This is a genomic window from uncultured Stenotrophomonas sp. (assembly GCF_913778665.1).
GTDB lineage: Bacteria > Pseudomonadota > Gammaproteobacteria > Xanthomonadales > Xanthomonadaceae > Stenotrophomonas.
Genome location: NZ_CAJYVQ010000002.1, coordinates 673,256 through 783,802 on the forward strand (window position 1 = coordinate 673,256; position 110,547 = coordinate 783,802).

Consider the following 110,547-nt stretch of genomic DNA (forward strand, 5'->3'; position numbering starts at 1 on the left):
GAAAACCGGTACGCTGAACCTGACCGTCGATTCGACGAGCACGTCCATTGTGGTCAACGGCAGCAATGTGGCGTGGCGTTTCCAGTTTTACAGCGGCATGGTGCTCCCACCGGGCACGCGTATCGAACGCAATCGCTGTAGCGATCTGAACAACAGCAACAGCACGACCGATGGCAGTTTCAGCGTAGTCGGCTCCAGGGCAGTCACCCTCACCTCAAGCTGCAGTGCGGCCATGGTGTTCTTCCCCGCTACGTTCTATCTGGCGGATCGGGCAACGTTGCCGGCAGGGTATGGCTATACCGCGTCACCGGTGGCGGTGACCAATCCTGTGGGTGGCCGCCCGGGCACCTTGTACAAGTACGAAATCAAGCTTGCCAATTTCGGCAACAATACGGCCAAGTACAACGAGGCCATGGGTAACTTCGCTCGCTGGTTCAGTCTGTATCGGACGCGTCGTGAATCACTGATCGGCGCGGCCACTACTGCGCTGCATGACCAGACCAACCTGCGCGTCGGCTGGTTCCGTATCAACAACCGGCGTAACGTCACGATGTACAACATGACCAATGATGATGAGAAGGCGGCGCTTCTCGATGACATCATGAAGGACATGCGGGCCAGCAGCAGTACGCCCAATCGATCGGCGGCCGACTATCTGGGCCAGCAGTTCAAGCGCACCGATGCGAAAGCGCCGGTGCTGCTGTCGTGCCAGAAGAATGCCGGCATGTTGTTCACCGACGGCTACATCAACGAAAGCGGCAACAAGACGTTGATGAAGGACCTGGTGAAGCCGTATTACGAGAATTCCCTGGTGGAAAGCAAGGAAACGTACTCCGTGCCGGTGCCTTCCGAGTGCAAGGGGGCCAATCCAGACCCGGCGCTGGACTGTCAGAAGCACCTGCACATGAACTTCTATGGCGTGACCCTGGGAACGCTGGGCAAGGAGTTCGGTGTCAAGTATCTGCCCGATCCCAAGCGGCCGTGGGTACTCAGCCCCAATCCCTACGTGAACAAGCCGAGCTTCCCGACGTCGACGCAGGATCTCAAGCCGGAGGCGGTCGATGAGCTGTGGAACGCGGTGTATGAGACCCGCGGTGAAATGGTAAACGCTACGCGTCCGGGCGATATCACGGCGGCCATGCGCCGCATCATCAGTAACGTCGCCCAAGGCGCCACGCCGTCCGGTTCGCGTTCGTTGACCGGTGCGCGCATCGGCGTGGGCTCGCTGTCGGTTGAGCCGTTCTACGAAGCAACCAACAATGGCACCGACTGGTACGGCAAGCTGCATGCGTTCAAGTTGAAGGTCGACGAAACGACCCGCGCGATCATTTCTGAGGAGGCGTGGGAGGCTTCGGCGCAGATGCCTGCTGCGGCAGCGCGTCGCATCCGCTTCTGGCGCAATGGGGCGCTGGTGGATTTCACCGGCAACAATGTCAGCCTGGCCAATCTGTGTGACAAGTCAGGCTCGTTGTATCCGGGCATGAAGATCTGCTCTGAATCCGAGATCACCGCGCTGGCCACCAACTCGGCCACCGCGGTGGCCTATCTGCGAGGGGCCACCGGCAACGAAAAGCGCAATGGCGGCAAGCTGCGTGACCGCAGCACGGTACTGGGCGACATCATTACGTCCACCCCGGTGCTGAGCTCGCCGCTGGACGATTACGGCTATCGCCGCCTGCCGGGTACTGCGGGCAGCACCTATGCCCGGTACATGGCCACCAAGCGCGATGATCGCCGCTACATGGTCTATGCCGCTGCCAATGACGGCATGCTGCACGGGTTTGATGGTGGAATGGGCGCCGATGGCGAGCTGGACAGCGACGGCGGCAAGGAACTCTTCGCCTATATTCCGTCCACCTCGCTGGGCCATATGGGCAATCTGCTGTTGCCCTACGATCCGACCAATGAGAACACCCAGCGCTTCCAGCATCGCTATTACGTCGATGGCCCGATTACGGTCAGCGATACCTACAGCAGCGCTGGCTGGAGCACTTCGCTGGTGGGTACTGCCGGTGCGGGTGGCCGCAGTGTGTTCGCGCTGGATGTGTCTGATCCCGGCAGCTTTGGTGGCACTGGCTCCCTGCTGTGGGAAATCAGCGATCTGAATTCGGCGCTGGACAGCGAAGTGCGGGCCAACATCGGCCATGTGCTGGGCAAACCGGTGATCGTGCCGATGAAAAATGCCGATGGCTCTGTCACCTTCAGGGCGATCTTCGGCAACGGCTATGAAAGCAGCAGCGGCAAGGCGGTGCTGTTCGTCGTCGACATGGCCGCAGGCAGCGCGCCGACCATCCGCATGATCGAAGCCGTCGAGTCGGGCACCAACCTGCCGTCCGGCAGCAACGGGTTGGGCAACATTGTGGTGGTCGATCGCTGGGGTGGAACCGGACAGAACGTGCAGGTGCGTGATGGGCTGGCCGATACCGTGTACGCAGCCGACAAGCGTGGCGCGATCTGGAAGTTCGACCTGCGCGATAACGTCGCGCCCACGGTTCCGTTGTTCACCACCAACACCCACGTTGACGCCAGCAACCGGCTCACCTATCGCCAGCCGATTACCGGCGGCATGACCGTGACCACCGGATCGTCAGGCGGCGCGCTGCTGATCTTTGGTACCGGCAGCTTCTCCTACTATGGCGACGAGAACGATTCGGCACAGCAGGCCCTGTACGGCGTCAATGACATCGAAGCAGGTCAGCCCAGGACCGCGCTGACCTCCTCCAATCTGCGAACCTATGCGGCAGGTTTCTCCGATGGGGTGCGGACCTTGACCGCAGGGACCACTCCGACCGTGAGTCGTGGTTGGACGGTCACGCTTGCCGCGAAGGAGCGTGCAGTCGGCAATCCCCGCATCGTTTCCGGTGTGGTGTTCTTCCCGACCTATATTCCTTCCGAGGCGCAGGGCTGCTCGGTGGACGGTTCGAACTGGCTGTTCGGCCTCCAGGCCAGCAGTGGCGATGCATCACTGTCGCAGGTCCGATTCGGTTCGCCCGATGGCAAATCGCCCGGGGCCGGCACCGCTGGTGTTTCGTTGAAAACCGGCGGCAATGCACCGGTCCGGGATGTCACCACCTCAGTGGTGCCTCGCCTTGCGCCGCCGGACCCAGGCAAGCCGGGAAGCCCGCCGCCGACGCCGCCGGGTGAAGCCTGCCTGATGCAGATATCGGTGGCCGGTGCGGAACCGATGTACCTGCCGTACCCATGTGGCCGCCAGTCGTGGAGGCAGATCCAGTGATCAACATGCGTTCTTTGCCGCCTTCAGGAGCCACCGCGATGCGTATACCGTTCACCAGAGGCCGCGTGGCCCGCGGTTTCAGCTTGATCGAACTGATGATCGTGGTGGCGGTTGTGGCGATCCTGGCCGCGATTGCCTATCCGAACTACAGCGCGCATGTGCTCAAGTCGCGGCGGGCTCAGGCCAAGGCCGATCTGGTGGAGTACGCGCAACTGGCCGAGCGCTACCACACCATCAACAACAGCTATGTGGGCTTCACCTTCCCGGGTGGAGGTGAGTCCATCAATTCGCCACGCGAGGGCGGCACCGCGGCCTACACGCTGTCCATGGAGACCGCGCAGTCGGCGTTTACCCTTACTGCGAAGGCTGCCAACGCCCAGACCAAGGACAAATGTGGCGATCTGACGCTCAACCAAGCCAACGTGAAGACCTCCCAGGGCACCTTGTCCGACTGCTGGTGATTTGAGTGGAGAAGGTGCATGTGGCAACCATGAACAAGAGTGTTGCGCTCTCTGTTGGAGGTGATTACAATGCGCCTCCCCGCCCGAATAGCTCAGCCGGTTAGAGCACTTGACTGTTAATCAGGGGGTCGTTGGTTCGAGTCCAACTTCGGGCGCCAAGTATTACGCATCAAAGGCTTGCGGTTATCCGCAAGCCTTTTTTGTTGTCAGCAGGGTGGCGTGTCCCTGCTACGGGTCGAGCGGATTCTCCCGCTGTTGCTGACGATGACCCGGGAGCGCTCACGGTCGTCCACGCAGATGCGCAGTGTCAGGTTCGCACCCGGGCTGCGTCCATCGGGCTGGAAGTAGAGCTGTGGCCGGCCAGCGCTGCTGGCGGCGCTGATCCTGACGCTTGAAAGCCCGGACTGGTGCAGCAGAATGGACTCGGTGGAGGAAGGGGGCTGGCGCCGGCCGTCGGTCCTGTACACGATCCAGCCCAGGCTCCAATCGTCGCCGCAGTGGCGCCCGTCGGGACTTGCGCACAGGCCGATCAGTGCCCTCCGCATGATCGCCTGGTAGCGCGCGGTGGCCAGGCCGGACTGCAGGCTGAGGCGGGTGGATTCCGCTCGCTGCCGCAGCAGCAGTTCCTGCAGCGCGGGCCAGCCGGCGGCCAGCAGCACCGCAAGCACTGCCACGACCACCAGCAGTTCGAGCAGGTGCATGCCGCGTAGCGCTGAACGGGAGGGAGCGGGGAGGGAGTGCATGGGCTCAAGCGTCCCAGCCGGGCGACCGCGGCGCCATCAGCCATCGCCGCGCCATCCTGCCCGGAAACCCCTCAGCTGGCCGTCACTCCTTGGCCCGTATACTTGTCGTTCCCGGGAACTGGCAACACCATGAGCGACCGCTTTGAACTCGTCTCGCCGTACTCGCCGGCGGGCGACCAGCCTGATGCCATCGCGAAGCTGACCAGCAACTTCGAAGCAGGCATCGCCAAGCAGACCCTGCTGGGCGTCACCGGCTCGGGCAAGACCTACACCATCGCCAACGTCATCCAGAATGTGCAGAAGCCGACGCTGATCATGGCGCCGAACAAGACGCTGGCGGCCCAGCTGTATGGCGAGTTCAAGGCGTTCTTCCCGCACAATGCGGTGGAGTACTTCGTCAGCTACTACGACTACTACCAGCCCGAAGCCTACGTGCCGTCGTCGGACACCTTCATCGAGAAGGACAGTTCGATCAATGAGCACATCGAGCAGATGCGGCTGGCGGCGACCAAGACCCTGCTGTCGCGCCCGGATGCCATCGTGGTGGCGACGGTGTCGGCGATCTATGGCCTGGGTGCACCGGAAGACTATCTGTCGCTGCGCCTGATCCTGTCCAAAGGCGAGCGTATCGACCAGCGCGATCTGATCAACCACCTGACCCAGCTGCAGTACACGCGCAACGAATACGAGCTGCAGCGCGGTACGTTCCGCGTGCGCGGCGAAGTGATCGACGTGTTCCCGGCCGAATCGGACAGCGAGGCGCTGCGCCTGGAGCTGTTCGATGGCGAGGTCGAGAAGATCACCCTGTTCGATCCGCTCACCGGCGAGACGCTGCGCAACATGCAGCGCTTCACCGTCTACCCGAAGACCCACTATGCGACCACGCGCGAGCGCGTGCTGGCGGCGATCGAGACGATCAAGGTCGAACTGAAGCAGCGCCTGGAGCAGCTCTACGCGCAGAACAAGCTGGTGGAGGCGCAGCGCCTGGCCCAGCGCACCCAGTACGACATCGAGATGATGGCCGAGGTGGGTTTCTGCAACGGCATCGAGAACTACTCGCGGCATCTGACCGGCAAGAATGCCGGCGAGCCGCCGCCGACCCTGTTTGACTACCTGCCGGCCGATGCGCTGCTGGTGATTGACGAATCGCATGTGACCATTCCGCAGATCGGCGCGATGTTCAAGGGCGACCGTTCGCGCAAGGAAACCCTGGTCGAGTTCGGTTTCCGCCTGCCGTCGGCGCTGGACAACCGGCCGCTGCGCTTCGAAGAGTGGGAAGAGCGCTGCCCGCGCAGCATCTATGTGTCGGCGACGCCGGGGCCGTACGAGTACCGCGAGGCCGGTGACGAGATCACCGAGCTGGTGGTGCGCCCGACCGGGTTGATCGATCCGGTGGTGGAGATCCGCCCGGTCGGTACCCAGGTGGACGACCTGATGAGCGAGGCCAATGAGCGCATCAAGGCCGGTGACCGCGTGCTGGTGACCACGCTGACCAAGCGCATGGCCGAGAACCTCACCGAGTACCTCACCGAACATGGCATCCGTGTGCGCTATCTGCACTCGGATGTGGACACGGTCGAGCGCGTGGAGATCATCCGCGACCTGCGCCTGGGCAAGTTCGACGTGCTGGTCGGCATCAACCTGCTGCGCGAGGGCCTGGACATGCCCGAGGTGTCACTGGTGGCGATCCTGGACGCCGACAAGGAAGGCTTCCTGCGCTCCACCGGCTCGCTGATCCAGACCATCGGCCGTGCCGCGCGCAATGTGCGCGGCAAGGCGATCCTCTACGCCGACAAGATCACCCGCTCAATGCAGGCGGCGATCGACGAGACCGACCGTCGCCGCGCCAAGCAGGTCGAGTACAACGAGGAACACGGCGTCGTGCCGCGCTCGGTGGCGCGGCCGATCGTCGACGTACTGGAAGGCGCCCGTTCCGATGCAGCCGAGAAGGAAGCCAAGAAGGGCAAGGGCAAGAGCCGGGCAGGCGTGGCCGAGGAAGGCGCCGACTATCGCTCGCTCAGCCCGGCGCAGCTGGCGGCCCGGCTCAAGGCGCTGGAACAGCAGATGTACCAGCACGCCAAGGACCTGGAATTCGAGGACGCCGCGCGCGTGCGCGACCAGATCCGGCAGCTGAAGGAGGCCAGCCTCGGCTGAACGCGGCGGGGCAGCCTCATCTTCACAAAAGTGTTGCGCTTCACGGCCCGCATCCGTAATATACGCGGCCTGCACCGACGCAATCGCGGAAATGCAGAAGCAAAACGGGCGGTTAGCTCAGCGGTAGAGCACTACCTTGACATGGTAGGGGTCACAGGTTCGAACCCTGTACCGCCCACCACGATCTCCTCGCAAGAGAGGTATCGTGACCTGCAAAGCCCGGCCTTGGCGCCGGGTTTTTACGTACCAAGGCCAGCTTTCGGGCGGCAAGAACAAGATGGGCGGTTAGCTCAGCGGTAGAGCACTACCTTGACATGGTAGGGGTCACAGGTTCGAACCCTGTACCGCCCACCACCTGGCTCCCGGCATTGCCGGTGCAGCGGTGGATCAGGACGAAGCCGGCCCCGGGGCCGGCTTTTTTCGTTTTCGCGTGTGGCCGGCATCTGCGCTGGCAACCACGGCTCAGCGCTGCGCGCCCCACTCGTCGATGCTGACCATGCGCTGCATCCGCCAGTGCCCATCCACGCGCTCCCAGATCTGCGCGAAGCGTGCCGAGCCGGCCCGACGATGTGCGCCCCCGGTCGCGTCGGCCAGCAGGTGCTGGCTGCCGACACGCAGCACCCGGTCCTGGCGCAGCCGGTACAGCTGCAGCGCGGTCGGGCCCGCTTGCGGCTGCATTGTCGAGGGGGCGCCGCTGCGCACGGCTTCGGCCTGCAGGATCTGGCCGCGCAGGGACGCATCCCCGACGTCGGCATCGCGGCCGAACAGGCCAGCGCACAACAGCAGCAGGGCAAGCATCGGCATGGCACGGTGCTCCGGAGAAGGGAGCCCAGCGTGGCACCGCGTCCTGCCGTGTGAAACCGGTATGCGACGAAAGCCGGTAAAGCGCGCGCCAAGGCGGTCCGGAGAGGATGAAACGGGACCGGAAAGTACCGGACCGCCCCGGAGGGCGGCCCGGCACAATGGCCGGTGCGGGTTGGCCATCACACATCCACGCACGGCGGGTTGGAACCCGGGCCGTTGCGTGTGGCGCTGCTCAGGGCACCTGGCAGCAGACGCGGCCACCGCTCCAGCGGCCATTGCCGCCGTACTGGCAACCCGGCGTGTATTCGCACCCGGGCGCGAATCCGGTCTTGGCCGGTGCCGCGAAGGCCTGGGCACCACCGAAGCACAGCGCGGCCACCACGGCGGCGGCGCCGATCCATGCAGACAGCTTCTTCCTGATCATGGGTATCTCCAACAGTCGGTGTGAACGTGGATTACAGCGGATCGCAGCAGAGCAGCTGGCCGTGCTTGCCCGAATTGCCGAACGGGCACTGCGGGTGCGGTTCACAGCCCGGTGCATACCCGGTCTTGGGCGAGACCGCGAAGGCCTGGCTGGCGCCGAACGCCATGGCAGCGACAACAACGATACCGGCGACGGACGAAAGAACTTTCTTTCCGATCATGCATCTCTCCTTGGTTGACGTTGTGGTGGTGCAGTTGCCGTAGGCACCGGAGTGCCGGTTGTGGCGCGAATGCAATGACAGCGCGCTGTGACGATGAGCGCGGCGATCGGGATCAGGGCAGTGCGGCGATCGGTGCGAGTGACTTCATGGCCGCCTGCACGACCTGGTCATCGAGTTGGCCGACGTGCTTGTAGGCCACGCTGCCATCGGCGGCCAGCACCATCAGCATCGGCGTGACCGTGGCGCGATAGCGGGTGGACGCGGCGCCTTCGCTGTCGACGGCGATGGGAAACCGCAGCGCATGCGTGCCGGCGTAGTCGGCCAGTTGATCGTAGGGAGGCAATCCGACGCCAACCAGTTCACTGTTGCCGCGTGCGGCGTCGATCTGCCGCAGCTGCGGCATCGAGGCCAGGCAGTAGCGGCACGCCGTGGAGAAGAAGTAGAGGATCTGCGGCGCCGTGCGCGAGCCACCGATGGCGACCTCGCTCTGGTGGGTAGTGCGCAGCGCCAGCGTCTGTGGGCGGCTGCCCAGGTCGAGCCCGTGCGCTTCCAGCCGCATGTCCTGCAGCTGCGTGGCCATCTGTTCGTTGATCTGCCGGAGTTGGCGGTTCTGCCATCCCAGCGCGACGATCAGCGCGGACAGCAACAGGGCGACGACGGGGAACAGGACGCGCTTGAGCATCGATCATCCTTGAACGCAGCATTGGGTCGAACATACCCGAATCGGCGCGCGGGTTGTTAAGCGGATGTTCTTCCGCTGCCCGCAGGTGCGTTGGGTGTACTACAGTGGCACCCGCGCACGCATGCGCAGGCATCCATCATCCACTGTCAGGATCTTTCTCCGATGAGCGACCATGTGCCGGTTTCCAGGCCCAATCCCTTCTTCGAGCTGCTGTTCGGCGGCAACATGCTGGAAGGCACCTTCAAGGCGGTGATCTGGGTGGCACTGCTGTCGGCGGTACTGGCCTGGACCACGTTCCGTTGAGCCCACGCGCTGCCCTGCAGCATGGCTGCAGGCCGCGCAGGAAAGCTGCGATCAGACGCTGAAGGCCTGGCGCAGGCTGTGCAGAGTGGCCTGCCGGTGTTCCTTCGCGCTGGCTTCGCCCATTTCCAGTTCCTGCAGTCGCAGTCCCACCAGGGTCATCGACAGTGCATAGCCCCGGGCCGCGTCGGCAGCGCGCGGCTGGCCCAGGGCGCGCCGTGCAAGCGCGTCCACATGTTCAAGATCGGGCATCAGGCCAAGGTAGACGCGCTCGGCGCTGTCCAGGTCGGGTGCGCGCAGGATCGCGTGTGCGTCGGTAGCGGGGGAGACGGAGGCCATGGGGGGTCCTTGTCCGTAGCGGACGCTCGATCAGAACGAGCGCATCAGGGAAACAAAGGCCGACGTCTGCGTGCCACGTCGTGCCATCGGGCTGTTCTTCACTGCATCGCCGAACCATTGGCTGGCAACGACGCCGGTCGCGCGCCATCGGGTGCCCAGTGGTGTGCTGACCGCGATCTGCAGGCTCGGTGACGTGGCGCTGCCCGGGCTGTAGGCGGCGAGTCCCGAGCGCAGTGCTTCCTCATCGCTGATGCCGTATTAGTCGAACAGCGGCCCTTGTACAGGTACATGCCCAGTGAGCCGGGGCTGGCGAAGAAGCGCTGGCCCCGCCAGGCAATGGCCGGCACCACCAGTGGCTTGGCGCCGCAGTGCGCGTATGCGCCGGAGGTCGCGCCAACGCTGATGCCGCCCTGTACGCCCGGGTCCTTGCCGGCGGCGTGGCCGAACAGTGGCATGCCGATGGCAGCGGAGAACACGAACGGGCGCAGCAGGACCGGGGACAGTGAGGGCATCGATCAGCGACTTCGCAGAGGATGGCTGTGCATGCTGGCGGGGCAACATTGTCAGAACATTGCGCCTGCGCATCGGCCACGCCAAAGCGGAAAAAGCCGGCGCCAGGCACTATGATCGGCACCGTTTCCGGCAGCCGAGCCCCCGATGCGCATCCTCCTGGTCGAAGACGATCCTGACCTGTCCCGTGCCCTGCAATCGGGGCTGGAGCGGCAAGGCGTGGTCGCCGACGTGGTCGGCAGCCTGGCCGAGGCGGCGAACGCGCTGCGTGAACCGGTGCACCAGCTGATGCTGCTCGACCGGCAGCTGCCCGATGGTGATGGCGCCGGTTTCGTCGCCACCGCGCGCGCGCTGCGGCCGAACCTGGCGGTGATCATGCTGACCGCCAAGGGCACGCTGTCGGACAAGGTCGAAGGCCTGGATGTCGGTGCCGACGATTACCTGGTCAAGCCGGTGGCGATCGAGGAACTGATGGCGCGTATCCGTGCGGTATCACGGCGGCCATCGGCGATGGTGACGCCGAGCCTGCGGCTGGGGCGGCTGGAATTCGATTTCGAATCGCTGCAGGCGCAGGTGGAGGGCCAGCCACTGGCATTGCCGCGACGGCAGGTGCTGGTACTGCAGGCGCTGGCGATGCGGCAGGGGCGCACGGTTACCCGCAGCGCTCTGGAGGCGGCGGTGTATGGCTTCGATGATGAGATCCAGTCCAACGCACTCGACGCACATATCTCCAAGTTGCGCAAAGCACTGCAACAGGCCGGGGCAGGTGTGGAGATCCATGTGATCCGCGGCGTCGGCTACCTGCTGGCGGAGGCCTGAGATGGCACGCCCGATCCGATCCATCACCCTGGGCCTGGCCTGGCGGTTGTTCCTGGCGCAGGCGTTCACCGTGCTGTTCGCGGTGGTCGCGCTGATCCTGACCTGGGGCGACAAGGATACCTGGGGCATGGACATGTTCATGGCCGAAGCGGTGGCCAAGGCCGTGCACAGCGAAGGTGGACGCCTGGTGCTGGACCAGGCGCGCTGGAACAAGCTCGACGCCGAGGCCGGAGGCAATCTCTGGTTCGCGGCGGTCGATGACAAGGGCGTCTGGCTGGAGCGCGGCACCATCCCGGCCATCCACGCGCCGCTGCTGGCACGGCTGCCGACCTTGGGGGCCACCGAACTCGGCTCGCTGGTGCCGCCCTACCTGGATGTGGCGCGGGTGATGATCCGCACCGAAGAAGGGCGCCGCATCACCGTGATGGTCGGCGGCGCACCCAAGGGCGGCCTGCTGGATGGCGCGCTGATGGTGCTGCGCCTGATCGGCCTGTGGTTCTTCCTGCCGCTGATCGTAGTCACGCTGCTGGTGATGCCGACGGTGATACATCGCGCGATGCGCGGCGTGCGTCGTTCCGCGCAGCAGGCCAAGGAACTGGACATCGGCCAGGCCGGCGCACGGCTGGATGCGCGGCTGGTGTCGACCGAGGTCGCGCCGCTGGTGGAGGCCTTCAACGATGCCATCGACAAGGTGCAGCAGGGCTACGCCGCGCGCGACAAATTCCTCGCCGATGCCGCGCACGAACTGCGCGTTCCGATCGCGGTGGTGCAGGCGCGCCTGTCGCAGCTGCCGCAGGGTGATCTGAAGTCGCAGCTGCTGACTGACGTCGCCCGCCTCGGCAATGTGGCCGAACATCTGCTCGACCTGCAGCGGCTTGATCGCAATGTCGGCGCGCTGCAGCGGCTGGACCTGGCGCTGCTGGTGCGTGAAGCGGCGGCCGAACTGGCACCGCTGGTGGTCGGGGCAGGCTACGGCTTCGAGGTGGACGCGCCGGAGGCGCCGGTGTGGATCCATGGCGACAACCTGGCACTGGGCCGGGTCATCGCCAATCTGGTGCACAACGCCATCGTCCACGGCGGCGGCCGCGGCACCATCTGCCTTCGCCTGGACGAGCGCGGCCTGCTGGAAGTCAGCGACCAGGGCGCGGGCATTCCGGTGGGCGACCGCGAGGCGATCTTCGAACCTTTCCATCGCCTGCGCGCCGCTGGCAGCGGCAGCGGCCTGGGCCTGCATCTGGTGAAGGAAATCGTGCAGCACCACGGCGGCTCGGTCAGCGTGGGTGAAGCCGCTGGCGGAGGCGCCAGCTTCCGGGTCAATTTCCACCGCGGTACCGTGCGGCGCTGACAGTCGCACGCGGCAATGCCCGATAGCCGTACCGCCGCGCTGGGCCGCAGGCTGGCGGAATGGTTGCCGGACGTTCCGCTGCTCCCCTGTTTGGCCGTCGCTGTGCCGCTGCGCTGGTACTGGGGGCGCTGGCCTGTGTGCAGCTGCCGGAGCTGCCGCCGCTGTGGCTGTGCGGTGCGTTGGCCGTGGCCGGCCTTGCCGGTTGGTTGCTGCGCTGGCGTGGACGTGCCGCGGCAATGGTCGTGCTGGGCATGGCATGGGCGGCGTTGCACGGGCAGTGGGCACTGCGGCAACAGCTTCCGCCCGGCCAACCGGCGCAGGAGGTGCAGGTCAGCGGAAGGGTGATCGATCTGCCGCGCGGCGGCCCCGGCTACACACGCTTTGTATTGCAGGTTGATGCCGCCGACGCGTTGCCCTCTTTGCAGGGCAGGCGCCTGCAGGTCACCTGGAATGATCCCTGGCGCGCGCCGGCCTCGGGCAGCACCGACGCCGCGCGCCATGCGGTTCGCGCTGGTTCGCGCTGGTCGCTCGTGCTGCGTGTGCAGGCGCCACGATCGCGGATCAACCCCGGCGGTTTCGATGGTGAGCGGCACGCGCTGCTGCAGGGGCTGGCCGGCAGTGGCACGGTGCGCGATCCCGCCCGGGCGCGCGAGATGCTGCCCGCGCAGGGCCTGCCCGCGTGGCGTGAGCGCAGCAGTGCGGCCATTCCTGCACAGGTTGCGCATCCTGCCGCGCGCTTCGTGCAGGCGTTGGCGCTGGGCGATACCCGGGGTTTGTCCGATACCGACTGGGAACATCTGCGCGCGTTGGGCCTGACCCATCTGGTCGCCATTTCCGGTTTTCACGTCGGCGTGGTCGCCGGCGTCGGTGTGCTGGTGTGCCGTGTGTTGTGGTGGCTGTGCCCGTGGCTGGGGCGATGCTGGCCTCGACCACAGGCGGCGGCCTGTGCGGCCGCGTTGGCCGCGGCGGCCTATGCCATGGTCGCGGGCGCCTCGCTTCCCACCGTACGTACGGCGGTGATGATCGGCCTGGTCGCGCTGGCCCGTGCCGGGCGCCGCCCGCTGGGAACCGGGCAGGGGCTGGCCCTGGCCGCGATGGCGATGGTGCTGCCGGCGCCGCTGGCAGTGCTGTCGGCGGGTTTCTGGCTGAGCTTCGGTGGGGTGCTGTGGTTGTTGTGGTGCCTGCCGCAGGCCCGCTCGGAGGGCGTCGGTAGTGGCCTGCGCAGCTTTCTCGCCGCGCAGGGGGTGGCTGCCCTGGGACTGTTGCCATTGGGCGTGGCCCTGTTCGGCGGCAGCGCGCGGCTGGGGCCGTTGGTCAACCTGCCGATCATTCCGTGGTGGACCCTGCTGGTGGTGCCGCTGTCGCTGCTCGGCACCGCCCTGCACGCGCTGCATGACGGGGCGGGGCGCTGGGCCTGGCGCGCAGCGGCGTGGCTTTTTGACCTGAGCTGGCAGGTCCTGCAGCCGCTGGCACTGCACCCGCAGGCGATGTGGTGGCTGGCCGAGGCGCCGGGCTGGACGGTTCCGGCGGCGCTGCTGGGGGTGTTCTGGTGGCTGCTGCCACGCGGTAGCGCGGGCGGCCTGACCGGGCTGCTACTGTGCCTGCCGCTGTTGTGGCCGGCCCGCGATGCGCCGGCCGAGGGAGAGCTGCAGGTGCTGGTGCACGATGTCGGCCAAGGCACGGCGGTGCTGCTGCGCACGGCCAGGCATGCACTCTGGTATGACGTTGGGCCGCCGACCGGCGGCGAGGGCAATGAACGGATCCTGTTGCCGACCCTGCGCGCGCTGGGGCAAGCGGTGCCCGCACAGGTCATGCTCAGCCATGATCACCTGGACCACACCGGCAGCCTGGCCAGCCTGCGCCGCCAGTTTCCGAGGCTCCGGCTGTTGGCGCCGGCCGGCAGTGGCATCGTCGGGGCCCGCGCTTGCCGGCAGGGCCTACGCTGGCACTGGGACGGGGTCGACTTCGAGGTGCTGCATCCGCCACCCGGCAGGCGGTCGGCTGGCAACGAGGACAGTTGCGTGCTGCGTATTGCCAGCCACCACGGCGTGGTGCTGCTGCCCGGCGATATCGGCCGGTCGGCCGAGCAGGCGCTGTTGCAGGGGGCGCCGGCGGCGCTGAAGGCGGATGTGGTGCTGGTGCCGCACCACGGTAGTGGCGGCAGCTCCAGCGCGCCCTGGGTGGCGGCGGTGGCGCCGCGGCTGGCGCTGGTCTCGGCTGGCCACCAGAACCGCTTCGGCCACCCGCGCGCGGAGGTGGTGCGGCGCTGGCAGGCGCAGGGGGCCGAAGTGCTGGCCACGGCTGACTCCGGGGCGATCCGCGTATGGCTTGGGCCACAAGGGCTGCAGCTGCGTGAACAGCGTATCCATGCATCCCGGTGGTGGGATGCCGCTGGGCGGGCGCGGTCGGCTGCTATCCTATCGGAGATCGAACAAGCGGCCGTTGGGCCGGAGGGTTGAAACGTGTGGGAACTGGTCAAGGCCGGTGGCTGGCCGATGGTGCCGCTGCTGCTGTTGGGCGTACTGGCTTTGGCAATCATCCTGGAACGTTTCTGGTCCCTGCGGCGCACTGAAGTGCTGCCGCCCGGCCTCGGCCAGGAAGTGCGCACCTGGGCTGCGCGCGGCAAGCTTGACCCGGCGCACCTGCAGCCCCTTCGCGCCAACTCGCCGCTGGGGGCGCTGCTGGCCGCCGCGCTGGAATCGCGCAACCGCCCGCGCGACCAGATCCGCGAGCGCATCGAGGACACCGGCCGCCACCTGGTGCACCGTATGGAGCGATTCCTGAACGCACTGGGCACTATTGCCTCGGCCGGCCCGCTGCTGGGCCTGCTCGGTACGGTGATCGGCATGATCCAGATGTTCCTGGGCATCCTCGACCACGGCGTGGGCGACGTGAACCAGCTGGCCGGCGGCATCGGCAAGGCGCTGGTGTGCACGGCCACCGGCATGATCGTGGCGATCCCGGCGTTGATGTTCCATCGCTACTTCAAGGGCCGCATCCACGGTTACGTGGTGGAGATGGAGCAGGAAGCCAGCGCCCTGCTGGATACGCTCGACGGCCGCCCCGGAGTGATGAACCCGGCGCCGGCCGCGCGCTCGCCTGGCGCCGCTACGGCGAAGGCCTGAACGATGCGTATCGGCAACGACCGATCCCAGGATGAGCCGCACATCGACCTGGTGCCGCTGATCGACGTCATCCTGGTGCTGATCATCTTCTTTGTGGTCACCACTACCTTCGACGCGCGTTCGACGCTGCAGGTGCAGTTGCCGACCGCGAGCCAGCAGCAGACCAACGAGCCGCCGCGCTCGCTCAGCGTGCTGATCAACGCCGAGGGCCGCTATTTCATCAATGATCAGGAAGTGCTGCGCAACGACGTCGAGTCGGTCAAGCAGACCATCGCCGCCGTGGCCGGCAGCGATCGCGATCAGACCGTGCTGCTGCGTGCCGACGCGCGCACTCCCTACCAGGCCGTGGTGACCGCGCAAGACGCGCTGGGTCAGCTCGGTTTCCGCCGTATTGCCATTGCAACAGCACCCGAGGTGCGTCCATGAGTTCCAATCACGCGCCGGTGTGGCCGATCTACAAACGTCTGCTGGGGTACACCCGCGCCTACTGGGTGTTCATGGTGGCCGCGGTCATCGCCATGGTGGTCGAAGCCCTGGCGGGCTACCACTTCACCAAGTTGATGGAGCCGCTGGTCAACCGTGGTTTCGTCAACCCCGAACCGCGCATGGCGGTGATCCTGCCGCTGACCATCCTCGGCCTGTTCCTGATGCGCAGCGTCGCCACCTGGGTGAGCGACTATGCGCTGGCCAAGACCGGCCGCAGCGTGGTGCGCGACCTGCGCGAACAGGTGCTGGCCAAGTACCTGCACCTGCCGTCCTCGCATTTCGATACCGAAGCGACGCCGGTGATGGTCAGCCGCCTGAACTTCGACACCGAACAGGTCACCCAGGCCAGTGCCGATGCACTCAAGACCGTGGTCGCCGACACCCTGACCATCATCGCGATGCTGGCGGTGATGCTGCAGATGAGCGTCAAGGTCACCGTCGCCATGCTGGTGGTGGTGCCGCTGATCGGGGTGATCGTGTCCTTCGTGGGCAAGCGCTACCGCCGCATCAGCCGTGGCATCCAGGATGGCATGGGTTCGATGGCGCAGACGGCCGAGCAGTCGCTGGCCGCGCAGCAGGAAGTGAAGGTGCACGGCACCCAGCAGCATGAGATCACGCGCTATTCGCGCCTGGCCAACCGCATGCTGTCGCTGAACATGAAGGTGGAAGTCACCCGTGCGGCGGCGTCCAGCGTGGTGCAGTTCCTGGCCGCGCTGGCGCTGGCGGTGATCGTCTGGGTATCGACCCGCGAAGCGCTGGCCGGGCGCCTCAACGCCGGCCAGTTCATGGGCCTGATGACCTCGATGATGGCCATCATTCCCTCGCTGCGCCGCCTGACCAGCGTGCAGACCTCGATCTCGCGCGGCGTGGCCGCTGCAGAACGCCTGTTCGGCATCCTCGACATGCCGGTCGAGCGTGATGAGGGCCGCAACAACGTGCAGCGCGTGCGCGGCGAGCTGGCCTTCGACCACGTCATGCTGCGTTACCGCGAGGACAGCGGCATCGCCCTGGACGATATCAGTTTCGTGGCCAAGCCAGGCACGGTCACCGCCATCGTCGGTCGTTCCGGCAGTGGCAAGACCAGCCTGATCCGGCTGGTGCCGCGTTTCTACGAGCCCAGTGGCGGCGTCATCACCCTTGATGGCGTGGCGCTGGACGACTACCCGTTGGCCGACCTGCGCCGGCAGGTGGCAATGGTCGGGCAGAAGGTCATGCTGTTCGACGACACCATCGCCGCCAACATCGCCTATGGCATGGAGGCGAGCGAGGAACAGATCCGTGCAGCGGCCGAAGCGGCCAATGCGTGGGAGTTCATCGCGCGCATGCCACAGCAGCTGCAGACTCCGGTGGGCGAGAATGGTGCGCTGCTGTCCGGCGGCCAGCGCCAGCGCCTGGCGATCGCGCGCGCGATTCTGCGCGACGCGCCGATCCTGATCCTCGACGAAGCCACCGCCGCGCTGGACAACGAGTCCGAGCGGCTGGTGCAGGATGCGCTGCAGCGCCTGATGCCGGAGCGCACCACGCTGGTCATCGCGCATCGCCTGTCGACCATCGAACATGCCGACCTGGTGCTGGTGATGGACCACGGCCGCATCGTTGAGCGCGGCACCCACAAGGAGCTGCTTGCGATGGGCGGTCTGTACCAGCATCTGCACAGCATGCAGTTCCGCGAAAGGCAGGACTGATGGCCGGCAAGGGTACCCAGACCCCGCCGTACTGGTACGACGGCAGCCCGGTCCCGTGGGCGATGCGCCTGCTGGCCCCGCTGTATGCCGGCGTCACCGCGCTGCGCCGCCGCGCCTATCGGCGTGGCTGGCGCAAGCGCTATACGCTGCCGGTACCGGTGATCGTGGTCGGCAACATCACCGCCGGCGGCACCGGCAAGACCCCGCTGACCATCGCCTTGGTCGAGCGACTGCGCGCGGCCGGTTGGAAGCCCGGCGTCGCCAGCCGCGGCTATGGCCGCGAAGACGCCGACAAACCGCTGTGGGTGCAGGCGGACACGCCGACCGCCAAAGGCGGTGACGAGCCGGTGCTGATCGCTTGGAAGACCGGTGTCCCGGTGCGCGTGGACGCTGACCGCGTGGCCGCCGGCAAGGCGCTGGTCGAGGCCGGTTGCGACGTGATCGTCTGCGACGACGGCCTGCAGCACTACCGGCTGGAGCGTGATATCGAGATCGAAGTGGTCGATGCGCAGCGTCGCTACGGCAATGGCCGGATGATCCCGGCCGGGCCGTTGCGCGAACCAGTCAGCCGCGCCACCGAATGTGACTTCCGCGTTGTCAACCTGGGCCAGGCCGATGAGGAAACCGCAGCCCAGGCCTGTGGTTTCGGCCAGTGGCCGATGGCCCTGCACATCGACAGCGCGCAGCCGCTGGCTGGTGGCCGCGCGCGTCCGCTGTCCGGGTTCAAGGGCCAGCGCGTGCACGCGGTGGCGGGCATCGCCCACCCGCAGCGCTTCTTTGACATGCTGCGCGCGCGCGGCATCGGCGTGGTACCGCATGCGTTCGCCGACCATCAGGCCTACCAGCCGCAGGACCTGTCCTTCGGCAGCCAGCTGCCGGTGCTGATGACCGAGAAGGACGCGGTGAAATGCCGGACGTTCGGCAACGACTGGCACTACGCGGTGCCGTTGCGCGCCGAGCTGCCCGCTGCGTTCTGGGTGGCGCTGACCGACCGCCTGGACAAGCTGCGACCCAACTGAGTGGCGCGGCAGCGCTTGCATTCTCCTGCCGCCGGCCACATTCCTGCTCTTACGAGCCCGCCGAGTACCGCCCGCATGACCGAATTCGTCGTCGCCATCCCGGCCCGTTACGCCGCCTCGCGGTTGCCGGGCAAGCCTCTGCGCCTGCTGGGCGGTGAGCCGCTGGTGCTGCACGTGGCGCGTCGCGCACTGCAGGCCGGCGCCCGCGAGGTATGGGTAGCCACCGACGATCAGCGCATTGCCGATACCTTGTCCGGCATGGCCGAGGTGAAGGTGGCGATGACTGCCACATCGCACGCGTCCGGCACCGACCGGCTGGCCGAGTGCGCGCGCATCGCCGGCTGGGCTGACGACACGGTGGTGGTCAACCTGCAGGGCGACGAACCGTTTGCACCGGCGGCCGGCATCCGAGCCGTGGCCAAGGCGCTGGTCGGCGGCAGTGCGCCGATGTCGACCCTGGCCACCGCCGTCGAAGACGTGCATACGCTGTTCGACCCGAACGTGGTCAAGCTGGTACGCAACGTGCGCAACGAAGCGATGTACTTCAGCCGCGCACCGATCGCCTGGCACCGCGATGGCTTTGCGCGCAGCCGCGACACGCTGCCGGAAGGGCATGCCTGGCTGCGCCACATCGGCATCTACGGCTATCGCGCTGGTTTCCTGCAGCAGTTCGCGGCAATGCCGCCGGGCCAGCTGGAGCAGGTCGAATCGCTGGAGCAACTGCGTGTGCTGGAGGCGGGCTATCCGATCAGTGTGGCGATCTCGCCCGAACCGTTCCCGCCGGGTATCGATACGCCGGAGGACCTGGAGCGCGCCGAGGCGCTGCTGCAGGCGATGGCCGCGCGATGAAGCTGCTGGTGGTCTGCCTCGGCAACATCTGCCGCTCGCCGATGGCCGAAGGTGCGCTGCGCGCACGCCTGGCGGCCTCGCCGCTGGCGGGACGGGTGCAGGTCGATTCGGCCGGCACCGGCGACTGGCATGTGGGCGAGCCCCCGGACCGCCGCGCGATCGCCTGCGCGGCCGGGCATGGCGTGGATATCGGCGGCCTGCGCGCGCGCCAGCTGCAGGCCGTGGACTTCGAGCGTTTCGACTGGATCCTGTGTGCCGACGAGGCCAACCTGCGCGATGCCGGTCGCCTGGCGACGCCTGCGCAGCGGCAACGGCTGGCGTTGTACCTGCCGTGGTCCGGAGCGGCGGGTCGGGTCGCGATCCCTGACCCGTACACCGGCGGCAGCGATCACTTCGAACAGGCCTGGACGCTGGTCGACGATGCTGCGAAACGTGCCGTGGCACGACTGTTGCGTGACGCCGACTCCGGCATAATCGGGTCATGAACGTCCAGCCCGTCCCGGACCTGCCCGAGTTCGCCACTTGGCTCAATGCCACCCCCTGCACGCTGACCGAACTGCGCGGCCGGCCTGTGGCGCTGCTGTTCGTCAATGCCGCCTCCGCGTGGAGCGCGCAACGCCTGGCCGAGTTCGGCCAATGGCTCTCGCGCCACCCCGGCAAGTTGCAGCCACTGGTGCTGCAGGTGCCGCGTTTCGATTTCGAACGCGAGGCCGGCGCCGCGCTGAAACTGCTGCGCCGCCAGGGCCTGGCCATGCCGGTGCTGCTCGATGCGGACTGGGATGGCTGGCGCCGCTTCGGCATCACGTCGTGGCCGACCGTGGTGCTGCTGGACGCGCAGGGCCGCGAACAGCAGCGGCTGGTCGGGCAGGGCGCAGCGGGAGAGCTTGAGCGCGCGTTGAATGCGCTGTGCCTGGGCGTCCCCTCCGCGCCGCCGCGCGGCGGCACTGAGCTGCACCCGGAACCACGCCAGGCGCTGCGTTTCCCGCTTGGCCTGGCGGTCAGTACCGAGCGCCTGTACATCGCCGACAGTGGCCACCACCGCATCCTCGAATGCAGTCATGGCGGCCGCATCCTGCGCCAGTTCGGGCTGGGCACCGCCGATTTCATGGACGGCAACCTCGCCGAGGCGGCATTCCACCGACCGCAGGCGCTGGTACTGGAGCGCGACGCGCTGTACGTCGCCGACACCGGCAACCATGCCGTGCGCCGCATCAACCTGTTGACCGGCATCGTCGATACCCTGTGCGGCAACGGCCGCCCCGGTGCGCCGGCGGAAGGCCTGGTCACGCAGGCGCGGCAGGTGTCGCTGGACCATCCGGTCGGCCTGGCCATCGCTGACAATCAGCTGCACATCGCCATGGCCGGCGACAACCGCATCTGGAGCTACCACCTCGGCCAGCGCAGCCTGCAATGGCGCGCCGGCAGTGGTGCGCTGGATGATCGTGACGGCAGTGGCCATCTGGCCGCCTTCGCCCAGCCCAGCGCGCTGGCGGTGGTGCAGCAGGTGCTGTACGTGGCCGATGCCCTGGGCTCCTCGATCCGCGCGCTGCAACTGCGTGGTGATCTGGTGCAGACCCTGGTCGGGCAGGGAGTGTGGCGCTTCGGCAGCGAGGACGGCCCACGCGCGCAGGCCAGCCTGCAGTTTCCGCAGGCCATTGCGCTGAGCCCGGACGCGCCGCTGCTGTGGATCGCCGACAGTGGCAATGGCCGCCTGCGCACCTTGCGTCTGGGCGGCGGTGAACTGACCACGCAGCCGCTGCCGCGCCGCCTGCATGGCCCGGCCGGACTGGCAGTGGGGGCCGGTGCGGTATGGATCGCCGAGACCGACGCCCATGCCGTGCTGCGTTTCGACCCTGACAGTGGCGTGCTCAGCGAAGTGCCGATCAGCGAATGACCGACGTTCCCGCCCCGGCCTTCGACGGCAAGGCCTTCGCGGCCCAGCTCAGCACCGCGCCCGGCGTGTACCGCATGTACGCCGCCGACGGCACCCTGCTGTATGTGGGCAAGGCGCGTGCGCTGCGCAACCGCGTCGGCAGCTACTTCAACGGCAGCCCGAAGAACGCGCGGATCATGTCGATGATCTCGCAGATCGCGCGCATGGACGTGACCGTCACGCGTTCGGAAGCCGAAGCGCTGCTGCTGGAAAACCAGCTGATCAAATCGCTGTCGCCGCGCTACAACGTGTCGTTGCGCGACGACAAGACCTATCCGCACGTGCTGCTGACCCGCGAGGACTGGCCGCGCATCGCGCTGCATCGCGGTCCGCGTGCCATTCCCGGGCGCTACTTTGGCCCGTATCCCGGCGTCACCGCGGTGCGCGAGACGCTGAACCTGATGCACAAGCTGTTCAAGCTGCGCAGCTGCGAGGACAGCGTGTTCCGCAATCGTTCGCGGCCTTGCCTGCAGTACCAGATCGGCCGTTGCAGTGCACCGTGCGTGGAGCTGGTGGCGCCTGTCGAGTACGCCGAATCGGTGCGCCGCGCCGCGCTGTTCCTGGAAGGCAAGAGCGATGAGCTGACCCGTGAACTGGGCGAGCAGATGCAGGCCGCAAGCGAGGCGCTGGAGTTCGAGCAGGCCGCGCGCCTGCGTGACCTGATTTCCTCGCTGCGCAGCATGCAGACCCGCCAGTACGTGGATGGCCGCGCCGCTGACCTGGACGTGCTGGCAGTGGCCATGCAGGGTTCGCAGGCCTGCGTGCTGCTGCTGGCTTTCCGTGATGGCCGCAACCTCGGCACCCGCCCGTTCTTCCCGCGTACCAATGGCGAGGAAAGCGCGGAAGAAGTGCTGGCCGCATTCGTCTCGCAGTATTACGTCGAATTCGAGCCGCCGCGCGAGATCCTGCTGGACCGTGAAATTCCCGATGCCGACCTGCTGGTGGCCGCATTGTCGGCCTCGGCCGAGCGCAAGGTGCAGCTGAAGTGGAACGTGCGCGGCGAGCGTGCCGGCTACGTGGAACTGGCCAGCCGCAATGCGCAGCTGACCTTGGCCACCGAACTCAACAGCCGCAACGCGCAGCACGCACGCAGCGATGCGCTGCGCGAGATGCTGGGCCTGGCCGAGCCGGTCAAGCGCGTGGAGTGCTTCGACATCAGTCATACGCTGGGCGAGGCCACGGTGGCTTCGTGCGTGGTGTTCGACGCCGCCGGCCCGGTGCGTGCGCAGTACCGCCGTTTCAACATCAGCGGCATCGAGCCTGGCGACGATTACGCGGCCATGCGCCAGGCCATCGACCGTCGCTTCCGTCGCGCAGTGGAAGAGCAGGGCGTGTTGCCGGACGTGCTGTTGATCGACGGCGGCGCCGGCCAACTGGCCCAGGCCCAGGCTGCCTTGGCCGACCTTGGCGTGGAAGGCGTGCTGCTGGTGGGCGTGGCCAAGGGCGTGGAGCGCCGCGCCGGCCATGAGGCGCTGGTGATGCCCGATGGCCGCGAATTGCGGCCGGGCGCGGCCAGTCCGGCGCTGCAGTTCATCCAGCAGGTGCGCGACGAGGCGCACCGCTTCGCCATCACCGGCCATCGCGGCCGCCGCCAGAAGGCGCGGATGACCAGCAAGCTGGAGGACATCCCTGGCATTGGCCCACGCCGTCGTGCCAGCCTGCTCAAGCATTTTGGCGGCCTGGTCGGACTGAAAGCGGCCGGCGAGGCGGAAATCGCAAAGGTGGAAGGCATCAATGACGCCCTTGCGGCACGCATCTACGCTAACCTGCACGGGTTGGCCACGCCCGATGCGGCCGAGTAGAGAGAGAAGCACGCAAGCATGAAGTTGACCCTGCCCACCTGGCTGACGTTGTTGCGGATCGTGATGATCCCGGTGCTGGTGCTGGTGTTCTACCTGCCCTACACCTGGACCAACTTCGCGTCGGCGGCGATCTTCGGCCTGGCCGCGATCACCGATTGGCTCGATGGCTGGATCGCACGCCGTTACCAGCTGGAATCGGCGTTCGGCGCCTTCCTCGACCCAGTCGCGGACAAGCTGATGGTGGCGGTGGCACTGTTCCTGATCGTGCAGGGGCATCCGACGCCGTGGATGGCGTTCTGGGCGGCGGTGATCGTCGGCCGCGAGATCGCGGTGTCGGCGCTGCGCGAGTGGATGGCTGAGCTGGGCCAGCGCGCCAAGGTGCGCGTGGCGATGATCGGCAAGGTCAAGACCACCGCGCAGATGGTCGCGCTGCTGTGCCTGCTGTATTCGGTGGCCCCAAACGTGCCGGTGGAAGACATCTGGATGGGCTGGCCGGTTTTCCACATCGGCGACTGGACCCTGGCGATTGCCGCCGTGCTGACCCTGTGGTCGGGCCTGCAGTACCTGCACGCCGCCTGGCCGAGCCTGCGCGAAGACGAGCGCGCCGCACGCGAGCGCTCGCGGCAGAAGAAGCTGGGCAACTGAGCGCCGGGGTCGGATCCCTTTCCGCAGGAAGGGGCTCGGACCCCATCGATATCGACATCCACGCATGCTGTGGATCTACCGGGTCGCGGCGCGGGTTTATCGGGCCATGGCGTGGATCAGCAGTTGTCCAGGAGATCCACGCCCAGCGTGGATACGTGCTGCGAGTCATCTCGCATGTTCTCGAAAAAACCGCTTGACGTCATCCCCGGAACAGGTAGAATTTCGCCTCCCAAGCGGGAATAGCTCAGTTGGTAGAGCGCAACCTTGCCAAGGTTGAGGTCGCGAGTTCGAGTCTCGTTTCCCGCTCCAGATTCAAGAAGAAGCGCTCTCGCAGGAGAGCGTTTTTCATTTTTTCATCGGTGATGAAGTGGTGCTTCATCGATGGCATCGGATCCTCGGGATCCGTGCTTGACCTCCGATGCGAATCCGGTAGAATGCCGCCTCCCAAGCGGGAATAGCTCAGTTGGTAGAGCGCAACCTTGCCAAGGTTGAGGTCGCGAGTTCGAGTCTCGTTTCCCGCTCCAGATTCAGGAAAAGCGCTCCCGAAAGGGGGCGTTTTTCGTTTGTCATGATGTGGGTCACCGCGGCCGCTGTCGTCGCACCCCGTCGTCTTGATGGCCGGCGTGTTACGAGTATGCCGGGCCTGTCGTTTTCGAACATGTCAGTCCGGAAGGCGGGGTGTCATGGTCGTGGGGACGGCCGCAGGCAACCGGCCGGGGAAGGCCGAGGTGGGCGCCAATGGCCTCGGATCGTGTCCAGTGTTCTGTGTGCTGCATGCCCTGAAAGGCTGACGAAAGGCTCATGCCATCGCTGCCTGAACCGCACGCGCGCTGTGACCTTTTTCGGACCATTTCTCCATGTTTGCTCCACAATCGCACGGTAGCCTTCATGCTCCTTCTACACGTTGGCGGGCTGGTGGTCAGGCGTATCACTCCAGTGGCAGTGCCCAGGACCGGGCGCGGAATCACCCTGCAGGCCGTGCTGCGCCCCGGCGCGCTGCTTGCAAGCTTGGCTCTGGCTGGCTGCATGTCGGTGTCCGTCCCGGACCTGCCTGATCGCACACCCAGCGCCTGGACCCAGGTGCCGCAGGGCCAGGGCGTGGCGGTCGATGCCCGTCAGTGGTGGAAAATGCTCTCCGACCCGGCACTGGACGGCCTGGTCGACCAGGCCATCGCGGGCAATCTCGACCTGCAGCAGGCCACGTTGCGTCTGCAGGCGGTGCGCATCGTCGCCGGCACTTCCGATTCGCGCTTCCTGCCGGAAATCTCGGCCAGCGCCAAGCAGGTGCAGGACGCCGCCGCCGTCGACACCTATTTCCATGCCGGCATCGAGGCGATCTGGGACCTGGGCCTGTTCGGCGCCGCAAAGAGCGCGCAGCTGGGCGCGCAGGCCTCGGCCGGCAATGCTGAAGCGCTGCGCCGCGCGGCGCAGGTGGCGGTGATCGCCGATGTGGTGCGCAGCTATCTCGACCTGACCGTTGCGCAGGCCCAGCAGGATCTGCTGACCCGCCAGCAGGCCGTGGACGATCGTGGCGAACAGTTGGCGCGGGTGCGGCAGCGCCTGCACCTGGATGAGCCGGGTGAGCTGGACCGGTTGCGTGCGCGGCAGGCGGCGACCCGCGCCGCGATCGCGCAGGCTGGCGAAAACGCGGACAACGCGGCGCGTGCGCTGGCACTGCTGCTCGGCCGCGATGGCCCTGACCCGGCCTGGCGTGCGTACCGCACGCCGCCGAAGCTCGGTGCGTTCGCGTTGCAGCAGGTGCCGGCGGATCTGCTGCGGCACCGTCCGCAGATCCTGCTGGCAGAATCGGAAGTGCTGCAGGCGGCGGCCGACAAGGGCTCTGCCCGCGCGGCGATGTACCCACGGGTCAGCCTCGGCGGCTCAATCCTGTACGCCTACAACCTCACCCAGAACGCGCGCTCCAACTCCGATTCCAGCCCCTCGATCGGTCCGTACATCGATATTCCACTGTGGGACTGGGGCCAGCGCCGTGCGCGCTTCCATGCCAATGAGAAGCAGCTGGATGCCGCGCTGCTCGGCTATCGCAAGGCGGTGCTGGAAGGCGTGAGTGAAGTGGAAGGCGCGCTGGGCAGCCTGGCGCGGCAGGACAGCAGCATCCAGTCGTTGCGCGCGGCGAATGATGCCGCCGGGCAGCAGGTCAAACGCCAGGCGCGGCAGGTGCAGCTGGGGCTGTCCAGCGAGTTCGAGGGTCTCGACACGCAGCGTGCCGCGCTGGCCTCGCAGGGCGATCTGATCGCCGCGCAGGGTGCACGCGTGCTGGCGTTTGCTTCGCTGTACCGCGCCCTTGGCGGCGCACCGCTGCCGGTCGAGGCTGAGGGCGAGCTGCAATGATCGCGCTGGCCCGCAAGACCCTGGCCTACGAGTGGCGCCGGTTCCTGCCGGTGGTGCTGGCGATGTGCTTCGCCGGCGTGCTGCTGATCGTGCAGGCCGCACTGGTGCTGGGCATCTTCGGCACCGCCGCGATCTACGTGAAGGCATCCTCGGCCGATATCTGGGCCGGCTTCCCGGGCACCCAGAGCGTCAACTACGGCCATGCGATCAGCGCCGATGTGGAAAGCCACCTGCGCATGGACCCGGATGTCACCCGTGTCGAACCCTATGAGTGGGTCGACGGCGAGTGGCGTTCCAGTGCGCAGGGCGCCGGCAATGTGTCGGTGTATCTGTCCGGCATCTCCACCCGCGACGACGCGATGATGTTCGCGCAGATCCTGCCGGCCGAGTTGCGTGCGCAGTTGCGCGAGCCAGGTGCGGTGATCGTCGACAGCGCCGATCTGGACACGCTGGGCGTGGACCTGCAGAACAACCGCGCCTGGATCAACGGCAAGGCCGTGCGTGTGGTTGCCGCGCAACCGGGTCTGCGCGGCCTCGGTGGCGTCAACGTGCTGGCCTCGCTGGATACCGCGCGCGGCATTGCCGGCACCGATCCGCATGAAGGCAGCACCTATTTCGTGGCGGGCCTGCGCTCGCCCGACCTGGCCGACCGCGTGCGTGATCGTCTGGTGGCCTCGATGGGGCAGGCCACGCCGGTCGAATTCTGGACCGCGCCGCAGTTCGCCAGCCGCTCGCAGCAGTACTGGCTGTTCGATACCGGCGCCGGCATCGCGGTGCTGTTCATGGCGGTCATCGTCTGCTTCGTCGGCGCGGTGATCACCAACCAGTCGTTCGCCTCGGTGGTCGCCGGTTCGGTGCGCGAATACGCCACGCTCAACGCCCTGGGTGCAGGCCGCTATGCGCTGGCGCGGGTGGTGTTCGAGCAGGCGCTGCTGATTGGTGGCGTGGGCATGTTGCTGGCCGCTGCTTTCAGTACGGTGGTGCTGCTGATCGCGCAGACCCAGCGCGTGCCGGTGCAGCTGACCCCGATGGTGATTCTCGGCTGCGTGGCCCTGGTCGCGGTGATGGCCATGCTGTCGAGCATCATGGCGGTCCGCAGCGTGGTCCGTTCTGATCCATCGTTGCTGCTGCGTTGAGGACCGGCCGATGACCTCCAGACATGGCGTCGCCCCCACGCTGCGGGCCGAAGCATTGGAAAAAGGCTTCATGTCCGGCGATGTGCAGGTGCCGGTGCTGCGTGGCCTGTCGCTGGATATCTATCCGGGCGAGTTGACCCTGGTATCCGGCCCCTCCGGTTGCGGCAAGAGCACGCTGTTGTCGCTGCTGTCGGGCTTGTCGTCGCCCGACGGTGGCCGCGTGCACGCGCTCGGCCAGGATGTGGGGCACATGAGCCGCAGCGAGGTGGAGCGTTTCCGCCTGCACCACGTCGGCTTCGTGTTCCAGGGTTTCAACCTGTTCCCGGCGCTGACCGCGCTGGAGCAGGTGCAGCTGCCGCTGGGCTACCGCGGCATGCGCAATCGCGAAAGCGAACCGCTGGCGCGCAGGGCACTGGAAGAAGTCGGCCTCAGCCATCGCAGCCACATGCGCCCGGCGCAGCTGTCCGGCGGTGAGAAACAGCGCGTCGCTGTCGCCCGCGCATTCGCCAAGTCGCCCACGCTGATCTTCGCCGACGAACCGACCAGTGCGCTGGATGCCGAGAACGGCCAGCGCGTGATCGACATCCTGCATCGCTACGCACGTGCGCATGGCGCCACCGTGCTGTGCGTGAGCCACGATCCACGCCTGATCCGGCATGCCGATCGGGTGATCGCCATGGAAGACGGCATCGTCCGTGATGACCGCCGCCAGAACGAAACTGTAGAGCCCGCCCCATGACCAAGACGTCACACCTGTTCCCGCTCAGCCTGGCCCTTTCCGCAGCGTTGCTGCTCGGCGCCTGCTCCAAGGACGCCCCCACGCCAGCGCCAATGCCTGCAGGCAAGGCCGGCAGCGCGGCCGGGAAGGTCGCGGTGGCGCGCGGCATCATCGACGTCGAAGGCGGGTTGATTGCGCTGGCGCCGCCGCTGGATGGCTCGATCAGCGCCGCGCCGGTGAAGGAGGGGGCGTTGGTGAAGAAGGGGCAGGTCCTGCTGTCGCTGGATGGCGCGCTGCTGCAACAGGAGGTGGCAATGGCTACCGCCGATCTGGCCCTGGCCAATGACCGGCTGAAGGGCAGCCAGGCGCAGCTGCGCGAACTGGAGCGCAACGCCACCCGCCTGGCCACCGGCGCCAGTGAAGGCGTGTCATCCAATCAGCAGGCCGACGCGGCCAAGCAGCAACTGGCCGGTGTGCGTGCCGATGTCGACGTGGCCGGTGCGCAGGTCGACATGGCCCAGCACAAGCTGGAGCACGCCAAACTGAAACTGCAGCAGATGTCGCTGACCGCGCCGGAAGCCGGCACAGTGGTCGGCCAGGTGCCGGGCCTCGGCGCCTTCGTGCAGGCGGGCAAGCCAGCGATTTCGCTGCTGCCGGCGCGCCCGCTGCAGGTGCGCGCCGAACTCAGTGCCGCCTACGCCGACGCAGTGCAGGTCGGCATGCACGCCACCGTGGTGCCGGACAGCGATGGCGCCGAGAACACCGGCACGCTGCCGCCGGCACGCGTGGTGCGTATCAGCCCGGTGTTCGCGCAGGCACGCCTGCCTGAAGACGCAGGCCGTGGCGTAGCCAAGGTGGTGGAGTGCGTGCTGGAGTTCGATGGCGAGGCCAAGGCGCGCTTCGGCCAGCATGTGCGGGTGGAGTTCCGGAAGTAACTTCAGCCCGGTGGCGGGGCCGGTTCATGGGCCCTGCGATGCCGGAGCGTGCGCCACGCGCTCACCAGTGGGACCAGGCACAGCGCCAGCAGCAGGCCCACGTCCAGCAGCAGCAACCACAGCAGGTGAGTGCCATGCACCGGTGGCTGGTGCATGGCCGACAGCATCCACGGCACCGACCACGCCAGCAGCAGGGCGAAGGCGATCAGCAGGCGCAGCCATAGCCGCTTCAATCTCCAGGGGCGCACGATCAGCGCGACCACGACCAGTTCCACTGTGCCCAGCAACGCGAAGACGATCACGCTGCTGGTCGGATAGGGCAGCGTGTGGCCTTCCTCCAGCTGATGCAGCAGCCAGTAGTCCGGGGTGAAACCGGCATTGACCAATGCAGCGATCAGCGCCAGCCAGGTCAGCGCGACCAGCAGCCAGAACAAGCGGATGTAGCGCCTAGGCATCGGCGGTGTCCCTGATGGGCAGCGCGTGGCTGCGTGAGGAGAGCCGCGCCGTTGCGATGATCGCGGCCAATGCCAGCAGGCCTGGGCCGATCGTGAAGTACAGCGCCCGCAGTGGATGGTGGTGCATCAGGGTCCAGGTGGCCAGGGCCAGCGGCAGCGCCAGCACCGCGAGCTTGGCAGCCAGCGGGCGCAGCACGGCGATCAGCGGCTGCGCAGCGATGAACATCCAGAACAGGTAGAGCTGGGCGAGACCGAGGCCGATGTCTCGGTGCGAATCGAATCCGACGTGCGCGCGATACCACGCAAGGCCCCAGGGCATCACGGCCCAATAGAGCAGTGCTGCCAGCAGATGCAGCAGCAGGGCGATCAGCAGTGGCTTGCCGCGAAGGAACATGGGCGCGCAGGTCCGGGCGGGGCAGCGTAACCCACTGCGGACGACTGTGACCGCATCGTGTGAAGACTGTTGACGGCGTGAAGGAATTTGGACACAATAGCGCTCCTTCGACGCAGGTCGAATGAATCTGCGGGAATAGCTCAGTTGGTAGAGCGCAACCTTGCCAAGGTTGAGGTCGCGAGTTCGAGTCTCGTTTCCCGCTCCAGATTCTACAGGGCCCCGACAGGGGCCTTGTTTTTCTCCCGCCACGGCGAGGCGGGGCGCGTTGAGCCACAAGGCTTTGCGCGCAGTCAGAAAAGTGAAATCGCTGGTGTGCGTTCCGGATTTCCGGTACCATGACGGCTTACGCGGGAATAGCTCAGTTGGTAGAGCGCAACCTTGCCAAGGTTGAGGTCGCGAGTTCGAGTCTCGTTTCCCGCTCCATGTTCCGACAGGCCCCATCTTGGGGTTTTGTCTTGTCAGGGCTACGTTCCTGGCGCGCAGTACGTTGGCCTCATGGCAGAGTGGCTATGCACCGGATTGCAAATCCGTTTACAGCGGTTCGATTCCGCTTGAGGCCTCCAATTGAAAAGCCCTGACTTCGGTCAGGGCTTTTTTATTTGTGTGGACTCCATGGCCTGCGGAATGCGTGGCTACACGCCGATGGGCACAACGGGTTCGGCCCGGAAGTTGCGCCCTACCGGATCGCTCACGCCCAGGTAGTGACGGAACAGATAGATCAGCGGCTTCCAGCGCGTCACGTCGATGTGCTGGGTGCCCGCAATGGTGATGTCCTAATGCGCATGCACGCAGCGGACACGGCCATCCACCATCACAAAGCCGGCGTCGCCTTCGCCGCTGGGTGAGTGCATCGCCATCACCGTGACTTCCACCTGCAGGGGGCATTCGGCAATCGCCGCGGGTGCCACTTTTGCGGAAGGCACCTGGGTAAAGCCAGCCAGCGCGAACTTGTCACGCGCGTGTACATAGCCCATCGCCTGTTTGGCGGCGGGGACCGGATCACGCCCCGTCGTCCGCGCGATCGCTTCAACCTGCGCGGCCTGTGGGGCGGAGGCAAAGTTGAGGACGCATTCGTTGCGCAGCTGCAGGTTGCGATAGCCTTGGCCCTGCGTGCCAAGTCCCAGCACCACCCGGTCGGCCAGTGCCCAGAACGAGGACAGCGGGCTGATGTTGCTGCTGCCATCGTCGTTCAGCGTGGTCATCAACAGTACCGGCGTGCCGGGGTAGAGCACCGGAGGGCGGATGCGCCGGCGCTCGAACGAAGCGTTTTTCATTGTGGATCTCATGATGGCCAGGTGCTCACTGTGCAATGTGCGCAGTGTCCGACGCTTCGGCCTGCATCGAACTGTCCGCACATCCCTGCATGCCACAATGCCGGCATGGTCCATACCTCCGGTTCCCTTGTCAGCGTCGGTGCCCTGGTCGGTGACCAGGCGCGCGCCAGCATGCTGCTGCAGCTGATGGATGGCCGCGCCTACACCGCGATGGAGCTGGCGCGGGTGGCCGGGGTGACGCCGCAGACGGCGAGCGCGCACCTGCGCAGGCTGGTCGAGGGTGATCTTCTGGTCGCCGTCGCGCAGGGGCGCCATCGTTATCATCGGCTGGCGTCGAGCGAGGTGGCCGACATGCTGGAGAGCATCCTGCGCGTTGCCGACCACACGCCTTCGTGCACGGCGGCGGCGTCACGCAGCCTGCCGGCGCTGCGCGAGGCCCGCTCCTGTTATCGGCACTTGGCCGGCGTGCATGCGGTCGCGATCGCCGATCGCCTGCTGCAGGCCGGGCATCTGCAACCGCGCGAGGGGCACTGGCAGGTCAGTGCGGAAGGGGCTGGTTTTCTTGGCGGCCTTGGCCAGCCGCTGCGTGATCTCCTGCAGCAGGCGGTGATGGCCAAGCCCGCGCGCTACTGCCGTGGCTGCCTGGACTGCACCGAGCGACGTCCGCATCTGGCCGGGTTGGTCGGCGAGGCGATGCTGGAGACCTTCGTGGAGAACGATTGGCTGCGGCGCATCGACGGCCGGCGCGAACTGCGGCTGACACCGCCGGGGCGCGAGGCCCTGTGGCGGCTGTTCAGCCTGGCGACCTGAGCTGCGTCTGGCCAGTCTCAGCCACCCACGACATGGCGAGGCGCTATGGTCAGGTTCCAAGTCTTAGGGAGCTGCAATGGCGAGCAAGGACATGAACGACCGCGGCACGCAGCCGGTGCGCCGACGATGAACAAATCCTCGGCGGAAGTACGCTGGCTGACATTCCGGCTGATGAACGGCCAATCGATTGGCCCGGACCGTCTGAAGGACGGCTGGGTGATCGCTTCGGAAACCCGGCACTGCGGCGTGCGCCGCGAGTCCATCGAAGGCGCCGGTGTGGTCTACGCACTGTATGCACCGGCCAATCTGGCCTCGCCGCGGCGCGCGGAAATGCGCATGCGCGAGTTCCTGATGAACTCGGGCTTCACGTTCACGATGGGCACGCTGGGCGGCTGATGCCGCCTGTCGTGGTTCAAGGGCGCACGGTAAGTGCCAAGCAGCGGCTGCTTCGTGCGGGCCAAGCAGGTGGCGCGGCCTGGCCCCTGGTCATGGCGGCCGATCTCCACGCTCCGGATGAAGCCGCCCGGTCAGACCGCCCCCGGGGTCCCAGGCTGGCATCGATGCCGCCGGCATGACGCGCTGAGCCGGCCCCCGCAGGAGCCGGCCGGACGCCGGTCAGGGAGACGGGCAGTCCATTTCGCGGCACAGCTTGTACTCGGCCAGGCACTGTTCGGAGGTTTTGCCCAGCGGCCCGTGGGTGGCACGCAGGCACTGCTCGTAGCGCAGCGTGCAGAACTCGCAGGTTCCTGCGGCGAACGCCAGGCCGGTCACGGCCACGCCAAGGAGCATCACGGTCTTCAAGGTCGTCTTGATCATCACGTCAGTCCTTTGTCTGCCCGTCAATGGGCCTGGCCACCATAGCAGTCGGCGCCGAGGTGTCCTGACGCACCGCGGCACGTCGCTGCGCTCAGCGCGGCACCGCCTTCAACGCATCGATCACCTGCGTGCCGGAGAAGCCGCAATGTCCTTCGCCCGCCGCAGGCAACACCCGCGGCAGCGGTCGTGCGCCGGCGCGTGCGGCCAACTGCGGATACACCGCCTGCATGTGCGGAACGATGGTCGGATCGTTGTGGTTGAACTGGATCACCAGTGGTCGTGTCAGCGCACCGGTCAGTGCCAGCGTGCTGCGCACCTGGGCCTGTGCGGCGGGCACGGCGTCGATGCGCCGCACGCCGGCATTGAAGGCGACGTCATCACCAAAACCGCGGTAGACCACGCCGGCGTTGCCGACCGGCATGCCGCCACTGCGGGTGGCCAGTTCATGCAGGACCAGCGCGTGCAGGCTGATCGCGTCGGCCAGTTCGTCAGTGGTGACCTGTAGCCGCTGCGCCAGCACTTCGGCATGTGTCGGGTCGCGTTGCAGTGCCGCGACGATACCCTGGTACAACTCGCCCTGTGGTAGCACGGCTGCTTCGCGCGACAGCAGCCCGTTGTTCGGCAGCCCCTCGGACCTGGGGAAGAAATAATCGAACGCGACCAGTGTGGTCAGCAGGTCGGTCGCGATCTGCTCGCCAGCGAGATTGGCACCGCACAGCGAAACACCACCGGCATAATGCTGGGGAAAGTGCTCGAGGCTGCCGATGGTCACCGCACCTCCCATCGAGAATCCCAGTATCCAGGTGTGCCGTACGTGCTTGAGCTCCACCAAGGCATGCTTGCGCAGCCGTTCCATGTCGTCGAGCGCATCGGCCACTGCCCACCCCTGGCTGGAGTACGCGCTCTGCGCGACGGCGTAACCCGCGCCCAGCAGCGCTGCGGTGCTGTCACTGGCCGGCATCGGCGTGGTGCGCGGTACACCTACCGGTTCATAGCCATGTGCCAGCATCACCAGTTCGCCGTTCCAGCGGGCTGGCACATCCAGCCGCCACGGCGCGCCCTGTAGTTCGCCGCTGAGCGTGCGCGGGGACGGGGGCGGGGGCGGTGTCGCCAGCAGCGCTGTCGAAGACACCAGCAGGCCGAGGGCGAGGGCATTTCGAAACAAGGCGCGCATGGTGATCATTCCATTCGGGAATGGCGCCGAGCATAGATCGCGGCGAAACCCTGCGCGCGCTGCACTGCCGCAGGAGATTGTGGTCTTGGCCGTCAGCGCCCTACGCGGGCGGCATGGCCCTGCGCACCATCCGCACTCCCCGCGGGAAGGCGGGGTAGCGCGCGGTCGTCACCACCATGCAACCGGGCCGGGAAGGCGGATTGCATGCAGCGCTCTCCCGGCAACTGGAATCCACCGATTCGCCGCGCCTGCGCCGGAGGAAGGCTTCGTCGTGATCCGCTACACGGCATAGCGACGTGCCGGGTAGGATTCAGCGCGCCGGTGCCGGGCCGCCGCAGCCAACGCGGTGCATCGGAAAGTCGATAGCCTGCTGCGGATTGTCCTGTGCCACCTCGATGCGCGCATGCGCACGTTGCGCGTCCAGGCGGCGGTAGCGGATGCGCTGCGGGAAGTCGTTGGCCGGGTTCTCGAACACCGCTTCATGCTCATCGAGGGCGGTAGCCGTGAAGTCGGTGGCGTTCTGGCCGGAGGGCAGGGCGGTCAGCACCAGGCGGCCATCGTCGTGCTGGCGCAACTGCATGAACTCGAAGCCGACGGTGCGCCCGTCGCGCACGCTGCGGCTGCTGCCGAGCAGGGTGCCGCCGGCAAGGCTCGACCATTGTTCGCCGGCCCCGGCCGGCTGTCCGTCGAGCTGCCAGCACCCGGCCAGCCACGCCAGCTGCTCGATCTTCGATGGGGTCGTTGCCGGCACCGGTGCGGCAGCCAGCAGCAGCGGCCACAGGGCCAGGGCGATGCGGATCGACATCGGTGCCTCCATGCGCGGGGATCTGCGGCCTGTATAGCGCCCGGGGGATCAGTGGGCCAGTGCCGTCCAGTCGAGAGGAGATTCCGATACGATTGGTCGTGTTGAGCTCATTCTGCTTGATTCGGAGTCCTGTCATGGTCGATCGCCTTGCCATCCTGCTTGATCGTTTCGCGGTCACCGCCTCGGTATTCCAGGCCGGCGCCCTGTGCGGCATCCATACCCTGGAGGCTGAGGACGAGGCCGGCCAGCTGCACCTGGTGCGGCGGGGCCCATTGCAGGTCAGTCACGGCCAGCAGACCGTGCAGGTCGATGCTCCCAGCCTGCTGCTGTACCCGCGGCCGATGCCGCATCGCTTCAGCAGCGATCCGCAGCTCGGCGCCGACATGGCCTGCGCGAACCTGCATTTCGAGGGTGGCCGGCTGAATCCGATCAGCGCGGCCCTGCCGGATTTCATCTGCCTGCCGTTGGCCGATCTCTATGGCGGGCATGCAGCGCTGGAGCTGCTGTTCGAGGAAGCCTTCGAGCAGCGCTGCGGGCGCGCGGCGATGGTCAACCGCCTGTTCGAGGTGGTGATGATCCAGGTGCTGCGCCAGTTGATGGAAGGCGGTGAGATGCGCGGTGGCCTGTTCGCTGGGCTCGGCCATCCACGCCTGCGGCTGGCACTGGTGGCGATGCACGAGGCACCGGCCCAGGCGTGGACGCTGGAGGACCTGGCCGATGTCGCTGGCATGTCGCGCAGCGTGTTCGCTGCCAGCTTCCGCGAGGCGATGGGCACGACCCCCGGCCAGTACCTGCAGGGCTGGCGGGTGGGGCTGGCACAGCAGGCGTTGCGCCAGGGCCGGCCGCTGAAGCGGATCGCCGATGAAGTCGGCTATGGCAGCGAGGCGGCGTTGTCGCGGGCGTTCAAGGCTCACACCGGGCAATCGCCGCGGCAGTGGCGCGGCCAGGCCCGCGCTGCCGCGGCCTGAGCGTCAGCCCATCAACAGTCGGGTCAGCCTCATGCCACCGAACAGGCCGGCCAGGCCCAGCGCCATCGAGCCACCGGCATACAGTGCGGCCAGCCCGTGCTGGCCGCGTTGCAGCAGCAAGCCGATTTCCAGCGCGTAGGTGGAAAACGTGGTGTAGCCGCCGAGGATGCCGGTGGCCAGCAGCAGGCGCAGCTGTGGAGAAGCGCCGTTGCGCAGGGCGAAGGCTTCAACCACCACCCCCATCAGCAGCGCGCCACTGATGTTGATCAGGAAGGTCGACCACGGCCAGGGGCTGCTCGCCGCCACCCGTGCACCGATCATGTTGCAGGCATGGCGCAGGCAGGCGCCGAGGCCGCCTCCGATGAAGACCAGGAAATAACTGTTCAATGCTTGCATCGCGTGCCTCGAGTGCGCAGCCGCAGGATCGATGGCGAACGGCGAAGGCAGGCGCGGCCTGCCATCGACGAACGCCGGGTTCGTCTTGGCAGGAGCCATCAGCCCTCTCAGGCGGTTATCGGGGGAGCCCCATCCCCATCGGCGACCATGCTACCAGCGTGGGTGCAGTTACGTCATCGAGGTGGTCAGAATGCGGGCCACCTTGCTGCGGCTGAACCCGTCCATCAGCAGTTCGAACGCCAGCAGATCCAGGGCCGCATGCCGCCGGTGATCGATCTCCAGGCCGTTCTCGGCCACCAGGTGGCTGACCAGTTCGTAGGCGTCCTGCCAGACATCCAGATGGGCCTGGCTGGGAATGTAGGCATTGCCGGGCTCGCCCACGCCGCGCCCGCTGACTCCATACAGGAGTTCGCGCGCGTCGAGTTTGGCCGCATCGGCGATGCGGAACAGTTGTTCGGCTTTTACATGGGAGGCACTGACATGGTCGTTGAGCCAGTTGCTGATGGTTGCCGTCGTCGATTTGGCGGCACGGGCCAGATCGGCCGGGCGTGGGTGCCCGGCTTTCTTCATGGCGGCGGCGAGTCGTTGGCCAAGAGTATTCATCTATGCAAGCCAGCTTAACGCGTGGCTTGCGAAGAATTCTTGTCGCGAGAATAAGTCTGGTTAACAGAAGGACCGACCGTGACCGAATTCTGGAACAAGCGACAGGTGCGAACCCGGCTGGGGTTCCGCACCGATGCCGAACTGGCACGTTTCTTTGGCATCAGCCGATCCGCTGTCTCGCAATGGCCGCGTGACTTCCCGATTCCGGCCCTGCGCCAGTACATGCTGCAGCAGCGCTATCCGAACCTGTTTCCCGCAAAGGACGCCACGGAAAGCGAATCCATCTGAATTGCGCCGCTCTTTGTCGCGTTTAGCACGCTAAGCGTCATTTGCTAAGTAGACTTAGCAAAATAGAAAGAAATGATCGATCTGCCTATGCCGATCAACGCCGCCTACTGGGGGTGGGACGGAGGGCTCTGGGTCGCCTGTCGGCTTCACCCCGCCCGGTAGCCTTGGGGACTCGCATGCAGTTTTGTGAACGATTAATAATTTCGATCGCAAAAATGGCGCGATGTAATTGACCTGTCGTGAAATCTGTGCCTAATTGGGGTCAACCGGCCGTGAAGCCGGGAGTCTTTCAGTAGCACGCAAGTGAGTCGGTCGTCCGTCAACGATGCAGAACAAGTCCAACGGAGGTCGTATGGAATACGGCATGCATGGCTTGGCTGAACGGGTACGCCGCGAACTGGAAGCCAGCTATCACAAACACGGATGCGGTCCGGCGTTCTGGGATACCTATCAGCAGGTGCTGGATCGCCTGGTCCCGCAGGGCACCGAGCGTACCGAAGTCACCAATGAAATGGCGTTGATCATCGAGCAGCTGGGCATCGTCCGACGTGCGCAGCTGGTACCGCCTCACGTCGACGGGCCGCGTTGATTCAGAGCAGGCGCCAGGCGCCACAGGCCAGCAGCGCCAGCAGCATCGACAGCAGGGCCAGGGTCCGCGGTCGCCACCAGCGCCGCGGTTGACCGGCCATCGTCTGCGGACTGCAGTAACGCACCAGCCCCGGACCGAATCCGGCCTGGTGCTGCTGCTGCGCGCAGGCCTCCAGGCAGGCGCCGCAGGCCAGGCAATCGGCCTGCGGTCCTTGGCGGATGTCCAGTTGCATCGGGCAGGCCTTGAGGCAAGCGCCGCAATCGGTGCAGTCGCCCAGGCGGTCGGCGCTGAAGGTGGGCATCGGCCCGGCCAGGAGCGGATGCGCGGCGCGGAACACGTAGTCCTGGGCGGTGGTCGGGTCGAGCAGGCCGCGGCCGCGGCCAAGCACACCTCCCAGCCCGGAAGGGCGTGGCCCTCGCGGTTCACCGCGACGCGCGTCGAACAGCATGCGTGGCGTATGCGGATCGGTCAGCAGCGGCTGCATGCGTGCGAATGGGCACAGCGAACGGCAGACCTGCTCGCGCAGGAAGCCGGCATTACCCCAGGTGGCGGCGGCGTAGAACAGCACCCAGAAGGTTTCCCAGCCGCTCCAGCCGGCGTGCGGCGCGCTAGACAGCAGCGCATCGATCGGGCTGAACAGGCCGACGAAGGTGATGCCGGTCCAGATCGACAGCAGTCCCCAGGCCAGTTGCGTGGCCGGGCCAACGGCCACCGCCGGCAGCCGTCGCGCCAGCCCGCGCGCGATCCAGTCGAAGGCTACCCGCCACAACGTCTGCGGGCAGGCATGGCCGCACCAGAGGCGCCCCGTCAGGTGGGTGATCAGTGCAAGGCTCACCGCCAGCACGGCCAGCAGGCCGATCAGCATGCCCACGTCGCCGGGCCACAGCGTCCAGCCGAACAGGTCGAAGCGGCGTGCACCGATGTCCAGCAGCAGGGCCTGGCGACCGTCCCAGCGCAGCCACGGCAGGACATAGAAAAGTGCAAGCAGCACGGCGCTGAGCGTCCCACGCCAGTGCCGGGGGCGGGGCCGGGTGGAGCAGGGCGTACTCATCCCAGCGGCAGCTCCTCGTCATCGTCGCCTGGCATCGGCCGGTTCAGATACCAGGTAACCGCGCTGGACAGCGCTGTTACTGCCCAGAACATGAAAAAGCCCGCGCTATAGCCGAGTTCGCGGCTGATCGTCGTGCCCGGAAAGCTGATCGCCTGCAGCCGCAACGGGTCGACGAAGGCGAAGAACACCACGCTGGCCGCGCCGGCAGCGATGAAGCTGGGCCAGAGGATCGAGCCCCATTGCTGGATCAGGTGCTGGCGGCGGTTGGGAGAGGGTCTGTTCATGCTGTCCCGGATCGGAAAGTGGGCGGCGCGTATACTGCGCCGGTATTGGCGCCGCATCCGCAAGGCATGCTTCCTGCAAGCGTGTCAGCCTAGGTGCAGCGGACTGCGCCGACATTGATCTGGATCAACGGTGGTGGCGGCCGGCTGCGGCACACTGCCGGCACGTTTTGGGTACCCCGATGAACGCACCCCCGCCGCCTGTCATTCCCGTCGCCTCGCCCGAGCTGTGCACCGAGCAGGAAGTGACCCGCCTGGTGCACGACTTCTACGCACGCGTGCGCCAGGAAGAGCGGTTGGGACCGGTCTTCGAAGCGCATGTGCATGACTGGCCGGAGCACCTGGCGCAGCTGGTTGATTTCTGGTCGGCGATGCTGCGCGGCACGCGCCGTTTCAAGGGTTCGCCGATGTCCAAGCACATGGCCATCGCGCTGGATAAGGACCTGTTCGAGCGCTGGCTGGCACTGTTCCGGATCACCACGGCCGAGTGCGGCAATCCGCTGATGCAGACGCTGGCCGATGACGTCGCCGCGCGCATCGGCGACACCTTCTGGAAGCGCTACCAGATGCTGCGCTGGCCGCAGGTCGGCCTGCCGGTGCTGGGGATGCCCGCCAAGGATTGATCTGGGTCAAGGCGCTGGCCGCCGCCCGGCGCGATGCTGGCGGCATGGACACGTTCTCTCCCGCCGCCGGTGGCCTGGCCTGGACCTTCGACCCCGACCTGTTGCGCCGGCACGACCGGCCCGGGCCGCGCTACACCTCGTATCCGACCGCGCCGCACTTCCACGATGGCTTTGGCGCCCCGGCCCTGCGCCAGGCAATCGCCGACAGCAACCGGCAGGCGCGCGCGCTGTCGCTGTATGTGCACGTGCCGTTCTGCTCCAGCCCCTGCTTCTACTGCGGCTGCAACCGGGTGATCACCCGTGATCGCGGCCGCGGTCATAGCTATGTGTCGCGCGTACTGGCCGAGGCCGACCTGCTGGCGCCGCAGTTCGAGGACGGCCGCGAGGTCATCCAGCTGCACCTGGGCGGTGGGACGCCGAACTTCCTCGATGCCGAGGCGATGACCACGCTGGTGCAGGGCTTGCGCCGTCGCTTCGACTTCAGTGATTCGCCGCAGCGCGACTTTTCGATCGAACTTGACCCGCGCTTCATCGATACCCGTGACGTGGCGATGCTGGCGCGGCTGGGCTTCAACCGGGCCAGCCTGGGCGTACAGGATTTCGATCCGCTGGTGCAGGCGTCGATCAACCGCATGCAGGGCGTGCAGCAGACGCTGGACATCCTGCAGGCCTGCCGCGACAGCGGCATGCGATCGGTCAACGTCGACCTGATCTATGGCTTGCCCGGACAGAGCCTGCAGGGGTTCGGTCGCACCCTGGAACGGGTGCTGGCGCTGCGCCCGGATCGCCTGGCAGTCTACGGCTATGCGCACCTGCCGCATCTGTTCCGCGCACAGAAGCAGATCGACGAAAGCCGGCTGCCTTCGCCGGAAGACAAGCTGGCGCTGCTGGGCCTGGCGGTGGAAAAGCTGTCCGCTGCGGGTTACCAGTACATCGGCATGGATCATTTCGCGCTGCCGGAAGAGGACCTGTCGCGCGCACAGCGGGCCGGCCAGCTGCACCGCAACTTCATGGGCTACACCACCCATGCCGACACCGACCTGCTCGGTCTTGGGGTCAGTGCGATCAGCCACATCGGCGCCACCTACAGCCAGAACCCGCGCGACCTGCCGTCGTGGGAAGACGCGGTGGACCAGGGCCAGCTGCCGGTCTGGCGCGGTGTCGCGCTGAGTGCCGACGACCAGCTGCGCGCCGACCTGATCCAGCAGTTGATGTGCCAGGGTGAGGTGGATGGGGCCGTCCTGGGCCAGCGCCACGGTGTTGAATTCGAGCGGTACTTTGCCGAGGACCTGCGTTCGGTGCAGCGGCTGCAGGAAGATGGCCTGGCCGAGTACCGCGATGGCGTGGTGCGCGCCAGCGAGCCGGGCCGGCCGCTGCTGCGCCTGCTGGCGATGTGCTTCGACCCGTACCTGCGCGCTGCACATGCGCAGCCACGCTATTCGCGTGCGATCTGATCGATCCGTTGCGCAACGCGCACGCTGGTGCCCGGAGCCGGAATCGAACCGGCATGGGGTCGCCCCCGGCGGATTTTAAGTCCGATGCGTCTACCAGTTTCGCCATCCGGGCCTGCAGCGCGGCGCCGATTGTAGCCCAGCTGCGGCGCGCCAGCGGAAATGCGGGAAGCCGGCCGCGTGCTTAACTGTTTTCCTTGTTCATGTCATAGTCCCAGCCATCGTTCCCAGGGGGGGAGCCACCTGATGTCGCTGCACGCGATTGCCTATGCCAGTGAGGCCCGCGCCGATCTGCAGACAACCGATCTTGATCGCCTGCTGGCTGATGCCACGACTTTCAACCGTGTAGCCGGTGTCACCGGTGTGCTGATGTTCGATGGCCGCCGCTTCCTGCAGTACCTGGAGGGCCCTGAAGATGGCATCGACTCGGTGTTCCAGCGCATCGTCAATGCGCGCAGCCATGGGCAGATAAAGATGCTGTGCCGTGCACCGGTGGCGCAGCGCGTGTTCCCGCGCTGGTCGATGGGCACGCGGCGGATCGAAGCGGACCTGCTGGAACAGATCGTCGGAGCGGCGTGGCCGGGTTTCCTGCTCGGCAATGGCGGTTTCGAGCGCCTGCTGCTGGCCTGGACCGGCGCTGACGGTGAGCTGGAGCCAGCAGCGGTCGCGCTGGGCTCCTGAGCCTGCCTTGGCGGCAGGGCGCCGGGGCCGTTAGGCTGTAGCCTTTCTGGTGCGGGTTTCCCCGGAGTGGTACAGCGAATGAGTGGGTTGGCCGAAGCCATCGCAGCGCGCCTGCGGTTTGATCCGGTACACGGGATGTGCCGATGAGTGCGCCGGTTGCGGTTGCGGCGGCGGTGGCGCCGCGGTTCGCGGTGATCGGGCTGGGCTATGTCGGCCTGCCGTTGGCGGTGGCGTTCGGACGGCACTGGCCGACGCTGGGCTTCGATATCGATGCCGGGCGCATCGCCGAGCTGCGCAGCGGCCAGGACCACACGCTGGAGATGGAGGCCGACGAGCTGGCCCGCGCGCAGCACCTGCAGTACGGCAATGATCCGGCGCTGCTCGATGCCTGCAATGTCTACATCGTTACTGTGCCGACGCCGATCGATGCCTACGAACAACCCGACCTGGAGCCGTTGCGTTCGGCCAGCCGGTTGATCGCCACGCATCTGCGCGCGGGCGACCTGGTGATCTACGAATCCACGGTGTATCCCGGCACCACCGAAGAGGTCTGCGTGCCGCTGCTGGAGCAGGGCTCGGGCCTGTGCTTCAACCAGGACTTCTTCTGTGGCTACAGTCCGGAACGGGTCAGTCCCGGCGACCGTCAGCGACGGCTGGCCGACATCCGCAAGATCACCTCGGGCTCGACGCCGGAGGTTGCTGAGGTCATCGATGGGTTGTACCAGCGCATCATCGCGGCCGGCACCTTCGCCGCGCCGTCGATGCGCGTGGCCGAAGCGGCCAAGGTGGTCGAGAACATCCAGCGCGACGTGAACATCGCTTTGGTCAATGAGCTGGCGCTGATCTTCGACCGGCTCGGCATCGATACCCAGGACGTGCTGGATGCGGCGGGCAGCAAGTGGAACTTCCTGCCGTTCCGGCCCGGCCTGGTCGGCGGCCACTGCATCGGCGTGGACCCGTACTACCTGCTGCACAAGTCCGAAAGCGTGGGCTATCACCCGGACCTGATCCATACCGCGCGGCAGGTCAACAACCGCGTTGGCGAACACGTGGCGGCGCGGGTGCTGGCGATGCTTGCCGAGCGCGGCCGCGCCCCCGCACAGGCACGCATCATGGTGCTGGGCGTGACGTTCAAGGAGGACTGCCCGGATCTGCGCAACAGCCGCGCACTGGAACTGGCGCAGCGCCTGCGCGGGGCCGGCGCCGAGGTGGAGGTGAGTGACCCATGGGTGGGCCCGGCGGCCCTGGCCGAGGCCGGTGTGCAGTGGCTGGCCGAGCCGATCGCCGGCAGTTACGACGCGGTGGTGCTGGCGGTGGCCCACGCCCGTTTCAAGGCGATGGACGAACACGCGATCCGCGGCCTGCTGGCGCCCGGTGGGCTGGTCTACGATGTGAAATCGGCCTGGCCGCGCAACGTGGTTGACGCTCGTCTGTAAGCCCTGTCGACAGGCACCGCGGTAGACTCGGGGGCAGTTGCAACCGAGGAAAGCCATGCACCGGTACATCGTCTACCTGCTCGCCATCCTGATGTTCCCGATATGCCTGTGGCTGGCCACGCTGTGGCCGGCCTGGTACTGGGGCGTCGGCCTGACTGCCGCGATGGTGGCGCTGGGGACCTGGGACCTGCTGCAGAAGCGCAGCACGCTGCGCCGCAACTATCCGGTGATGGCGCACTTCCGATACGGGCTCGAATCGATCGGCCCGGAAATCCGCCAGTACTTCGTGCAGAGCGACCTGGAGGATGTGCCGTTCTCGCGGCAGCAGCGCGCGCTGATCTACCAGCGTGCCAAGAACGAGATGGACACGGTGCCGTTCGGGACCCTGCGCAGCACCTACGCGGTGGACTACGAGTGGATCAACCATTCGCTGGCGCCCACCACCATTGCCAAGCACGACTTCCGCGTGCTGATCGGCCCGACCTGCGCCAAGCCCTATTCGGCCAGCGTGTTCAACATCTCGGCGATGAGCTTCGGCTCGCTGTCGGCCAATGCGATCCGCGCTTTGAACGAAGGCGCGCGTCGCGGTGGCTTCTACCATGACACCGGCGAAGGCTCGATTTCGCCGTATCACCGCGAAATGGGTGGTGATCTGGTGTGGGAGATCGGCTCGGGCTATTTCGGCTGCCGTGACGAAAAGGGCAGCTTCAGCGAAGAGCGCTTCGTTGCCAACGCCACGCATGATCAGGTCAAGATGATCGAGATCAAGCTGTCGCAGGGTGCCAAGCCAGGCCACGGCGGTGTGCTGCCGGCGCCGAAGGTGACCGCCGAGATCTCTGTGACGCGCGGCGTACCGATGGGCGTGGACTGCGTGTCGCCGTCGCGCCACTCCGCGTTTTCCACGCCGGTTGAATTGCTGCAGTTCGTCGCGCGCCTGCGCGAGTTGTCCGGTGGCAAGCCGGTCGGCTTCAAGCTGGCCATCGGCCATCCGTGGGAGTGGTTCGGTATCGCCAAGGCGATGCAGGAAACCGGCCTTTTGCCGGACTTCATCGTGGTCGATGGCGCCGAAGGTGGCACCGGTGCGGCACCGGCGGAGTTCGTTGACCATGTCGGCGTGCCGATGCACGAAGCGTTGCTGCTGGTGCATAACACCCTGGTCGGCCTCGACCTGCGCGAGCGCATCCGCATCGGCGCGGCCGGCAAGATCACCAGTGCTTTCGACATCGCGCGCACCATCGCGCTGGGCGCCGACTGGTGCAATGCCGGGCGGGGTTTCATGTTCGCGCTGGGCTGCATCCAGTCGCTGAGCTGCCACACCGACAAATGCCCGACCGGTATCGCTACCCAGAACCCGGCGCGCTGGAAGCACCTGGATGCACCGGACAAGGCCACCCGCGTGTACAGCTACCACGAGCACACCCTGCACGCGCTGAAGGAGCTCCTGTGCGCCGCGGGCCTGAACGACCCGGCGGAGCTGGGCCCGGAGCACATCCTGCGTCGTGTTTCGCCCGTCGAGATCCGTTCGCTGGCGTCGCTGTACCGTTACCTGGAACCGGGCGAGCTGCTGCACAAGGTGCCGGATCACGCCGTATTCCATGCGTTCTGGGCCGACGCGCGCAGCGATTCGTTCCAGCCACCACCGAAGATCCAGGCATTGCGCGCCAGCAAGTCGCGATGACGCTCCCGTAACGTCGAGCTTGCTCGACGGCCTTGCTGTTCAGTACAGTCGAGCAAGCTCGACGCTACAAGAGATGTCATGCAGTTCAGGACCGGCACCATGGACGATGTGGCAGCGCTGTGGGCACTGCGCACGCGCTGCGTGCGCGAGTCCTGCAGCAGCCATTACCCCGCCCAGGTGATCGCACCCTGGTCGGCCTCGCCGCCACCGTCGCACTATGCGCGGCTGCTGGGGCAGGGCGGTTGCGTGGTGGCCGAGGATGCGCAGGGCGCGCTGCTTGGATTCGGCGTCTTCGATGCCGATGCCAATGAAGTCGATGCCTTGTTCGTTGATCCGGATCGTGGTGGCCAGGGCATCGGCCAGGCGCTGATGCAGCGATTGCTGGCCATGGCCGATCGCGGGCGTGAGGTGGTGCTGTCGGCCTCGCTCAACGCAGTGCCCTTCTACCACCGGCAAGGCTTTGTCAGCGTGCGCGAAGAGGCCTATCCGCATCCCAGCGGCGTGGCGCTGGCGTCGGTGAGCATGCGCCGGCCTTGGTAGGGTAGAGCCGAGCTTGCTCGACTGCTTTTGATTCAAGCCGAGCATGGGCTCGGCTCTACCACGCAATGCAGCCGAGCAAGCTCGACTCTACAGCGCCGGTTTCAACCACCCGATCACGCCTTCCGCCGCACGCAGGCCGCTGGCATAGCACGCGGTCAGCAGGTAGCCACCGGTCGGCGCTTCCCAGTCCAGCATCTCACCGGCGCAGAAAACGCCGGGCAGGGCGCGCAGCATCAATCCCTCATCCAGCGCGTCCAGTCGTACGCCGCCGGCCGTACTGATCACCTCGGCCATCGGCCGCGGCCGCAGCAGGCGCACTGGCAGCCGCTTGAGTGTGGCCACCACCATAGGCAGATCGTTGCCGGCGTCCTTGCCCAGGCGTTCGAACACCAGCGCAGCCTTCACCGCATCGACGCCGGCCTGGCGGCGCAGGTGCTCGCCGAAGCTGCGGCCCTTGCGCGGGCGCGACAGGTCGGCCAGCAGGCGCGCTTCGTCGCGGCCGGGCACCAGGTCCAGCCACAGCGTGGCGTGGCCGTCGCGGTTGATGGTCTCGCGCAGATCGGCCGCCAACGCGTAGATCAGGCTGCCCTCGATGCCGTACTCACTGGCCACGCACTCACCCTGCAGCGACTGCGGCTGGCCGGCCAGATCGATCCAGTGCGCCACCACCGCCTTCAGCGGCGTGCCGGCATTGCGTTGGATGAACATCGCCGTCCAGTCCACGTCGAAACCGCAGTTGGCCGATTGCAGTGGCGCGATGTCGACGCCGCGCGCCTGCAACGGCGCGACCCAGGCGCCATCGCTGCCCAGCTGCGGCCAACTGCCGCCACCGAGGGCCAGCACGGTGGCGCCGGCATGGACATCAACCTCGCCGTCTTCGGTACTGAAGCGCAGCGCGCCATCGTCGCCCCAGCCGGTCCAGCGATGGTTCGCATGTAGGCGCACGCCCTGTTCCTTCAGCCGGCGTACCCAGCCACGCAGCAGCGGCGCGGCCTTGCGGTCGACCGGGAACACGCGGCCGGAGCTGCCCACGTAGGTCTCCACGCCGAAACCCGCCGCCCAGTCGCGCAGCGCCTGCGCGTCGAAACCGTCCAGCCAGCGGCCGACTGCGGGGGCCTGCTCACGGTAGCGGCTGTCGAACAGCGGGCGTGGATCGGAATGGGTCAGGTTGAGCCCACCCTTGCCGGCGATCAGGAACTTGCGGCCGGGCGAGCCCTTGGCCTCGTACAGGTCGACTTCCAGGCCGGCCGCGCGCAGGCGTTCGGCGGCGAACAGGCCGGCCGGGCCACCGCCGATGACGGCGACCCGCGGTGGCGGAGCGGTATTACGGTTTGACATCGAGCAGCTCGACGTCGAACACCAGCGACGAGCCGGCCGGGATCGGGCCGACGCGGCGGTCGCCGTAGCCGTAATCCGGCGGGATCATCAGGGTGCGCTTGCCGCCGACTTTCATGCCGGCCACGCCCTCATCCCAGCCTCGGATGACCTGGCCGGCGCCGAGCGTGAAGGTGAACGGTTCTCCACGGCCGACCGAGCTGTCGAAGGTCTTGCCGTGCTTGTTCTCGGTGCGGTTGTCGTAGATCCAGCCGGTGTAATGCACGGTGACCTTGCTGCCGGCGACGGCCTCGGCACCGGTGCCGGGCACCTTGTCGATGCGCTCGAAGGTGGTCAGCGTGCCACCCGGCGGCGGACCGGACGGCTCGGTCGAGCAGCCAGCGGCGGCGAGTGACAGCAGCAGGGGAAGCAGCAGGCGGCGCATCGGGCGTCTCCGGAAGGGCGCAGGGCGAGGGCGGCAAGGGTAGCGCATCGGCGCAGGTATCATGGGCGCATGGCAAAACTTCTGCTCAATCTGCGCAACGTCGGCGACGACGAATATGCCGATGTCTGCACGCTGCTCGATCAGCACGGCATCGCCTGGTACCGCACCGAACCCAGCCCCTGGGGCATTTCCAACGGCGGCCTGTGGCTGCGCGAGGACGCTGACCATCCGCGCGCCAAGGCGCTGATGGCCGACTACCAGGCCGCGCGGGGCGTGCGGGTGCGTGCAGAGCGCGAGCAGGCGCTGCGCGATGGCACCGCCGAGACCTTCGCCAGCCTGTTCCGGCGGCGCCCGCTATACGTGGCGCTGGTGCTGCTGGCGATGGCCGGCGCGGCGGCGCTGGTGCTGCTGCCGTTCATGCTGCTGCGCGGCTAAAGGGTCGGATCCGTCTGCTGCGCAGAGGACTCTGATGCCTGAATTCGTGAACGTGGAATCTGACCCCGGCGCGCACTGGCGCTAAAATGGCTGGATGATCGCCAACACCGCCGCCTACCATTTCGCCGTCATCGACGCCCCCCAGGCCCTGCGCGACCAGCTGCTGGAGCGTGCTGAGGCGGCCGAGCTGCGCGGCACGATCCTGGTGGCCGGCGAGGGCCTGAACCTGTTCCTGGCCGGCGCGCCCGACGCGATCGAAGGCTTCTACGCAGCGCTCCGCGAAGACGCGCGCTTCGCTGACCTGCGGGTCAAGACCAGCCTCAGCGAACACCAGCCGTTCGCGCGGCTGAAGGCCAAGGTGAAGGACGAGATCATCAGCTTCCGCCGTGATGACGGCCAGCCGCTGGACTTTCCGCGTGCGCCGGCCGTTGATCCGGCAACCGTGCAGCGCTGGCTGCGGCAGGGCCATGACGATGCCGGCAAGCCGGTGGTGATGCTCGATACGCGCAACCTGCAGGAGGTGGAGTACGGGACCTTCAAGGATGCGCTGGTGCTTCCCATCCACAAGTTCACCGACCTTCCCGAGGCGCTGGCACCGCACCGCGAGGCGCTGAAGGACAGTACCGTGGTCAGTTTCTGTACCGGTGGCATTCGTTGCGAGAAGGCCGCGCTGTGGATGCTCAACGACGGCATGGACAACGTGCTGCAGCTCGACGGTGGCATCCTCGGCTACTTCGAGGAAGTGGGGGGCGAAGGCTACGAGGGCCGCTGCTTCGTGTTCGACGAGCGCGTGGCACTGGATGCCGGGCTGAAGCCGATGGTCGACCAACCGCTGCCGGAGCCGCGCCCCAGCGCGTTCTGACCCGCCCTGCGGGAAATGCCGATTTCCCGGTGAAGCCGGTCGTTGCTCGGCTGCCGCGGCACCCAGCCTGCCGGCCAGCGGGCGGCACGACCGGATCAAGCCCTGCGGACGCTGAGCCCGTCCCGCGGGAATCAGCATTCCGCCACCGTCACTGGCCGTTGCGCCCGGCCGACCCCATCACAAGGGGAATCCTGTGACGGAATACCGCCTGATGATCCCGTTGTCGATTCTCGACCTGGCCCCGGTCTGCGAGGGCAGTGACACCACCGCCGCCTTCGCCAACATGCTGGAACTGGCCCAGCATGCCGATGCGCTTGGCTACCGCCGCTACTGGCTGGCTGAACACCACAACATGCCTGGCATCGCCAGTGCGGCTACCGCCGTGCTGATCGGCCATGTGGCCGGGAGCACGAAGCGCATCCGCGTGGGTGCCGGCGGCATCATGCTGCCCAACCATGCGCCGCTGCAGGTGGCCGAGCAGTTCGGCACGCTGGCGTCGCTGTATCCGGACCGTATCGACCTTGGCCTGGGCCGCGCGCCGGGCACCGACCAGCCGACGGCGCGGGCCTTGCGTCGCTACTTCGACAGCGCCGACCAGTTCCCGCAGGACGTGCGCGAACTGCTGCACTACTTCGAGCCGGTGCAACCCGGCCAGGCCGTGCAGGCCGTGCCGGGCGGGGGCCTGCGGGTGCCTACCTGGATCCTCGGTTCGAGCCTGTTCGGCGCGCGCATGGCCGCCTCGATGGGCCTGCCGTACGCGTTCGCTTCGCACTTCGCGCCCGACGCGATGGACGAAGCCCTTGCTGTGTACCGCCGCGAGTTCCGCCCGTCGGCGACCCTGAAGCAACCGCACGCGATGCTGGCGCTGAACGTAGTCGCCAGCGACAGCGAAGCCGAGTCACGCCGCCTGTTCACCAGCCAGCAACAGAGTTTCGTCAATCTGCGTCGTGGGCGCCCGGGCAAGATTCCGGCGCCGATCGACGATATCGAGTCGTTCTGGGAACCGCATGAAAAGCTGGGCGTGGAGCGGGCATTGGCCTGCACCGTGCTGGGTGATCCGCAACAGGTGGCCGAGGGCATCGCTGCCTTCGTCGAGCGGCACGCACCCGACGAACTGATGCTCACCGCCAACCTGTATGAGCATCGTGCGCGCCTGCGTTCGTTCGAGCTGGCGATGCAGGCCTGGCACGCCCGCCACGCGGGCTGAACAATTGCGTCACGGCCCATTGCGGTCGATGCGCGTCTGATGGGGGCCCGACACCGATGGAGCCCCCCATGGCCGATACGCACGCCGAACACATTGCCCAGCTGGCCGAACTGATCCAGGACGTGGAGGTGGCGATGTTCACCACCACCGGCGTTGACGGGCGCCTTTACAGCCGGCCGCTGGCCACCCAGCAGGTCGCCTTCGACGGTGATCTTTGGTTCGTGATCACCGCCGACAGCCCGAAGGTGGCCGAGATCGCGCTCGATCCGCGGGTCAACGTGGCTTACGCATCACCGTCCAAGAACACGTATGTATCGGTGTCAGGCCGTGCGCGCGTGGTTGACGATCGCGCGAAGATCGAGGAGCTGTGGTCGCCTGCGATGAAGCTGTTCTTCCCTGGAGGCAAGGACGACCCCAACCTGCGCCTGATCCATGTGCGTGCCGACAGTGCCGAGTACTGGGATGGCCCGGGCACGCTGCTGGGCAAGGCGCTGACGTTCGTGTTGTCGGCGGTGCAGGACGACCCGGCACCGCTGGCCGATAACGGGTTCATTGATCTGCGTTGAGGTTTCGCCCCGCCGGGCATGGCCCGGCGCTAGCGGGCGCGCATCGTGTGTAGCGCCGGGCCATGCCCGGCGAGCGCAGCGGTCGTCTTTCAGAACCAGCGCTGCACCAGATCCACCGTATAGCCCACCAGCTGTCCCGAGCTGAAGCCGAAGAAGGCGATCGCCGCCAGCGCTGCGATCCAGTTGAACAGCATCAGCGCGCCATCGCGCTCCAGCAGCGCCAGCGCAAACAGCAGCAGCTGGAAGCCGAACAGGAAGTTGGTGAACGGAATCGGCAGCGACAGCAGGACACCCAGCAGCACCAGCAACAGGCCGGTGAATGCGTGCGCCGGCAGCGGGGTCAGCAGCTGCGGCAGGCGCGGTTTGAGCATCTTGTCCAGGCGCCGCAGCGGCCGTTCGATGCGGTCGAGGAAGCGGTGCATGGTGCCGCGCTTCGGTCCGCGACGTGCGATGAAGCCCGGCAGCCAGGGGCGGCGGAGGCAGCACAGCATCTGCAGGCCGATGAGGATCACCAGCGGCCCGCTGACCGCACCGCCCATGCCCGGGATCGGGATGAACGAGGGCAGGATGGCGACGAACAGGAACACACCGAAGGCGCTCTGCTGCAGGTTGCAGAGGATGTGGCCGAGCGGCATGTGCTCGGTGGGCTCGCCGGAGGCGAACATCTCCAGCAGGGTGCGGATGCCCTCGTTGCGGTAGGCCCGGCGATCAGCGCGCGGGCCTTGGCCGGCCTCAGGCGGTGAGCTCATCGGCCTGCTCGTCGGACAGTGTGCGCAGCAGCAGCTTGTCCACGCGCGCCCCGTCCAGGTCGACGATCTCGAAGCGCCAGCCGGCCCAGTCGAAGTATTCGCCCGCATGCGGAATGCGGCCGAAATAGTGGATGCACATGCCGGCCAGCGTGTAGTAGTCGCCATCCTCGGCATCGGGCAGGTCGTTGCTGCCGATCAGCTCACGCAGGTCCTCGATCGGCAGCGAGCCATCCACCAGCAGCGAGCCATCCTCGCGGGTCACCACCAGCGCATCCTCGTCGGCGTTCTCCACCGCCTGCAGGCGGCCGACCACCGCGCCCATCAGGTCGCTGATGGTCACCAGCCCCTGGATCTCGCCGTACTCATCCACCACCAGTGCCATCGACTGCTGTTCCTCGCGGAAGATTTCCAGCAGCTTCATCGCGTGGGTCGATTCGGAAACATACAGCGGCTCGCGCAGGGTCTGGAACAGCGCGGTGTCGCCGCGCGCCATGCGCGTGGCCAGTGATTTCAGTTCGAGCACGCCGACCACGTCCATGTCATTGTCGCGGTACACCGGATATCGCGAGAACTCGTGTTCGGCCATGATTTCCAGGTTGCGCTCCAGACCGGCCTGGGTGTCCAGCCACGCGATACGGTTACGCGGCGTCATCAGGCTGTCGGCGGTGCGGTCGCCCAGGCGCATGACGCGGTTCATCATGTCGCGCTCGTGGGCGTCGATCACGCCGGCCTCGTGGCTCTCGGCGACCAGCATGCGGATCTCTTCTTCGGTCACCGAGGCGACCTCATCCTTGCCCAGGCCGAACAGGCGCAGCACCAGCTGGGTGGTCTTGGACAGCAGCCAGACGAAGGGTAGCGCCAGCTTGGCCAGCCAGCTCATCGGCATCGCCACCAGGCCGGCAATGGCCTCCGAACGGGTCAGCGCCAGGCGCTTGGGCACCAGTTCGCCGAAGATCAGCGTGATGAAGGTGATCAGGCTGACCGCCAGCGCGGTACCGATGTTGCCGGCATAGGCGAAGCCCGGCATCAGGCCCTGGATCCAGCCGGCGAAGGCCTCGCCCAGTGCTTCACCGCCGAGGTAGCCGGTCAGCACGCCGATCACGGTGATGCCGATCTGCACGGTGGACAGGAAGCTCTCCGGCTTCTCCGACAGTTCCAGCGCCTTGGCGGCGCGCTTGGAGGTGGCGGCCATCTGCTTCAGGCGGCTCTTGCGCGAGGTCATGACCGACATCTCGGACATGGCGAAGAAGCCGTTCAGCAGAACCAGCGCGAAGACAATCAGGATCATTTCAAACACGGGCATCGTCCCCGGTTGGTGGCAGGGAGGGCGTGTGCTTGCGATGGCGGCAGGCGCTCAGGAACGGGATCCGGCGCGGCGCAGGGGGATAAGGGTCGTCGTCCATAAGGTGCGCCCGAAGGCGCGCTGGCATCTTAGCAAAGGGGCGTGGCCGGATGGCAACTGCCTGTTCAGGTTCGGGCTTCCATGCCCCGAAAAGGGGGCAGGGATACCCGAGATGGTCATCTAGCCGTCATAATTCCGTCTGGTGCCGTCCTTCCCGCGACGGCTGACAGGTTTCTCAATGTTCTCTCTGCAGACCATTTTCGGTTCCGGCAAACAGTTCTACACCCTGCTTGATGAGGCCGCCGTCGCGGCGTCCGACGCCGCCAAGGCGCTGCATTCCATGCTGCGCGAGGCCGATCGCCAGCCCGCGCTGGACGCCTTCAAGCTGGCCCGCCTGCGCGAGCGCGCGGCCTCGGACAAGATCAGCCAGGCGCTGGTGGACAGCTTCATGACCCCGATCGAGCGCGAAGACATCGAAGCGCTGGGCTCGGCCCTGTACAAGATTCCCAAGCAGATCGAGAAGTTTGCCGATCGCTATTCGTTGGCTACGACCCACCTGGAGCACATCGACTTCGCGCCGCGCGCGGCGATGCTGGAACAGGCGGCGGGCGTGGTAGTGGAGATGGTGGCCGACCTGCGCCACATGAACCTGGACCGGATGACCGCGCTGAACGAGAAGCTTCGCTCGCTGGAGAACGAGGCCGACCGGCTGATGCTCGAGCTGTACCGCGACATCTATTCCGGCCGCCTGGACAACCTGCAGATGTTCCTGCTGAAGGAATTCTTCGAGATCCTGGAAAAGGCCATCGACCGTTGCCGCGAGGCCGGCGTGGTGGCTTACCAGATCGTGTTGAAGAACAGCTGACGGACGCCGCCGCATGTTGACCCTTGTCCTGGTGGTGATCCTGGCCGCACTCGTCTTCGAGTTCATCAACGGCTTCCACGACACCGCCAACTCCATTGCCACCGTGGTCGCGACCAAGGTGCTCTCGCCCGGCTGGGCGGTGATGCTGGCCGCCTTCATGAACCTCATCGGTGCGCTGACCGGCACCGCGGTGGCGTTGACCATCGCTTCGGGCCTGCTCAACACCAACGTGGTCGAGGTCACCCCGCAGGTGATCCTGTGCGCGCTGCTGGGCGGCATCATCTGGAACCTGATCACCTGGTGGAAGGGCCTGCCATCCTCATCCTCGCATGCGCTGATCGGTGGCCTCTGCGGCGCCGGCCTGGCCGCGGCCCACAACAACTGGGACGCGCTGATCTGGTCCGAGCGCCTGGGCAGCTGGGCGCAGAACAAGGGCCTGCTGTGGAAGGTGTTCGTGCCGATGATCACCTCGCCGATCGCCGGTTTCCTGCTTGGCATCGTGGTGATGGTGCTGCTGTGGGGCCTGATCGCCGGCCTGGCCAAGATCGGTGGTGCCATCGGTCGCCTGGCCCGTCCGCGCATCGTCAATGCGTTCTTCGGCAAGGCCCAGATCGCCTCGGCGGCCTACATGGGCTTCGCCCACGGCCATAACGATGCGCAGAAGACCATGGGCATCATCGCCATGACCCTGATCGGCGCCGAAGCCACCGGTGCGTTGAACGACCTGCCGTCGTGGCTGGCCTTCATGCACCCCGACGCGCACGCCGGTGACGGCATCGCGATGTGGATCGTGCTGACCTGTGCGGTGGTGATGGCTGCCGGTACCGCTTCGGGCGGCTGGAAGATCATCAAGACCCTGGGCCACAAGATGGTCAAGCTGCACCCGATCCACGGCTTCGCCGCGGAGACCAGCTCGGCCACGATCCTGACCTTGGCTGCCCACTTCGGCATGCCGGTCTCGACCACGCACAGCATCTCCACCGCGATCATGGGCGTGGGCTTCGCCAAGAACCCGCGATCGCTGAAGTTCGGCGTGATCGAGCGCATCGTCTGGGCCTGGATCCTGACCATCCCGGCGGCAGGTGGCTGTGCGTACCTGATCCTGAAGCTGTTCGAGCTGTTCGGCTGGACCTGATCTGCACGCACACGTTGCACAAAAAAAGCCCGCCGTATTCCGGCGGGCTTTTTTCATGGGCAGATCATTCTTCCGTATCAAGCGTGTCGACCAAGGTCGACACCCACCAGAGCAGTGCACGACGCCGTTCCGACAGTTCGCGGAGATCTGTCGAAGGCGGGGTGGGGCCGGTTGTGGGGGTGTCCGCGGCATGGATGCCGCGGCCAAGCCCCCAGGGACGGGTTTACGGCGTCCCCCGCAACCGGCCCCACCCCGCCCAACCACGGAAAGCCCGCATTTGCCCTTGCCGTTGCCGTCAGCGGGTGCCGGGCCGCAGGCCCGGCCGCCCCCCTCAATTGCGCTGGAACAGCGCCTGCACATCCTTGCGGAACGCCGCCTGGCTGTCGGCGCGGCTGTAGAACATGTGCCCGCCCGGATAGCTGCGCACCTGCACCCGGTTCGGGTTGCTGCCCATCGCCGGCATCTGGTCCACGGTCAGGATCGAACCCATGAACGGGCACGACAGGTCGTTCCAGCCATGCACGATCAGCACCTGCAGATTCGGGTCGATCGCCACCGCCTGGCGCAGCTGGGTCACCGCGCCCTGACGCAGCTCGCCGTTGCGGTCCCACAGCCGGTTCACCTCGTAGTTCAGCGCCTGGTAGCGCGCATCCACCTTCCAGCCGACCACGCGCGTTACGAAGTCGACCATCGCGGTGGTGGTCGGCGCGATGATGCTGTCCAGCAGCGGATCGTTGGCGCGCTGCTCCGGATCGTTCGGGAACGGATCGAAGGCGGTCACGTTGGAATCGTAGCGGCTGCCCAGCGTGCCCTTGTCGCGGAACACCTCGCGCAGGTAGGCCTGGGTTTCCAGGCGGCCGCCGGCACGGCGCACGAATTGCGGGTCCAGTCCGGTCAACTCGGTCACCCGGCGCAGCATCGCCTCGGTCGCCTGCGGGTCGCTGCGGCCCTTCATCAGCGCGTTGGCATAGTCCCCGCGGGTGTACTCGACCACCTCGCGCATCGCCTCGTCGGTCAGCTTGCCCTGGCGCTCCAGGTGCGCTGCAGCGATCGACGGCAGCGTCTGCATCCACGCCATCGGCGAAACGTCGGCGTTGTCCTCCAAGGTCGGGCTCAGGTAGGGCGAGACCAGCACCAGACCGTTCATCGCCACGCCCAGCCGGGTCTGCAGGAAGTGGGTGATGCGCGGGCCGCGATAACCGCCGTAGCTCTCACCGGTCAGGTACTTGCGCGAGGCCATGCGCTGGTTGCGCAGCAGCCAGTCGTAGATCGAGCGCGACAGGTATTCGATATCGGCGCCGGGGTTGTACAGCTGCTTCTTCGCTTCGTCGTCGCCGATGCGGGCGCGGCTGAAGCCGGTACCGACCGGATCGATGAACACCAGGTCGGTGAAGTCCAGCCAAGTGCCCGGGTTGTCATGCAGCGTGGCCGGTGCCGACGCGCTGTCACCCTCCGAACCGAAGGTCACCACTTTGGGGCCGATCGCGCCCATGTTGAGGTAGACCGACGAGGCGCCGGGGCCGCCGTTGAGCGCGAAGGTAACCGGCCGGTCCTTGCCCGGCATGGTGTAGGCGGTGAACACCACGTCGGCGATCACCTTGCCCTTGTCATCGCGCACCGGCAGGGTGCCGACCGTGGCAGTGTAGTCGAGGCTGCGTCCGGCCAGGCGCATGCTCTGGCGGACTGAGGCGTCGGCCGGCAGCGCGGGCGCCTCGCTCTTGTCATCCTTCGGATCGGGCTTGGCGTCGGCCGGTGCGGCCAGCACGCTGGCAGGGGCGATGAGCAGGCCGACGCAGAGCGCGGCAGTGTGCAGCAGGGACTTCATGGCACCGTATCGGCAGCGGAAGGGGGCTCCGATGCTAGGCGGGTAATGCCCGGGCCGTATGTGTCCAAAGGCATGGCCACGAGCTGCAACGGCTTGCGGCCAGATTGGGTCAAGCGGGCAGGGCGGTTGTCGCCTCGTCGTCAGCCAGCAGGCCGTAGACGGCCGAGTCCGAAAGTTCGCCCTGGATGCGCCAGCGCTGGCGCAGCACCCCCTCGCGGTGGAAGCCGAGGCGGTCAAGCACGCGGGCCGACGGCACATTGCGCGGGTCGATCTCGGCCTCGATGCGGTGCAGGTGCAGGGTTCGGAACAGATAGGCCAGCGTCTGCTGCAGGGCCTCATGCATGTAGCCCTGGCCTTGGCGGTCGGGTGCCAGCAGATAGCCGATCTCCGCCCGCGCAGCGTCACGATCGATGGCAAACACCACACAGATGCCCAGCAGCGGTCCGTCCAATGATTCGCGCACGGCCAGCTTCAGCTGGGTACCGATGGCGTGCGCGGCAAGATCGTCGTCGATCTGTTCGCGGGCCTCGGCCGGACGTGTCCAGGCCGGGTGGTTCCACCAGCGCATCACCTCCGGGTCGGATTGCAGCGTGAACAGCGCGGCGGCGTCGTCACGGCGGATCGGGCTCAGGACCAGCCGGGCACTGTGCAGCGGCAGGTCGGGGAACAGCAGCGAGTGGCTGGCCAATACGATGGTCCACGCGGGTGGACGCGCATTATGGCGCCGCCGGGTTTGCCGATGGCGGCGGGATGGGGCCGGGCGCCCGAACCGGTAGTGCCGGCCAGCAGCCAGCACTACCAGAGGCTGCGGTCAGACTTCGAGCGAGGCGAGGTCGCCCTTCGATTCCAGCCAGCCCTTGCGGTCGGAGGCGCGCTTCTTGGCCAGCAGCATGTCCATCAGCGAGCTGGTCTGTTCGCGGTCGTCCACGGTCAGCTGTACAAGGCGCCGCGTATCCGGGTGGATGGTCGACTCACGCAGCTGCGGCGGGTTCATCTCGCCGAGGCCCTTGAAGCGGGTCACGTTGATGGCGCCCTTGATCTTCTCGCGTTCGATCTTGTCCAGCATCGAGCGCTTTTCTTCCTCATCCAGCGCGTAGAACACCTGCTTGCCCACGTCGATGCGGAACAGCGGCGGCATCGCCACGAACACGTGGCCGGCATCGACCAGCGCCGGGAAATGCTTCAGGAACAGTGCGGTCAGCAGCGTTGCGATGTGCAGGCCGTCCGAGTCGGCGTCGGCCAGGATGATGACCTTGCCGTAACGCAGGCCGCTGATGTCATCCTTGCCCGGGTCGCAGCCGATGGCGATGGCCAGGTTGTGCACTTCTTCCGAGGCCAGCACGCTGTTGGACGAGACCTCCCAGGTGTTCAGGATCTTGCCGCGCAACGGCATGATGGCCTGGAAGTCCTTGTCGCGCGCCTGCTTGGCACTGCCGCCTGCCGAGTCGCCCTCCACCAGGAACAGCTCGGTACGCGACAGGTCCTGGCTGATGCAGTCGGCCAGCTTGCCGGGCAGCGCCGGACCCTGGGTGACCTTCTTGCGGACCACCAGCTTCTCGGTCTTCAGGCGTGCGCTGGCGCGCTCGATGGCGATCTGCGCGATCTTCTCGCCCAGTTCCACGTTCTGGTTCAGCAGCAGGCTGAACGCATCGTGGGCGGCGCCTTCAACGAAACCGGCGGCCTGGCGCGAGGACAGGCGTTCCTTGGTCTGGCCGCTGAACTGCGGGTCGGTCATCTTCAGTGACAGCACGAACGACACGCGGTCCCAGACGTCTTCCGGGGCCAGCTTGACGCCACGCGGCAGCAGGTTGCGGAAATCGCAGAACTCGCGCAGCGCTTCGGTCAGGCCGGTACGCAGGCCGTTGACGTGGGTGCCGTGCTGCGCGGTGGGAATCAGGTTGACGTAGCTTTCCTGCACCAGTTCACCTTCCGGCAGCCAGGCCACGGCCCAGTCCACCACCTCGGTGTCCTTCTTCAGGTTGCCGACGAACAGGTCGGCCGGCAGCGATTCGCGCTCGCCCAGTTCCAGCTTCAGGTAATCGCGCAGGCCGTCTTCGTAGTACCAGGTATCGACTTCGCCGGTGGCTTCGTCGGTCAGCTTGACGGTCAGGCCCGGGCACAGCACCGCCTTGGCGCGCAGCAGGTGCTTGAGCGCGCGCACAGCGAACTTCGGCGTATCGAAGTACTTCGGGTCCGGCCAGAAGCGCACGCGGGTACCGGTGTTCTTCTTGCCGACGCTGCCGACCACTTCCAGCGGGGTGGCGCGGTCGCCGTTGCGGAAGGTGATGCGGTGCTCGGCACCGTCGCGCTTGATGTGCACTTCCACCAGGGTCGACAGCGCATTGACCACGCTGACGCCGACGCCGTGCAGGCCGCCGGAGAAGGTGTAGTTGTTGTTGCTGAACTTGCCGCCCGCATGCAGGCGGGTGAGGATCAGTTCGACGCCCGGGATCTTCTCTTCCGGATGGATGTCCACCGGCATGCCACGGCCGTCATCGCTGACCTCCACGCTGCCGTCCTTGTACAGGGTGATTTCGATCGAGCGGGCGTGGCCGGCGAGGGCCTCGTCCACCGAGTTGTCGATCACTTCCTGCGCCAGGTGGTTCGGGCGCGCGGTGTCGGTATACATGCCGGGACGGCGCTTGACCGGGTCAAGGCCGGACAGGACTTCAATATCGGCGGCGTTATAGCGGGCGTTCATCTATCTTTCTAAAGCGCGGAGCGACGCGCAAGTGTGCGGTCTGTGCGGCGAATTTGCACGCCTGCGGTTCAGCCTCGGCGGCAGGGAGGGGGTAAAATGGCAGTTGCTGGAATCTGGACGCCGGCGACCCCCGTTGGATCGAAACGTCCTAGCCATACCGCGAGGAGGACCTCATGAAGAAGTTGCTGACCATTGCGATCCTGGCCGCTGCCGCCGTTGCAGTGCCGCTGGTGATGGCGCAGAACGCCGGCCAGCCGGCCCCGCAGCAGGGCGACCAGGCCGACAGGGCGCAGGCCGAAGCTGATGCCAAGGCCAAGCGCCGTGCCCAGGCCAATGCCGAAATGAAGGCGCAGGGCCAGCCGGCCCCGCAGAAGGAAGAGGAAGAAGAGGCGCGCAAGAAGAAGTAACGCTTCTGCCCTCTGAAGCCCTTGCCACAAGGGATTCGCCCCCCGACGCCCCGCTCAGCGGGGCGTTTCTTTTGGGTGATGGCCGCAACTGCCTCTTGGGTTGGCGGCCATCAATCTGTAAACTATGGCTTTCCGGGAGCAAGTGCGTGTCCACCCTTTGCGAATGGGCTGGCACGACCATGCATGGTCGCCAGCAATGCGGGTCGCAGGTGACGGTCGATGTGACCGGCACGGCCGCCCCGACCTCGCAGGGTGGTCCCCGTCCGGCGACTGCCGCCGCACGGCCCAGCACCTCCCTCGCTGCCCCAGCGAACCGGAAAACCCCCTTCAAGCTCCATGCCCGCCCTCCGGGTGCGCGTGGTGTTGCCGTTTTCCATTTCCAGACAGGATGCTTGCAGCCATGACTCCCTTGATTTTCGTAACCGGCGGCGTGGTGTCCTCGCTCGGCAAAGGCATTGCCGCTGCGTCACTGGCCGCCATTCTCGAAGCCCGTGGCCTGAAGGTCACGATGATGAAGCTCGACCCCTACATCAACGTCGACCCGGGCACGATGAGCCCGTTCCAGCATGGTGAGGTCTACGTCACCGACGACGGCGCCGAGACCGACCTCGACCTGGGGCACTACGAGCGCTTCGTGCGGACCCGCCTGAGCCGCAAGAATTCGGTCACCACCGGCCGCATCTACGAGAACGTGATCCGCAAGGAGCGCCGCGGCGACTACCTGGGCGCGACCGTGCAGGTCATTCCGCACATCACCGACGAGATCCGTCGCTGCATCGATGAAGCCACCGAAGGCTACGACGTGGCCCTGGTCGAGATCGGCGGCACCGTCGGCGACATCGAGTCGCTGCCGTTCCTGGAGGCGATCCGCCAGGTGCGCACCGAGCGCGGCCCGGAAAAGGCGTTGTTCATGCACCTCACCCTGGTGCCGTACATCGGCGCCGCCGGTGAACTGAAGACCAAGCCGACCCAGCATTCGGTGAAGGAACTGCGCTCGATCGGCATCCAGCCGGACGTGCTGCTTTGCCGTTCCGAGCAGGCTGTGCCGGATTCGGAGCGCCGCAAGATCGCGCAGTTTACCAACGTCTCCGAGCGCGCCGTCATCAGCGTGCCGGACGTGGACGTGCTGTACCGTATTCCGTCGGGCCTGCATGCGCAGGGCCTGGACGAGATCGTGGTCAACCAGCTGAAGCTGTCCGACAAGGCCGGCCCGGTCGACCTGTCGATGTGGGAGGACGCGGTCGATGCGACCCTGCACCCGCTGGATGAAGTGACCATCGCCGTGGTGGGCAAGTATGTCGATCACCAGGACGCCTACAAGTCGGTCGGCGAGGCGCTCAAGCACGGCGGTCTGCGCCAGCGTACCAAGGTCAACCTGAAGTGGCTGGAAGCACAGGACCTGGAAGGCACCGACATGGCCGCGCTGGCCGATGTCGACGGCATCCTGGTGCCGGGTGGCTTCGGTGATCGTGGTTTCGAAGGCAAGGTGCTGACCTCGAAGTTCGCCCGCGAGCAGCAGGTGCCGTACTTCGGTATCTGCTACGGCATGCAGGCGGCGGTGGTGGATTACGCCCGCAACGTGGTCGGCCTGGAAGGCGCCAACAGCACCGAAAACGATCGCCTGTCGCCGAACCCGGTGATCGGCCTGATCACCGAGTGGCGCACCGCCACCGGCGATGTCGAGAAGCGCGACGACAAGAGCGACCTCGGTGGCACCATGCGCCTGGGTCTGCAGGAACAGCGCCTGAAGCCGGGCACGCTGGCCCGCGAGCTGTACGGCAAGGACGTGGTTGCCGAGCGTCACCGCCACCGCTACGAGTTCAACAACCGCTACCGCACCCAGCTGGAAGATGCCGGCCTGGTGATCGCCGGCAAGTCGATGGATGACACCCTGGTGGAAGTGGTCGAGCTGGCGCGCGATGCGCACCCGTGGTTCCTGGCCTGCCAGGCGCATCCGGAATTCCTTTCCACGCCGCGTGACGGCCACCCGCTGTTCATCGGTTTCATCCGCGCCGCGCGCGAGCGCAAGGCCGGCGGCAAGCTGCTTTCCGAAGCGCGCGCCTGACTTGTGAATGGGGGCTTCGGCCCCCATCCTGCATGCTTCAACCCCCAGCGCACCGGCCCGGCCGGTGCTGCGGACAACAAGGAAACGCCATGAAACTGTGTGGATTCGAGGTCGGGCTGGACCAGCCCCTGTTCCTGATCGCCGGCCCCTGCGTGATCGAGTCGATGCAGCTGCAGCTCGATACCGCCGGCAAGCTGAAGGAGATCACCGACAGGCTTGGCGTCAACTTCATCTTCAAGTCGAGCTTCGACAAGGCCAACCGCACCTCGGGCACCGCCTTCCGCGGCCCGGGCATGGAAGAGGGCCTGAAGGTCCTGGCCGAAGTGAAGAAGCAGATCGGCGTGCCGGTGCTGACCGACGTCCACGAATACACCCCGATGGACGAAGTGGCCTCGGTCGTGGATGTGTTGCAGACTCCGGCGTTCCTGGTCCGCCAGACCGACTTCATCCGCAAGGTGTGCTCGGCCGGCAAGCCGGTCAACATCAAGAAGGGCCAGTTCCTGGCACCGTGGGACATGAAGCCGGTCGTCGAGAAGGCCAAGGCAACCGGCAATGAGCAGATCATGGTCTGCGAGCGCGGTGCCAGCTTCGGATACAACAATCTGGTCAGCGACATGCGTTCGCTGGCAGTGATGCGTGAGACCGGTTGCCCGGTAGTATTCGACGCCACCCATTCGGTGCAGCTCCCGGGCGGGCAGGGCACCAGTTCGGGCGGCCAGCGCGAACACGTGCCGGTGCTGGCCCGTGCTGCCGTAGCGGTGGGCATTTCCGGCCTGTTCGCCGAGACCCATCCGGACCCGTCCAAGGCCCTGTCCGATGGCCCCAATGCGTGGCCGCTGGACCAGATGGCAGCTTTGCTCGAGACCCTGATGGAACTCGACGCGGTGACCAAGAAGCACGGCTTCTCGCGCTTCGCGTGAGCCAGGACCCGTGGCGGGCGCTGGAGAGCCAGCGCCGCCGCCGGCGCTGGGGGCAGTGGCCGTGGGGCGTAATCGCGCTGGGCCTGGCGGTGATGTGCTGGGTGGGGCTGTTCGGCCTGGTGCTGGTCGGTGCCGCGTCGATGCGCCCCCCCGGTGATGGCAGCAGTGCCGTGAACCTGAAGCCGTACCTGTTCACGCTGCTGCTCGGCGAGTTGCTGGGCGCCTGCGCAGGCGCGGTTGCCGCCGTGCTGGGCTGGCGGCTGAATCGCGGCAAGGTCGCTGCTGCGCTGGCGGTGGTCCTGCTCTCGCTATGGCTGGGCGTGCTGTTGCACGACCTGTTCTGATGAATACGATGCTGATGCCACGCGGCCGGCGCTGGGGCCTGATCGCCCTGCTGCTGGCCGTTGTTGCCTGGGCGAGCCTCGTCGCGGGCGTGCTGGCCTTTGCCGCCAGCTTCGCGCCGCCCGGCGATGGCAACCATGGCGTGCGGGCCATGCAGTACTGGATTCTGTCCGCACTGGTCGTGCTGGGACTGTCGTTCGGCGGCAGCGTGGTGGCGATGGTGCTGGCTTGGCGCCAGCAGCGTGGCACCGTGTGGGCTGCCTTGGCCGGTGGCCTGCTGGTGGTGATGGTGTCGCTGATCCTGATGGTGGCCGGGGCCAGTTGGGGCTGACGCCGCGCGTGCCATTTGGCAAGCGGCGGGCAGCCGGGGATAATCACGCGGCATTCGTTTTTGTCGCCCCCTCTCCATACAGGTAACCGGCCCGACCATGAGTACGATCCGCAGCATCCATGCCCGTGAAATCCTCGACAGCCGTGGCAACCCCACGCTGGAAGCCGAAGTCACCCTGGAGGACGGTTCGTTCGGTCGCGCCGCAGTTCCCTCCGGCGCCTCGACCGGCACCAAGGAAGCGGTCGAGCTGCGTGATGGCGATAAGACCCGTTACCTGGGCAAGGGCGTGCGCAAGGCCGTCGACAACGTCAACACCACCATTGCCGCCGCGCTGAAGGGCTTTGAAGCCAGCGACCAGGCCGGCCTCGACCGTCGCCTGATCGACCTCGATGGCACCGAGAACAAGGGCCGCCTGGGCGCCAACGCGCTGCTGGGTGTTTCGATGGCCGCTGCGCACGCCGCCGCTGCTTCGAGCAAGCAGGCGCTGTGGCAGTACCTGGCCGCCAAGACCGGGGTGAGCCCGTCGCTGCCGGTGCCGATGATGAACATCATCAACGGCGGTGCGCATGCCGACAACAACGTCGACTTCCAGGAGTTCATGGTGCTGCCGGTCGGCTTCACCTCGTTCTCCGAAGCGCTGCGCGCCGGTACCGAAATCTTCCATTCGCTGAAGTCGGTGCTGAAGGGCCATGGCCTGAGCACGGCGGTCGGCGATGAAGGCGGCTTCGCGCCGGACTTCCGCAGCAACGTCGAGGCGCTCGACACCATCCTCGAAGCGATCGGCAAGGCCGGCTACACCGCCGGTGAAGACGTGCTGCTGGGCCTGGACGTGGCGTCCAGCGAGTTCTTCGAGAACGGCAAGTACAACCTGGTCGGCGAGAACAAGCGCCTGACCTCCGAGCAGTTCGTCGACTTCCTCGCCGACTGGGCCGCGCAGTACCCGATCATCACCATTGAAGACGGCCTGGCCGAGAACGACTGGACCGGCTGGAAGCTGCTGACCGAGCGCATCGGTAAGAAGGTGCAGCTGGTCGGCGACGACCTGTTCGTGACCAACCCGAAGATCTTCCAGGAAGGCATCGACTCGGGCACCGCCAACGCGATCCTGATCAAGGTCAACCAGATCGGCACCCTGAGCGAAACCCTGGAAGCGATCGCCATGGCCGACCGTGCTGGCTACGCCGCCGTGGTCTCGCACCGTTCGGGCGAAACTGAAGACACCACCATTGCCGACATCGCGGTGGCCACCACCGCCACCCAGATCAAGACCGGCTCGCTGTGCCGCAGCGATCGCGTGGCCAAGTACAACCAGCTGCTGCGCATCGAGGAAGCTCTCGGCGCAGGCGCGCGTTACGCGGGTCGTGACGCGTTCGTTTCGCTGAAGCGCTGAGCCGATGCGCGACTGGCGCTGGATGCTGCTGGTGCTGGCCTTGTTGCTGGGCTGGCTGCAGTACCGCTTCTGGTTCGGTCCGGGCAATTCGGGCGAAGTGATGATGCTCGAAGCCCAGGTGGCCAACCAGGAGCGGGACAATGAGGGCCTGCAGCAGCGCAACGATGCGCTGGCTGCGGAAGTGAAGGACCTCAAGGAAGGCCAGTCCGCCATCGAGGAACGCGCGCGCAGCGAGCTGGGCATGATCAAACCCGGCGAGAAGTTCTACCGCGTGGTCGAGGATGCGCCGGTGCCTCCGGCGCAGCCGGCCGCCAGCGTCGGTGCGCAGGTTGGCGAACACCCGGCGGACGTGCCATGAGCGCGGCGATCTGGGGGGTGGTTCCTGCCGCTGGGCGTGGCACCCGCTTCGGTGCGCCGTTGCCCAAGCAGTACCTGCAGGCGGGCGGGCAGATCCTGCTTGCCCACACCCTCGACGCGCTGCTGGCACACCCGGCCGTGGCTGGGGCGATGGTGGTGATCGGGCCGGACGATGCCGATTGGCCAGGCTGGAACGACTGGGCCGGCAAGCCGGTGCTGACCTGCATCGGCGGCGCGACCCGTGCCGCGTCGGTGCTGGCTGGCCTGCAGGCGCTGCCGGAGTCGGTGCGCGCCGATGATTTCGTGCTGGTCCACGACGCGGCGCGGCCCAACCTGTCGCTGGCCGACCTCGGCCGCCTGCTTGAGGTCGGTCGTGCCGATCCGGTCGGCGCGATCCTGGCCGCGCCGGTGCGCGATACGCTCAAGCGTGCTGGTGATGACGGTGGCATCGATGGCACCGAGCCACGCGAACGCCTGTGGCGCGCGCTGACCCCGCAGCTCTTCCGCCGTCACCAGCTCAGCCGCGCATTGTCCGAGGCCGCGGCCGCCGGTGTCGACGTCACCGACGAGGCCATGGCCATGGAGCGCCAGGGCCAGCGCCCGCTGCTGGTGGAAGGCAGCGAGGACAACTTCAAGGTCACCACCCCGGCCGATCTGGACCGGTTCGAATTCGTACTTTCCCGCCGCGCTGGCTGATTGCCCGCGCGGCCCTGCTGCAAGGGTTGTATCCATGAGCACCGCACCGTTCCCGCCCGTCCGCATCGGCCAGGGCTACGACGTCCATGCCTTCGGCGAAGGCGATCACATCATGCTCGGCGGGGTGAATGTACCGCACAGCTGCGGCGTGCTCGCGCACAGCGACGGCGACGTGATCCTGCACGCCTTGTGTGATGCGATGCTCGGCGCGCTGGCGCTGGGCGACATCGGCCAGCATTTCCCGCCGAGCGACGACCGTTGGAAGGGCGCCGACAGCAGCGAGTTCGTGCGTCACTGCGACAGCCTGCTGCGCGAGCGTGGCTGGCGCGTCGGCAACACCGACATCACCGTGATCTGCGAGCGGCCCAAGGTCGGCCCGCATGCGCTGGCCATGCGCGAGCGCATCGGTGACCTGCTGCAGTTGCCGCTGGATGCGGTCAGCGTCAAGGCCACCACGTCGGAGAAGCTGGGTTTCACCGGCCGCGGGGAAGGCATCGCCGCGCAGGCGGTGGTGCTGCTGGTGGCGGCATGATTCCGCTGCCGTTGGCGTTTGGCGTGCCGCTGCTCAGCGCACGCATCCGCAGCACCCCCGAAGATTTCCAGGTCGATGAGCTGCCGGCCTTCGAGGCCAGCGGCGAAGGCGAACACCTGTTGCTGCACATCCGCAAGCGCGGTGCCAATACCGTGCACGTAGCCAAGGTGCTGGCCAAGTGGGCCGGCCTGCCCGATATGGCGGTCAGCTACGCCGGGATGAAGGATCGCCACGCGGTCACCACCCAGCGCTTCAGCGTGCACCTGCCCAAGCGCGTGGCACCGGACCTGGCCGAACTGGCCAGTGACGAGATCGAAGTGATCGATGCCACCTGGCACAACCGCAAGCTGCAGCGCGGCGCACTGGCCGGCAACCGCTTCAAGCTGGTGCTGCGCGAGGTGCAGGGCGACGCCGCGGCGATCAGCGAACGCCTGCAGCAGATTGCTGAGCGTGGCCTGCCGAACTGGTTCGGTGAGCAGCGCTTCGGCCGCGACGGCGGCAACGTACCCGCCGCGCTGGCGATGTTCGGTGGCCGCCGCATGCGCAAGGACCAGCGCTCGCTGCTGCTGTCGGCTGCGCGTTCGGCGCTGTTCAACCGTGTGCTGGCCGCGCGCGTGGAGCAGGGCAACTGGGACCAGCCGCTGGAAGGGGAAGTGTGGATGCTCGATGGCAGCCGCAGCGTGTTCGGTCCTGAGCCGTACAGCGACGTGCTGGCCGAGCGCCTGGCGCGTTTCGACATCCATCCCAGCGCGCCGCTGTGGGGCGAGGGCGAACTGCGCAGCGCCGATGCGGCACGCGAACTGGAGCTGGCCGCGCTGGAGGATGAAGAGTCCAAGGCCTTGCGGGCCGGCCTGGAAGACGCTCGCCTGAAGCAGGAGCGCCGCGCGCTGCGCCTGCGCCCGGCACTGCTGCAGCACCAGTGGCTGGCCGACGACGTGCTGGAGCTGTCGTTCGCGCTGCCACCGGGCTGCTACGCCACCGCCGTGCTGCATGAGCTCGGTCCGGTCGAAGACGCCTCGCAGGCCTGACCAAAAACGCGACGGGGGAACTAAGTCGTTTGTGGCACAAATGACGTAGTTCCCTCCGTCCTTTTTTCAACGCCGCGCGAGCAGCACCAGCACCGCACCAGTGCCGCCTTGTCCGGTCGGCGCCGAATGGAACGCCAGTACGTCGTTGCGCAGCCGCAGCAGACGGTCGACCAGGTTCTTCAGTACCGGCGCGCCGCCATCGGACTGCAACCCCTTGCCGTGGATGATGCGCACGCAGCCGTACTCGTGTGCATGCGCTTCCAGCAGGAACTGTCGCAGCAGAACCTCCGCCTGCGCGGCAGTGGCACCGTGCAGGTCCAGTTCGTCCTGCACCGAATACTGACCACGCTTCAGGCGCTGGAACAGGCGCGGCGGCAGGTTGTCGCGGCGGTAGCTGGCCACGTCGCCCGCTTCCAGTGGCGAACTGTCGCGCAGCAACCGGGCAAACTCGCCAGCCGCTTCAGCCTCGTCACGTTCGGCCATGCGCGCGCGCGGCTTCGGCCGGGGCGCGGCGGGGGCCGGCTCGGCATCCTTGCGCAACGGCGTCACTTCGCCGATGGCTGCCCGGAACAGGGCGGCCGGATCTTCGTCTTCAGGGTGCGACATGTGCACAGGGTAAACCGCGCACGCAGCGCTGCCTATGACGATTCGATGTCGGCCGTGAGCGCCGACAGGGTAGGACCTGTGGCCCGCATGCGGCACAATAGACGATGCCCTTGCAGGGTCGACGGCTTCCGCAGGGGAGCGCGACGGTCCCGCCCACACTGCACGGTGACGGAATCGAATTCTTGGAAAATCAAGCGGTTAAATCGAAGATGCGAATCCTGGTGAGTAACGACGACGGCGTCGACGCCGCAGGCATCCGGATGCTTGCCTCGGTGCTGCGCGAGGCCGGACACGAAGTGACGGTGGTCGCACCCGACCGCGATCGCTCCGGCGCCAGCAACTCGCTGACCCTGGATCTGCCGATTCGCCTCAAGCGCATCGACCACTACACCGTCTCGGTGGCCGGCACGCCGACCGACTGCGTGCACCTGGCGCTGACCGGCCTGCTTGAGTTCGAGCCCGACATTGTCGTGTCCGGCATCAACAACGTCGCCAACCTCGGCGATGACGTGATCTATTCCGGCACCGTTTCGGCAGCGATGGAAGGTCGCTTCCTCGGACTGCCGGCGGTGGCGGTCTCGCTGGTCAGTCGCAACCATGATCCGAAGCATTTCGAGACCGCCGCGCGTGCCGCGGTGGAGATCGTCGCCCGGCTCAAGGCCGATCCGCTTCCCGCCGACACGATCCTCAACGTCAACGTGCCGGACCTGCCGTGGAGCGAGGTCAAGGGCTTCGAAGTCACGCGCCTGGGCAACCGCCATCGCGCCGAAGGCTGCATCGCGCAGAAGGACCCGCGTGGCAATGAGGTCTACTGGATCGGCCCGGCCGGCCGCGAGCAGGACTCCGGCCCCGGCACCGATTTCCACGCGGTGCGCACCGGCCACATCTCGATCACCCCGATCCAGGTTGACCTGACCCGCTATCAGGCCCTGGAGAAGGTGGCCAGCTGGGTCGGTGGCCTCAGCGCCGCACTGGATCGGCCAGCATGAGCCCACGCCTGCGCCTGCAGCCGGAAGCCGTCGGCATCGGCATGACTTCGCAGCGCGTGCGTGACCGCCTGGTCGATCGCCTGCGCGAGGCCGGCATCGTCGACGAATCGACCTTGAATGCGATCCGGGTGGTGCCGCGTCATCTGTTCATCGACGAAGCGCTGGCGTCACGCGCCTATGAAGACACCGCCCTGCCGATCGGCCACGGCCAGACCATCTCCCAGCCGTGGGTGGTGGCGCGGATGACCGAGGCCGTGCTTCAGGTCTCGCCGAAGAAGGTGCTGGAAGTCGGCACCGGCTCCGGCTATCAGGCTGCAGTGCTCGGCGCACTGGGCCTGGAGATCTACACCGTCGAGCGTATCGGTGACCTGCTGCGGCAGGCGCGCAAGCGCTTCCGCGCGCTGGGCATGAACATCCGCACCAAGCATGATGACGGTCGCGCCGGCTGGGCCGAACATGGCCCGTTCGATGCCATCGTGGTCACTGCAGCGGCCCCGGCGCTGGTCGACGAGCTGGTCGGGCAGCTGGCCGAGGGCGGCCGCCTGGTGGCACCAGTCGGCGGGCCGGGCGGGCAGTCGCTGGTGCAGCTGGACCGCAAGGCCGACGGCAGCATCGAACAACGCGTGCTGGCGCCGGTCACGTTCGTGCCGCTGCTGTCTGGCATGCTCGATTAATCCACGGAGCAGGGTTGCATGAAGATTTTCGGGCCGCTGTACGAGCGGGCGATGAAGTGGGCGGCGCACGAACGCGCGCCGACCTACCTGACGGTGCTGAGCTTCTTCGAAGCGATCATCTTCCCGGTAATGCCGGAGGTGATGCTGGCGCCGATGTGCGTGGCCCAGCCCAAGCGCGGCTGGTGGTTTGCCACGCTCAGCCTGGCCGGTTCGATGGTCGGCGCCGTGGTCGGCTACGCGCTGGGTCACTTCGCCTTCGAAGCGGTCAAGCCGCTGTTCGAGGCGCTGGGCATGTTGCCGGCGATCGAGCAGGGCATCACCACCGTGCAGGCGAAGATGGCTGAATCGCCGTGGGCGGTGTTCACCTTCCTGGTGCTGGGCGGCTTCATGCCGATCCCGATGAAGGTCTTCACGTGGGCGTCGGGTATCGTCGGTGTACCGATGCCGCAGTACCTGTTGAGCATGTTGATCGGTCGTGGCAAGCGCGTGTACGTGCTGGCCGCGGTCATCCGTATCGGTGGTGCGCGTGCCGAAGCGGCGCTTCGTCGCTGGATTGAACCGCTGGGCTGGATCGCCACTGCGTTGGTGGTGGTGCTGATTGCCTGGCTCGTATGGAGGTCGAAGTTCGCATGAGTCCTGATCGTCTGAGCAAGGGAGTGCGCATCGGCGCGCTGGCGTTGCTGGTTTCCACCCTGGCCGCCTGCGGCACCGCCACTGTGGTCCGCCCGGGCGGCAGCGGCAGCGCCGGCACTGGCGTGACCACGCCGAAGACCTCGGTGCCCAAGCCGGGGCAGACCGTGGTCGTGCGCAAGGGCGACACCATCTATGCGCTGGCCCGCATCCACGACATCACCCCAGCCGACCTGATTGCCTGGAACAGCCTGGACAATCCTTCGACCATCTATCCGGGGCAGGTCATCCGCTTGTATCCGGCGGGTGCCGGCGGCGGTCGTGCGCCGACCACGGTGGTGACGCCGCCGCGTTCCGGTGGCGGCAGCGCTGGCAGTACCGCGCCGACCACCGCACCCGTGGGGCCGGTCAAGAGCAACATTGCCTGGCGCTGGCCCGCCGATGGCGCGATCGTTGGCCGCTATGTGGCCGGCGACGCGACCAAGCAGGGCGTAGACATCGCCGGTACCAGCGGCCAGGCGGTGAAGGCCACCGCCAATGGCGTGGTGGTGTATTCCGGTGCCGGCCTGGTCGGGTATGGCGAGCTGATCATCATCAAGCACAGTGACCAGTGGCTGTCGGCCTATGGCCACAACCGCAAGCGCCTGGTGAACGAAGGCCAGAGCGTGAAGGCCGGCGAGCAGATCGCCGAGATGGGCCGTACCGGTGCGAACCGCGACATGGTCCACTTCGAGATCCGTTACAACGGCAAGCCGGTCGACCCGCAGCAGTATCTGCCGGCGCGCTGACGCTGGCAGATGCGGGTAGCGCCGGGCCATGCCCGGCGCTTCTGACCTATGGAGTCGAGCCACCGGACTCAGGTATCGCGGAGACGCGGACATTTCCGATCTGGTGTGTCGCGGGATCATCTTCACGTCGAAGGGAAGGCACGGCATTCTGGGGCGGCCCCTGCCGACCCGGTGCCCCATGTCCCGTCTTGCCTCCGCTCTCGTGCTGCTCACCGTCGCGCCGCTGGCAACCGCCGCCAGCGATCCGCACGAGGTCGCCACCCGCTTCCACGCCGCCCTGCAGGCCAGTGCGCCAGACCAGGCCGCGATTGCGCCATTGCTGGGCGACGCCCTGCGCGCGGCTATCAATGCGCAGCGCGCGTACGAGCGGGCCTGCACCGCTCTGGCGACGCCTGACGAAAAGCCGCACATGCTGGACCAGAGCCCCTATCTCATGGCGCCGGACCGGCCGGAAACGGTAAGGGTGGGGTTGCGCGCGACGAGCGGCGATGCCAGCTGGGTGCCTGTCGAGATGGCGATAGGCGACTATCGCTGGAACGATCGGGTTCTGCTGCAGAGGCAGGGCCAGGACTGGAAGATCATGGATATCCGCTGGGGCCAGGGCGGCAGCCTGATCGGGCGGCTGAAGGACTTCTCGGCCGTCCGTTGCTCCGCCGCGCACAGGTAGCGCCGGGCCATGCCCGGCGGCACCACGTCAGCCTTCGAGAATGAAGGCGGCTGCGACCTTGCGGCCTTCGCCAGCCAGGATATTGAAGGTACGCGCGGCGGCCGGATTATTCATCACTTCCAGCCCGATCCCGCGCGACAGGCAGGCGGCGATGACCACTGCAGGCGGGAACACCTGGCGGTCACCGGTGCCGAGTACGATCAGGGCCGGGTTCAGGGCCAGGATCGGCTCAAGGTCGGCCAGCTGCAGTTCGGCGGCCTGATTCACCGGCCAGTGCTCGACCAGCTGTTCCGGGGTCAGGAAGAAACTGCTGCCCAGCACCCGCTCATTGACCCGGGCCGAGCGGCCGTCGGCGGCGCGCAGGCTGTAGGCGTAATCAGGCGGTTCGTGGTTCAGCTGCATGGCAGTAGGGCGATCAGCCGCGCGGCAGCACGATCTGGCGCTGTTCCTTGCTGGGGCGGTACAGAACGGCGACGTGGCCGATGCGCTGCACCAGCGCGCTCTCGGTGGCGTCGACGATCTCGCTGATCATCACATCACGCGCCTCGCGATCCTCGGCGGCGACCTTCACCTTCACCAGTTCGTGGCGCTCCAGCACTTCGTTCAGCTCAGCGAGGAAGGCCGGGGTCACGCCCTTGCCGCCGGTCTGCAGCAGGGCCTTCAGGTCGTGGGCTTGGCCGCGCAGGAAACGGGTCTGGGAGGCGGTCAGGGCGATGGACATGCAGGAAAAGACGGTTGAATGGGGCGATCAGGGTATCATGAGGACCCCATCCGCCCCTATTTTCAATGGCTACCCGCAGCAAAAGCAGCCAGCGCTGGCTCAAGGAACACTTCTCCGACCCCTTCGTGAAGAAGGCCCAGGCCGAAGGCATGCGCTCACGCGCCGCCTACAAGCTCGAAGAGCTGCTTGAACGTGACCGGCTGCTGAAGCCACACATGGTGGTGGTCGACCTCGGCGCGGCCCCGGGCGGCTGGTCTCAGCAGGTGCGGAGACAGATCGGCGACACCGGTCGCGTGCTGGCCCTGGACATCCTGGAGATGCCGCCGCTGGCCGGCGTGGAGTTCCTTCACGGTGACTTCAGGGAAGAAGCCGTCCTATCGCAGTTTGAAGCCATGCTCGGGGATCAGCCGGTAGACCTTGTGCTGTCGGACATGGCCCCCAATAAGAGTGGTGTGGGCGCGGTCGACCAGCCGCGGATGATGCACCTGGCGGAGCTGGCCCTGGATTTTGCCGACAACCACCTCAAGACCGGTGGGGCGTTCCTGATCAAGCTGTTCCAGGGCGAAGGCTTTGACGACTACGTGCGTGACATGCGCCGCCGGTACGACAAAGTCTCCATCCGCAAGCCGGAAGCGTCGCGCAAGCGCTCGCCCGAGGTGTATGCCTTGGGTCAGGGAAAACGCGCCCACATGAAGTAAGCTCGCAACGTACGCAAGTTCGACCCCAACGCAACGCCAGCACTGAGAGGAACACCGGAGCCAATGAGGATGAACGACTTGACCAAGAACCTCCTGCTATGGGTGGTCGTCGCCGTCGTGCTGATGGTGGTCTTCCAGAGCTTCTCGCCCAAGACCTCCGGGGCTGGGGCGCAGGGCGCGTCGTATTCGCAGTTCCTGGACCAGGTGGACAGCGGCAACGTGCAGAAGGTCGCCTTCGGCGGCGACATGCGCGGCGGCACCAGCCAGCTGACCTACACCACCCGCGGTGGGCAGTCGTCCACCATCACCGCGCCGTTCGATCGTGACCTGATCAACGTGCTGCGCACCAAGAACGTGGAGATCGTGCAGGAGGAGCCGTCCAGCGGCATTTCCCTCGGTGCGATCCTGATGAATTTCCTGCCGGTCATCCTGATCATCGGCTTCTGGCTGTTCATCATGCGCCAGATGCAGGGCGGCGGCGGCGGTGCCAAGGGCGCGATGTCCTTCGGCAAGTCGCGCGCCAAGCTGCAGGGCGAAGACCAGATCAAGGTGACCTTCGCCGACGTCGCCGGCTGCGACGAGGCCAAGGAAGAAGTCGGCGAACTGGTCGACTTCCTGCGCGACCCGTCCAAGTTCACCAAGCTGGGCGGCAAGATTCCGCGCGGCGTGCTGATGGTCGGCCCGCCGGGCACCGGCAAGACGCTGCTGGCCAAGGCCATCGCCGGCGAAGCCAAGGTGCCGTTCTTCTCGATCTCCGGTTCGGACTTCGTTGAAATGTTCGTCGGTGTCGGCGCCAGCCGCGTGCGCGACATGTTCGAGCAGGCCAAGAAGCATGCCCCCTGCATCATCTTCATCGACGAAATCGACGCCGTTGGTCGTCACCGTGGTGCTGGCCTGGGCGGCGGTCATGATGAGCGCGAGCAGACCCTGAACCAGCTGCTGGTCGAGATGGACGGTTTCGAGGGTGGCGAAGGCGTGATCGTGATCGCCGCGACCAACCGTCCGGATGTGCTGGACCCGGCGCTGTTGCGACCGGGCCGCTTCGACCGCCAGGTCGTGGTCGGCCTGCCGGACGTGAAGGGCCGCGAGCACATCCTGAAGGTGCACATGCGCAAGCTGCCGCTGGCCGACGACGTCGAGCCGATGGTGATCGCGCGCGGTACCCCGGGCTTCTCCGGTGCCGACCTGGCCAACCTCTGCAACGAGGCGGCCCTGTTCGCCGCGCGTGGCAACGAGAAGGAAGTCCGCATGGACCACTTCGACCGTGCCCGCGACAAGATCCTGATGGGTGCCGAGCGCCGCTCGATGGCCATGAGCGAGGACGAGAAGACGCTCACGGCCTACCACGAAGCCGGCCATGCCATCGTCGGCCGGCTGGTGCCCGAGCACGATCCGGTCTACAAGGTCACCATCATTCCTCGCGGCCGTGCGTTGGGTGTGACCATGTACCTGCCGGAAGGCGACAAGTACTCGATGAACCGCGTGGCGATCCAGTCGCAGCTGTGCTCGCTGTACGGCGGCCGTGTCGCTGAAGAGCTGATCTTCGGTGAGGACAAGGTCACCACCGGTGCCTCCAACGACATCGAGCGCGCCACCAAGATGGCCCGCAACATGGTCACCAAGTGGGGCCTGTCCGAGCAGCTCGGCCCGATCGCTTACGGCGAAGAGGACGACGAGGTGTTCCTGGGCCGTTCGGTCACCCAGCACAAGAGCGTGTCCAACGACACCGCGCGCCGCATCGACGAGGAAGTGCGCAACATCCTCGACAAGGCCTACGCCCGCACCACGCAGCTGCTGACCGACAACATCGACAAGCTGCACGCGATGTCGCAGCTGCTGCTGCAGTACGAGACCATCGACGCGCCGCAGATCGACGCCATCATGGAAGGCCGCGATCCGCCGCCGCCGGCTGGCTGGAACAAGTCGAGCAAGGACGGTGGCAACGACAAGGGCGGCGACGCCCGTCCGCTGCCGCCGATCGCAGGCCCGGCCGAGTCGCACTGACGGCCCGCGGCAGGCGACACCAGACGAGGCCGGGGCAACCCGGCCTCGTCGTTTCCGGGGCCGCGCCCCTCCCGAAGAACCGAACTGACGCTGGAGCCCGCATGTCCGCCCCGAAGCCCGAACCGATTTCCCACGCCGTCGAAATGATCATCGCCACGGTGGTCGGCGTGGGCGTTGGCCTGGGCGCCGACAACCTGCTGCTGGGCTGTGTGGTGGGCATTGCGGTCGGCATCGTGCTGAGCATCGCCAAGACCCTCTACGTGGACCGCAAGCGCCGCCGCCGTTGAGGGGTGTCTGCAGGGCTGCGCCCTCCACCCGTGGTAGTGCCGGCCGCTGGCCGGCAACCTCAGCAGCAACAGCAACAGCAACAGCAACAGCAACAGCAGCATTCTGGGGATGGTGGGGCGGTGTGGGCAGGCAGGACACGCCGTGAACCCGTCCTTGGGGGCTCGATGGCGCCGTCCATGGCGCCAACGGTCCTGCCAACCCACACCGCCCCACCTCTGACAGATTCCTGTCGCTGTTGGTAGGTGTCGACCTTGGTCGACACGGCAGATCCACGGCATGCGTGGATGCATGTCGATTCCAATTCGAAATATTCGATTCCGATGGAGATTCATCCACGCATGTCGTGGATCTACCGCAGACGGCGAGAAACTGTCGAAGGCGGGGTGGGTCCGGTTGCGGGGGCGTGAGCCGCATGGGTGCGGCGACCCAGCTTACATGGACGTACGTGCAGCGTCCCCCGCATCCGGACCCACCCCGCCATTCCTCAGCAGGCCAGCTGTTGCTCGGGCTGTGCTGTAGCTCTGGCCTCTGCGGGTGCAGGGCGCCGCCCTGCCGAACTAAACTATCCGTCGTTGTCCCAGCAGGAATGCCCATGTTCGATACCTCGCCCCAGCTCGATTGCGCCGGCCGCATCCTGCGCCTGGACCGTGCCCGGGTCATGGGCATCGTCAACGTCACCCCGGACTCGTTCTCCGACGGCGGCGCGCACGACACCACCGAGGCCGCAGTCGCTCATGGCCTGAAGCTGGTCGAAGAGGGTGCGGATCTGCTGGACATCGGCGGCGAATCGACGCGCCCGGGCGCTGCGCCGGTATCGGTGGAGGACGAGTTGCGCCGGGTGATTCCGGTGATCGAGCAGCTGGCCGCCCGCAGCCGGGTGCCGATCAGCATCGACACCTTCAAGCCGGAAGTGATGCGCGCGGCGGTGGCCGCTGGCGCCGGCATGATCAACGACATCTACGGCCTGCGTCAGGAAGGGGCCCTGGATGCGGCCGCTGCAACCGGCGTGCCGGTGGTGCTGATGCACATGCAGGGCGAGCCGGGCCATATGCAGGCCGATCCACACTACGACGACGTGGTCGCCGAGGTGCACGGCTTCCTGGTCCAGCGCCTGTTTGCTGCCGAGATGGCGGGCATTGCGAAGAGGAACCTGCTGATCGATCTCGGTTTCGGTTTCGGCAAGACCACTGCCCACAACATGACCCTGCTGGCACGCTCCGAGCGCTTCCTGGAACTGGGCGTGCCGATGCTGGCCGGCCTGTCGCGCAAGCGCAGCCTTGGCGAACTGACCGGTCGCGACACGCCGTCCGAGCGCGTGGCCGCGTCGGTGGCCGCGCACCTGATTGCGGTGCAGCGCGGCGCACGCATCGTGCGCGTGCATGATGTAGCCGCCACCGTCGATGCGCTGAAGATCTGGCAGGCCGTCGACGCCGTGCCAACGCCGCGCGCCGACGCCACGCCGACGATCCGCTGGCCGGACGAAGACTGATGGGCATCGACCGGCGGCCACTGGCGATCGCCGTGATGGGGCCGACCGCCAGTGGCAAGACCGCCACCGCGATCGCCCTGGCGAAGCAGCTGGATGGCGAGATCGTCAGCGTCGATTCGGCGCTGGTCTACCGCCATCTGGATATCGGTTCGGCCAAGCCCGACGCCGCCGAGCGTGCACAGGCGCCGCACCATCTGCTGGACCTGCGCGATCCATGGCAGACCTATTCGGCGGCCGAGTTCGCCGCCGATGCTGGCCGGGTCGTGGCCGACATCGTGGCGCGTGGCAAGACACCGATCCTGGCAGGTGGCACGGGGCTGTACTTCCGGGCCCTGCTGCAGGGCCTGTCGCCGATGCCGGCGGCCGACCCGGTGATGCGCGAAGCGATCGGCGCCGAAGCCGCCGAGCGTGGTTGGGCGGCGCTGCATGTGGAACTGGCGCGGGTTGATCCGGCCGCCGCCGCGCGGATCCGCGCCACCGACCCGCAGCGCATCCAGCGGGCGCTCGAGGTCTACCGTCTCACTGGCACCCCGATCAGTGAATGGCAGCGCCGGCAGGGCGTGGCGCCGCTGCCGGTGCGCACCCTCAAGCTGATCCTGGCCCCGCGTGACCGCGCCGTCCTGCACCGGCGCATCGAGACCCGCTTCGATCTCATGCTTGCGCAGGGCTTCCTCGACGAGGTGCGGGCGCTGCGTGCGATGCCGGAGATGGCCGCCGTGACGGCGCCGCTGGACCTGCCGGCGGTGCGTGCGGTCGGCTATCGCCAAGCCTGGGAGTACCTGGACGGCAACGGTGATGCCGTCCGTTTCCGTGACAAGGCGATCTTCGCCACCCGCCAGTTGGCCAAGCGCCAGCTGACCTGGCTGCGCGGCGAACTTGATGCGCGCTGGTTCGACCCCCATGTGGATGGGGAGCGCCTGGCAGGCGCGGTGTCGACCTTCGTCGCACGCTGAACCCCCGCCAGCCGTGTAACATCACCGGTCGGCGGGCGGCTCGGGGGCCGTGGCAACCGTCGGCAACCCAATAAGAACAATAATCAGGAGTGTGCAATGTCCAAGGGGCAATCGCTGCAGGATCCTTTCTTGAATGCACTGCGGCGCGAACGCGTGCCGGTTTCGGTGTACCTGGTGAACGGCATCAAGCTGCAGGGCACGATCGAGTCGTTCGATCAGTTCGTGGTGCTGCTGCGCAATACGGTCAGCCAGATGGTCTACAAGCACGCCATTTCCACGGTGGTTCCGGCACGCAATGTGAAGGTTGGTCCGGGCGGTGGTTATGTGCAGTCGGGTGAAGGTGGTCAGGCGGGTGATGAAGCAGACGAGTAATGCCGGAGCGGTGAATGTTTGACCGCTCGAAAAAGGGCGAACACGCCCTGTTGATCCAGCCGCATTTCGGCAAGCTGGAAGACGATGTGCTGGAAGAGTTCGGTGATCTGGCCCGCTCGGCTGGGGCCAGTATTGCCGCGACGATCACCGCGCGCCTGGACCGCCCGAATCCGTCGACCCTGATCGGGAGCGGCAAGCTGGACGAGATCAAGGCCGCGGCCGATGCCAGTGGCGCCGACCTGATCTTGGTCAATCATGCGCTGAGCCCGGGCCAGGAGCGTAACCTGGAACGGTTCCTGGAGCGCCGGGTGATCGACCGTACCGGCCTGATCCTGGACATCTTCGCCCAGCGTGCGCACAGCCACGAAGGCAAGCTGCAGGTCGAGCTGGCGCAGCTGCGCCACCTGGCCACGCGGCTGGTGCGCGGCTGGACCCACCTGGAACGCCAGCGCGGCGGTTCGATCGGCCTGCGCGGCCCGGGTGAAACCCAGCTGGAAACCGACCGCCGCCTGCTGCAGAAGCGGGTCGAGCAGTTGCAGAAGCGCCTGGAAAAGGTCGAAGTGCAGCGCACCCAGATGCGCCGTGCGCGCGTGCGCAGCGAACTGCCGCGCGTGGCCCTGGTTGGCTATACCAACGCCGGCAAGTCGACCCTGTTCAATGCCATGACCGGGGCGGAGGCCTACGCGGCCGACCAGCTGTTTGCCACGCTGGACCCGACCGTGCGCCGCATCGCGGTGCCGGGCGGCAACGTGGTGCTGGCCGACACCGTCGGTTTTGTCCGCGACCTGCCGCATGACCTGGTTGCCGCGTTCCGCTCGACGCTGTCGGAGGCACGTGAGGCCGATTTCCTGCTTCACGTGGTTGATGCTGCCGATCCGCACCGCGAGGAGCGCATTGCCCAGGTCGACGAGGTGCTGACCGCAGTCGGTGCCGGCGATCTGCCGCAGCTGCTGGTGTTCAACAAGATCGACCGCATCGACGGCGCCGACGTCCGCCATGACGGCCAGGACGGCATCCCGGACGAATCACGGCGTGAACGCGTCTGGATCTCCGCACGCGACGGGCGGGGCCTGGAGCTGTTGCAGGCGGTGCTGGGCAAGCGCCTTGGCCTGCAGCACGTCACCGGCGAACTGCGCCTGCCGCCCGATGCAGGCCGCCTGCGCGCGCGCCTGCACCAGCTGGAAGTGATCCGCAGCGAGCGGGCCGATGAAGAGGGCTGGCTGCTGCAGGTCGACCTGCCGATCGCTGAAGCTGAGAAACTGGCTGCCAGCGCCGACGGTGCGCCGATCCGCGCCCTGCTACCGGAAAAACTGCCGGAGTGGTGAGGCGGCGCCGGGCCATGCCCGGCAGCTGCCTGCGCGACGGCGCGCGACATGACGCTGTCATCTGCGGTACAACGTGCAGGTTCTTCACCCCACCGTCATGCCGATGTCCCTCCCCACCGACGCCGACCTCAACGCCCAGTCCGCCGCGCTCGGACAGCGCCTGCAGCAGGCCTCGCTGCAGCTGGTGACCGCTGAAAGCTGCAGCGGCGGCTGGATCGCCAAGTGCATGACCGATATTGCCGGCTCCTCGGCGTTCTTCGACTGCGGCATGGTGGTCTACAGCTACGAAGCCAAGCAGCGCCTGTTGGGCGTTCGCGCGCAGACCCTGGAGCAGTTCGGTGCGGTCAGCCGCGAAACCGTGCTGGAAATGGTCTCCGGGGCGCTGGTCAATTCCGGTGCCGGTATCGCGGTGGCGGTGACCGGCATCGCCGGCCCCGGCGGCGGCAGCCCGGACAAGCCGGTCGGCAGTGTCTGGATCGGCTGGAAGCGCCGTGGCGGCTACGCCCGCGCCGAACTGTTCCAGTTCGACGGAGACCGTGAAGCCATCCGCCGGCAAACCGTGGCGGCGGCATTGCGCGGCATCGACGCCCAGCTGTGACATGCTGCTCCGGTAATCGTCCGGAGCACACATGATGTGGGAAACGCTGGGCACGGTCCGTGACCTGGGCCGACTGCAGGAAATCGCCGTCGTCCTGATCCGCTATGGCTTCGGCGACGTGGTGCGGCGAATCGGCCTGGCCACCACGCTGGAGCGGGCAGGGCGCCTGCTGCACTGGAACGAGGACCGACAGGAACTGCTGCGGATGACAGCGCCGGTGCGCGTGCGCAGCGCAATGCAGGATCTTGGCCCGACCTTCGTCAAGCTCGGCCAGGTGCTGGCGACGCGCGTCGACCTGCTGCCGCCGGAATGGATCGCCGAGCTGTCCGAGCTGCAGAATGCGGTGCCCGCGCTGCCGTACGCTGAAATCCGCGAGCAGCTCGAGTCCGACCTTGGCGCCTCACCGGCCGAGGTGTTTGCCTTCCTCGATGAAACCCCGATGGCGGCTGCGTCGCTGGCGCAGGCCCATCGCGCGCGCCTGCATGACGGCCGCGAGGTGGTGCTGAAGGTGCGTCGTCCCGGCATCCGTGATGTGGTCGAGGCCGACCTGCGCTTGCTGGCGCGGCTGGCCGAGATCGTCGAGGCGCGCCTGCCAGACCTGCGTCGCTATCGTCCGGCCGAGGTCGTGCAGCAGTTCACCGTGTCGCTGCGCCGCGAGCTGGATTTCGCCGGCGAATGTCGCAACGCCGAGCGCATCGCGCGCAACTTCAGCGGCTGCGACGACATCCTGATACCTAGCGTGCACTGGCAGTGGACCTGCGAGAGCCTGAACGTCCAGGATTTCGTCGACGGCATTCCCGGCCGAGACCTGGCCGGTGTCGATGCGGCCGGGCTGGATCGCCGTGAACTGGCCCGGCGCGGCGCCAACATCGTGTTGAAGATGGTGTTGGAGGACGGCAGCTTCCATGCGGATCCGCACCCGGGCAACATCATCTACCTGCGCGACGGCCGCATCGGCGTGATCGACTTCGGCATGGTCGGCGCCCTGTCCGAGGTGCGCCGCTTCCAGGTCGCGCAGCTGCTGCACGGGCTGGTCGAGCAGGACCCGCAGGGCGTGGCCGACGTGTTGCTGGACTGGGCCGGTGGCGTGGAAGTGGACGAGAACCGGCTGCAGCACGACATCAGCCAGTTCGTCGACCAGTACCGCGGCGTGCCGCTGAAGGACCTGCGCATCGGCCTGATGCTGGGCGACATCACCCAGCTGCTGCGCAGCTACAGTCTGACCTTGCCTGCAGATCTTGCGTTGATGATCAAGGCCTTCCTGACCCTGGAAGGCATGGGCCGGCAGCTGGACCCGGATTTCGACATGGCCAGCGCCGCACGCCCGTTCCTGGAGCGGGTGGTGCTGCAGCGCTATGCGCCCAAAGCCCTGCTCAAGCGTGGCCGACGCAGCCTGCTGGGGCTGGTCGACTTCGCCGGCGAGCTGCCACGCGACCTGCGCAAACTGGTGCAGGCGGCGCGTCGTGGACGCCTGCAGCTGAAGGTGGAGACCAGCGCGCTGCAGGGCTTTGGCGAGCAGGTCAACCGTGCCGCGAACCGGCTGGTGATGGGCATCGTCACCGCCGCGCTGATCATCGGGTCGTCGATCGTGATGCACAGCGTCGGTGGTGTTTCCAGCCGCTGGCTGCTGGCGCTGGGCGTGTGTGGCTTCATCGGCGCCGGCTTCTGCGGCATATGGATCCTGTTTTCGATATGGAGAAGCGGCAAGCACAGCTAGCGCGCGTGCCGCAGCGGTTCCTCCAGAGCCGACCGCTGGTCGGCGGCTCTCGCCCTTGCCAGTCCAGGCAGTCGCCCGCTTGCCAAGCAGGGTTCGGCAGGAAAGCCTCTGGCGCGTCGCCGCGGGTACTTGCAGTGCCGGGCATTAGTAGTAATACTACTAATCATGGACCTGACCGACACCCAGCAGGCGATCCTGCAGTTGATCGCCGAGCGTATCGAGAGCGAGGGCGCGCCGCCGTCGCAGACTGAAATCGCACGTGCGTTCGGCTTCAAGGGCGTGCGCGCGGCCCAGTACCACCTGGAAGCCCTGGAGCACGCCGGCGCGATCCGTCGCATCCCGGGCCAGGCCCGCGGCATCCGCCTGGTGCAGGCGCCGCCGGTGGAGAAGCTGGCCGAGCCGGGGTTGCCTGACAGCGTGCTGCGGCTGCCGGTGCTGGGCCGGGTCGCGGCCGGCCTGCCGATCGGTGCCGACATCGGTTCGGATGATTTCGTGGTGCTGGACCGGGTGTTCTTCTCGCCGGCGCCGGATTACCTGTTGAAGGTGCAGGGCGATTCGATGATCGACGAAGGCATTTTCGACGGTGACCTGATCGGCGTGCACCGCACCCGCGATGCTCATTCGGGGCAGATCGTGGTGGCGCGCATCGATGAAGAGATCACCGTCAAGCTGCTGAAGATCGCCAAGGACCGCATTCGCCTGCTGCCGCGCAACCCCGATTACAAGCCGATCGAGGTGCTGCCGGACCAGGACTTTGCGATCGAAGGCCTCTATTGCGGCCTGCTGCGACCCAACCGTTGACCCGTTTCACAGCGCATTACCCCGCGGTCTTTTGTGGCGATTCTCTGGTTCCACTGAGGTTGGTACGGATGTCCGATAATTCTTTTCAGAGCGCCGGGCAGAATCTCAGCCTGTGCGATACGTCCGACTTAAAGTGAACCCATGGCAAAGAAGACCCCCAAAGACAGCACCTCCAACGACATTACCTCTGCAAGGACCCATCCGATGGACGAGAACAAGAAGCGCGCCCTCGCTGCAGCTCTGGGCCAGATCGAGAAGCAGTTCGGCAAGGGCTCGGTGATGCGCATGGGCGACCGTGTGGTCGAGCCCGTCGAAGCGATCCCGACCGGCTCGCTGATGCTCGACATCGCACTGGGCATCGGCGGCCTTCCGAAGGGCCGTGTCGTTGAGATCTACGGGCCGGAGTCTTCGGGCAAGACCACCCTGACCCTGCAGGCCATCGCCGAATGCCAGAAGATGGGCGGCACTGCTGCCTTCATCGACGCCGAGCATGCGCTGGACCCGATCTACGCCGGAAAGCTGGGCGTGAACGTGGATGACCTGCTGCTGTCGCAGCCGGATACCGGTGAGCAGGCGCTGGAAATTGCCGACATGCTGGTCCGTTCGGGCTCGGTGGACATCCTGGTGGTCGACTCGGTCGCCGCGCTGACCCCGAAGGCCGAAATCGAAGGCGAGATGGGCGACCAGCTGCCGGGCCTGCAGGCCCGCCTGATGAGCCAGGCACTGCGCAAGCTGACCGGCAACATCAAGCGCTCCAACACCCTGGTGATCTTCATCAACCAGCTGCGCATGAAGATCGGCGTGATGATGCCGGGCCAGAGCCCGGAAACCACCACCGGCGGCAACGCGCTGAAGTTCTACGCCTCGGTCCGCCTGGACATCCGCCGCATCGGCGCCATCAAGAAGGGCGACGAGATCATCGGCAACCAGACCAAGATCAAGGTCGTCAAGAACAAGCTGGCACCGCCGTTCAAGCAGGTCATTACCGAGATCCTGTACGGCGAAGGCATCAGCCGCGAAGGCGAACTTATCGACATGGGCGTGGAGGCCAAGCTGGTCGAGAAGGCAGGCGCCTGGTACAGCTACGGTGAAGAGCGCATCGGCCAGGGCAAGGACAACGCCCGTGGTTACCTGCGTGACAACCCGACCGTCGCTGCCAAGCTCGAAGCCGAACTGCGCGAAAAGTTCCAGCCGACTGAAGCCACCCGCGAGGAAGGCGACGACGACGGCGACGACGAGTAAGGCTTGCTGTGGGGCAGGGCGGCGCCGTCAGTGACGTCGCCCTGCCTCGCAGGTTCGAATCGCCCACGGATGGGCAGGGTGCCACGGATGGCGCCACCCCTGGAGTACCGATGTCCGACGCCGAAGACACTCCCCCCGGCCGCAAGCGCCGGCCGCGCGAGCAGACCCCCGTGCAACGTGCACTGGGCCTGCTGGTTCGTCGTGAACACTCACGCAAGGAACTCACCCGCAAACTGACCGCCCGTGGCATCGAGGCGGACGCGGCGCAGGCTGCGGTTGCCAAGCTGACCGAGGCCGGCTGGCAGGATGACACCCGCTTTGCCGAGAACCTTGTACGGATGCGTGCCAATACCGGCTACGGGCCGATCCACGTGCGTGCCGAGCTGGGCATCCACGGGTTGGACAGTGCTGCGATTGCCGCAGCGATGGACAGCTATGAAGGCGATTGGCAGGAGAATGCCCGGGAGCTGGTCCGCCGCCGCTTCGGCGAGGCCGGCCCGCAGGACCTGGCACAGCGGCGCAAGGCCGCCGATCTGCTGGCCCGGCGGGGGTTCGACGGCGACAGCATCCGCCGTGCGACCCGCTACGACCCGGATGACTGAGACTGGCGGCGCCGGGCCTGATACCCTTTAGGTTTTCGGCGGTCCCTTGCGACCCTGGCCAACGTGGCCGGAGGTTCGGGTTCGCCGGCCCGCAGACTGCCAGCCCTCAATGAACGCATCCGCCAAATTCACGACCTCCCAGATCCGCAGCGACTTCCTTGAATTCTTCAAGGGCAAAGGCCATACCATCGTGCCGTCGGCGCCGCTGGTGCCGGGTAACGATCCGACCCTGCTGTTTACCAACTCCGGTATGGTCCAGTTCAAGGACGTGTTCCTTGGCGCGGAGAAGCGCAGCTACGTGCGTGCGGCCGACGTCCAGCGCTGCCTGCGCGCGGGCGGCAAGCACAACGACCTCGACCAGGTCGGTTACACCGCACGCCACCACACCTTCTTCGAAATGCTGGGCAATTGGTCGTTCGGCGACTACTTCAAGAAGGAGGCGATCGCCTGGGCCTGGGAGCTGCTGACCCAGGTCTGGAAGCTGCCGGCCGAGCGCCTGCTGGTCACCGTGTACCAGACCGATGACGAAGCCTACGAGCTGTGGCGCGACATGGTCGGCGTTCCGGAAGCGCGCATCGTGCGCATCGGTGACAACAAGGGCGCGCCGTTCGCTTCGGACAATTTCTGGCAGATGGCCGACACCGGCCCCTGCGGCCCGTGCACCGAGATCTTCTACGATCACGGTGATCACATCGCCGGTGGCCCCCCGGGCTCGCCGGATGAAGACGGTGACCGTTTCATCGAAATCTGGAACCTGGTGTTCATGCAGTTCGACCGCCAGCCCGACGGCACCCTGGTGCCGCTGCCGGCACCGTGTGTGGATACCGGCATGGGCCTGGAGCGCCTGGCGGCGATCCTGCAGCACGTGCATACCAACTACGAGATCGACCTGTTCCAGGCACTGATCCGCAAGGCCTCGGAGCTGACCGGCACCGCCGACCTGGAGAACAAGTCGCTGCGCGTGATCGCCGACCACATCCGCGCCTGTTCGTTCCTGATCGTCGACGGCGTGCTGCCGTCCAACGAAGGCCGTGGCTACGTGCTGCGCCGTATCATCCGCCGCGCCCTGCGCCACGGCTGGATGCTGGGCGTGCGCCAGCCGTTCTTCAGCAGGCTGGTGCCGACCCTGGTCGAGCAGATGGGCGAGGCCTACCCGGAACTGCCGGCGGCGGTGGACACCGTCACCCGTGCGCTGCAGGCTGAGGAAGAACGATTCGCCGAGACCCTCGATGCCGGCATGAAGATCTTCGAGGACGTCGCGGGCAAGGCCAGCAATGGCGTGATCCCCGGCGTCGACGCCTTCCGCCTGTACGATACCTATGGCTTCCCGCTCGACCTGACCCAGGACATCGCCCGCGAGCGTGACCTGACCGTGGACATCGCCGGCTTCGACGCCGCGATGGAGCAGCAGCGCGAGACCGCGCGTGCGGCCGGCAAGTTCGGCGGCGGCGTGACCCTGCCGGCCGAGCTGGTGGCCACGCTCAGCCCGACCCGGTTCCTCGGCTATGACCGCCTGCAGGCCGATGGCCTGACCGTGCTGGCTGTGCTGAAGGACGGTCGTCCCGTGCAGTCGGCCGATGCCGGCGATGCGGTCATCGTGATCACCGACCAGACCCCGTTCTACGCCGAGTCCGGCGGCCAGGTCGGCGACACCGGCGTGCTGACCGGCAACGGTGTGCGCCTGGTGGTGGACGACACCCAGAAGTTCGCCGGCCAGTTCCATGGCCATGTCGGCACCCTGTCCGAAGGTGGCCTGAAGGTCGGTGACGTGCTGACCGGCCAGGTCGATGGCGAACGCCGCGGCGCCACCATCCTCAACCACTCGGCCACCCACCTGCTGCACGCCGCCCTGCGCGAAGTGCTGGGCACCCACGTGCAGCAGAAGGGCTCGCTGGTCGCCCCGGACCGCCTGCGCTTCGACTTCTCCCACTTCCAGCCGATCAGCGCTGAGGAACTGGCGGTGATCGAGCGCAAGGTCAACCAGCAGGTACGCGCCAACAACGCCGCCGAAGTGCACACCATGGCCATGCAGGAAGCGCTGGACTTCGGTGCGATGGCGCTGTTCGGCGAGAAGTACGGCGAGCACGTGCGCGTGCTGAAGATGGGTGACTACTCCACCGAGCTGTGCGGTGGCACCCACGTCAATCGTACCGGGGACATTGGTCTGTTCAAGATCACCTCCGAAGGCGGTGTCTCCGCCGGCGTGCGCCGTATCGAGGCGGTCACCGGCCAAGGCGCCCTGGACTACGTGGATGCCGAAGAGGCCCGCCTGGCCGAGGCGGCGGAACTGCTCGGCGGCAGCGCGGCTGACGTGGTCGAGAAGATCCGTGCCCTGGGCCAGCGCCAGAAGCAGCTGGAGCGCGAACTGGAGGCCGTGAAGGCCAAGGTCGCCGCCGGTGCCACCGCCGACCTGTCCGGGCAGGCGGTCGAGGTCGCCGGGGTGAAGGTGCTGGCGGCCCGCCTGGAGGGCTTCGACGCCAAGGCCCTGCGCGACGCCATGGACCGCCTGAAGCAGCAGCTGGGCGACGCGGTGATCGTGCTGGCCGGTGCCCAGGACGGCAAGGCCGCGCTGGTTGCAGGCGTGAACGGCAGCGCAACGGGCAAGGTCAAGGCCGGGGAACTGTTGTCCCATATCGCCGGTCAGATCGGGGGCAAGGGCGGCGGACGCCCGGACCTCGCCCAGGGTGGTGGTGAGGACGGGCCCGCCCTTGCCACTGCGCTGGCTGCAGTCGTCGAATGGGTCAGCCCCCGCCTGTGATGATCCCGCCGTCCCCCTCCTTGTAGGAGCGGGACGGCTGACGGTACCATTGCGAAATCTTTTCCCTTTGTCGTGGTAGCGCTTCTTGACGGAGCGTCAAGCCGGTGGGGGATACCCTTCCACACGGTTCCATGGAGACTTGCAAAAATGTTGATCCTGACTCGCCGCGTCGGCGAAACCCTGATGATCGGTGACTCGGTGAGTGTCACCGTGCTTGGCGTCAAGGGCAACCAGGTGCGTATCGGCATCACCGCGCCGAAGGACGTCGCTGTGCATCGCGAAGAGATCTATCAGCGCATCCAGCGTGGTGACGAAGCCGGCGGCACCGGTAGCGAAAATTCTGCCGAATAACGCTTTACCTTCGCACTCGATTAACGTTATGATTCACGCCCCGCTGAGGTGCAACGCACCAGACGCGGAGAAAACCCCGGAGTGATGCCCGAGCGGCTGAAGGGGCTCCCCTGCTAAGGGAGTATAGGGTCAAAAGCTCTATCGAGGGTTCGAATCCCTCTCACTCCGCCAGATACAAAGAAGCGCCTGCAGATCTTCGATCTGCAGGCGTTTTTCTTTATCCGGTGCTCGAAAGTGCGGCCTGCGCGGGACTGCCTATCCTGGTTGATCGATGCGGGCAGCAGGTACAGGTGCTGGCGTTGCCGCCGGTGCCGGGCCGGGTGCACCGGGAAGCTGCGGCGGTTCAAGGTAGCGAGGTGGGGTCTCCCGCCACAGCAAGGCAAGCGTGCAGTCGTTGGCACGCTCCCTGCACATTCTTTCGGCTTTCCGCTGCGCGGCGTCGGCCGTCTTCTCGCCCAGTGCAAATCCCAACGCAATCGTGCCGGTCGCGATGGCCGAATAGCCTTCGCTGGTCGTGCTGGCGGACTGACCGCAGTTGCGGGATCGCGCTGCGCAGTAGTGCAGCGACCGCTGCATGGCGGTGGTGAGGGAGGACTGGTTGATCGAATAGCCGTAGCGGCCATCCTTGTCGTAGGTGATCGCAGACGCAGCACTTGCGCCTGATGAAGCGGACAACAACAGCCCCAGTGAAACCACACGCTTCCAGTTCATCGCGCTCTCCATTTCTGCCGATAGTGGATCAACCGGGGAGCGTGACGCAACCACGCAAGTGCGCGATGGACGACGCCTGCAGCGCGATTGCCTGCAGGCGTGCAGCCCTACGGTCGATCGTCAGAGCTTGACCGTCACCCCCACCTGGAACCCACGCCCCGGCAACGGCGCGATGTACTTCAACGGCGAGTTGTGCGGACGTGCTTCCTCGTTGAGCAGATTGCTGCCGTTGACGAACACTTCCATGCCTGCGACGTAGCTGTTGCGCACCGGCAGTTCGCGACTGACCTGCAGGTCGACCAGGTTGAACGGGTCCAGCGGGATTTCCTCGCTGACGTTGCGGCCCAGGTATTTCTGCGTGTCGTAGTAGGTGCTCGACAACTGCGCCTTCCAGCCCTGACGCTGCCACTGCAGGTTGGCGCCGTAGCGGTTGGTCGGCATGTTCGGCAGGTACTTGCCATCATTGTGGGCGCGCAGCGAGTCGGGATGATCGGCTTTGTTACTCACCAGGTCGGCAAAGGCGGACACGTTCAGGCTGCCATAGCGTCCGAGGTCGAGCGCCTGCGAGGCATCGATCTCGAAGCCCTTCACCGTGGTGTCGGTCTGCTTCCAGTATTTCAGCGGCAGGCGGTTGGCGGTCTGCACGCCGGAGTAGCCGAGATAGAGATAGTTCTCGTACCGCATCCGGTAAGCGGTGGCGGACAGCTCGAACCCGCCGAGGTGGAACAGGCCGGTCAACTCCAGGTTCTTCGCGCGCTCGGGTTCAAGGTTCTGGTTGCCTTCTTCCTGGGTCATCACCGAGTAGTGCGCGTTGCTGGCGTACAGCTCGTTGATCTCAGGGGCGCGCTGCGAAGACGAATAGCGCAGCTTCGCGGCGAGCAACGGACCCAGCTCGACATAGGTACCGAGACTGTAGCTGTTGAGCCGGTAGGAACGGTCCTGGAGTTTCGTGTTGGCGGCATTGCGCGCGGTCTTGAAGCGGCTTGGCTGCAGATCGTGATCGACGCGCTCATGGCGCGCGCCCGCATCGAAGGTGGCCCAATCGAAATCCAGCGTTTCCTTCAGGAACACCGCCGTACTGCGGCTGTCCACGTCCGGCAGATAGCGCAGCGAGCCGCTGCCGGTGACGTCGCGCAATTGGTGGCTGTAACCGAGCAGGCCGCTGAGCGGGCCCACCCGCTGATGGCTCAGCAGCAGTTCGGCCTGGGTACTGTCGAAATCGTAGTCATTGGCCTTGGACGCACCGAGGCGCTCCCCGGAGGTGTTGTCCAGCCTGGAAACACGCAGTTCGGCGCGTTCAAACCCCGGCAGCGGATCACGCAGCAGCGCTTCCAGTGCGTAGTGTTGCTGCTTGATCACCACGCCCACCGGCAGGCCATCGGCGTAGTTGGAACCGAACGACAGGTTCTGCATCGAGAAACCGGGTACGCCGTACTCGCTGTCCTTGGCATCGATGCTGACACCCACATGGCCGCGGTCGAAGAACAACGTCGAACCGAACGCCACCTGCGTGTTGCGCGCATAGCTGTTGCCCAGGCGGTGATGGTAGTCGGGCGTCACGTCGTTGTTGATCTGCTTCTGCACGTACGACGGCGTGCCCGGCACATAGGCCGGGTTGACCGGGTTGACGTAGGTGCGGCGCTGCCAGACCGAGGTCGGGTTGTTGGTGAAAAACGAGAATTCACCGTCGGCCCAGTCCGGGTTCTCGGTCATGAACTGGTCGATGTAGGGCTGCGATGCCTTGTTGTAGACCTGCTGGACGCGCGCCTCTTTCTGGCAGCTGTCGGCCAGCGCCGAGTTGACGCCGCCGGTGGCGGGGAACAGGCGGGTATTGCAGACGCTGGCCTTGCTGTTGCCGGGGATGTCGTAGTGCGAGATGCGCTGGCGCGAGACCTGCAGGTTGGTGGAAAGATTGCGCTGGTTGTTGAAGTTCATGCGGAAGCCCTGCGCGTCGGCGGCATTGAAGCCCTTGCGCAGCACCAGTTCCATCGACTGGTCCTTGTCTTCCATCGTGCGCGGCATCAGGCCCGAGTCGATCTCCACGCTGCCACCGATCGCATTGCCGCCGTAGCGCACGGTGTCGGAGGACTTGTTGACGGTGACGCTGCGCACGAACAGCGGGTCGAACGGAATGTTGATGTCACCGCTGATCGCGTTCATGCCGAGGATGGACTGGCCGTCCTGCAGGATCTGCACCCGATTGCCGCTGAGGCTGCGGATGACCGGCGCGCCGGCGTTCGGGCCGAAAGCGCTGCTCTGCACGCCGGAGACGTGTTCAAGCAGGTTGCCGAGGGTGCGGTTCTGCGCCTGTGGGTTGCCGACGGTGACCCAGCTGTCGATGCGCGAGGGCTGGCGGGCTTCCACCTGCAGGGTGGGGAGGGTGGGCGCGTCCGCCGCCCGGGCTGAATGGAGGGCGACGGACTGAAGGGCGAGGGGGATGGCTGCAGCTAGCAGGTGGCGACGCATGACACACTCCGTAAAAATGGTGTGAAATGTTATAACGTAACTATTCGTGGCGACAAACGATTTCTTCGCCGTATCATCGAAGCCATCATCGATGGCGACCGGCCCTGCCTTGGATTCCCTGCAGCACTTCCATCCCGCCACCCGTGACTGGTTCCGTTCCGCGTTCGCAGCATCGACGCCGGTGCAGGACGAGGCGTGGGCATCGATCGCCGCGGGCCAGCACACCCTGGTGGTGGCTCCAACCGGCTCGGGGAAGACACTGGCCGCGTTCCTGCATGCGATCGACCAGGTGTTCGCCGAGCGCGATGGCGACGCACGCCGCGACCCGGCGGCCAGGCCGCTGGCGCGCACGCGCGTGCTGTACCTGTCGCCGATCAAGGCGCTGGGCAGCGATGTGCAGCGCAATCTGCAGGTGCCCCTGCAGGGCATCAGTGCGCGGCGCAGCGAGCGCGGCGATCCGGCGATTGCCCTGAGCGTGGCCATGCGTACCGGCGATACCAGCAGCAGTGACCGCGGCCGCCTGGTGCGGCGCCCGCCGGACATCCTGATCACCACGCCCGAGTCGCTGTACCTGATGCTGACCTCGCAGGCGAGGGAGATCCTGCGCGATGTGCATACGGTGATCCTCGATGAGATCCATGCGGTGGCCGGCGGAAAGCGTGGCTCGCACCTGGCGCTGAGCCTGGAGCGGCTGGACGCGCTGCTGCAGGTGCCTGCGCAACGCATCGGTCTGTCGGCCACGGTCCGCCCGGTCGAGGGCGCGGCTGCCTTCCTCGGCGGTGATCGCCCGGTGCAGGTGGTGCAGCCCCCCTCGCAGCGGCAGCTGGAAATGAAGATCGTGGTGCCGGTGGAGGACATGACCGACCTGGTCGTGCACGGGCCCGCAGAAGGGCGCCGGGCCGGCGCGCGCACCGGTTCGATCTGGCCGCATGTGGAAGCCAGCATTCTCGACAACGTGATGCGGCATCGCTCCACGATTGTCTTTGCCAACTCGCGTGGCGTGGCGGAACGGCTGACCGCGCGACTCAACGAACTGCATGCCGAGCGCACGGGCGTCGAGGCTGCGGGCGAAGCGGATGCTGCGAGCACAGCGGCCCACGGATCGTTCACCGGCAGCACGGTGAACCGTGTCACCGCGCCGGCCTCGGTGATTGCCCGCTCGCACCATGGTTCGGTATCCAAGGAGCAGCGCGCTGCCATCGAGCAGGCGCTGAAGTCAGGCGAGCTGCGCTGCGTGGTCGCCACCTCCAGTCTTGAGCTGGGCATCGACATGGGCCTGGTGGATCTGGTGATCCAGGTCGCGGCGCCGCCTTCGGTGTCCAGTGCGGTGCAACGGGTTGGACGTGCGGGCCATCAGGTGGGCGGCATGTCGCGTGGCCTGCTCTATCCGCGCACGCGCCGTGATCTGGTCGATGCTGCGGTGGTGGTCGACAGCATGCTGGGTGGACGCATCGAAGCCCTCGATCCGCCGCGCAATCCGCTCGATGTGCTGGCCCAGCAGACCGTGGCCGCCGTAGCGATGGATCCACTCGATGCCGAGGCGTGGTTCGTGCGCGTGCGTCGCGCTGCGCCGTACCACACGCTGCCCCGCAGTGCCTTCGACGCGGTGCTGGACATGCTCGCCGGTCGCTATCCGTCCGATGAGTTCGCCGGTTTCCGCCCGCGCCTGGTATGGGACCGGAAGACAGGCACGTTGACCGCACGTCCTGGCGCTCGCCAGCTGGCCGTGACCAGCGGCGGGACCATACCCGACCGCGGCATGTATGCCGTTGTCCTGCCTGAGGGTGAAGAGCAGGCAGGATCGCGCCGTGTCGGCGAGCTGGACGAGGAGATGGTCCACGAATCGCGGGTGAATGATGTGATCACCCTCGGCGCCACGTCCTGGCGCATCGACCAGATCACCCTTGATCAGGTCGTGGTGACGCCAGCGCCGGGGCGCTCGGCGCGGCTGCCGTTCTGGCGGGGCGAAGGCATCGGCCGCCCGGCCGAGCTGGGGCAGGCCACCGGTGCCTTCCTGGCGGAACTTGAAGCCGACCCGGGGAGCGCTGGCGAGCCGTCGCCGGCACTGCTCGCCAGGCTGCGTGATCGCGGCCTGGATGAAAGCGCGATCAGCAATATGCTGGCACTGGTGGCCGAGCAGCAGCAGGCCACCGGTGTGCTGCCGACCGACCTGCGCCTGGTCGTCGAGCGCTGCCGTGATGAACTCGGCGACTGGCGGGTGATGCTGCATTCGCCCTATGGCCGCCGCGTACACGATCCCTGGGCGCTGGCGGTGGCCGCGCGCCTGCGCGAGCAGGCGGGCATCGATCCGGCCGTGGTGGCCAGCGACGACGGCATCATCGTCCGCATGCCCGACCGCAGCGGCACGCCGCCGGGTGTGGAACTCTTCCTGTTCGATGCGTCCCACCTGCGCCAGGTCATCAATCGCTCGGTCGCCGGTTCCGCGTTGTTCGCCGCACGTTTCCGTGAGTGTGCCTCGCGCGCGCTGCTGCTGCCCCGGCATACGCCGGGCAAGCGCTCGCCGTTGTGGCAGCAGCGCCTGCGTGCGGGGCAGCTGCTGGAGATCGCCCGTGGCCACGATGGGTTCCCGATCCTGGTCGAGACCGCGCGCGAGTGCCTGCAGGACGTCTACGACCTAAGCGCACTGGATGCACTGATGCTGCGCGTGCAGGCCGGTGAGGTGCAGGTGGTCGAAGTGGATACGGCCGTGCCATCGCCGTTTGCGGCGAACCTGCTGTTCGGCTATGTCGCCGAGTTCATGTACGAAGCCGATGTACCGCTGGCCGAACGGCGCGCATCGGTGCTGTCGCTCGACAGTGGCCTGCTGGCCGAACTGCTCGGCGAGGTGGACCTGGGCGAACTGCTGGACGATGCCGTGGTGGCCACCGTGGAACGCGAGCTGCAACGCGTGGATCCGGCCCGCCACGCACGTGGCAGCGAAGGCGTGGCCGACCTGCTGCGTGAGCTGGGCCCGCTGCCTGCGGTGGAGGTCGCGCAGCGCATCACCGAGCCCACCCAGGCGGACGCCTGGCTGCAGGCACTGCATGCGGCGGGCCGGGCGATCCGCATTCCCGTCGCAGGGGCCCCGCAGTGGGCGGCGGTGGAAGATGCCGCGCGCCTGCGCGATGCCTTGGGCATCATCCCGCCCGCGGACGTGGCCGAAGTGTTCCTGGCCACTGTGCCGGATCCGCTGGGCGATCTGCTCGGCCGCCACGCGCGCACCCATGGGCCCTTCAGCAGCGGCAGCGTGGCCGCCCGTTTCGGCCTCGGTGTGGCGGTGGTGGATGCTGCCTTGCACCTCCTGCAGGAACAGGGCCGGGTCGTACGCGGCCGGTTCGGTCTGGATCGTCGTGCGGCAGACGAGAACGCCGCGGCAGCTTCGTCGCGTGCAGGCCATGAGTGGGTGGGCACGGAGGTGCTGCAGCGGCTGCGGCTACGCTCATTGCAAGCCGCCCGCGAGGCGACCCGCCCGGTACCGGTGCAGGCCTATGTCGGGCTGCTGCTGCATGGGCAGGGCGTGCTGCCCGGGGGCGCACGCCGCAACGACAGCGAAGGGGTGCTGCAGGTGATCGAACAACTGGCGGGGCTGCCACTGCCTGCATCGTTGTGGGAACAGCAGGTGCTGCCCGCGCGCGTGCCCGGCTACATGCCTGCGTTGCTGGATGAACTGCTGGCCACCGGCACGGTGCTCTGGGTCGGCCATGGCCGGTTGGGCGACGACGATGGACTGGTGTCGCTGCACCTGCGCGAGCGCGCGGCTGAAACCCTGCCGGTCACGCCGATGCAGGCAGACGATTCAGCGATGCAGCAGGCCATCCTGCAGGTGCTGGCAGACGGAGGTGCGTTCTTCGCCCGGCAACTGGCGACGCAGGTACAGCCGCGACTGGTCGGTGCAGGCACGGCGGGTGAAGATTTCCAGGCAGCGCTGTGGCAGCTGGCCTGGCGCGGGCAGATCAGCAGTGACCTGTGGGCGCCGCTGCGCGCGCTGTGCGGAGCGCGGCCTGCACGGGGGCGGCCGACGCCGGTGTCGCGCCGCCGCCGCGGCTTTGCCTTCGTGCCACAGACGACGGGCACCGCAGGACTGGAGCTGGCCAGCAGCACGGGGCCGACGCTGGCAGGACGCTGGTCGCTGCTGCCGCAGGAGCGGGCCAGTGACACGCTGCGCGCGCTGGCACAGACCGAGGCGTTGCTGGACCGCTACACGGTGGTCACCCGCAGCGCAGCGATGAGCGAAGCCGTGGCCGGAGGATTCCCGGCGCTGCGTCCGCTGCTGCGCAGCATGGAGGATGCCGGCCAGCTGCTTCGCGGTCGCTTCGTGGAAGGCATGGGCGGTGCCCAGTTCGCCCAGCGCGACGATATCGACCGCCTGCGTGCCAGCGCCGAACAGGCAGGCGGGGCTGGCGCCTGGGTTGCGTTGTCGGCGCTGGATCCCGCCAATCCCTTCGGCAGCCTGTTGCCCTGGCCCCAGCCGACCGCTGGGCCGCGTCCGGTGCGACGGGCTGGTGCGATGGTAGTGATCGGCGAAGGCCGGCTGCAGCTGTATCTGCCACAGGGCGGCCGCCAGCTGAGCAGCTGGATCGACGGCACGGCACCGGACGCGGCCACGCGCTGGGCAGCGGCGGCGCAGGCGCTGGCCGTGGGCCTGCGGCGAGGCCCACGGCTGTCCTTCACCCTGGAGCGGATCAATGACGAACCCGTCCATCGCGGGCCCGCCGTCGATGCCCTGCGCGCGGCAGGATTCAGCAATGAGCCGCGCGGACTGGGTTGGAATGGCTGATCAGCCCGCGGCCGGATCAGCCTTGTCCACGTCGATGCCGTAGCGCTCGATGGCAACCTGCATCAGCGCGCGCTTGATGCGGCCCTCATCGGCCAACGCCTTCAACGCGGCCAGCACGATGAAGTGGCGGTCCACCTCGAAGAACGTGCGCAGTGACTCGCGTGTGTCCGAGCGGCCGAAACCATCGGTACCGAGTGCGATGAAGCGACGGTCATCGATGAAGGGGCGGATCTGATCGGCGACGATCTTCATGTAGTCGGTGGCTACCACCACCGGGCCGGGATGCGCTGCCAGGCATTGCTGCACATAGGGCACACGCGGTTCGGTGGCGGGGTGCAGCAGGTTCCAGCGCTCGGCGGCCAGGCCGTCGCGACGCAGTTCGGTCAGGCTGGTGGCGCTCCACACATCACTGGCGATACTGAAATCCTGCTGCAGCAGAGCGGCGGCGGCCTCCACCTCGCGCAGGATCGCGCCACTGCCCATCAGCTGCACGCGCGGCTGCGCGCTGGCATCGGCCGGTGCCGGGTGCAGCAGGTACATGCCCTTGAGGATGCCGGCCTCAGAACCTTCGGGCAGGGCCGGCTGCGGGTAGTTCTCGTTGAGCACGGTGATGTAGTAGTAGATGTCTTCCTGCTCGACATACATCCGGCGCAGCCCGTCGTGGATGATCACCGCCAGCTCGTAGTTGAAGGTGGGGTCGTAGGACACGCAGCTCGGGATCACCGATGACAACACATGACTGTGGCCGTCGTCGTGCTGCAGGCCTTCGCCCATCAGCGTGGTGCGGCCGGAGGTGGCGCCGAGCAGGAAGCCGCGGGTACGCGCATCGGCGGCGGCCCAGGCCAGGTCGCCGACGCGCTGCAGGCCGAACATCGAGTAGAAGATGTAGAACGGAATCGTCGCCAGGCCATGGTTGCTGTAGGCGGTACCGGCGGCGATCCACGAACAGATCGCACCGGATTCGTTGATGCCTTCCTGCAGGATCTGACCGTCCTTGGCCTCTTTGTAGTAGCTCAGCTGGCCGGCATCCTGCGGGGTGTACAGCTGGCCCAGGTAGGAATGGATGCCGATCTGGCGGAACAGGCCTTCCATGCCGAAGGTCCGTGATTCATCGGGCACGATCGGAATCACCAGCTTTCCCAGTTCAGGGTCTTTGAGCAGGTGGGTGAGGATGCGCACGAAGCCCATGGTCGTGGACTGGCCGCGTTCGCCGCCGCCCTGCAGTTGGCTGTTGAAGATCGACAACGGCGGCAGCGGCAATGGGTCAACCTCGGTCAGGCGGGCCGGCAGCTGGCCACCCTGGACGCGGCGGCGCTCGGCGAAGTAGGTTGCTTCGGCACTGCCGGGGTTGGGGCGCAGGTAGGGCATCTCTTCCAGCTGGTCATCGCTGACCGGCAGGTCGAAGCGATCGCGGAATGCGCGTACCGCATCGGCGCTCATCTTCTTCAGCTGGTGGTTGATGTTCTGGCCTTCGCCAGCTTCGCCCATGCCGAACCCTTTGACCGTCTTGGCCAGGATCACGCTTGGCCGTTCGTTGGTGTTCACCGCCTGCTGGTAGGCGGCAAACACCTTCTGCGGATCATGGCCGCCGCGAGCCAGCGCCCAGATCTCGTCGTCGCTCATGTGCGCGACCAGCTCCAGCAGTTGCGGGTAGCGGCCGAAGAAGTGCTCGCGCACATAGGCACCGCTCTGCGACTTGAACGTCTGGTAGTCGCCGTCCACGCATTCCATCATGCGCTGGCGCAGCAGGCCGCTGTGATCGCGTGCCAGCAGGTCATCCCAACCGCTGCCCCAGATCACCTTGATCACGTTCCAGCCGGCGGCGCGGAAGTTGCCTTCCAGTTCCTGGATGATCTTGGCGTTGCCACGCACCGGGCCGTCCAGGCGCTGCAGGTTGCAGTTGACCACGAACACGAGATTGTCCAGCCGCTCGCGGCCGGCCAGCGAAATCGCCGCCAGCGATTCCGCCTGGTCCATCTCGCCGTCGCCGAGGAATGCCCAGACCTTGCGCCCCTGGTGTTCCTTCAGGCCGCGATACTCCAGGTAGCGCATGTAGCGCGCCTGGTAGGCCGCGGTCAGCGGGCCCAGCCCCATCGATACGGTGGGGAACTGCCAGAAGTCCGGCATCAGGCGCGGGTGCGGGTACGAGGACAGGCCGTCGCGGCCGGCTTCGCGGCGGAAGTTGTCCATCCGCGCCGTATCGATGCGGCCTTCCACGTAGGCGCGGCCATAGATGCCCGGTGCGGAATGGCCCTGGATATAGACCATGTCGCCGTCGAAGGTGTCGGTGCGGCCACGGAAGAAGTGATCGAAACCCACGTCGTACAGCACCGCTGCCGACTGATAGCTGGCAATGTGGCCGCCGACGTTGGAGTGCTTGCCCGCGCGCAGCACCATCACCATCGCGTTCCAGCGGATCATCGCGTTCAGGCGGCGCTCGATGGCGAGATCGCCCGGATAGGTCGGCTGGCGCTCGGGCGGAATGGTGTTGACGTAGGCAGTCCAGGCGCGGGTATGCAGGTCGCCGTGCTGTTGTGCGTCGAGCTCGCTCAGCTGATCGATCAGGTAGTGTGCACGCGGCCGGCCACCGGCCCGCATCACCGCCTCCAGCGATTCACGCCACTCCCGTGTTTCCAGCGGGTCGGTATCGAAGGGGATCAGGGCTTGGTTCATGGCTGTCTCCAGAGGGCGCCGGTCGGACTTCTGCCTGGGCGACAACACCGGCAGGGCGCACAGCACTGGAGCGGGGTCGCAACGGCGGGGCCGTGACGCGAAGGGCGGCCGTGGCGGCCACCGAGATGACAAGCGTAGGTGCGTGCCCGGATCGCGGGTAGACGGGCGCGGCTTGGGTCTGCGCCAATCCAGTGTTGCCTCTCAATGATCGACGAGCCGTCGAGCAAGGCTCGACTGCGCTAAGCATCGGCTCAGCTCTACAGGACCGCGTAGCCGAGCATGGCTCGGCTCTACAGAAACCCTCAGCCGTGCTCGAAGCGCAGCGGTTCGCCGCCCATCGCCGGGTCGCTGGTGCCGGGATGTCCGTCCTCGGCGCGTCCGGCCAGGCGCAGGGCGGTGGCGCCCGCACCGACATGCAGGTCATACCAGCCTGCGGTGGGTGTTGCGTCCCACGCCAACGAGGTCTCCGCATGCGCCGGCAGCGCCAGCGTCTGCTGCGGCATGTGCCCGGCATAGGCACCGGCGTGCACGCGGACCTGCTGCGCGCCCTCGCCGAGGTTGCGTAGCTGCAAGCGCAGCTGCCCGTCCACGCGGTCGATCGAAGCATGCAACGCCGGGCCCTGCAGGCTGCCCTGGAAATGCCGGTGGAAGCCGTTCGGACCGAGCAGCCACAGGTCATAGCAACCGTGCGAATCCAGCGGCCAATGCTCCTTCAGCGCGGAGCCCGGGACCAGCGTGTAGCGACGCGGCACCGCGCCCAGCCGCAAGCGGTCGTAGACGTGCAGCACCGCCGCTGCCCCGTCGCAGGCCAGCTGCAGCGTGATACCGCTGGGTTCGATCCTGCCGATCGATGCCTGCGGCCGGTAGGGGAGGGCACGCGCCGGGCGTATGCCGCTTTCCTGCCTGGCCGGTTCCAGCCCTTCCGGCAACGCCGGCACGGTGCGCCCCGGCAGGGCCGCCGCACGTGCCGCCACGGCGCTGACATCGGGCAGGCCGCGCACGAACGGGCGGGTATCGCGCTGAGCGAAGTCGAAGGCGCCGGTCAGGTCGCCGCAGACGGCACGACGCCACGGCGAGATGTCCGGTGCGGCCACGCCGAAGCGACGTTCGATCAGACGTATGACCGAGGTGTGGTCGTAGACCTGCGAATCGACCCAGCCGCCACGGCTCCACGGCGAAATCACGTACAGCGGTACACGCGGGCCGAGGCCGTATGGGCGGCCGCGCAGCTCGGCGGCATCGTATTTCTCATCACCCGGTGCCGGGTGGCGGTGGTACTCACCCTCGGTACTGACCGATGAGGCACCCGCCCAGCCGACGTCCAGCGGTGAGGGCGGCGCCGGTGGTGGCACATGGTCGAAGAAGCCGTCGTTCTCATCGAACATCAGCAGCAGCGCGGTGCGGCTCCACACCTCTGGATTGGCGGTCAATGCGTCCAGCACGCGCGCGGTATAGGCCGCGCCCTGGGCCGGGCTGGAGGGGCCAGGATGTTCGCTGCCGGCGGCGTCGGCGATGATGAAACTGACCTGCGGCAGGCGCCCGTCCAGTACATCCTGGCGCAGCTGTGGCAGGCCACGGGTGCTGACCCCGCGCGCGCGCAGCTGCGGATCATGGCCGGGTGCAGCACTGTAGGCGCGGCGGAATGCATCGAAGCCGGCCAAGGGGTTGTCGGTGAAGTTGTCGGCCATGTCCTGGTAGATCTGCCAGGACACGCCGGCCTTCTGCAGGCGTTCGACATAGCTGGCCCAGCGGTACGACGCAGGGTGCCCACCGTGTTCGGGGAAGTTGTCGTGCGAGTTGGCGATCACCGGGCCACCCGCGTGCGCCTGCGCATCGTTGTGGCCGGTCCACAGGAACACCCGGTTCGGGTTGGTGCCGGCCTGCATCGCGCAGTGATAGGCGTCGCAGATCGTGAAGGCATCGGCCAGCGCGAACTGGAACGGCAGATCGCTGCGCTGGAAGTAGCCCATCGAGTGGTTCTGCTTGGCCTTCGGCCATTGCCCCATGCGCCCGTGGTCCCACGCGCGCTGTGCATCGGGCCAGGTGTGCGGCGTGCCTTCCACGCGCATGTAACCGAAGTGCGCAGCGGTATCCAGCGGGAAGGGGGCGATCGCCCGCTTTCCGCTGGCCTCGGGCTGCAGCCACAGGGTGCGGGTGCGGCCACCGGGCTCCAGCGCGGGGGCGGGAATCACGAAGCGGTCACCGAAGCCACGGACGCCTGGCAGTGTGCCGAAGTAGTGGTCGAACGAACGGTTTTCCTGCATGAACACCACGATGTGCTGCAGGTCTTCCAGGCTGCGCGTGTGCGCGGCAGGGGCGATCGCTGCGGCCCGGGCGATGCTGGGCAGCAGCGGGGAAAGGCCGGCGCCAACGCCGGCCTGCAACAACCGGCGTCGGCCGATATCGGTCACGGGTTCACTCACAGGTCCACACGGAAGGAGATGCCGACGGTGCGCGGGGCGCCGATGAAGGCGTTGTCGCGGCCGTCCACCCCTGCAAGATACCGCTTGTCGGTGAGGTTGCTCACCACCAGGTTGGCGCCCATGCCCTTCAGGCGCGGCGACAGGCCCTGCAGGTCGAAGCCGAGGTTGGCGTTGAACACCGTGGCCGACGGCAGCTTGTTGACGTTGACAGCGTCCAGATAGCGCGTGCCCAGGTAACGGCCGGAGAGGCCGAAGTTCCAGTTGGCGCCCTGCCAGTCGGCCGACAGCACCAGGGTGTTCTCCGGCTGGCCGATCACCTTGGCACCGTCGACGATGCCCAGCTGGGTATCACGTGCGGCATTGCCGCTGCCCAGGTACTTGGAGCGGTTGTAGGTGTAGGCCGCATTGATCCGCCAGCCATTGTCCCAGCCATAGCCGAACGCCGCTTCCAGGCCGTTGCTTTCCACGCCGCCGAAATTCTCGTAGACGCCGTCGGTCTCGCCCAGGTAATCGATACCGCTGACGAAGCCGGCCGGCAGGTAGACGATGCGGTTGTCGAACTTGATGTTGTACAGCGTGACCGAGGCGGTCAGCGGCCAGCGGCTGATGCGCATGCCCACTTCGATGTTGTCGGCGGTTTCCGGCTCGACGTTGCGGAAGCGCTGCGGGTCGGTCTCGCCAAGCACGCCGGAGGGAATCGCGGCGAAGTTCTGCGAGAAGCCGGCGAACAGCTCCATGCCTTCCACGCCCGGTGCCCAGGTGAAGCCGGTCGACAGCAGCGGATCGGACTTGGAATCGGAGGTCACGTGCTCGCTGGCACCGATCACGCGGTGACGAGACTGGTCGACGAAGAACTGCTTCACGCCCACGCGCGCGCTGAATGGGCCGAAGCGCGCCACGTCCTCGACGTAGTACATCTGCTCGTCGACCTTGTATTTGTCCTCGAACTGCACCCAGTACGGTTGGTGGTCGAAGTCGATGCTCTGGCCGACAGCGAGCAGGCGATGCCAGTCACGGCGTGCCGAGCGCTCCAGCTTTTCCGTCCACAGGCCGCCGCGGATGGTGTTGTCGACCCTGCCGAAGGTCTGCCGCCATTCAACGTCGGCGGTCACGCCCATGCGGTCGTTGTCGTAGTGCGTGTGGCGGTACGACTGCGCGCCCAGCACATTGCCGGCGTAGCAGTTCGGATCGTACTCGGCGGTAAAGCCCGGGCGCGGGGTGCAGCTGGCCCGGCGCTGCGCGGCGCTGCCATCGGGATTGACGAAGAAGATCTGGCCACGGTTGCTGCCGCCGTACACGGTCTTTCCTCCGATGTACTCCGACTCGGGGCGGCCCGCACCGTCATCGCTGACCTGCGCCAGGTACGGTGGCAGCCAGTCGCCACGGCCTTGCATGCGGTGCCCGTAGGCGGCCATCGAGGCCTTGAAACCATTTCCGCCGTCAAAGGCTGCGCGCAGGTAGCCGAAGGTGTTCTCGCGCAACGCGCGGGAACCGGAACGGTAGTTCTGGTCCAGGTAGGGAATGCCGGTGAGGGTGCCGACCAGGTTGTCGCGCTCCGGGTTGGTGGCGAAGCCCGTCGGCGAGACGCTGGTGTACTCCGGCTCGTCTGCGTCGTTGTAGGACAGGTAGCCGGTCAGCGTCCAGCGGTCCAGTTCGCTGATGAACTTGCCGGCGATATGGTCGTTGCTGGCGTGGCCGGTGCCATCGATCCAGTCGTGTACCTTCGACGAAGAGGCGCTGACCCAGGCACGGGTGTGGCCGCCGAGCAGGCCGGTGTCGTAGCGCACGTAGTACTTGCGTGCTTCGTTGTCACCGGCGCCGATTACGAAGCGCAGGCGGGTGTCCTGCAGGGGGTCGCTGGTGAGGAAGTTCAGCGTGCCGCCCAGTGCTTCATTGGAACGCGAGGAAATATCGGCAGTGCCCTGGCTGACTTCCACCGTTTCCAGGTCGAGCGTGTCGATGTAGCGGTTGGCCAGCGAACCGCCACCGTAACCCGAGCCGCCATTGGGCAGGCCGTCGATGGTGGTGCCGATCTGCTGCGTATCGCGGTTGGTGACGAAGCCGCGCATGCTGATCTGCGTGCCCCATACCGACGAACCGGTGGCGTCGGCTTCGCTGACCACCACACCCGGCACTTCATTGAGCGCATCGTTGACACTGCTCATCACCGTCTGCCGGTTCAGGGTTTCCGCGCGCACCGAGGTCTTGGCGTAGCTGGTGGCCTGGCCGATCACCTGCACCTGGTCCAGGGTGCGGGCATCAGGGCTACGCGCCTCGGCCGCGTCGCCTTGCGGTGCTTCGGCCAGAGCGTCCAATGCAGGGGCGATCAGCAGGGCAAGCAGCGAAACACGGGGAAAGCGCGCAATCGTTCGCATCGAAACCGGACCTTCAGCAGAGGGAGGCCCCGGAGTGTCGGCAGTGCCAATGACATCGGCATGACGTAGAGATGCAGGAACCGTGTTCTGTGACGGCCGGTGCCTCCGGCCGCTTGCCTGTCAGTACCGCGCGTCCTTGGGTTTCGGGTCGCGCGGCCAGTCCTTGGCCTTGTCGGCGAAGTCCGGCCGCGGCGGGTTGATGAAGTAGCTGGCGATGTCCACCGCATCCTGGTCGGGCATCACCTGCTGCCCGAGCGGGGGCTCGCGGGTCACGGCCGGTGGCATGTTGTGCTTGACGAAACCGGCAGCCTTGTAGAGGCGCGCCATGCCGGCGCCGATGTTGAAGCTGTGGTCGCCCCACAGCGGTGGGAAGGCGATGTCACCGCTGGCGTCGCGCCGGCCTTCGCCGTTGTCGCCGTGACACGCTGCGCACTGCACGGCGTACAGCGCCTGGCCGCGATTCGGGTCCGGGATCAGTGTGCTGTCGATCGGTCCTTCGCTTGGGGCGGCGACCTTTGCACCGTCTGGTACAGGATTGCTCAGCCACGCCATGTAGTCGAGCATCGCGCGCATCTGCGGCGCGTCCTTCGGCAACGGCTTGCCGTTCATCGAACGCTGCAGGCAGCCGTTGATGCGCTCGGCCAGCCCGATCACCTTGCCTGGACGCGGCATGTAGCGCGGATAGGCCCCGCCACCGGTGTTGAAGTAATGGTTGCCGAACGGCCGCTTGCCCTCGGCCATGTGGCACGAGTTGCAGTTCAGATCGTTGCCGACGTTGTCGGGCAGCAGCCGCGCGGTTTCGTTGAGCAGGCGGCGGCCGAGCATCACTGACTCGGCGTTGCCGAGTGCGGCGATTTCCTCGGCGCTGGGCGGCTGATAGTGCCCGACCACGTTGCCCTGTGCATCAAGCAGGTCGAATGGGCGGGCTGCAGCGGCATCCAGGTCGGGGGCCAGATGCGGGTAGGCCAGAGTGCCGGCAGCGGCCAGCAGCACCACGGCGATGGCACCACCAATGAGCCGACGGGAGCGCCGGCGCGAGCGCTTCATGGTGTGGCCTCCTGCGGAACGTAGTGCACCGGCTTGTCGCGCACCACCCGGCGCATCCGCGCCACGTCGACCTCGCTCACCGCGCTGGCCTGGTTGCCCCAGCTGCTGCGGATGAAGGTCAGTATCCGGGCCAGCTCCGTGTTCGGCAGGTGCTCAAAGCCGGGCATGGTGAAGGCCATGCGGTCATGCGGCGTATGCGGCATGCGGCCGCCGATCAGCGTCACCTGCACCAGCGAACTGGGATCGTCAGCGAACACGATCGAGTTGCCGGCCAACGCCGGATAGATGCGCGGGACGCCGCGGCCGTCGGCGCGGTGGCAGGCCTGGCAGTGTTCGGCATAGGCCAGCGCACCGGCCACGCGGTAGTCACCCCCGCGCAACGCTGCGGTGGTGGTGTCGGCTGCGGGCGACCACTGCGCGCTGCGCCCGTCGCGGGCGGGCAGCTGCTTCAGATAACGCGCCATCGCCAACAGGTCGGCGTCGGACAGGTACTGCGTGCTGTGCTCGACCACGTCGGCCATGCCGCCGAAGGCCGCCGAGCGATCGGTGCGGCCGGTGCGCAGGAAGTCGACGATCTCGCCTTCACTCCAGCTGGCCAACCCGGTCGATTCATTGCGCAGGTTCTTCGCATACCAGCCTTCCAGCACCGAACCGGACAGGAACTGGAGGCTGCCATCGTCGGTCATCGCCTTTTCCTGGAAAGCCAAGCCACGCGGTGTATGGCAGGCACCGCAGTGAGCCAGGCCTTCCACTAGTTCGGCACCGCGCTGCTGGCCGGCATCCAGCGACGGATCCGGCGTGAAACTGCGCGGGCGTGCGAACAGCAGCTGCCACCATGCCAGCGGCCAGCGCATGCTGGCCGGCCATGGAATCGTGCTGTCGGCGTTGCCCTGTTTCACCGGCTGCACCGACCCCATGAAGTAGGCGTACAGCGCCTTGATCTCGGCATCGCTGGCGATCACGTAGGAGGCATATGGCATCGCCGGGTACAGCGGTTGGCCGTCGTGGCGGATGCCGCGGCGCACGGCGCGCTCGAAGTCGGCATAGTCGTAGCCGCCGATGCCGGTTTCGGCATCGGGCGTGATGTTGGTCGAGTAGATCGTGCCCATCGGCGTCTGCATGCCGAGGCCACCGGCGAACGGCTTGCCGCCCGGTGCGGTATGGCAGGCCGCGCAGTCGGCGGCGCGCGACAGGTACTGGCCCTGCGCTATCAGTGCCGGGTCGTGGATGTCGACCTGTGCCGCCTGTCGCGGCGCGAACCAGTGGGGCGTGGTGCGGGCGATGCCGTAGGCAGCGGCCACGGTGGCGGCCAGGGCAAGGGAGAGCTTGAGCGAGGTGCGCATCGTGGCACTGTGGGCATTGCAGCGCGCGCGTTCATTGATCCGGGTCAATGACTGAACGGATACAGCCTGTGCACCAAGCTGAATCATCCCTGCGTTGTCATCAAGCCGTCATCCGCGCGCGATAGATGGCAAGCGACCGCGTCGCTAACCTGCCACGCTGTCACACCTTCCTCTGATCGCCCATGAAGCGCCTGCTGCTGTTGTTGCTGGCGTGCGCCGGCCTGTGGCTGGCTGCATGCTCGTCTTCGATCAATGCCTCGTCCACGTCGCTCGCCGATCGGCTGATCGCGCCGGGTGGCGTGTCGACCCTGCTTGATCGTCCGCGCATCGCCGCGGCCATCGCCGAACTGCCCAACCGCCATGGCTTCGCGCCGGGCCGCGATGGCGTGCCGATCTTCTGGCGCGTATTCGACCCCGGCGATTACGGTGCGCGCTACCGCTACCTGCCGCAGCGTCATGAAAACGGACTGCCGCTGGACACCGGTCTGAGACTGGCGGTGCCGCAGCCGTTCCGCGCACAGGCGCCGCGCGGCACCGTGGTGTTGCTGCACGGCTGGATGATGAACGGTGATTCGATGCTGCCGTGGTCGCTGCAGCTGGCTGAGTCCGGCTACCGCGTGGTGACCCTCGATCTGCGCAACCATGGCCAGTCCGGCACCGGCCCGTCCGGCTATGGCACCTATGAATCGGATGACGTGGTGGATGTGATCGGGGAGCTGCGCGCGCGTGGTGAAGTGACCGGCCCGCTGTACCTGTTCGGCGTGTCCTATGGCGCCGCCACGGCGGTGTTCACGGCCGACAAACTGGGCGACCAGGTGGCGGGCGTGGTGGCGATGGAGTCTTTCGCCAACGCCGGCGTGGCGATCCGCACGATGATCCCGCACCTGATGGGGTTGCAGCCGGAAGGACTGAAGGCGCAGGCGGTGGCATCCTACGCGCGCTGGCGCTATGGCGGCCAGGACATCAACCAGGTGATCGCTGCCGCCAGCCGCCGCATCGACGTCGATCTGGACCGTGTGGACGTGGCACGCGCGCTGGCTGATACCCGCGCCTGCGTGCTGCTGCTGCACGGACAGGGCGACCAGCACATTCCGGTCAGCCAGGGCCGCGAACTGGCTCAGGCCAATCCACGCGCGCACTACATCGAAATGCGCGGCGAGGACCACATCACCCTGCCGCTGCGGCTGGACCTGCTGGCCGGCGTGGTCGATGACTGGATGGCGCGTGACGAAGACCCTCCGCAGGGTGCCTGCCCAGCCCCCCAGTTGCCGGCCCAGGCCGAGTGGCTGGCGCGCAGCTGAGAAAAGGGGACGGAGGGGATCAAGTCGTTTCTAACCCGGGAGTGCGGGAAACGACTTGATCCCCTCCGTCCCCTTTCTCTGTCAGGCGACGCGTCGTGCCAGTGAGCGGGCAGACGCCGCGACGCCCAGCAGCAGGGCGGCCACGCACAGGAAGGCGAAGCCGAGGCTGGTGCCGTGAGCCAGTGCACCGATCGCTGCCGGGCCGGCGAGTATGCCGGCGTAGCCCAGGGTGGTGACCGCGGTGATCGCGATGCTCTCCGGCATCACCCGCTGCTGGCCGGCCATCGAGAACAGCGCCGGCACGATATTGGCGCAGCCCAGCCCGACCAGCACGTAGCCGGCCAGTACCACCGGGAACGATGGCACCAGCGTGGCGAGGCTGAAGCCGGCCGCTGCAGTGATGCCGCCGATCACGATCGTGCGGGTGCGGCCAAGTCGCTCGACGATGCCATCGCCGAACAACCGCATCGCGGTCATCGCCAGGGTGAACAGCGCGAAGCCGGCGCCGGCCTGGTCGCGTGGTACTTGCCGCACTTCGGCCAGGAACACTGCGCTCCAGTCCAGCATCGAGCCCTCGGCGAGGAACACCACGAAGGCCAGCACGCCGATGAACAACACTACGCCGTGCGGCAGTGCCAGCAACGGTCCTTCGTGCAGGATCCGTTGCGGACGCCAGTGTGGCGCCGACAGCACCGTGACCAGCAGCAGCGCCGCCACCGAAACCAGCGCGGCCAGCCACAGCGGCGTGCCCAGGATCAGCATGCCGGTCATGCAGCCGGCACCGACGAAGCCCCCGATGCTGTAGAAGGCATGGAAGCCGGACATCATCGCGCGCCCGGCGTCGCGCTCGACCGCGACCGCCTGCATGTTCATTGCACAATCGAGCGCACCGACACCGGCGCCGAACAGGAACAGGGCTGCGCCCAGCGCCATGGGCGAGGGCGCCAGCACCAGCAAGGGCAGGGCGCACAGCGTCATCGCACAAGTGACCACCATCACCCGGCGGCAGCCCAGCCGCCCGGTCAGCGCACCCGCCAACGGCATCGCCAGCAGCGAGCCGAGCCCAAGGCACAGCAGCACGGCACCGAGACTGGCGTCGGACAGCCCGGCCTTGACCTTGGCATAGGGCACCATCGGCGCCCATGCGGCGGTGGCGAATCCGGGAATGAAGAAGGCGGCACGGGTGGCGTGCTGCTGGGCACGTGGGGATGAGGGCGTCATGCGCGATGCGAAGCTCCAGGGGATACTCATGAAAACGTTTGCAAGCCGGCTCGGCAAGTGCCATGCGTGACATCGGGCGACGCATACGATTGCAGTGACCCGATCGCGTCACCCATGGCCAGTGCCGCACGGGGACAGTGGCGGCACGGTTGGCATTCCGTCGCCCGCTGCCTGAGATCTGCGCATGAGCGCGACACCGACCATCCTCCTCGTCCACGGATTCTGGGGGTGGGGCCGCACATTGGGCCAAGGTGATCCTGGAACTGCAGCGCAAGGGCAGTGACGGCGTGCAGGCGCTGGAGCCGGAAAACCAGTTCAGCGTGCACAGCAGCCATCGCCTGCGTGGTGACTGGAAGCGGCTGGCGCTGGGCGGTGGCGCGCTGGCAGGATTTGACCTTCGGCGAGATCACCAACCCGGCCACGCAGGCCAAAGTGGTGCATCGCAGGCAGCCGTACTGGTTGCTTGATGCGATGGCGCGCTATCAGTTCAATGATCGCCTGTTGGCCACGGTCAACGTCAACGATCTGCTCGACAAGCGTTGCTACATGATCTTCAACTGGTACAGCACCTACACCTGGGGTCAGCCGCGCAATGTACGGCTCACCTTGAACTACAGTTTCTGACGAGGGTGTTCTAGAGCCGCGGACGGCTCGGCTGTAGAGGAATGCGCCCGCGATGCTTTGCAGCATCGCGGGCGTTGTGGTTACAGCGGCAGGTCGAACACCAGCACTTCGGCGTCGTTGCCGTTTTCCAGGGTCAGCTGCGCTTCGTCGCTGACCTGCAGCGCATCACCGGCTTCCAGGGTGATGCCGTTCACCTGCAGCTGGCCACGCGCCACCTGCACATAGGCGCCACGACCGTTGCCGAGCGCGTGATGAAGCTTCTGGCCGCCATCGAGGATGGTGGCGAAGATGCGGGCATCCTGGTGGATGCGCAGCGAACCGTCGGCACCGTCCGGCGAAGCGATCAGGCGCAGCTGGCCGCGCTTGCTGTCCGGCGTGAAGTGGGTCTCCTCGTAGGACGGCGCGATGTTCTCGGTGTCCGGGAAGATCCAGATCTGCAGGAAGTGCACGGTCTCGTCGGCCGAGTGGTTGAACTCGCTGTGGGTGACGCCGCTGCCGGCGCTCATGCGCTGCACGTCGCCGTAGCGCAGTACCGAACCGGTGCCCATCGAGTCCTTGTGCTCCAGCGCACCACCCAGCACGTAGGAGATGATCTCCATGTTGCTGTGGCCGTGGGTGCCGAAGCCCTGGCCACCGATCACCTTGTCTTCGTTGATTACCCGCAGCGGCCCGAAGCTGACGTAACGCGGGTCGTAGTAGTTGGCGAACGAGAAGGTGTGGCGTGAGGACAGCCAGCCATGCTCGGCCAGGCCACGGGTAGCGCTCTTGCGGATCTGCAGCATGATGGAATCTCCTTGTTCGATGGTTTCGATGGGGCGGGGTGGGCCGGTAGCCGTTGTGTTTCCCGGTTGGAGAGAAGTATCCGCTTGCGCCATGGGTTTGAAAAACGGATAGTTTTCACAGCTACCATCGAAAAATTCGAATGCTCAAGCTCAGCCTCGATGCCCTGCAGATCCTGGACGCCATCGACCGCCGCGGCTCGTTCGCCGGCGCTGGCAAGGCGCTGCACAAGGTGCCCTCGACCATCTCCTACACCGTGGCCAAGCTGGAGGAGGACCTGGGCGTACAGCTGTTCGACCGGGTCGGGCCGCGCGCCGAGCCGACCGAAGCAGGGCGCGCGCTGCTGGACGAGGGCCGGCATCTGCTGCGCGCCGCCCGTGAGCTGGAGCTGCGGGTGCGCCGGGTGGCATCCGGCTGGGAGACCGAGCTGACCCTGGCGGTGGATTCAGTGTTCCCGACCTGGCTGCTTGGACCGGACATCGCCGCGTTCCGTGAGACCGAGGCACCGACCCGGCTGCGGCTGATCGGCGAGGCGCTGTCGGGTACCTGGGAGGCCTTGCTGGATCGGCGTGCCGACCTGCTGGTCGGTGCACCGGGCGAGGGCCCCAGTGGCGGCGGTTACGTGGTGGAGCCGCTGGGCACGGTGGAGTTTGTGTTCGCAGTGGCGCCCAGCCATCCTCTGGCCGCCGTGGACGGTATGCTCGGGCGCGAACAGTTGGTCGAGCACTGCGCGATCGCCGTCTCCGATTCGGCGCGGCGGTTGTTGCCACGCACGGTCGGCCTGTTGATGGGGCAGGAGATGCTGACGGTGCCGGACATGGCCAGCAAGCTGAAACTGCAGTGCGAAGGCGTGGGCTTCGGCTTCCTGCCTGAACCCTGCGCGCGCGCGGCGGTGGCACGCGGCCAGCTGGTGATCCGCGAGGTGGAGGAACACAAGCCGGAAGAGACCTTCTGGCTGGCTTGGCGCACCGGTGAGGATGGCGCTGCATTGCGCTGGTGGCGAGAGCGCCTGCGCAGGCCGGAGCTGCTTTCGCAGTGGTGGCAGGCGATGGCCAGGGGGTAGGCGTACGGCAGGGCTGCGCCCTGCACCCGCTACGATCCAGAGCAACGGCAACAGCAACAGCAACAGCAACAGCAGAAGCTGGTTTGCTGAGGGATGGCGGGGTGGATCCGGTTGCGGGAGACGCCGTAAACCCGTCCATGGGGGCTTGGCCGCGGCATCCATGCCGCGGACACTCCCGCAACCGGACCCACCCCGACTTCGACACATTCCTGCGGCTGTTGGTGTGTGTCGACCTTGGTCGACACGATAGATCCACGCCATGCGTGGATGCTTTTCGATCTTGATCCCAAATATTCGATTCCGATGGAGATTCATCCACGCATGGCGTGGATCCATCAGATCGCGAGCATCTGTCAGAGGTGGGACGGTGTCGGAGTGCGGGGTGTCAGCCGCATGGATGCGGCTGCCAAGGCTACATGGATGTACTTGCGCCGTCCCCGCACTCCGGCACCGCCCCGCCAAAGCGGGGAATGCCAGCTTTTGCCGTTGCCTTGGCTTGAAGCCTCTGCAGGTGCAGGGCGCAGCCCTGCCGAAAAACGCACATAAAAAAACAGCAGGCCGAGGCCTGCTGTTTCGGTGTAATGGTGCGCCCGGAGAGATTCGAACTCCCGACCGCCTGGTTCGTAGCCAGGTACTCTATCCAACTGAGCTACGGGCGCCAATTACATAAACTTGTTGTGCTGACTGTGTATGGTGCGCCCGGAGAGATTCGAACTCCCGACCGCCTGGTTCGTAGCCAGGTACTCTATCCAACTGAGCTACGGGCGCGCGGTACACAATCAATTCACTGCTTAATTTTACTTCATTTCCAGCGGCGGATGCTGGAAACCTGTCGAGTGGTGCGCCCGGAGAGATTCGAACTCCCGACCGCCTGGTTCGTAGCCAGGTACTCTATCCAACTGAGCTACGGGCGCCCTGCGAC

General features: G+C 66.7%; 104 protein-coding genes, 13 tRNA genes, 3 pseudogenes and 1 riboswitch (2 of these 121 only partly in view). Of the genes and pseudogenes, 79 read left to right on the top strand and 41 right to left on the bottom strand.

Annotation, left to right across the window (positions count from 1 at the left end):
• The 3 genes from QZ853_RS03950 to QZ853_RS03960 all read left to right on the top strand — a co-directional run.
• Nucleotides 1-3,235 carry the 3' portion of a PilC/PilY family type IV pilus protein gene (locus QZ853_RS03950; protein WP_295570899.1) on the top strand. 518 nt of this gene lie to the left of the window's left edge, so the window shows 3,235 of its 3,753 coding nt (coding positions 519-3,753); its start codon lies beyond the left edge, outside the window; it ends in the stop codon at nt 3,233-3,235.
• Between the two features lie 38 nt (nt 3,236-3,273).
• Entirely contained in the window at nt 3,274-3,696 is a 423-nt protein-coding gene (locus QZ853_RS03955) for a type IV pilin protein (protein WP_295570901.1), read from the top strand.
• Between the two features lie 81 nt (nt 3,697-3,777).
• Nucleotides 3,778-3,854: transfer RNA gene (locus QZ853_RS03960), tRNA-Asn, on the top strand.
• Nucleotides 3,855-3,902: 48 nt separating this feature from the next.
• Here the strand turns inward: QZ853_RS03960 and QZ853_RS03965 are convergent.
• A complete protein-coding gene (locus QZ853_RS03965) occupies nt 3,903-4,397 on the bottom strand; it encodes a GspH/FimT family protein (protein ID WP_295570903.1) in 495 nt (164 codons plus the stop codon).
• A gap of 171 nt (nt 4,398-4,568) precedes the next feature.
• Between QZ853_RS03965 and uvrB the strand changes: the two genes are divergently transcribed.
• The 3 genes from uvrB to QZ853_RS03980 all read left to right on the top strand — a co-directional run bounded on the left by uvrB (nt 4,569) and on the right by QZ853_RS03980 (nt 6,947).
• Entirely contained in the window at nt 4,569-6,593 is a 2,025-nt protein-coding gene (uvrB, locus tag QZ853_RS03970; RefSeq protein ID WP_295570905.1) for an excinuclease ABC subunit UvrB, read from the top strand.
• Between the two features lie 106 nt (nt 6,594-6,699).
• A tRNA-Val gene (locus QZ853_RS03975) sits at nt 6,700-6,774 on the top strand.
• Between the two features lie 98 nt (nt 6,775-6,872).
• Nucleotides 6,873-6,947 (top strand) — tRNA-Val (locus QZ853_RS03980).
• Nucleotides 6,948-7,055: 108 nt separating this feature from the next.
• Here QZ853_RS03980 and QZ853_RS03985 read toward each other — a convergent pair.
• The 4 genes from QZ853_RS03985 to QZ853_RS04000 all read right to left on the bottom strand — a co-directional run bounded on the left by QZ853_RS03985 (nt 7,056) and on the right by QZ853_RS04000 (nt 8,723).
• On the bottom strand, nt 7,056-7,397 hold the full coding sequence (locus tag QZ853_RS03985) for a hypothetical protein (protein ID WP_295570907.1): 342 nt from the start codon (nt 7,395-7,397) through the stop codon (nt 7,056-7,058).
• A gap of 232 nt (nt 7,398-7,629) precedes the next feature.
• Entirely contained in the window at nt 7,630-7,821 is a 192-nt protein-coding gene (locus QZ853_RS03990; RefSeq protein WP_295570909.1) for a hypothetical protein, read from the bottom strand.
• 31 nt (nt 7,822-7,852) lie between these two features.
• Nucleotides 7,853-8,041, bottom strand: a complete 189-nt coding sequence (locus QZ853_RS03995; RefSeq protein WP_295570911.1) for a hypothetical protein — start codon at nt 8,039-8,041, stop codon at nt 7,853-7,855.
• Nucleotides 8,042-8,153: 112 nt separating this feature from the next.
• Nucleotides 8,154-8,723 (bottom strand): TlpA disulfide reductase family protein, encoded by a 570-nt coding sequence (locus tag QZ853_RS04000; RefSeq protein WP_295570913.1) that lies wholly within the window; start codon nt 8,721-8,723, stop codon nt 8,154-8,156.
• Nucleotides 8,724-8,885: 162 nt separating this feature from the next.
• On the opposite strand from QZ853_RS04000, the gene QZ853_RS04005 reads away from it, so the two are divergent.
• On the top strand, nt 8,886-9,026 hold the full coding sequence (locus QZ853_RS04005; RefSeq protein WP_005408867.1) for a hypothetical protein: 141 nt from the start codon (nt 8,886-8,888) through the stop codon (nt 9,024-9,026).
• Nucleotides 9,027-9,077: 51 nt separating this feature from the next.
• Here QZ853_RS04005 and QZ853_RS04010 read toward each other — a convergent pair whose 3' ends face one another.
• Together QZ853_RS04010 and QZ853_RS20560 are read right to left on the bottom strand one after the other, a co-directional pair.
• Complete coding sequence (locus QZ853_RS04010) at nt 9,078-9,362, bottom strand: hypothetical protein (RefSeq protein ID WP_295570914.1); 285 nt, start codon at nt 9,360-9,362, stop codon at nt 9,078-9,080.
• 30 nt (nt 9,363-9,392) lie between these two features.
• Nucleotides 9,393-9,874: pseudogene (locus QZ853_RS20560) on the bottom strand (MipA/OmpV family protein).
• Nucleotides 9,875-10,019: 145 nt separating this feature from the next.
• On the opposite strand from QZ853_RS20560, the gene QZ853_RS04020 reads away from it, so the two are divergent.
• The 18 genes from QZ853_RS04020 to QZ853_RS04105 all read left to right on the top strand — a co-directional run bounded on the left by QZ853_RS04020 (nt 10,020) and on the right by QZ853_RS04105 (nt 28,721).
• Nucleotides 10,020-10,691: a response regulator transcription factor gene (locus tag QZ853_RS04020; protein WP_295570916.1), complete on the top strand. Its 672-nt coding sequence runs from the start codon at nt 10,020-10,022 to the stop codon at nt 10,689-10,691.
• Between the two features lies 1 nt (nt 10,692).
• A complete protein-coding gene (locus QZ853_RS04025) occupies nt 10,693-12,036 on the top strand; it encodes a HAMP domain-containing sensor histidine kinase (protein ID WP_295570918.1) in 1,344 nt (447 codons plus the stop codon).
• A 59-nt stretch (nt 12,037-12,095) separates the two neighbouring features.
• Nucleotides 12,096-14,495 carry a DNA internalization-related competence protein ComEC/Rec2 gene (locus QZ853_RS04030; RefSeq protein ID WP_295570919.1) on the top strand — a complete coding sequence of 800 codons (2,400 nt, stop codon included), beginning with the start codon at nt 12,096-12,098 and terminating at the stop codon, nt 14,493-14,495.
• A gap of 3 nt (nt 14,496-14,498) precedes the next feature.
• Nucleotides 14,499-15,161, top strand: a complete 663-nt coding sequence (locus tag QZ853_RS04035) for a MotA/TolQ/ExbB proton channel family protein (RefSeq protein ID WP_295570921.1) — start codon at nt 14,499-14,501, stop codon at nt 15,159-15,161.
• 3 nt (nt 15,162-15,164) lie between these two features.
• Nucleotides 15,165-15,587, top strand: coding sequence for a biopolymer transporter ExbD (locus QZ853_RS04040; protein ID WP_295570923.1), 423 nt, complete (start codon nt 15,165-15,167; stop codon nt 15,585-15,587).
• Nucleotides 15,584-17,332 (top strand): lipid A export permease/ATP-binding protein MsbA, encoded by a 1,749-nt coding sequence (msbA, locus tag QZ853_RS04045; RefSeq protein ID WP_295570925.1) that lies wholly within the window; start codon nt 15,584-15,586, stop codon nt 17,330-17,332. The genes QZ853_RS04040 and msbA overlap by 4 nt, the downstream gene beginning before the upstream one ends.
• Complete coding sequence (gene lpxK, locus QZ853_RS04050; RefSeq protein WP_295570926.1) at nt 17,332-18,351, top strand: tetraacyldisaccharide 4'-kinase; 1,020 nt, start codon at nt 17,332-17,334, stop codon at nt 18,349-18,351. The genes msbA and lpxK overlap by 1 nt, the downstream gene beginning before the upstream one ends.
• 75 nt (nt 18,352-18,426) lie before the next feature.
• The gene (gene kdsB / locus QZ853_RS04055) at nt 18,427-19,200 is read left to right on the top strand and encodes a 3-deoxy-manno-octulosonate cytidylyltransferase (protein WP_295570928.1); all 774 of its coding nucleotides are present in this window, start codon (nt 18,427-18,429) and stop codon (nt 19,198-19,200) included.
• Entirely contained in the window at nt 19,197-19,685 is a 489-nt protein-coding gene (locus QZ853_RS04060) for a low molecular weight protein-tyrosine-phosphatase (RefSeq protein ID WP_295570930.1), read from the top strand. Before kdsB ends, QZ853_RS04060 begins: the two co-directional genes overlap by 4 nt.
• Nucleotides 19,682-21,094 carry a hypothetical protein gene (locus QZ853_RS04065; RefSeq protein ID WP_295570931.1) on the top strand — a complete coding sequence of 471 codons (1,413 nt, stop codon included), beginning with the start codon at nt 19,682-19,684 and terminating at the stop codon, nt 21,092-21,094. The genes QZ853_RS04060 and QZ853_RS04065 overlap by 4 nt, the downstream gene beginning before the upstream one ends.
• Nucleotides 21,091-22,935: an excinuclease ABC subunit UvrC gene (gene uvrC / locus QZ853_RS04070; RefSeq protein ID WP_295570932.1), complete on the top strand. Its 1,845-nt coding sequence runs from the start codon at nt 21,091-21,093 to the stop codon at nt 22,933-22,935. The genes QZ853_RS04065 and uvrC overlap by 4 nt, the downstream gene beginning before the upstream one ends.
• Nucleotides 22,936-22,953: 18 nt before the next feature.
• Nucleotides 22,954-23,580 (top strand): CDP-diacylglycerol--glycerol-3-phosphate 3-phosphatidyltransferase, encoded by a 627-nt coding sequence (gene pgsA / locus QZ853_RS04075; protein ID WP_010486073.1) that lies wholly within the window; start codon nt 22,954-22,956, stop codon nt 23,578-23,580.
• 233 nt (nt 23,581-23,813) lie between these two features.
• Nucleotides 23,814-23,889, top strand: a tRNA-Gly gene (locus QZ853_RS04080).
• Nucleotides 23,890-24,028: 139 nt separating this feature from the next.
• Nucleotides 24,029-24,104, top strand: a tRNA-Gly gene (locus QZ853_RS04085).
• 364 nt (nt 24,105-24,468) lie between these two features.
• The gene (locus QZ853_RS04090; RefSeq protein ID WP_295570933.1) at nt 24,469-25,932 is read left to right on the top strand and encodes a TolC family protein; all 1,464 of its coding nucleotides are present in this window, start codon (nt 24,469-24,471) and stop codon (nt 25,930-25,932) included.
• Nucleotides 25,929-27,068: an ABC transporter permease gene (locus QZ853_RS04095; protein ID WP_295570935.1), complete on the top strand. Its 1,140-nt coding sequence runs from the start codon at nt 25,929-25,931 to the stop codon at nt 27,066-27,068. The genes QZ853_RS04090 and QZ853_RS04095 overlap by 4 nt, the downstream gene beginning before the upstream one ends.
• Nucleotides 27,069-27,078: 10 nt before the next feature.
• Nucleotides 27,079-27,807 (top strand): ABC transporter ATP-binding protein, encoded by a 729-nt coding sequence (locus tag QZ853_RS04100; RefSeq protein WP_295570936.1) that lies wholly within the window; start codon nt 27,079-27,081, stop codon nt 27,805-27,807.
• Complete coding sequence (locus tag QZ853_RS04105) at nt 27,804-28,721, top strand: HlyD family efflux transporter periplasmic adaptor subunit (protein WP_295570938.1); 918 nt, start codon at nt 27,804-27,806, stop codon at nt 28,719-28,721. The genes QZ853_RS04100 and QZ853_RS04105 overlap by 4 nt, the downstream gene beginning before the upstream one ends.
• 2 nt (nt 28,722-28,723) lie before the next feature.
• On the opposite strand, the gene QZ853_RS04110 is transcribed toward QZ853_RS04105, so the two are convergent.
• Together QZ853_RS04110 and QZ853_RS04115 are read right to left on the bottom strand one after the other, a co-directional pair.
• Nucleotides 28,724-29,176: a hypothetical protein gene (locus tag QZ853_RS04110; protein ID WP_295570940.1), complete on the bottom strand. Its 453-nt coding sequence runs from the start codon at nt 29,174-29,176 to the stop codon at nt 28,724-28,726.
• Nucleotides 29,169-29,570 carry a hypothetical protein gene (locus QZ853_RS04115; protein ID WP_295570942.1) on the bottom strand — a complete coding sequence of 134 codons (402 nt, stop codon included), beginning with the start codon at nt 29,568-29,570 and terminating at the stop codon, nt 29,169-29,171. Before QZ853_RS04115 ends, QZ853_RS04110 begins: the two co-directional genes overlap by 8 nt.
• Nucleotides 29,571-29,699: 129 nt before the next feature.
• Between QZ853_RS04115 and QZ853_RS04120 the strand changes: the two genes are divergently transcribed.
• From QZ853_RS04120 to QZ853_RS04130, 3 genes are all read left to right on the top strand, one after another.
• Nucleotides 29,700-29,775, top strand: a tRNA-Gly gene (locus QZ853_RS04120).
• 142 nt (nt 29,776-29,917) lie between these two features.
• Nucleotides 29,918-29,993, top strand: a tRNA-Gly gene (locus tag QZ853_RS04125).
• Nucleotides 29,994-30,059: 66 nt separating this feature from the next.
• Nucleotides 30,060-30,133 (top strand) — tRNA-Cys (locus QZ853_RS04130).
• A 69-nt stretch (nt 30,134-30,202) separates the two neighbouring features.
• On the opposite strand, the pseudogene QZ853_RS04135 reads toward QZ853_RS04130, so the two are convergent.
• Nucleotides 30,203-30,844 (bottom strand): annotated as a pseudogene (locus QZ853_RS04135) (flavin reductase).
• A 105-nt stretch (nt 30,845-30,949) separates the two neighbouring features.
• Here QZ853_RS04135 and QZ853_RS04140 point away from each other — a divergent pair.
• Together QZ853_RS04140 and QZ853_RS04145 are read left to right on the top strand one after the other, a co-directional pair.
• Nucleotides 30,950-31,654, top strand: coding sequence for a winged helix-turn-helix domain-containing protein (locus QZ853_RS04140; protein WP_295570945.1), 705 nt, complete (start codon nt 30,950-30,952; stop codon nt 31,652-31,654).
• Nucleotides 31,655-31,780: 126 nt separating this feature from the next.
• Complete coding sequence (locus QZ853_RS04145; protein WP_295570947.1) at nt 31,781-32,050, top strand: hypothetical protein; 270 nt, start codon at nt 31,781-31,783, stop codon at nt 32,048-32,050.
• A 219-nt stretch (nt 32,051-32,269) separates the two neighbouring features.
• On the opposite strand, the gene QZ853_RS04150 is transcribed toward QZ853_RS04145, so the two are convergent.
• From QZ853_RS04150 to QZ853_RS04160, 3 genes are all read right to left on the bottom strand, one after another.
• Nucleotides 32,270-32,470 carry a hypothetical protein gene (locus QZ853_RS04150; protein ID WP_295570948.1) on the bottom strand — a complete coding sequence of 67 codons (201 nt, stop codon included), beginning with the start codon at nt 32,468-32,470 and terminating at the stop codon, nt 32,270-32,272.
• Nucleotides 32,471-32,561: 91 nt separating this feature from the next.
• On the bottom strand, nt 32,562-33,644 hold the full coding sequence (locus QZ853_RS04155; protein ID WP_295570950.1) for a hypothetical protein: 1,083 nt from the start codon (nt 33,642-33,644) through the stop codon (nt 32,562-32,564).
• A gap of 310 nt (nt 33,645-33,954) precedes the next feature.
• On the bottom strand, nt 33,955-34,449 hold the full coding sequence (locus QZ853_RS04160) for a DUF6265 family protein (RefSeq protein WP_295570952.1): 495 nt from the start codon (nt 34,447-34,449) through the stop codon (nt 33,955-33,957).
• 134 nt (nt 34,450-34,583) lie between these two features.
• Here QZ853_RS04160 and QZ853_RS04165 point away from each other — a divergent pair, with 134 nt between their 5' ends.
• Nucleotides 34,584-35,417, top strand: coding sequence for an AraC family transcriptional regulator (locus QZ853_RS04165; protein ID WP_295570954.1), 834 nt, complete (start codon nt 34,584-34,586; stop codon nt 35,415-35,417).
• Nucleotides 35,418-35,420: 3 nt separating this feature from the next.
• Here QZ853_RS04165 and crcB read toward each other — a convergent pair whose 3' ends face one another.
• Together crcB and QZ853_RS04175 are read right to left on the bottom strand one after the other, a co-directional pair.
• Complete coding sequence (gene crcB / locus QZ853_RS04170) at nt 35,421-35,813, bottom strand: fluoride efflux transporter CrcB (RefSeq protein WP_295570956.1); 393 nt, start codon at nt 35,811-35,813, stop codon at nt 35,421-35,423.
• 82 nt (nt 35,814-35,895) lie between these two features.
• A riboswitch (Fluoride riboswitch) is annotated at nt 35,896-35,959 on the bottom strand.
• Nucleotides 35,960-35,981: 22 nt separating this feature from the next.
• Nucleotides 35,982-36,383, bottom strand: a complete 402-nt coding sequence (locus QZ853_RS04175; protein WP_345777877.1) for a transcriptional regulator — start codon at nt 36,381-36,383, stop codon at nt 35,982-35,984.
• Between the two features lie 111 nt (nt 36,384-36,494).
• Here QZ853_RS04175 and QZ853_RS04180 point away from each other — a divergent pair, with 111 nt between their 5' ends.
• Nucleotides 36,495-36,704, top strand: coding sequence for a hypothetical protein (locus QZ853_RS04180; RefSeq protein ID WP_295570961.1), 210 nt, complete (start codon nt 36,495-36,497; stop codon nt 36,702-36,704).
• Nucleotides 36,705-37,056: 352 nt separating this feature from the next.
• The gene (locus QZ853_RS04185; protein ID WP_295570963.1) at nt 37,057-37,293 is read left to right on the top strand and encodes a hypothetical protein; all 237 of its coding nucleotides are present in this window, start codon (nt 37,057-37,059) and stop codon (nt 37,291-37,293) included.
• A 1-nt stretch (nt 37,294) separates the two neighbouring features.
• Here the strand turns inward: QZ853_RS04185 and QZ853_RS04190 are convergent, their stop codons facing one another.
• Together QZ853_RS04190 and QZ853_RS04195 are read right to left on the bottom strand one after the other, a co-directional pair.
• Entirely contained in the window at nt 37,295-38,344 is a 1,050-nt protein-coding gene (locus tag QZ853_RS04190) for a 4Fe-4S dicluster domain-containing protein (protein ID WP_295570964.1), read from the bottom strand.
• Nucleotides 38,341-38,628 carry a hypothetical protein gene (locus tag QZ853_RS04195; protein WP_295570966.1) on the bottom strand — a complete coding sequence of 96 codons (288 nt, stop codon included), beginning with the start codon at nt 38,626-38,628 and terminating at the stop codon, nt 38,341-38,343. The genes QZ853_RS04190 and QZ853_RS04195 overlap by 4 nt, the downstream gene beginning before the upstream one ends.
• A 179-nt stretch (nt 38,629-38,807) precedes the next feature.
• Here QZ853_RS04195 and QZ853_RS04200 point away from each other — a divergent pair, with 179 nt between their 5' ends.
• Nucleotides 38,808-39,248, top strand: coding sequence for a group III truncated hemoglobin (locus QZ853_RS04200; RefSeq protein ID WP_295570968.1), 441 nt, complete (start codon nt 38,808-38,810; stop codon nt 39,246-39,248).
• A gap of 44 nt (nt 39,249-39,292) precedes the next feature.
• Nucleotides 39,293-40,702, top strand: a complete 1,410-nt coding sequence (gene hemN / locus QZ853_RS04205; protein WP_295571139.1) for an oxygen-independent coproporphyrinogen III oxidase — start codon at nt 39,293-39,295, stop codon at nt 40,700-40,702.
• A gap of 25 nt (nt 40,703-40,727) precedes the next feature.
• Here hemN and QZ853_RS04210 read toward each other — a convergent pair.
• A tRNA-Leu gene (locus QZ853_RS04210) sits at nt 40,728-40,814 on the bottom strand.
• 131 nt (nt 40,815-40,945) lie between these two features.
• Between QZ853_RS04210 and QZ853_RS04215 the strand changes: the two genes are divergently transcribed.
• From QZ853_RS04215 to QZ853_RS04230, 4 genes are all read left to right on the top strand, one after another.
• The gene (locus QZ853_RS04215; RefSeq protein WP_295570971.1) at nt 40,946-41,380 is read left to right on the top strand and encodes a BLUF domain-containing protein; all 435 of its coding nucleotides are present in this window, start codon (nt 40,946-40,948) and stop codon (nt 41,378-41,380) included.
• A 143-nt stretch (nt 41,381-41,523) separates the two neighbouring features.
• Nucleotides 41,524-42,816, top strand: a complete 1,293-nt coding sequence (locus QZ853_RS04220) for a nucleotide sugar dehydrogenase (protein WP_295570973.1) — start codon at nt 41,524-41,526, stop codon at nt 42,814-42,816.
• A gap of 55 nt (nt 42,817-42,871) precedes the next feature.
• On the top strand, nt 42,872-44,494 hold the full coding sequence (locus QZ853_RS04225; protein WP_295570975.1) for an FMN-binding glutamate synthase family protein: 1,623 nt from the start codon (nt 42,872-42,874) through the stop codon (nt 44,492-44,494).
• 78 nt (nt 44,495-44,572) lie between these two features.
• Nucleotides 44,573-45,034 carry a GNAT family N-acetyltransferase gene (locus QZ853_RS04230; RefSeq protein WP_295570978.1) on the top strand — a complete coding sequence of 154 codons (462 nt, stop codon included), beginning with the start codon at nt 44,573-44,575 and terminating at the stop codon, nt 45,032-45,034.
• A gap of 87 nt (nt 45,035-45,121) precedes the next feature.
• Here QZ853_RS04230 and QZ853_RS04235 read toward each other — a convergent pair whose 3' ends face one another.
• Both QZ853_RS04235 and QZ853_RS04240 read right to left on the bottom strand, forming a co-directional pair.
• Nucleotides 45,122-46,372, bottom strand: a complete 1,251-nt coding sequence (locus QZ853_RS04235) for a TIGR03862 family flavoprotein (protein WP_295570980.1) — start codon at nt 46,370-46,372, stop codon at nt 45,122-45,124.
• On the bottom strand, nt 46,359-46,793 hold the full coding sequence (locus QZ853_RS04240) for an FKBP-type peptidyl-prolyl cis-trans isomerase (RefSeq protein WP_295570982.1): 435 nt from the start codon (nt 46,791-46,793) through the stop codon (nt 46,359-46,361). The genes QZ853_RS04235 and QZ853_RS04240 overlap by 14 nt, the downstream gene beginning before the upstream one ends.
• A gap of 69 nt (nt 46,794-46,862) precedes the next feature.
• Between QZ853_RS04240 and QZ853_RS04245 the strand changes: the two genes are divergently transcribed.
• The 4 genes from QZ853_RS04245 to QZ853_RS04260 all read left to right on the top strand — a co-directional run bounded on the left by QZ853_RS04245 (nt 46,863) and on the right by QZ853_RS04260 (nt 49,863).
• On the top strand, nt 46,863-47,228 hold the full coding sequence (locus QZ853_RS04245; RefSeq protein WP_295570984.1) for a DUF6164 family protein: 366 nt from the start codon (nt 46,863-46,865) through the stop codon (nt 47,226-47,228).
• 94 nt (nt 47,229-47,322) lie between these two features.
• Complete coding sequence (locus tag QZ853_RS04250) at nt 47,323-48,090, top strand: sulfurtransferase (RefSeq protein ID WP_295570987.1); 768 nt, start codon at nt 47,323-47,325, stop codon at nt 48,088-48,090.
• Between the two features lie 211 nt (nt 48,091-48,301).
• Entirely contained in the window at nt 48,302-49,297 is a 996-nt protein-coding gene (locus QZ853_RS04255; protein WP_295570989.1) for an LLM class flavin-dependent oxidoreductase, read from the top strand.
• Between the two features lie 68 nt (nt 49,298-49,365).
• Nucleotides 49,366-49,863, top strand: coding sequence for a pyridoxamine 5'-phosphate oxidase family protein (locus QZ853_RS04260; protein WP_295570990.1), 498 nt, complete (start codon nt 49,366-49,368; stop codon nt 49,861-49,863).
• 89 nt (nt 49,864-49,952) lie between these two features.
• Here QZ853_RS04260 and QZ853_RS04265 read toward each other — a convergent pair whose 3' ends face one another.
• Both QZ853_RS04265 and QZ853_RS04270 read right to left on the bottom strand, forming a co-directional pair.
• Nucleotides 49,953-50,612, bottom strand: a complete 660-nt coding sequence (locus QZ853_RS04265; protein WP_295570992.1) for an exopolysaccharide biosynthesis protein — start codon at nt 50,610-50,612, stop codon at nt 49,953-49,955.
• Complete coding sequence (locus tag QZ853_RS04270) at nt 50,596-51,900, bottom strand: hemolysin family protein (RefSeq protein WP_295570994.1); 1,305 nt, start codon at nt 51,898-51,900, stop codon at nt 50,596-50,598. Before QZ853_RS04270 ends, QZ853_RS04265 begins: the two co-directional genes overlap by 17 nt.
• Before the next feature lie 292 nt (nt 51,901-52,192).
• Between QZ853_RS04270 and QZ853_RS04275 the strand changes: the two genes are divergently transcribed.
• Together QZ853_RS04275 and QZ853_RS04280 are read left to right on the top strand one after the other, a co-directional pair.
• A complete protein-coding gene (locus tag QZ853_RS04275; RefSeq protein WP_004152833.1) occupies nt 52,193-52,819 on the top strand; it encodes a DUF47 family protein in 627 nt (208 codons plus the stop codon).
• A gap of 13 nt (nt 52,820-52,832) precedes the next feature.
• Complete coding sequence (locus tag QZ853_RS04280) at nt 52,833-53,954, top strand: inorganic phosphate transporter (protein WP_197596921.1); 1,122 nt, start codon at nt 52,833-52,835, stop codon at nt 53,952-53,954.
• 331 nt (nt 53,955-54,285) lie between these two features.
• On the opposite strand, the gene QZ853_RS04285 is transcribed toward QZ853_RS04280, so the two are convergent.
• From QZ853_RS04285 to parE, 3 genes are all read right to left on the bottom strand, one after another.
• Entirely contained in the window at nt 54,286-55,779 is a 1,494-nt protein-coding gene (locus tag QZ853_RS04285) for a S10 family peptidase (protein WP_295570997.1), read from the bottom strand.
• 109 nt (nt 55,780-55,888) lie between these two features.
• Entirely contained in the window at nt 55,889-56,467 is a 579-nt protein-coding gene (locus tag QZ853_RS04290) for a GNAT family protein (RefSeq protein ID WP_295570999.1), read from the bottom strand.
• A 123-nt stretch (nt 56,468-56,590) separates the two neighbouring features.
• Nucleotides 56,591-58,480, bottom strand: a complete 1,890-nt coding sequence (gene parE, locus QZ853_RS04295; RefSeq protein WP_295571000.1) for a DNA topoisomerase IV subunit B — start codon at nt 58,478-58,480, stop codon at nt 56,591-56,593.
• 173 nt (nt 58,481-58,653) lie between these two features.
• On the opposite strand from parE, the gene QZ853_RS04300 reads away from it, so the two are divergent.
• The 10 genes from QZ853_RS04300 (at nt 58,654) to truD (ending at nt 66,548) form a co-directional block, all read left to right on the top strand.
• A complete protein-coding gene (locus QZ853_RS04300; protein ID WP_295571002.1) occupies nt 58,654-58,887 on the top strand; it encodes a hypothetical protein in 234 nt (77 codons plus the stop codon).
• Between the two features lie 400 nt (nt 58,888-59,287).
• Nucleotides 59,288-60,952, top strand: a complete 1,665-nt coding sequence (locus QZ853_RS04305) for a CTP synthase (protein ID WP_295571003.1) — start codon at nt 59,288-59,290, stop codon at nt 60,950-60,952.
• 89 nt (nt 60,953-61,041) lie between these two features.
• Nucleotides 61,042-61,872, top strand: a complete 831-nt coding sequence (kdsA, locus tag QZ853_RS04310; RefSeq protein WP_295571004.1) for a 3-deoxy-8-phosphooctulonate synthase — start codon at nt 61,042-61,044, stop codon at nt 61,870-61,872.
• Entirely contained in the window at nt 61,869-62,216 is a 348-nt protein-coding gene (locus QZ853_RS04315) for a hypothetical protein (RefSeq protein WP_295571005.1), read from the top strand. The genes kdsA and QZ853_RS04315 overlap by 4 nt, the downstream gene beginning before the upstream one ends.
• Nucleotides 62,216-62,545 (top strand): hypothetical protein, encoded by a 330-nt coding sequence (locus QZ853_RS04320; RefSeq protein ID WP_295571006.1) that lies wholly within the window; start codon nt 62,216-62,218, stop codon nt 62,543-62,545. The genes QZ853_RS04315 and QZ853_RS04320 overlap by 1 nt, the downstream gene beginning before the upstream one ends.
• Nucleotides 62,546-62,642: 97 nt before the next feature.
• On the top strand, nt 62,643-63,935 hold the full coding sequence (eno, locus tag QZ853_RS04325; RefSeq protein WP_295571008.1) for a phosphopyruvate hydratase: 1,293 nt from the start codon (nt 62,643-62,645) through the stop codon (nt 63,933-63,935).
• A 4-nt stretch (nt 63,936-63,939) separates the two neighbouring features.
• The gene (gene ftsB / locus QZ853_RS04330) at nt 63,940-64,293 is read left to right on the top strand and encodes a cell division protein FtsB (protein ID WP_295571009.1); all 354 of its coding nucleotides are present in this window, start codon (nt 63,940-63,942) and stop codon (nt 64,291-64,293) included.
• Nucleotides 64,290-64,988 (top strand): 2-C-methyl-D-erythritol 4-phosphate cytidylyltransferase, encoded by a 699-nt coding sequence (ispD, locus tag QZ853_RS04335; RefSeq protein ID WP_295571011.1) that lies wholly within the window; start codon nt 64,290-64,292, stop codon nt 64,986-64,988. The genes ftsB and ispD overlap by 4 nt, the downstream gene beginning before the upstream one ends.
• A gap of 34 nt (nt 64,989-65,022) precedes the next feature.
• On the top strand, nt 65,023-65,520 hold the full coding sequence (gene ispF / locus QZ853_RS04340) for a 2-C-methyl-D-erythritol 2,4-cyclodiphosphate synthase (protein WP_295571012.1): 498 nt from the start codon (nt 65,023-65,025) through the stop codon (nt 65,518-65,520).
• Entirely contained in the window at nt 65,517-66,548 is a 1,032-nt protein-coding gene (gene truD, locus QZ853_RS04345) for a tRNA pseudouridine(13) synthase TruD (RefSeq protein WP_295571014.1), read from the top strand. Before ispF ends, truD begins: the two co-directional genes overlap by 4 nt.
• Before the next feature lie 66 nt (nt 66,549-66,614).
• Here truD and QZ853_RS04350 read toward each other — a convergent pair whose 3' ends face one another.
• Nucleotides 66,615-67,154 (bottom strand): Smr/MutS family protein, encoded by a 540-nt coding sequence (locus QZ853_RS04350; protein ID WP_295571016.1) that lies wholly within the window; start codon nt 67,152-67,154, stop codon nt 66,615-66,617.
• A 209-nt stretch (nt 67,155-67,363) separates the two neighbouring features.
• On the opposite strand from QZ853_RS04350, the gene surE reads away from it, so the two are divergent.
• The 5 genes from surE (at nt 67,364) to QZ853_RS04375 (ending at nt 70,902) form a co-directional block, all read left to right on the top strand.
• On the top strand, nt 67,364-68,143 hold the full coding sequence (gene surE / locus QZ853_RS04355; protein ID WP_295571018.1) for a 5'/3'-nucleotidase SurE: 780 nt from the start codon (nt 67,364-67,366) through the stop codon (nt 68,141-68,143).
• Nucleotides 68,140-68,817 carry a protein-L-isoaspartate(D-aspartate) O-methyltransferase gene (locus QZ853_RS04360; protein ID WP_049429575.1) on the top strand — a complete coding sequence of 226 codons (678 nt, stop codon included), beginning with the start codon at nt 68,140-68,142 and terminating at the stop codon, nt 68,815-68,817. Before surE ends, QZ853_RS04360 begins: the two co-directional genes overlap by 4 nt.
• A gap of 18 nt (nt 68,818-68,835) precedes the next feature.
• Complete coding sequence (locus QZ853_RS04365; protein WP_295571020.1) at nt 68,836-69,450, top strand: YqaA family protein; 615 nt, start codon at nt 68,836-68,838, stop codon at nt 69,448-69,450.
• Complete coding sequence (locus QZ853_RS04370) at nt 69,447-70,235, top strand: peptidoglycan DD-metalloendopeptidase family protein (RefSeq protein ID WP_295571021.1); 789 nt, start codon at nt 69,447-69,449, stop codon at nt 70,233-70,235. The genes QZ853_RS04365 and QZ853_RS04370 overlap by 4 nt, the downstream gene beginning before the upstream one ends.
• A gap of 178 nt (nt 70,236-70,413) precedes the next feature.
• The gene (locus tag QZ853_RS04375) at nt 70,414-70,902 is read left to right on the top strand and encodes a hypothetical protein (protein ID WP_295571022.1); all 489 of its coding nucleotides are present in this window, start codon (nt 70,414-70,416) and stop codon (nt 70,900-70,902) included.
• A gap of 27 nt (nt 70,903-70,929) precedes the next feature.
• Here the strand turns inward: QZ853_RS04375 and QZ853_RS04380 are convergent, their stop codons facing one another.
• Complete coding sequence (locus tag QZ853_RS04380; RefSeq protein WP_295571024.1) at nt 70,930-71,304, bottom strand: Mth938-like domain-containing protein; 375 nt, start codon at nt 71,302-71,304, stop codon at nt 70,930-70,932.
• A gap of 13 nt (nt 71,305-71,317) precedes the next feature.
• On the bottom strand, nt 71,318-71,623 hold the full coding sequence (gene yhbY / locus QZ853_RS04385; RefSeq protein WP_295571026.1) for a ribosome assembly RNA-binding protein YhbY: 306 nt from the start codon (nt 71,621-71,623) through the stop codon (nt 71,318-71,320).
• Between the two features lie 65 nt (nt 71,624-71,688).
• On the opposite strand from yhbY, the gene rlmE reads away from it, so the two are divergent.
• The 15 genes from rlmE (at nt 71,689) to QZ853_RS04460 (ending at nt 86,992) form a co-directional block, all read left to right on the top strand.
• Nucleotides 71,689-72,321 carry a 23S rRNA (uridine(2552)-2'-O)-methyltransferase RlmE gene (gene rlmE, locus QZ853_RS04390; protein ID WP_106548948.1) on the top strand — a complete coding sequence of 211 codons (633 nt, stop codon included), beginning with the start codon at nt 71,689-71,691 and terminating at the stop codon, nt 72,319-72,321.
• Between the two features lie 69 nt (nt 72,322-72,390).
• Complete coding sequence (gene ftsH / locus QZ853_RS04395; RefSeq protein ID WP_295571029.1) at nt 72,391-74,325, top strand: ATP-dependent zinc metalloprotease FtsH; 1,935 nt, start codon at nt 72,391-72,393, stop codon at nt 74,323-74,325.
• A 101-nt stretch (nt 74,326-74,426) separates the two neighbouring features.
• Nucleotides 74,427-74,612 (top strand): hypothetical protein, encoded by a 186-nt coding sequence (locus QZ853_RS04400; protein WP_295565800.1) that lies wholly within the window; start codon nt 74,427-74,429, stop codon nt 74,610-74,612.
• A gap of 593 nt (nt 74,613-75,205) precedes the next feature.
• A complete protein-coding gene (folP, locus tag QZ853_RS04405; protein WP_295571031.1) occupies nt 75,206-76,102 on the top strand; it encodes a dihydropteroate synthase in 897 nt (298 codons plus the stop codon).
• The gene (gene miaA / locus QZ853_RS04410) at nt 76,102-77,055 is read left to right on the top strand and encodes a tRNA (adenosine(37)-N6)-dimethylallyltransferase MiaA (protein ID WP_295571033.1); all 954 of its coding nucleotides are present in this window, start codon (nt 76,102-76,104) and stop codon (nt 77,053-77,055) included. The genes folP and miaA overlap by 1 nt, the downstream gene beginning before the upstream one ends.
• 96 nt (nt 77,056-77,151) lie before the next feature.
• Nucleotides 77,152-77,427, top strand: a complete 276-nt coding sequence (gene hfq, locus QZ853_RS04415) for an RNA chaperone Hfq (RefSeq protein ID WP_004152891.1) — start codon at nt 77,152-77,154, stop codon at nt 77,425-77,427.
• Nucleotides 77,428-77,441: 14 nt separating this feature from the next.
• Nucleotides 77,442-78,752, top strand: a complete 1,311-nt coding sequence (gene hflX, locus QZ853_RS04420) for a ribosome rescue GTPase HflX (protein ID WP_295571035.1) — start codon at nt 77,442-77,444, stop codon at nt 78,750-78,752.
• 103 nt (nt 78,753-78,855) lie between these two features.
• Nucleotides 78,856-79,350, top strand: coding sequence for a nicotinamide-nucleotide amidohydrolase family protein (locus QZ853_RS04425; RefSeq protein ID WP_295571037.1), 495 nt, complete (start codon nt 78,856-78,858; stop codon nt 79,348-79,350).
• Nucleotides 79,351-79,384: 34 nt separating this feature from the next.
• The gene (ubiB, locus tag QZ853_RS04430) at nt 79,385-81,067 is read left to right on the top strand and encodes a 2-polyprenylphenol 6-hydroxylase (RefSeq protein ID WP_295571140.1); all 1,683 of its coding nucleotides are present in this window, start codon (nt 79,385-79,387) and stop codon (nt 81,065-81,067) included.
• A 165-nt stretch (nt 81,068-81,232) separates the two neighbouring features.
• Nucleotides 81,233-81,868, top strand: a complete 636-nt coding sequence (lexA, locus tag QZ853_RS04435; RefSeq protein ID WP_295571039.1) for a transcriptional repressor LexA — start codon at nt 81,233-81,235, stop codon at nt 81,866-81,868.
• A gap of 204 nt (nt 81,869-82,072) precedes the next feature.
• A complete protein-coding gene (gene recA / locus QZ853_RS04440; RefSeq protein ID WP_295571041.1) occupies nt 82,073-83,110 on the top strand; it encodes a recombinase RecA in 1,038 nt (345 codons plus the stop codon).
• 110 nt (nt 83,111-83,220) lie between these two features.
• Nucleotides 83,221-83,712, top strand: coding sequence for a recombination regulator RecX (gene recX / locus QZ853_RS04445; protein WP_295571043.1), 492 nt, complete (start codon nt 83,221-83,223; stop codon nt 83,710-83,712).
• Nucleotides 83,713-83,821: 109 nt separating this feature from the next.
• Nucleotides 83,822-86,470 carry an alanine--tRNA ligase gene (gene alaS, locus QZ853_RS04450; RefSeq protein WP_295571045.1) on the top strand — a complete coding sequence of 883 codons (2,649 nt, stop codon included), beginning with the start codon at nt 83,822-83,824 and terminating at the stop codon, nt 86,468-86,470.
• A gap of 147 nt (nt 86,471-86,617) precedes the next feature.
• Entirely contained in the window at nt 86,618-86,821 is a 204-nt protein-coding gene (csrA, locus tag QZ853_RS04455; protein WP_004152909.1) for a carbon storage regulator CsrA, read from the top strand.
• 78 nt (nt 86,822-86,899) lie between these two features.
• A tRNA-Ser gene (locus tag QZ853_RS04460) sits at nt 86,900-86,992 on the top strand.
• A gap of 84 nt (nt 86,993-87,076) precedes the next feature.
• Here QZ853_RS04460 and QZ853_RS04465 read toward each other — a convergent pair.
• A complete protein-coding gene (locus QZ853_RS04465; RefSeq protein WP_295571047.1) occupies nt 87,077-87,532 on the bottom strand; it encodes a DUF4189 domain-containing protein in 456 nt (151 codons plus the stop codon).
• Nucleotides 87,533-87,652: 120 nt separating this feature from the next.
• Complete coding sequence (locus tag QZ853_RS04470; RefSeq protein ID WP_295571049.1) at nt 87,653-89,998, bottom strand: TonB-dependent receptor; 2,346 nt, start codon at nt 89,996-89,998, stop codon at nt 87,653-87,655.
• 91 nt (nt 89,999-90,089) lie between these two features.
• Between QZ853_RS04470 and QZ853_RS04475 the strand changes: the two genes are divergently transcribed.
• On the top strand, nt 90,090-94,775 hold the full coding sequence (locus QZ853_RS04475) for an ATP-dependent helicase (protein WP_295571050.1): 4,686 nt from the start codon (nt 90,090-90,092) through the stop codon (nt 94,773-94,775).
• Here the strand turns inward: QZ853_RS04475 and aceE are convergent, their stop codons facing one another.
• The 5 genes from aceE to QZ853_RS04500 all read right to left on the bottom strand — a co-directional run bounded on the left by aceE (nt 94,776) and on the right by QZ853_RS04500 (nt 104,636).
• A complete protein-coding gene (gene aceE, locus QZ853_RS04480; protein WP_295571051.1) occupies nt 94,776-97,448 on the bottom strand; it encodes a pyruvate dehydrogenase (acetyl-transferring), homodimeric type in 2,673 nt (890 codons plus the stop codon). It abuts the gene before it with no gap.
• Nucleotides 97,449-97,750: 302 nt separating this feature from the next.
• Complete coding sequence (locus QZ853_RS04485; RefSeq protein ID WP_295571053.1) at nt 97,751-99,859, bottom strand: phospholipase C, phosphocholine-specific; 2,109 nt, start codon at nt 99,857-99,859, stop codon at nt 97,751-97,753.
• Nucleotides 99,860-99,867: 8 nt separating this feature from the next.
• Nucleotides 99,868-102,246, bottom strand: coding sequence for a TonB-dependent receptor (locus QZ853_RS04490; protein WP_295571055.1), 2,379 nt, complete (start codon nt 102,244-102,246; stop codon nt 99,868-99,870).
• Nucleotides 102,247-102,366: 120 nt separating this feature from the next.
• Nucleotides 102,367-103,293 carry a c-type cytochrome gene (locus tag QZ853_RS04495; protein WP_295571057.1) on the bottom strand — a complete coding sequence of 309 codons (927 nt, stop codon included), beginning with the start codon at nt 103,291-103,293 and terminating at the stop codon, nt 102,367-102,369.
• On the bottom strand, nt 103,290-104,636 hold the full coding sequence (locus QZ853_RS04500; RefSeq protein ID WP_295571059.1) for a cytochrome c: 1,347 nt from the start codon (nt 104,634-104,636) through the stop codon (nt 103,290-103,292). The genes QZ853_RS04495 and QZ853_RS04500 overlap by 4 nt, the downstream gene beginning before the upstream one ends.
• Nucleotides 104,637-104,818: 182 nt before the next feature.
• Between QZ853_RS04500 and QZ853_RS04505 the strand changes: the two genes are divergently transcribed.
• Complete coding sequence (locus QZ853_RS04505; protein ID WP_295571060.1) at nt 104,819-105,937, top strand: alpha/beta fold hydrolase; 1,119 nt, start codon at nt 104,819-104,821, stop codon at nt 105,935-105,937.
• An 81-nt stretch (nt 105,938-106,018) separates the two neighbouring features.
• On the opposite strand, the gene QZ853_RS04510 is transcribed toward QZ853_RS04505, so the two are convergent.
• Nucleotides 106,019-107,158, bottom strand: a complete 1,140-nt coding sequence (locus QZ853_RS04510) for an MFS transporter (RefSeq protein ID WP_295571141.1) — start codon at nt 107,156-107,158, stop codon at nt 106,019-106,021.
• 296 nt (nt 107,159-107,454) lie between these two features.
• On the opposite strand from QZ853_RS04510, the pseudogene QZ853_RS04515 reads away from it, so the two are divergent.
• Nucleotides 107,455-107,782, top strand: a pseudogene (locus QZ853_RS04515) (TonB-dependent receptor); the annotation flags it as partial.
• An 80-nt stretch (nt 107,783-107,862) separates the two neighbouring features.
• On the opposite strand, the gene QZ853_RS04520 reads toward QZ853_RS04515, so the two are convergent.
• Complete coding sequence (locus QZ853_RS04520; protein ID WP_286071614.1) at nt 107,863-108,564, bottom strand: pirin family protein; 702 nt, start codon at nt 108,562-108,564, stop codon at nt 107,863-107,865.
• A gap of 140 nt (nt 108,565-108,704) precedes the next feature.
• Between QZ853_RS04520 and QZ853_RS04525 the strand changes: the two genes are divergently transcribed.
• Entirely contained in the window at nt 108,705-109,625 is a 921-nt protein-coding gene (locus tag QZ853_RS04525; protein WP_295571061.1) for a LysR family transcriptional regulator, read from the top strand.
• A 582-nt stretch (nt 109,626-110,207) separates the two neighbouring features.
• Here the strand turns inward: QZ853_RS04525 and QZ853_RS04530 are convergent.
• The 4 genes from QZ853_RS04530 to QZ853_RS04545 form a co-directional block, all read right to left on the bottom strand.
• Nucleotides 110,208-110,284 (bottom strand) — tRNA-Arg (locus tag QZ853_RS04530).
• Between the two features lie 32 nt (nt 110,285-110,316).
• Nucleotides 110,317-110,393, bottom strand: a tRNA-Arg gene (locus tag QZ853_RS04535).
• Nucleotides 110,394-110,462: 69 nt separating this feature from the next.
• A tRNA-Arg gene (locus QZ853_RS04540) sits at nt 110,463-110,539 on the bottom strand.
• Nucleotides 110,530-110,547 carry the final stretch of an alpha/beta fold hydrolase gene (locus QZ853_RS04545; protein ID WP_295571062.1) on the bottom strand. Its footprint extends 909 nt past the window's final position, so only the last 18 of its 927 coding nucleotides appear in the window; the start codon falls outside the window, past its right edge; it ends in the stop codon at nt 110,530-110,532. Before QZ853_RS04545 ends, QZ853_RS04540 begins: the two co-directional genes overlap by 10 nt.

Bases quoted from the DNA above. Each gene is read 5' to 3' on its own strand.
- QZ853_RS04145 (WP_295570947.1), top strand. From the start codon at position 31,781: ATGAACAAATCCTCGGCGGAAGTACGCTGGCTGACATTCCGGCTGATG.
- hfq (WP_004152891.1), top strand. From the start codon at position 77,152: ATGTCCAAGGGGCAATCGCTGCAGGATCCTTTCTTGAATGCACTGCGG.
- QZ853_RS04090 (WP_295570933.1), top strand. From the start codon at position 24,469: ATGCTCCTTCTACACGTTGGCGGGCTGGTGGTCAGGCGTATCACTCCA.
- QZ853_RS04350 (WP_295571016.1), bottom strand. From the start codon at position 67,154: ATGTCGCACCCTGAAGACGAAGATCCGGCCGCCCTGTTCCGGGCAGCC.
- QZ853_RS04250 (WP_295570987.1), top strand. From the start codon at position 47,323: ATGATCGCCAACACCGCCGCCTACCATTTCGCCGTCATCGACGCCCCC.
- uvrB (WP_295570905.1), top strand. From the start codon at position 4,569: ATGAGCGACCGCTTTGAACTCGTCTCGCCGTACTCGCCGGCGGGCGAC.
- ispF (WP_295571012.1), top strand. From the start codon at position 65,023: ATGAGCACCGCACCGTTCCCGCCCGTCCGCATCGGCCAGGGCTACGAC.
- QZ853_RS04360 (WP_049429575.1), top strand. From the start codon at position 68,140: ATGAGCCCACGCCTGCGCCTGCAGCCGGAAGCCGTCGGCATCGGCATG.
- kdsB (WP_295570928.1), top strand. From the start codon at position 18,427: ATGACCGAATTCGTCGTCGCCATCCCGGCCCGTTACGCCGCCTCGCGG.
- kdsA (WP_295571004.1), top strand. From the start codon at position 61,042: ATGAAACTGTGTGGATTCGAGGTCGGGCTGGACCAGCCCCTGTTCCTG.
- surE (WP_295571018.1), top strand. From the start codon at position 67,364: ATGCGAATCCTGGTGAGTAACGACGACGGCGTCGACGCCGCAGGCATC.
- uvrC (WP_295570932.1), top strand. From the start codon at position 21,091: ATGACCGACGTTCCCGCCCCGGCCTTCGACGGCAAGGCCTTCGCGGCC.
- QZ853_RS04220 (WP_295570973.1), top strand. From the start codon at position 41,524: ATGAGTGCGCCGGTTGCGGTTGCGGCGGCGGTGGCGCCGCGGTTCGCG.
- QZ853_RS04365 (WP_295571020.1), top strand. From the start codon at position 68,836: ATGAAGATTTTCGGGCCGCTGTACGAGCGGGCGATGAAGTGGGCGGCG.
- QZ853_RS04380 (WP_295571024.1), bottom strand. From the start codon at position 71,304: ATGCAGCTGAACCACGAACCGCCTGATTACGCCTACAGCCTGCGCGCC.
- QZ853_RS04020 (WP_295570916.1), top strand. From the start codon at position 10,020: ATGCGCATCCTCCTGGTCGAAGACGATCCTGACCTGTCCCGTGCCCTG.
- QZ853_RS04150 (WP_295570948.1), bottom strand. From the start codon at position 32,470: ATGATCAAGACGACCTTGAAGACCGTGATGCTCCTTGGCGTGGCCGTG.
- QZ853_RS04500 (WP_295571059.1), bottom strand. From the start codon at position 104,636: ATGCGCACCTCGCTCAAGCTCTCCCTTGCCCTGGCCGCCACCGTGGCC.
- QZ853_RS04095 (WP_295570935.1), top strand. From the start codon at position 25,929: ATGATCGCGCTGGCCCGCAAGACCCTGGCCTACGAGTGGCGCCGGTTC.
- recA (WP_295571041.1), top strand. From the start codon at position 82,073: ATGGACGAGAACAAGAAGCGCGCCCTCGCTGCAGCTCTGGGCCAGATC.
- QZ853_RS04255 (WP_295570989.1), top strand. From the start codon at position 48,302: ATGATCCCGTTGTCGATTCTCGACCTGGCCCCGGTCTGCGAGGGCAGT.
- QZ853_RS04475 (WP_295571050.1), top strand. From the start codon at position 90,090: ATGGCGACCGGCCCTGCCTTGGATTCCCTGCAGCACTTCCATCCCGCC.
- QZ853_RS04030 (WP_295570919.1), top strand. From the start codon at position 12,096: ATGGTTGCCGGACGTTCCGCTGCTCCCCTGTTTGGCCGTCGCTGTGCC.
- QZ853_RS04060 (WP_295570930.1), top strand. From the start codon at position 19,197: ATGAAGCTGCTGGTGGTCTGCCTCGGCAACATCTGCCGCTCGCCGATG.
- QZ853_RS04505 (WP_295571060.1), top strand. From the start codon at position 104,819: ATGAAGCGCCTGCTGCTGTTGTTGCTGGCGTGCGCCGGCCTGTGGCTG.
- ispD (WP_295571011.1), top strand. From the start codon at position 64,290: ATGAGCGCGGCGATCTGGGGGGTGGTTCCTGCCGCTGGGCGTGGCACC.
- QZ853_RS03985 (WP_295570907.1), bottom strand. From the start codon at position 7,397: ATGCCGATGCTTGCCCTGCTGCTGTTGTGCGCTGGCCTGTTCGGCCGC.
- QZ853_RS04195 (WP_295570966.1), bottom strand. From the start codon at position 38,628: ATGAACAGACCCTCTCCCAACCGCCGCCAGCACCTGATCCAGCAATGG.
- QZ853_RS04400 (WP_295565800.1), top strand. From the start codon at position 74,427: ATGTCCGCCCCGAAGCCCGAACCGATTTCCCACGCCGTCGAAATGATC.
- hemN (WP_295571139.1), top strand. From the start codon at position 39,293: ATGGACACGTTCTCTCCCGCCGCCGGTGGCCTGGCCTGGACCTTCGAC.
- msbA (WP_295570925.1), top strand. From the start codon at position 15,584: ATGAGTTCCAATCACGCGCCGGTGTGGCCGATCTACAAACGTCTGCTG.
- QZ853_RS04100 (WP_295570936.1), top strand. From the start codon at position 27,079: ATGACCTCCAGACATGGCGTCGCCCCCACGCTGCGGGCCGAAGCATTG.
- QZ853_RS04225 (WP_295570975.1), top strand. From the start codon at position 42,872: ATGCACCGGTACATCGTCTACCTGCTCGCCATCCTGATGTTCCCGATA.
- QZ853_RS03995 (WP_295570911.1), bottom strand. From the start codon at position 8,041: ATGATCGGAAAGAAAGTTCTTTCGTCCGTCGCCGGTATCGTTGTTGTC.
- QZ853_RS04185 (WP_295570963.1), top strand. From the start codon at position 37,057: ATGGAATACGGCATGCATGGCTTGGCTGAACGGGTACGCCGCGAACTG.
- QZ853_RS04025 (WP_295570918.1), top strand. From the start codon at position 10,693: ATGGCACGCCCGATCCGATCCATCACCCTGGGCCTGGCCTGGCGGTTG.
- eno (WP_295571008.1), top strand. From the start codon at position 62,643: ATGAGTACGATCCGCAGCATCCATGCCCGTGAAATCCTCGACAGCCGT.
- QZ853_RS04140 (WP_295570945.1), top strand. From the start codon at position 30,950: ATGGTCCATACCTCCGGTTCCCTTGTCAGCGTCGGTGCCCTGGTCGGT.
- QZ853_RS04000 (WP_295570913.1), bottom strand. From the start codon at position 8,723: ATGCTCAAGCGCGTCCTGTTCCCCGTCGTCGCCCTGTTGCTGTCCGCG.
- aceE (WP_295571051.1), bottom strand. From the start codon at position 97,448: ATGAACCAAGCCCTGATCCCCTTCGATACCGACCCGCTGGAAACACGG.
- QZ853_RS03955 (WP_295570901.1), top strand. From the start codon at position 3,274: ATGCGTATACCGTTCACCAGAGGCCGCGTGGCCCGCGGTTTCAGCTTG.
- QZ853_RS04370 (WP_295571021.1), top strand. From the start codon at position 69,447: ATGAGTCCTGATCGTCTGAGCAAGGGAGTGCGCATCGGCGCGCTGGCG.
- QZ853_RS04280 (WP_197596921.1), top strand. From the start codon at position 52,833: ATGTTGACCCTTGTCCTGGTGGTGATCCTGGCCGCACTCGTCTTCGAG.
- hflX (WP_295571035.1), top strand. From the start codon at position 77,442: ATGTTTGACCGCTCGAAAAAGGGCGAACACGCCCTGTTGATCCAGCCG.
- crcB (WP_295570956.1), bottom strand. From the start codon at position 35,813: ATGCAAGCATTGAACAGTTATTTCCTGGTCTTCATCGGAGGCGGCCTC.
- QZ853_RS04230 (WP_295570978.1), top strand. From the start codon at position 44,573: ATGCAGTTCAGGACCGGCACCATGGACGATGTGGCAGCGCTGTGGGCA.
- QZ853_RS04010 (WP_295570914.1), bottom strand. From the start codon at position 9,362: ATGGCCTCCGTCTCCCCCGCTACCGACGCACACGCGATCCTGCGCGCA.
- QZ853_RS04235 (WP_295570980.1), bottom strand. From the start codon at position 46,372: ATGTCAAACCGTAATACCGCTCCGCCACCGCGGGTCGCCGTCATCGGC.
- QZ853_RS04110 (WP_295570940.1), bottom strand. From the start codon at position 29,176: ATGCCTAGGCGCTACATCCGCTTGTTCTGGCTGCTGGTCGCGCTGACC.
- folP (WP_295571031.1), top strand. From the start codon at position 75,206: ATGTTCGATACCTCGCCCCAGCTCGATTGCGCCGGCCGCATCCTGCGC.
- QZ853_RS04260 (WP_295570990.1), top strand. From the start codon at position 49,366: ATGGCCGATACGCACGCCGAACACATTGCCCAGCTGGCCGAACTGATC.
- QZ853_RS04465 (WP_295571047.1), bottom strand. From the start codon at position 87,532: ATGAACTGGAAGCGTGTGGTTTCACTGGGGCTGTTGTTGTCCGCTTCA.
- QZ853_RS04065 (WP_295570931.1), top strand. From the start codon at position 19,682: ATGAACGTCCAGCCCGTCCCGGACCTGCCCGAGTTCGCCACTTGGCTC.
- QZ853_RS04215 (WP_295570971.1), top strand. From the start codon at position 40,946: ATGTCGCTGCACGCGATTGCCTATGCCAGTGAGGCCCGCGCCGATCTG.
- truD (WP_295571014.1), top strand. From the start codon at position 65,517: ATGATTCCGCTGCCGTTGGCGTTTGGCGTGCCGCTGCTCAGCGCACGC.
- ubiB (WP_295571140.1), top strand. From the start codon at position 79,385: ATGTGGGAAACGCTGGGCACGGTCCGTGACCTGGGCCGACTGCAGGAA.
- QZ853_RS04300 (WP_295571002.1), top strand. From the start codon at position 58,654: ATGAAGAAGTTGCTGACCATTGCGATCCTGGCCGCTGCCGCCGTTGCA.
- parE (WP_295571000.1), bottom strand. From the start codon at position 58,480: ATGAACGCCCGCTATAACGCCGCCGATATTGAAGTCCTGTCCGGCCTT.
- ftsB (WP_295571009.1), top strand. From the start codon at position 63,940: ATGCGCGACTGGCGCTGGATGCTGCTGGTGCTGGCCTTGTTGCTGGGC.
- QZ853_RS04115 (WP_295570942.1), bottom strand. From the start codon at position 29,570: ATGTTCCTTCGCGGCAAGCCACTGCTGATCGCCCTGCTGCTGCATCTG.
- miaA (WP_295571033.1), top strand. From the start codon at position 76,102: ATGGGCATCGACCGGCGGCCACTGGCGATCGCCGTGATGGGGCCGACC.
- csrA (WP_004152909.1), top strand. From the start codon at position 86,618: ATGTTGATCCTGACTCGCCGCGTCGGCGAAACCCTGATGATCGGTGAC.
- QZ853_RS04175 (WP_345777877.1), bottom strand. From the start codon at position 36,383: ATGAAGAAAGCCGGGCACCCACGCCCGGCCGATCTGGCCCGTGCCGCC.
- QZ853_RS04510 (WP_295571141.1), bottom strand. From the start codon at position 107,158: ATGACGCCCTCATCCCCACGTGCCCAGCAGCACGCCACCCGTGCCGCC.
- QZ853_RS03990 (WP_295570909.1), bottom strand. From the start codon at position 7,821: ATGATCAGGAAGAAGCTGTCTGCATGGATCGGCGCCGCCGCCGTGGTG.
- yhbY (WP_295571026.1), bottom strand. From the start codon at position 71,623: ATGTCCATCGCCCTGACCGCCTCCCAGACCCGTTTCCTGCGCGGCCAA.
- pgsA (WP_010486073.1), top strand. From the start codon at position 22,954: ATGAAGTTGACCCTGCCCACCTGGCTGACGTTGTTGCGGATCGTGATG.
- QZ853_RS03965 (WP_295570903.1), bottom strand. From the start codon at position 4,397: ATGCACCTGCTCGAACTGCTGGTGGTCGTGGCAGTGCTTGCGGTGCTG.
- QZ853_RS04105 (WP_295570938.1), top strand. From the start codon at position 27,804: ATGACCAAGACGTCACACCTGTTCCCGCTCAGCCTGGCCCTTTCCGCA.
- rlmE (WP_106548948.1), top strand. From the start codon at position 71,689: ATGGCTACCCGCAGCAAAAGCAGCCAGCGCTGGCTCAAGGAACACTTC.
- lpxK (WP_295570926.1), top strand. From the start codon at position 17,332: ATGGCCGGCAAGGGTACCCAGACCCCGCCGTACTGGTACGACGGCAGC.
- QZ853_RS04160 (WP_295570952.1), bottom strand. From the start codon at position 34,449: ATGTCGATCCGCATCGCCCTGGCCCTGTGGCCGCTGCTGCTGGCTGCC.
- QZ853_RS04375 (WP_295571022.1), top strand. From the start codon at position 70,414: ATGTCCCGTCTTGCCTCCGCTCTCGTGCTGCTCACCGTCGCGCCGCTG.
- ftsH (WP_295571029.1), top strand. From the start codon at position 72,391: ATGAACGACTTGACCAAGAACCTCCTGCTATGGGTGGTCGTCGCCGTC.
- QZ853_RS04495 (WP_295571057.1), bottom strand. From the start codon at position 103,293: ATGAAGCGCTCGCGCCGGCGCTCCCGTCGGCTCATTGGTGGTGCCATC.
- QZ853_RS04490 (WP_295571055.1), bottom strand. From the start codon at position 102,246: ATGCGAACGATTGCGCGCTTTCCCCGTGTTTCGCTGCTTGCCCTGCTG.
- recX (WP_295571043.1), top strand. From the start codon at position 83,221: ATGTCCGACGCCGAAGACACTCCCCCCGGCCGCAAGCGCCGGCCGCGC.
- QZ853_RS04165 (WP_295570954.1), top strand. From the start codon at position 34,584: ATGGTCGATCGCCTTGCCATCCTGCTTGATCGTTTCGCGGTCACCGCC.
- QZ853_RS04285 (WP_295570997.1), bottom strand. From the start codon at position 55,779: ATGAAGTCCCTGCTGCACACTGCCGCGCTCTGCGTCGGCCTGCTCATC.
- QZ853_RS04200 (WP_295570968.1), top strand. From the start codon at position 38,808: ATGAACGCACCCCCGCCGCCTGTCATTCCCGTCGCCTCGCCCGAGCTG.
- lexA (WP_295571039.1), top strand. From the start codon at position 81,233: ATGGACCTGACCGACACCCAGCAGGCGATCCTGCAGTTGATCGCCGAG.
- QZ853_RS04470 (WP_295571049.1), bottom strand. From the start codon at position 89,998: ATGCGTCGCCACCTGCTAGCTGCAGCCATCCCCCTCGCCCTTCAGTCC.
- alaS (WP_295571045.1), top strand. From the start codon at position 83,822: ATGAACGCATCCGCCAAATTCACGACCTCCCAGATCCGCAGCGACTTC.
- QZ853_RS04275 (WP_004152833.1), top strand. From the start codon at position 52,193: ATGTTCTCTCTGCAGACCATTTTCGGTTCCGGCAAACAGTTCTACACC.
- QZ853_RS04305 (WP_295571003.1), top strand. From the start codon at position 59,288: ATGACTCCCTTGATTTTCGTAACCGGCGGCGTGGTGTCCTCGCTCGGC.
- QZ853_RS04240 (WP_295570982.1), bottom strand. From the start codon at position 46,793: ATGCGCCGCCTGCTGCTTCCCCTGCTGCTGTCACTCGCCGCCGCTGGC.
- QZ853_RS04040 (WP_295570923.1), top strand. From the start codon at position 15,165: ATGCGTATCGGCAACGACCGATCCCAGGATGAGCCGCACATCGACCTG.
- QZ853_RS04425 (WP_295571037.1), top strand. From the start codon at position 78,856: ATGTCCCTCCCCACCGACGCCGACCTCAACGCCCAGTCCGCCGCGCTC.
- QZ853_RS04265 (WP_295570992.1), bottom strand. From the start codon at position 50,612: ATGAGCTCACCGCCTGAGGCCGGCCAAGGCCCGCGCGCTGATCGCCGG.
- QZ853_RS04005 (WP_005408867.1), top strand. From the start codon at position 8,886: ATGAGCGACCATGTGCCGGTTTCCAGGCCCAATCCCTTCTTCGAGCTG.
- QZ853_RS04245 (WP_295570984.1), top strand. From the start codon at position 46,863: ATGGCAAAACTTCTGCTCAATCTGCGCAACGTCGGCGACGACGAATAT.
- QZ853_RS04320 (WP_295571006.1), top strand. From the start codon at position 62,216: ATGAATACGATGCTGATGCCACGCGGCCGGCGCTGGGGCCTGATCGCC.
- QZ853_RS04155 (WP_295570950.1), bottom strand. From the start codon at position 33,644: ATGCGCGCCTTGTTTCGAAATGCCCTCGCCCTCGGCCTGCTGGTGTCT.
- QZ853_RS04520 (WP_286071614.1), bottom strand. From the start codon at position 108,564: ATGCTGCAGATCCGCAAGAGCGCTACCCGTGGCCTGGCCGAGCATGGC.
- QZ853_RS04525 (WP_295571061.1), top strand. From the start codon at position 108,705: ATGCTCAAGCTCAGCCTCGATGCCCTGCAGATCCTGGACGCCATCGAC.
- QZ853_RS04190 (WP_295570964.1), bottom strand. From the start codon at position 38,344: ATGAGTACGCCCTGCTCCACCCGGCCCCGCCCCCGGCACTGGCGTGGG.
- QZ853_RS04270 (WP_295570994.1), bottom strand. From the start codon at position 51,900: ATGATCCTGATTGTCTTCGCGCTGGTTCTGCTGAACGGCTTCTTCGCC.